The following is a 115,343-nucleotide window of genomic DNA, read 5'->3' as shown; positions in this document are numbered from 1 at the left end:
CGCGGCGAGCAGCGAGAAGAACACCTGCACCGAGACTGTGATGCCGAACTGCTTGAAGAACTGTCCGGCAATGCCCGACATGAAGCTCGCAGGCGCGAAGATGGCGATGATGGTCAGCGAGATCGCGATGACGGCGAGGCCGATCTCGTCGGCGGCCTCGAGCGCGGCCCGGTAGGGCGACTTGCCCATGTTCATGTGCCGGACGATATTCTCGATCTCGACGATGGCATCGTCGACAAGAATGCCGGTCGAGAGCGTGATGGCGAGGAAGCTGACGAGGTTCAGCGAGAAGCCGAGCAGGTCCATCGCCCAGAACGCCGGGAAGATCGACAGCGGCAGCGAGATCGCGGCGATGATGGTGGCGCGCAGGTCGCGCAGGAACAAGAGCACGATGATCACGGCGAGGATCGCGCCTTCGAACAGGGTCGAGATCGCCGCGTGGTAATTGCCGTTGGTGTATTCGACCGAGGTGTCGATCACCTTCAGGTCGACGTCGGGATAGGCGGCTTTCAGCGCGTCGATGCGCTTCTGCACGGCCTCGGCGACCTTCACGTCGCTGGCGCCCTTGGAGCGCTTGATGCCGAGCGCGACCACCGGCTCGCCGTTGAAGCGGGCGAAGGTTCGGCGGTCGGCGATGGTGTCGGTGACGGTGCCGAGATCGTCGAGCCGGACCTCGCCGCCGCCGAACAGCGGGATCATGGTGCCGGCGAGATCGCCAAGCGTCTTGGCGCCGGCGAGCGTGCGGATCGCCTGATCGTTCTTGCCGATCTCGGCGCGGCCGCCGGCGACGTCGACATTGGTGCCGCGCAGGCTCTGGCTGACATTGACCGCGGTCAGGCCCATCGCCTGCAGGCGATCGGGATCCAGCGAGACCAGGATCTCGCGCTCGACGCCGCCGATGCGCTCGACCTGGGCGACGCCGCGCACGCCCTGCAGCGCGCGCTTGACCACGTCGTCGACGAAATAGGAGAGCTGCTCCGGCGTCTTGCCGGGCGAGATCGCGGCATAAGTCACGATCGGCAGGCCGATGACGTCGACGCGCTGGATCAGCGGCTCGGTGACGTTCTGCGGCAGGTTGGAGCGCACGCGCGTCACCGCGTCCTTGACGTCGTTGAGCGCGCGGTCGGTGTTGGTCTCGAGCGCGAACTGGATCGTGGTGACCGACAGGCCATCGGTGATCGACGAGGTGATGTGCCTGACGCCCTCGACGCCGGAGACCGCGTCTTCAACCGTCTTGGTGACCTGGGATTCCAGTTCGGCCGGTGCGGCGCCGAACTGCGACACCGCCACCGAGATCACGGGGATGTCGGCCGAGGGCAGCCGTGTGATCGCAAGCTTGGTGAAGGACACCCAGCCCAGCACCAGCAGGATGATGGAGAAGACGACCGACGGCAGCGGATTACGGATCGACCATGCCGAGATATTGAGAGCCATCAGCGTACCCGCGTGCGATCGAGTTCATCGGCGAACATGGTCTTGATCTGGTCGCCGTCATGGAGCGAAGAGCCGGCGTCGGCCACGACGATTTCGCCGACCTGCAGCCCTTCCAGGATTTCCGTCGCGCTGTCGGACGACAATCCGACCCGCACCTTGCGTGTCTCGACGACATTGCCCTTGACGACCTGCACCGTGAGGTGATCGATCGCGGTCTTCGGGATCGAGACGCCGCAGCTTCGCTTGGCGTCGATCGAGGCGCGAGCGAACACGCCGACCTTGAGCGAGGGGTTGTTGGCGACGCTGATGCGGACCCGCCCGAGTTGCGTGGCGCGGTCGATCTCGGGTGCAACCAGCCGGACCCGCCCGATCAGGTCGGGCGCATCGTCGCGGCTGATGCGCACGGTGGCGCCGGAGGTGAGCTTGGACATGTGCACCGCCGGGACCTGGGCGTCGAGCTCGATCTCGTTGTTGACGGCGATGCGGAACATCGGACCGGCCTGCGGCGAGGCCGGCGCGCCGACGATGGTGCGGACTTCGGTGACAAGGCCCGGCGCGGGGGCTTTCAGCGAGATCGGGCCTTGCGGGCCGGGCCGCTGCGGCTGGCCCGGAATCTGCGGCGGCGCGGTCAGGCGCGCCAGCTCCTGATTGTCGGCGACAATCGTGCCCTCGGTGACCAGGAGGTCGGTGACCCTGGAGCCTTCCTGATCGGCAACGACCACCGCCTCGCGGCGCGGTACGAAGAAGCCGGTCACCCGCACCAGATCGGAGAAGCAGGCATTGGTTGACTTCGTCACGATGACGAGCGCCTCGCTTTGCGTCTCCTTCGGCTCGGGACGCTTGCGATGCTCGAACAGATAATAGCCGATGCCGAGCGCGGCGACGAACAGCACGGTTCCGGCCGGCTTGAGGTATTCAGTCAAATTCATCGCCGGATCATCCTGACCTGGCTCACGGCCATCCGCGCGAGGCCCAAACGGAGCGCTTTTCTGACATGAAGCGGCGTCCCGCAAGGCTGCGGGACGCGCTTTGGAAACGAGACCTTACACGACATCACGACTTGTCACTGGCAATGGATTCGTCGTGCTCACTTCGATGCGGTGGTCTTGTTTTCCATGTTGACGACCTGCACGCGCCGGTTGGCCTCCGCCAGCGGCTGGTTCGGGTCCTTGAGCTTGCTCTTGCCGTAGCCGACGGTGACGAGATCGGTCGCGGAGATGCTGTACTTCTCGACCAGGTAGCGCTTGATCGAATCGGCGCGACGCTCCGAGAGGTCCTGGTTGTAGGCTTCGCCGCCGGCGGCGTCGGTATGACCGGCGACCACGAAGGTCGAGCCCTTCAGATCCGGGCTGGTCAAGGCGCGGCCGAGCGCCTGCACCGAGGGCAGCGACTTGGCGCTGATATTGGCGGAGTTGTAGTCGAACGTGATCTCGAGATCGATGTTCGGCTTGTCCTTGGCGGCCAAGGCGATTTCCTCGCGCTCGGTCGACGACAGCGAACGCGTCGAGCGGCCGCGCACCGACTGGATCAGCTTGGAGTCGGTCGCGCTCGGTGCAGGGGCGGTCTGCGGACCGATCGAGAGGCCGCGCGTCAAGGGCTTCTTCGGCGCCGGCGCCAGCGCGCGGACGATCTCGTCCTCGGTGATATTCTTGCTGTTGCCGTCATCGCCCGCATATGCGGCCGAGGTCGGCAGCGACAGCGCGGCGCCGACGGTGATGATGGACAGAATCGCGGTAAGCCAATTTGCAGCCGATCTCATTCCCAGTCCCTCCTGCGCAGCCAGCTCACGTGCTCTCAAAATTCAAGCAACACGCCCCCGAAAAAGCCTGTTGCGGCATCCGCCCATTGGTCTTCCCAGGGCTGTTCAAGGTTCGAGCCTTGGACGGGGGCCCGACTCAAAAAAATACTAGCGCACTCCGTAGCTTGCGAATTCCTGAACGATGTTCGGATCCATCGCCTTGGCATTGGCGATGTCCAGCGCCCCCTCCTGGGCCGAGCCGTTGCGTTGCTTGGCAAGGCCGCGTCCGTAGAGCGAGGACGTCAGGCGCGGGTTGATCTTCAGGGCCGCGTCGAAATCGGCGATCGCATTCTTCACCGCGCCCGACTTGAGATTGACAAGCCCGCGGCTGTCCAGTGCATCGACGAAGTTCGGCCGCAGCCGCAGCGCCTCGTTGCAATCCTTCAGCGCGGCCTGGAGGTCGCCGACCACGGTGCGGGTCCAGCAGCGGTTGTTGAGGGCCTCGACGTCCTTCGAATTGATCCGGAGGGTGTCGTCGAAATCCTTGATGGCGAGGCTGTAGGCGCCCTTGCTGGCATAAACCTGGCCGCGGCGGTACAGCGCGTTCACGTCGTCAGGGTTGGCGGCAATCTTGGCAGTCAGGCTCTTGATCGTGGGATCGTCAGCCAGGGCGGCAGCGCTCGGCCCACCGTCCGTGCTCGGCGCAGGAACGGGATCAACCGGCTTCACCGGCGGTGGCGGCGGGGGCAGGGCGGCCTCGATCTGCGGCCTCGGGGTGGGAGCAGGCGCGGGCGCCGGTGCCGGCGCCGCGACTGGAGCCGCAGGTGGCGGAGGCGCAGGAGCGGGAGCTGCAGCCGCGCTGTCGGCCGGCTTCGGCGGCGGCGGTGGTGTCGGCGGTGCGGGAGGGGCGGGCGGCGGGTTGTTGGCGACGACGGCCGGCGCGGCGGGAGGCGCGGGCGGCGGCGTTGCCGGACGCGATCCGCCGGCGCCCGGAATGAACGAGAAATCTTCGGCCAATGACGAGGAAATCCACGGCACCTGCTCGCCGCGCGAGGCGCGGGTGACGCCCATCTTGGTGCGGTTCAGCGTCTCCTCGGCCATCAGGTCGGGAACGCGGATTTCCTTCAGCAGCTCCTGGACGAACAGGCTGCGGTCGCCGCCGGCGTCCGAAACCACCGAGGCCAGCGCCGCCGAGTACATCACCAGCGTGCCGTTCGGGGCGATCACCGGGGTCAGGCCCGCTGAGAAGCTGCGGAACCGGCGCTCGAACGGGTTGCGCCTGGACGCATCGACCAGCGCGATCTTGACGCCGGCGCCGCGGGTGTTGAGCTCGCCGAGGACCGTCTCGAGGCTGAAGCCATCGCGGCGCACGTCGGACTCGGTCCAGATCTGCGCATCCACCGGCAGCAAATAGCTCTGGCGCGCGGACTGGATGCCGAAACCTGAGAAGAACACCAGCGCGACCGAGCCCGGCTTGATCTTACCGTAGAGCTTGTCGAAGGCGCGGCGCATGGCGTCGCCGGTCAGATTCTCGCCGAGTTCGACCGAAAAGCCGTCGCGCTTGAGCTCGTCGGCGACGGCGCGCGCATCGTTGATCGGTTCCTTCAGCGGGGCATCCGCATCCGGATATTTGGCGTTGCCGATGACCAGCGCAAAACGGTCGCCGGCCGCAAGCGAGGGGGCCGTCGGGACGAGCGAGATCAGCAAGGGCAGAAGAAAAAAGAAGCGAATTTTCATAATCAGCGCGGTCCAGCCAAAAGGCGCCGTTCCAGCTTGCGCCGCGGCGACCTTAACTTACGCTTACCTCATTATCAAACCGGGGACGGAGGGCGTCAACCGCCTGGAGATTCGACCTTATCCCGATGATGGACCGCAGCGGATGGGCATGCCGCGAGAGGAATGGTTGTCATGACGGTCCTCGGTACCTCGATGCTGTCGGCGGACCTTAGCGCAGCCAGGGCGGGTGAAGACGTGATCGATCTCACATTGCAGCCTCGCCTCCGGGTTTGACCTTTCCTGCCGGTGGTGGCTTGGTGTGCGCGATCGTCCAAGATCCAACTCTAAAAAAAGCGAGCCCATGGGAAACGTCTACGAGATCTACGCCCTGCGCTATGCGACGATGTCGCCGCGCACCCCCCACATGAACTTCCTCCTGCCCGACCCGCATGACAGCGCGGCGCAGGACCTCGATTATTTCGTCTGGCTGATTCGAGGGCACGGCCGCGACATTCTGGTCGATACCGGCTTCAACGCCGAGGAGGCGAGCGCGCGGGCGCGCAAGCTCACGCTCAATCCCGTCGATGCGCTGGAGCGTTTCGGCGTCGCGGCGTCAGCCATTCGTGACGTCATCGTGACACATCTGCATTACGACCATGCCGGCAATCTCGACCGCTTTCCCAACGCGCGCTTCCATCTGCAGGAGCGCGAGATGGCCTACGCGACCGGACGCTGCATGTGCAACGGCCTGCTGCGCCACCCGTTCTCGGTCGAGCATGTGACGCTGATGGTGCGCCACGTCTATGGCGAGCGCGTCACCTTCTATTCCGGCGATGGCGAGGTTGCTCCCGGCGTGACCGTGCACCGCGTCGGCGGCCATTCCGACGGCTTGCAGGTGGTGAAGGTCGAGACCGCGCGCGGCGCCGTGGTGCTGGCCTCCGATGCCGCGCATTATTACGCCAATCTGCAGCGCAAGAGCCCGTTCCCGATCGTTTATAATGTCGGCGACATGGCGCAAGGCTGGGACACGATCGAGCGCCTCGCCGGTCATCCCGACAGGTTCATCCCCGGCCACGATCCGATCGTGACCGAGATCTATCCGCGCGCCAGCGATGAGGTCGATGCCTGGGCGCTGCATCTGCCGCCGTCGCGGTCGTTTGTAAAGTGACACCGTAGCGTCATTCCGGGGCGCGCGAAGCGCGAACCCGGAATCCATCTGTCGACGCAGCTGATGTCGCGATGGATTCCGGGCTCACCGCTGCGCGGCGCCCCGGAATGACAGCGGTGGCTAATACGCCTGCTTCGCATCCGCCTCTTCGCTGGTCTGGATCAGATCGAGGCTCTGCTCGATCTTGCCGAGCAGGGCCGAGAGCTGCTTGCGCTCCTGCGCCGAGAGGCAGGCGAGGATCTCGTCCTCTCGCCGCAGCAATTGCGGGAACAGCTCCTCGTAGAGTTCGTCGGATGGGTTGAGACGGGAGGCGGGCGCGATGTCAACGAGCACCGGCAGGATCCCCGCAAGCAACGATATCGTGGGGAGATTTTCGAGCCGCTAGCTCCGGAGGAGAGAATACCGCCAGGTATCCTCCGCCCCCTGCGAGCTTATATGTGGCGATCTCGCGATAGTCGACGGCGGTCAACTCGCAGCGCAAGAGCTCAATTGGCGTGCCATGCTTCGACGTCGGAAGCTCAAGATCGACAATTCCGACCCGCGCACCTTGCTTCAAGGCGGACGCAAGATTGTAGAGAAAGGCATAGGGTTGGGCTATCTCGTGATACATATGCACAAGGATTGCGGCGTCCAGCGAGGAAGCGGGCAGACGCGGGTCGTGTGGTTCGCCGAGCGCGAATTGCACGTTTGTCAACTTCAGAAGTTTTGTTCGCCTGGCGAGTTCGACGAGGTAATCCCGCGTGACGTCCTGGGCAACGACAGAGCCGGCGGATCCGACGAGGTGCGAGAGCCTGACCGTGTGGTAGCCACTGCCTGCTCCAATGTCGCCGACAGTCATCCCTGGTTTCAGTTCAAGAGCGCGTGCGATTTGGCCGGCCTCATTGAGGGCGTCGCGGCGCTCTTCGGCGGAGCGGCGCGGGCTGACGATCCGTGCGACAGGACGCTGCGGTGAGGGAAACTCGTTTGCCGCGACTCCAGGGGGAGCCAGATAACCTATGTCAGCGGCGTATGCGCGAGTTGCGGCAAACGCCACAAGGAGCATCGCTATATACCTCGCTGCCGTCACGGTCCTACCAAGTTTTCTCAACCGGGCTCCCAAAAGCTGACGTCTGCGCCTTATGGGTGGGCGCCCTAATACGCCTGCTTCGCATCCGCCTCTTCGCTGGTCTGGATCAGATCGAGGCTCTGCTCGATCTTGCCGAGCAGGGCCGAGAGCTGCTTGCGCTCCTGCGCCGAGAGGCAGGCGAGGATCTCGTCCTCTCGCCGCAGCAATTGCGGGAACAGCTCCTCGTAGAGCGCGCGGCCCTTCCTGGTCAGTTGCAGGCGGAATTCGCGGCGGTCGGCTTCGTTCTCGACCCGCTCGATCAGGCCGTCGCTGAGCAGCGCCGTCACTGCGCGGCTGATGGTGGATTTGTGCGTGCGGGTGCATTGCGAAATGTATTGCGCGCTGCAGGCATCATTGCGGAAGCCGAGCGTGGCGATGACGCGCCAGGCCGGAATGTCGAGGCCGTGGCGTTCCTGATACTCGACCGACAGCGCGGAACTGACCTCCGCGGCGAGCCGATTGAGGCGGAACGGCACGAACTTGAACAAATCGAGCCGCAGCTTTGGCCTCGCCGACGCCTCGTCGGCCGCGCGCGCCTTGAGCGCGATGTCGCTGGATGTCCTCGCCAAGGAGAGCGCCTCCGAATTCCAGTTGACGGCCGGCCGGCTCCGGTCCAAAATAGTTGCACGTGAGACTATCTAGCAGATCGATCCTGTCCTGACCAGAGCCGAGGTTCGTGTATGGCGCCGGCCAATACCCCTCACGCCGAGACCGCTCAAGCTAAGACCGCTCAAGCCAAGACCCAGTTCGGCTACCGCCGTCACCCCGATCAGGACCGCCCCGGCTCGAGCCCCGCGGCGCATCCGGTCGTGATCGTCGGCGCGGGCCCGGTCGGGCTGTCGCTGGCGATCGATCTTGCCCAGCGCGGCCAGCGCGTCGTGCTGCTGGATGATGCCGACCGCATCGGCGAGGGCTCGCGCGCGATCTGCTTCTCGAAACGGTCGCTGGAATATTGGGACCGGCTCGGCGTCGGCGACCGCATGGTCGAGAAGGGCGTGGTGTGGAGTGTGGGGCGGATCTTCCATGGCGAGTCGCAGCTCTACCAGTTCAATCTCCTGCCCGAAGACGGTCACAAGCGGCCGGCCTTCATCAATCTCCAGCAATATTACGCCGAGGCCTATCTGGTTGATCGCATCAACGAGCTGCCGGAGATCGACCTGCGCTGGCGCAACAAGGTGACAGCGCTCGAGCAGCGCAACGAATCCGCGCTGCTGACGATCGAGACGCCCGAGGGCGCCTACCGCCTGAATGCGCGCTATGTCGTCGCCTGCGACGGCGCGCGCTCCTCGCTGCGGCAGATGGTCGGGGCGGAATTCGCCGGCCAGGTCTTCGAGGATCAGTTCCTGATCGCCGACGTCAAGATGACCGCGGAATTTCCGACCGAGCGCTGGTTCTGGTTCGATCCGCCGTTCCATGCCGGGCGTTCGGCGCTGCTGCACCGGCAGCCCGACGATGTCTGGCGCATCGATCTCCAGCTCAATCGCTATGCCGATCCGGTCCTCGAGAAGAAGCCGGAAAACGTGCGGCCGCGGATCGCGCGCATGCTCGGCCATGACAAGTTCGAGTTCGAGTGGATTTCGCTCTACAAATTCCAGTGCCGGCGGATGGACCGCTTCATCCATGGCCGCGTGATCTTCGCCGGCGATTCCGCGCACCAGGTCTCGCCCTTCGGTGCGCGTGGCGCGAACTCGGGACTCGAAGACGCGGAGAATCTGTCCTGGAAGCTCGACCGCGTGCTGCGCGGCAAATCGCCTGCGAGCCTGCTGGAGAGCTACCACCTCGAGCGCAGCATGGCGGCCGACGAGAACATCCGCGAATCCACCCGCTCGACCGACTTCATGGCACCGAACTCGCATCAGGAGGCGCGGTTGCGCAAGGCGGTGCTGTCGCTGGCCAAGGAAACCGAGTTCGGCAAGCGCATGGTCAATGGCGGTCGGCTGTCGGTGCCGTGCAGCTACGATACGCCGCTGTCCTCGCTTGATGCGGATACGTGGCGCGGTGGACCGCCGCCCGGCGGTTCGATGCTCGACGCGCCCGCCGCAACGTCCGCCGGCGAGCCGATCTATCTGACGGATGCCTTCCGCAAGGGTGGAACGGATTTCACCTTGCTGTCGTTCAGCAATGGCGCGCCGATCGATGCGCCTGATGGTATCAAGGGCATCCGCATTGGCGCCGACGGTGAATTTGCCGATCCCTCGGGCCTGGTCGCAAAGCGCTACGGCGCCGTGCCGGGTGCCGCCTACCTGCTGAGGCCCGACGGTTATGTCGCGGCGCGCTTCCGTCATCCGACGCGTTCGGCGATCGCGGCGGCGCTGGCGCGAGCCGAAGGTTTGTATTGAGGTCTGGCATGCCGCTCTCCACCAGTTCGAACTTCGCGCGCCCTGACGATGCGTTCCGCGCCATCGTCGAGGCGCATCGCGGCCTGACCGAGGAGCAGAGCGCCGATTTCGACGCGGCGTTGGTGCTCATCCTCGCCAACCATATCGGCGACATCGACGTGCTGCGGGAGGCGATCGGACTCGCCAAGCGCCGCATGATCGACGGCCAGCAGCAGCAACAGCAACAACAATAACCCTGACCTGAAGGACGAATTGATGGCGAAGAACTTCGCATCCACCGGCGATCTCGCCGAGAAGAAGATCACCTTCTCCGAGATCGGCACCGATCTCTATGCCTTCACCGCCGAGGGCGATCCCAACACCGGCGTGATCGTCGGCGACGATGGCTGCCTCGTGTTCGACGCGCAGGCGACGCCGGCCATGGCGAACAAGGTGATCGAGCGGGTCCGCACGGTGACCGACAAGCCGATCAAATATGTCGTGCTGTCGCATTATCACGCCGTGCGCGTGCTGGGCGCCTCCGCCTATCACGCCCAAGGTATCGTCGCCTCGCAGGAGACTCATCGGCTGATTGCGGAGCGCGGCCAGCAGGATTGGGATTCCGAGTACGGCCGCTTTCCGCGCCTGTTCCAGGATGCGGAGAGCATTCCCGGCCTGACCTGGCCGACGCTGACCTTCGAAGGCGAGATGACGATCTATCTCGGCAAGCGCGAGGTGCGCCTGATGCAGCTCGGCGCCGGCCACACCTCGGGCGACATCGTCGGCTGGGTGCCGGATGCGGAGGTGATGTTCTCGGGCGACCTCATCGAATATCACTCGGCCTGTTATTGCGGCGATGCGCATTTGCGCGAATGGCCGATGACGCTGAACGAGATCCGCAACTTCAATCCGAAGGCGATCGCGCCGGGCCGCGGCGATGCGCTGAAGGGCACCGCCACGGTGCGCGAGGCCATCGCGATGACGCGCGACTTCGTCAACTCGCTCTATGGCGCGGCCGAAATCTCGGTCGCCAGGGGCCGCAGCTTAAAGGAATCGATGGCGGCGACGCGCGAGGTGATGGATCCGAAATTCTCGAGCTTTGCCATTTACGAGCACTGCCTGCCGTTCAACGTGTCGCGCGCCTACGACGAAGCATCCGGTATCGACGACCCCGTGATCTGGACCGACAAGCGCGACCAGGAAATGTGGGCCGCTTTGCAAGGAGGAGGATAGTCATGAACATCAATACCTCGCCTGATCAGATCATCCGCAGCTCGGCCCAGGTGACGCCGGGCTACATGTCCGGCTTCGGCAACTCTTTCGAGACCGAGGCGCTGCCGGGCGCGCTGCCGATCGGGCGCAACTCGCCGCAGCGCTGCGCCTACGGACTCTATGCCGAGCAGCTCTCGGGCTCGCCCTTCACCGCGCCGCGCGGCAGCAATGAGCGCTCCTGGCTCTACCGCATCCGCCCCTCAGTGAAGCATTCCGGCCGCTTCGAGAAGGTCGACGCCGGGCTGTGGCGTTCGGCGCCGTGCCATGAATACGACCTGCCGATCGCGCAGCTGCGCTGGGATCCGACGCCGCTGCCGAAGGAGGAGGTCACCTTCATTCAGGGCGTGCAGACCATGACGACGGCGGGGGATGTGAATACGCAGGCCGGCATGGCCGCGCATGTCTACCTCATCACCAAGTCGATGGTGGATCAGCATTTCTACGATGCCGACGGCGAGCTGATGTTCGTGCTCCAGCAGGGCAATCTGCGCCTTGTCACCGAGTTCGGCCGTATCGATGCCGAGCCTGGCGAGATCGTGGTGATCCCGCGCGGCGTCAAGTTCCGCGTCGAGATTCCGAACGGCCCGGCGCGCGGCTATCTCTGCGAAAATTATGGCGGCGCCTTCACGCTGCCGGAGCGCGGGCCGATTGGCGCCAATTGCCTCGCCAATGCGCGTGACTTCCTGACGCCGGTGGCAAACTACGAGGACAAGGACACGCCGACCGAGCTCTACGTGAAATGGGGCGGCTCGCTGTTCAAGACCACGTTGCCGCATTCGCCGATCGACGTCGTGGCCTGGCACGGCAATTACGCGCCGTACAAGTATGATCTGCGTACCTTCTCTCCCGTCGGCGCGATCGGCTTCGACCATCCCGATCCCTCGATCTTCACGGTGTTGACCTCGCCGTCGGAGACGGCGGGCACCGCGAATATCGACTTCGTGATCTTCCCGGAGCGCTGGATGGTCGCGGAAAATACCTTCCGGCCGCCCTGGTATCACATGAACATCATGAGCGAGTTCATGGGCCTGATCTACGGCGTCTACGACGCCAAGCCGCAGGGCTTCGTCCCCGGCGGCATCTCGCTGCACAATTGCATGCTGCCGCACGGCCCCGACCGCGACGCCTTCGAGCACGCCAGCAACGGCGAATTGAAGCCGGTGAAGCTGACCGGCACCATGGCCTTCATGTTCGAGACCCGCTACCCGCAGCGCGTCACCGCGCATGCGGCGAACGCCGCCACGCTCCAGGCCGATTACGCGGATTGTTGGAAGGGGTTGGAGAAGCGGTTCGATCCGGGCAAGCCGTAGTTACTTGGTCATTCCGGGATGCGCCGAAGGCGCAGGCCCGGAATCCATAACCACGATTGTGAATATGGATTCCGGGCTCGCGCTCCGCGCGCCCCGGAATGACGGCGGAGAAACTGTGAATAAACATTCGGCAGGAACCAATGCCCCACCCCAACGACCCCAGCCTCCGCTCCTTCATCGCCGTCGATCCGGCCTCGGACTTCCCGATCCAAAATCTGCCCTATGGCGTGTTCTCGACCAAGGATGGCCGTGCCCCGCGCCTCGGCGTAGCGATCGGCGACTACGTGCTCGATCTCTGGGAGCTCGAGCAAGATGGCCTGATCAGTGCGGGCGATCCGGGCACATTTGCAGGAGGACTGAACGCCCTGATGCATCTGGGTCCAAAGGTTTGGTCGAAAACCCGCGCGCGCATCAGCGAGCTCTTGCGGCACGACAATCCGGAGCTTCGCGATAACGAGCAGTTGCGCTCGCGCGCTTTCGTTCTCATGCGCGACGCGAAGCTCCACCTGCCCTTCGCCGTCTCCGGCTACACCGATTTCTATTCGTCGAAGGAGCACGCCACCAATGTCGGCGTGATGTTCCGCGGCAAGGACAATGCGCTGCAGCCGAACTGGCTGCATATGCCGATCGCGTATAACGGCCGCGCCTCCACCGTCGTGGTCTCCGGCACCAGGGTGAAGCGGCCGCGCGGGCAGCTGAAGCCGCCGAACGTGGAGCTGCCGAGCTTTGCGCCGTGCAAGCGGCTCGATTTCGAGCTGGAGATGGGTGTCGTCATCGGTCAGCCGTCGCCGATGGGCGGCATGCTGAGCGAGCAACAGGCCGAGGAGATGATCTTCGGCTTCGTGCTGCTCAACGACTGGAGCGCGCGCGATATCCAGCAATGGGAATATGTGCCGCTCGGTCCGTTCCTTGCAAAGGCGTTCGCGACCTCGATCAGCCCCTGGGTGGTGACGCGCGAGGCGCTGGAGCCGTTCCGCCTGAATGGGCCGGAGCAGCAGCCGGTGCCGCTCGATTATCTCAAGCAGACCAAGCCGCAGAACTACGATGTCGAGCTCGACGTCTCCTTGCGCGCTGCGGGTGCCAATGCGCCCGCCAGCATCAGCCGCACCAATTTCAAGTACATGTACTGGTCGTCGGTGCAGCAATTGATGCACCACGCCTCCTCGGGCTGCGCCATGAATGTCGGCGATCTCTTAGGGAGCGGCACCATCTCCGGCCCGGAGAAGAACCAGCGCGGCAGCCTGCTCGAGATCAGCTGGAACGGCACCGAGCCGGTCGAACTGCCCGGCGGCGCCAGGCGCTCGTTTCTGGAGGACGGCGACAGCCTCGTCATGCGCGGCTGGTGCCAGGGCAACGGCTATCGCGTCGGGTTCGGCGAGGTCGAAGGAACGATATTGGCGGCGGAGTAGCGGGCCAAATCACCGTTTCTCCGGCGGCACGTCGCGCAGCCGCGCGCAATGCGCCGCGACATCCTCGACGCTGTACTTCAGATGCACCCGCTTGTCGGACGGCGCCTGCTTGGTGATGCATACGCCCGGCCGCCATTCCTGCGCCGGCCTGATCGGCCGCGGAGCGAAGCCGCCGCCGCAATTCGGGCAGACATTGAACAGCTTAGTCTCGACGCAGTCCGCGCAGAACGTGCATTCATAGGAGCAGATCCGCGCATTGGTCGCGTCGGGCGGCAGGTCGCAATCGCAATATTCGCAGTTCGGTCGCAGCTGGAGCGCCATGTTGAATCTCCGCAACTGGAGCTGCGATCATCGCAGATCGCGTTGCCAGCGCGAATGCCATAGTTCCCTCGATTTCAGCCGGGCTTGATCTCCTTCAGCGGCAGCTTCGAGCTCTCCTTCAGCCTATCAAGCACGATCGAGGAGCGCACATGCGCCACGCTCTGGTGCGGCATCAGCACGTCATTGACGAGGTTGGACAGGCCCTTGAGATCGCGCAGCACGGCCTTGAGCACATAGTCGGCATCGCCCGTCAGCGAATACGCCTCCTGGATCTCATCGATCCGGTTCACCAGCGCGCGAAAACGCTTGGAATTGTCCGGCGAATGTGTCGCCAGTCCCACCTGGATGAAGGCGATCACGCCGAAGCCGAGCGCCTCGCTGGAGAGGTCGGCGTGGTAGCCCGCGATCACCTTCTCCTCCTCCAGCCGCATCCGCCGCCGCGAGCATTGCGAGGCTGACAGGCCCGCGAGCTCGGCGAGCTCCTGGTTGGTGAGGCGGCCATCGTCCTGGAGCGCGCCGAGAATCCTGAGGTCGAAGGCGTCAACAGAAATCATGCGTCTTTCATCCGTTTCATGCGCGGATCGTGCATAGAATAGCCAAAGCCCGTCTCGTTTGCACGCTCATTGCATGGCCCATGAAGGATAGTTCCCTGTCAGCAGCCATTCGGGAGAACACCATGGGACCGTTTCCGCACGATGCACCGCCGGCCACGATCACTGCCGACAACCCGATGGGCACCGACGGCTTCGAGTTCGTCGAATACGCCCATCCCAATCCGCAAGACTTGCACGCTTTGTTCAAGCTGATGGGCTATGCGCCGGTCGCGCGCCACAGAACCAAGAAGATCACGGTCTATCGCCAGGGCGACATCAACTATCTCGTCAACGAGGAGCCCGGCACGCACGGCTATGAGTTCGTCGCCGCCCACGGCCCTTGTGCGCCGTCCATGGCCTTTCGCGTCGTCGATGCCAAGGCGGCCTATGACCGCGCGATTGCGCTCGGCGCCGAGCCGGCCGATGTGTCGTCGGCGCAGAAGACGCTCGATGTGCCCGCGATCAAGGGCATCGGCGGCAGCCTGCTTTATCTGGTCGATCGTTACGGTGCCAAGGGCTCGGCCTATGACGCCGAGTTCGAATGGCTGGGCGCGCGCGATCCCAAGCCGCATGGCGCCGGCCTGTTCTATCTCGACCATCTCACCCACAACGTCCATCGCGGCCGCATGAATGTCTGGGCCGGGTTCTACGAGAAGCTGTTCAACTTCCGCCAGATCCGCTTCTTCGACATCGAGGGCCGCGCCTCCGGCTTGTTCTCGCGCGCGCTGACCAGCCCCGACGGCAAGATCCGCATTCCGATCAACGAGGACGCCGGCGAGTCCGGCCAGATCGAGGAATATCTGCAGACCTATCGCGGCGAGGGCATCCAGCACATCGCCTGCGGCTGCCGCGATATCTATCGCACCATCGAAGGTTTGCGCGATGCCGGCCTGCCGTTCATGCCGTCGCCGCCCGACACTTATTTCGAGAAGATCGATACGCGCCTGCCCAAGCACGGAGAGGATGTCGCCCGGCTCAAGAAGAACGGCATCCTGATCGACGGCGAGGGCGTGGTCGATGGCGGCCAGACCAAGGTGCTGCTGCAGATCTTCTCGGCCAACGCAATCGGCCCGATCTTCTTCGAGTTCATTCAGCGCAAGGGCGACGACGGTTTTGGCGAGGGCAATTTCAAGGCCCTGTTCGAATCGATCGAGGAGGACCAGATCCGGCGCGGCGTGTTGAAGGTGGGGGACGCGGCGTAGGACGTCAGCCGCGCTGCCGTAGGGCGGGCAAAGGCGCGTAGCGCCGTGCCCACCATCTCTCTGTGATCTCGCCCAAAGTGGTGGGCACGCTTCGCTTTGCCCACCTACGAGAGCGTGCCCGCTGGCTCTACCGCTGCCAGGCCTTCATCACCGCGCCGATCCCCGCCGCCTCCGGCTCGCGTGCCGCTGACGGCGTGCGCGAGAACCGTGGCGCGGGCGCCGGCTGCTTCACGCCGTGCCGCTCGATGAAGACGTTGCGGGCGACCATGTGCGGATGCTGTGTCGCCTCAGACATGGTCAGCACCGGCGCGAAGCAAATGTCAGTGCCTTCCATGATCTTGCACCAGTCCTCGCGCGTCTTGCTCTTGAACACGGCCTTCAGCTTCTCCTTCAGCGCTGGCCAGGCCTTGCGGTCCATCTGCGCGTCGAAATCGGCATCCGTCAGGCCCGCATGCTCGCGCAGCAACGCGTAGAATTGCGGCTCGATCGAGCCGATCGAGATGAAGTGCCCGCAGGCGCATTCGTAGACGCCGTAGAAATGCGCGCCGCCGTCGAGGAAGTTCTGGTTTCGCCCTTCGGTCCAGCGTCCCATCGTAGTCATGTCGAAGAAGAACGACATCAGCGAGGCCGCGCCGTCGCACATCGCCGCGTCCACCACCTGGCCCTTGCCCGACTTCTGCGCTTCCAGAAGTGCTGCGAGCACGCCGACGACGAGATAGAGTGCACCGCCGCCGAAATCGCCGACCAAATTGAGGGGCGGCACCGGCGCTTCCTCAGTGCCGATCGCGGCGAGCGCGCCGGTGATGGAGATGTAATTGATGTCGTGGCCGGCGGCGTTGGCGAGCGGGCCTTCCTGGCCCCAGCCGGTCATGCGGCCATAGACCAGCTTCGGGTTGCGTGCGAGCACGACGTCTGGCCCGAGCCCGAGCCGCTCCATCACACCGGGGCGAAAACCCTCGACCAGCGCGTCCGCGCTCGCGAGCAGGTCCAATACTTGCGCGATCGCCGCCTTGTCCTTGAGGTCGAGCTCGATCACCTTGCGGCCGCGCCCGGCCACCGACTTCATGCTCTTCTTCGCGCCGACGCGGTCGAGCGTGACGACGTCGGCGCCCATGTCGGCCAGCATCATGCAGGCGAACGGACCGGGCCCGATGCCGGCGAATTCGACGATGCGGAAGCCCGAGAGCGGGCCGGAAGCGCGGACGGAGGAGGTGGGGGCGGGTTTGTCGAGCACGTTGTTGTTTCCTCGGGTCGCGGACGGATGCCGGCGATCGGCAATCGCCTCTGACGTTTCTTCTGTTGAGCGAGTTAATCGGCCGATTAACTTTTCTCGCCTTCACGCCAGCGAGGCAAGCGGTTTTCATGCCGCACGGCCAAAATAAAACGGCGCGCACCGAAGTGCGCGCCGCGGAAAATTTGCGTGCAGACGCTACAGCATGATCCGGAAAAGTGCGTAGCGGTTTTCCGAAAGGATCATGCTGGAACGATAACCTAAAGCGCGATGACGATTCATCCTAATCGCATCGCGCTTTAGCCGAACTGTCAGCGCGCAGCAGCGACCGCGCGTTGTGCCATCACCTTGATCAGATTGGCGCGATATTCCGCCGTGCCGTGGATGTCGGCCAGCAATCCGTTCGCCGAGATGCTGACGCTGTCGATCGCCGATGGCGACCAGTTCGCCTTCAGCGCCGCCTCGATCGCGCCCACCCGCATCACGCCGGTTTGCGAGGCGCCGGTGGCGGCGACCCGAACCTCGCCCGACTTGGCTTGCGCCACGAACACGCCGGTCAGCGCGAAGCGCGAGGCCGGATGCCGCATCTTCTCGTAGCCCGCCTTTGCCGGCACCGGGAATGACACGGCGGTGATGATCTCGCCGTCTTCGAGCGCCGTCGTGAACAGGCCCTGGAAGAAATCATCCGCCGCAATCGACCGCTTGTTGGTCTTCACGGTGGCGCCGAGCGCGAGCAGCGCCGCCGGGAAATCCGCAGCCGGATCGTTGTTGGCGATCGAGCCGCCGATCGTGCCGCGATAACGCACGGCGGGGTCGCCGAGCACCGAGGTGAGATAGGCGATCGCGGGGATCGCCTGCTTCACATCGGCATTCGTCATGATGTCGTAATAGGTCGTCGCGGCCTTGATGGTCAGAGTGTCGCCCGACAGCTCGACGCCCTGCAGCTCCTTGATCCTGCCGAGGTCGATGACGTCGGAGGGACCTGCGAGGCGCTGCTTCATCACCGGCAGCAGCGTCTGGCCGCCGGCGAGGAACTTCGACTCGCTGCCTTTGGCGAACAGGCTGGCGGCCTCGTCGACCGAGGAGGCGCGATGATAGGTGGTCTGGTACATCTTCGGTCCTCCCTTAAGCCGCGTGGATCGTGCGCCACACCCTGTCAGGGGTTGCGGGCATTTCCAGGTTGTTCTTGCCGATCGCATCCGTGATCGCGTTGATCACGGCCGCCGATGCGCCGATCGCGCCGGCCTCACCGCAACCCTTGATGCCGAGCGGATTGCCCGGGCACAGCGTCGTGGTGTGGGACAGGTTGAACGACGGCACGTCGTCGGCTCGCGGCATGGCGTAATCCATGAACGAGGCCGTGACCGGCTGGCCGTTGGCATCATAGATCGCATGCTCGAGCAACGCCTGCCCGATGCCCTGCACGAGGCCGCCATGGACCTGGCCCTCGACGATCATCGGGTTGATCAGCCGGCCGAAATCGTCGGCCGCGACGAAGTTGACGAAGGAGGTCTTGCCGGTGCCGGGATCGACCTCGAGCTCGCAGATATAGGCGCCGGCCGGGAAGGTGAAGTTGGTCGGGTCGTAGAAGGCGCTCTCCTTCAGGCCCGGCTCCATCCCGTCAGGCAGGTTGTGCGCCGTATAGGCCGCGAGCGCGACCATCGGCAGGGCGATCGCCTTGTCGGTGCCTGTCACCTTGAACTCGCCGTTCTCGATGACGATGTCGGCCTCCGACGCCTCCAGCGCATGCGCGGCGATCTTCTTGGCCTTGGATTCCATCTTCTCCATCGCCTTCAGGATCGCGGTGAGGCCGACGGCCGCCGAGCGCGAGCCGTAGGTGCCCATGCCGAACTGCACCTTGTCGGTGTCGCCATGGACGATCGAGACCTGGCTGATCGGAACGCCCAGGCGCTCCGCGACGAGCTGGCAGAAGGTGGTCTCGTGACCCTGCCCGTGGCTGTGCGAGCCGGTGAGGATCTCGATGGTGCCGACCGGGTTGACGCGCACCTCGGCCGATTCCCAAAGGCCGACGCCGGCGCCCAGGCTGCCGACCGCCTTCGACGGGGCGATGCCGCAGGCCTCGATGTAGCAGGACACGCCGATGCCGCGCAGCTTGCCGTCGGCCTTCGCCTTGGCCTTGCGGGCAGGGAAGCCGGCATAATCGATCGCCTTCATCGCCGCATCGAGCGAAGCGTTGAAGTCACCGGTGTCGTAGGCCATGATGACAGGCGTCTGGTGCGGGAACTGGGTGATGAAGTTGGTCCGCCGCAACTGGGCCGGATCGACGTTCAGCTGCCGCGCCGCCGTCTCCATCAACCGTTCGATCAGATAGCTCGCCTCGGGCCGGCCCGCGCCGCGATAGGCGTCGACCGGCGTGGTGTTGGTGTAGACCCCGATCACCTCGGCATGGATCGCCGGGATGTTGTACTGGCCCGACAGCAGCGTCGCGTAGAGATAGGTCGGCACCGAGGACGAGAACAGCGACATGTAGGCGCCGAAATTGGCGTAGGTCTTCACCTTGAGGCCGATGATCTTGTTGTTGGCGTCGAAGGCCATCTCGGCATGGGTGATGTGATCGCGGCCATGCGCGTCGGTGAGGAAGGCTTCGGTGCGGTCGCCGGTCCACTTGACGGGACGGCCGACTTTCTTCGAGGCCCACAGCGCCACCATCTCCTCGGGATAGATGAAGATCTTGGAGCCGAAGCCGCCGCCGACGTCGGGGGCGATCACGCGCAGCTTGTGCTCGGGGGCGATGTTGTAGAACGCCGAGAGCACGAGACGGGCGACGTGCGGGTTCTGCGACGTCGTATAGAGGGTGAAGTGCTCCTCCGCGGTGTCGTAATCGGCGATCGCCGCGCGCGGCTCCATCGCATTCGGCGCGAGGCGGTTGTTGGTGACGTCGAGCTTCACCACATTGGCGGCTTTCGAGAAGGCGGCATTCACCGCGCCCTCGTCGCCGATCACCCAATCATAGACCTGGTTGCCGGGCGCCTCAGGATGAAGCTGCGGCGCGCCGGGCTTGATGGCGGCGTGCATGTCGGCGACCGCGGGGAGCTCCTCGTAGTCGACCACGACGGCTTCCGCCGCGTCGCGCGCGAGATTCTTGCTGTCGGCGATCACGACGGCAATTGCCTGTCCGACGAAGCGCACCGTCTCCGGCGCCATCGCCGGCCATGCGCCCATCTTCATCGGGCTGCCGTCCTTGGAGGTGATGGCCCATCCGCAGATCAGGTTGCCGACCTTGTCGTCGACCAGCTCCTGTCCGGTGAGCACCGCGACCACGCCCGGCATCTTCAGCGCCGCGGACGAGTCGATCTTCTTGACCTTGGCGTGCGCGTGCGGGCTGCGGATGAAATAGGCATGGGTCATACCCGTCAATTTGATGTCGTCGACGTAACGGCCCTTGCCGGTAATGAAACGCTTGTCTTCCTTGCGCACGACGCGTGCGCCGATGCCTTCAACACCCATGTCTGGTCCTCCCGACCGGAAATTTCCTTGATCGCGCCGTCCATCGACGGCTGCGACGGTTGTTCTTGTTTCGAGGCGCGCCGCTTACTCGGCCGCCTGCGAGACCTTCATGCGGCCGGCGGCGTCCAGCACCGCCTTGACGATGTTGTGATAGCCGGTGCAGCGACAGATATTGCCTTCGAGCTCGGTGCGGACGGTCGCCTCGTCGAGCTGTCCACCATGGCGGTGCACGATGTCGATCGCCGACATGATCATGCCCGGCGTGCAATAGCCGCACTGCAGGCCATGATTGTCGCGGAAGGCGGCCTGCATCGGGTGCAGTTCGTCGCCCTTGGCGATGCCCTCGATCGTGGTGACGCTGGCGCCGTCGGCCTGCCCCGCCAGCATGGTGCAGGATTTCACCGCGCGGCCGTCCATGTGCACGACGCAGGCGCCGCACTGGCTGGTGTCGCAGCCGACATGGGTCCCGGTCAGGTTGAGGTGATCGCGCAGGAGCTGGACCAGCAGCGTGCGGTCCTCGACATCGACAGCAACGGCCTTGCCGTTGACCGTCAGTTTGACTGTAGACACTTGAAGTCCTCCCAAAGTTATTTTGATTGGTTCTAATTAGAGACAGCGCAAACGAAACTTTGCAACTGGGTTTTTGCTGACCGCGGTCATGGAAGGGTCATCGTGATGACAGTCGCCGATCTGCGATTCGGCCACGACGTCTCGTGCCGCCGCCATCACGTGCTGCGACATTGTAGGAGACACACGGAAAGTCTCAGCTAGCATCTGCGATGGCGTGCTCGCTGCCGCCGCAATAGGCGCGTGAGCTGGTCGCGCGTGCCGTGGTCATCTCGCCGCTTGCCCTGGACCTAGGCCCGGTCGTGCGTCGTTCCTCCCTTTAATGCCGTGCTCGTTGCGCGAATAGGAGCATGCGCCCCCGCCTTTGTAATCGCGATCTTGGTAGTAGGACGAGACGACTTAAGCCATTGATTTTGCTTACGGCAATGCAGCGAAGTGCCGCCGTCGAGCCGCGTGGGTTAGGACGCCCCGCGTGTTGCGCTTCCAACAACCCACTGCGTCATTCCGGGGCCCGAGCGGAGCGAGGGAGCCCGGAATCCATCGGGCCGCAGAGTCCGCGGGGAAGTGGATTCCGGGTTCGCGCCAACAGGCGCGCCCCGGAATGACATCGCGTGAATGAGAGGTCCGGAAAGCAGGACTACTACTTCCTGGCGATAGATCGCAGCCGCCCGTCCCCCTAGTCGAGCCGTACAGGCAACGGCAACAAGGGTGGAAGCGATGCAGATGAACGACAGTCAGCGGATCCCGGCGTCGAAGGCAAAGGTCTGGGCCGCGCTCAACGATCCCGAAATTCTCAGGCGCTGCATTCCCGGCTGCCAATCGCTCGAGATGGCATCGCCGACCGAGATGACGGCGACCGTGGTGCTGAAGGTGGGGCCGGTGAAGGCGACGTTCAGCGGCAAGGTGACGCTGACCGATATCGATGCGCCCAACGGCTATCGCATCGTCGGCGAGGGCGCCGGCGGCGTCGCCGGCTTTGCCAAGGGCGGCGCGAAGGTCAGGCTGGAAGAAGAAGCCCCTGACGTCACCATCCTGCACTACGAGGCCGATGCGCAGATCGGCGGCAAGCTCGCACAGCTCGGCTCGCGATTGATCGACTCGACGTCGCGAAAACTCGCCGCGAGCTTCTTCGAAAATCTCGCCGGCGTGGTAGCGCCATCATCGTGATTGATGCGCGATGCCGCCTTCATTCGAACGCGCATTTCAAGCTGCAAAACAAGGGCAGGACGCAAGGCGCGACAACAAGATGAGCGGCGAAAGCCGCCGATGATTTGCACTACTACCTTCCGCCTATACTAAGCGCGAAACGGCGATGCTGTAATTTCGAACGATGGCTCGCAGGCGAACTGCGCATCACGAGCGCAGTGCGCTCAGGCGCCCAACGAGGCGTGCACAACAACATCGCGGAGGGAATACATGATCTTTGGAACGAAGGGCTTCTTGGCCGGCATCTCCATGATTGCGATGCTCGCCGCCGTTACACCGGGCGTTCGCGCCAACGACTCGGTGCTCAACGCGCAATCCGATTCGAATCAATGGGCCGTTGCCGGCCACGATTACGGCAACACGCGCTTCAGCCCGCTCAAGCAGATCAACACCGAGAACGCCGGGAAGCTGACGCTCGCTTACTCCTTCTCGCTGGCGTCGTTGCGTTCGAACGAATCCTCGCCGATCGTCATCGGCAACACGCTGTACGTTTCGAGCTCGTGGGGTCCGAAATACGTCTATGCGCTCGATGCGGCGACGGGGCAGCGCAAATGGACCTGGGAGCCCGATATTCCCGAGGACGTGCTGCAATACGCCTGCTGCGACGTGAACAGCCGCGGCGTCTCCTACGCCGACGGCAAGATCTTCGTCGGCCGCCTCGACGGCAAGCTGACCGCGCTCGATGCCGCGACCGGCAAGTCGCTGTGGACGGCGAAGGTGGTCGACTACAAGCAGGGCTCGGTCATCACCTCGCCGCCGCTCGTCGTGCGCGACAAGGTCATCACCGGTTTCGGCGGCGGCGAATACGGCGTGCGCGGCGCGCTGCTGGCCTTCGACATCAACACCGGCAAGCAGGTGTGGCAGACCTACACCGTTCCTTCGCCGGACGAGCCCGGCGGCGATTCCTGGAAGGGCGACTCCGCCCAGCATGGCGGCGGCGCGGCCTGGCTGGTCGGCTCCTACGATCCGAAGACCGACACGGTCTATTGGGGCACCAGCAATCCCGCCCCGTGGAACACGGCGGTGCGTTCGACCGGCGACGGCAATTTCGGCAAGCTAACCAACCTCTACACGGCCTCGACGCTCGCGCTCGATCCCAACACCGGCAAGATCAAGTGGCACATCCAGACCACGCCGGCCGACGCCTGGGACTATGACGGCGTCAACGAAGCCGTGCTCGCGGATCTCAAGATCGGCGGCAGCACCGTTCCGACGCTGATGAAGGCCGACCGCAACGGCTTCTTCTTCGTCGCCAACCGCGAGACCGGCAAGGTGCTGTCGGCGGAGAAATACGTGTTCTCCAACTGGGCCAAGAAGTGGGACGTCGCCACGATGCGCGCGGTCGAGGATCCCGACAAGCGTCCGGGGCCGGGCCATCCCGCCAAGGACATCTGCCCGAACCTGATCGGCGGCAAGAACTGGCAGCCGATGTCGTTCAACCCGCAGACCGGCCTGGTCTACATCCCGTCCAACAACGTCTGCATGGACTGGTCGGTCAGCGACGTCACTTACAAGCGCGGCGTGTTCTATCTCGGCGCCGAATTCCCGACCAAGGAAGGCCCCGGCGGCTTCCTCGGCGAGCTCGTCGCCTGGGATCCGGTCGCGCAGAAGAAGGTCTGGTCGATCAAGGAAGACCTGCCCTTCAACGGCGGCACGCTGACCACCGGCGGCGGCCTCGTGTTTGCCGGCAACATCCATGGCGACTTCCGTGCCATCGATGCGAAGTCCGGCAAGGTGCTGTGGAGCAAGAATCTCGGCTCCGGCATCGGCGCAGGTCCGGTGACCTATCAGGTCGACGGCAAGCAATATGTCGCCATCGTCGTCGGCCGCACCGCTGCGCTGCCTGCGTTCCTGGGCGAGGTAGGAAAGAAGATGACGGCCGCAGCCCCCGAGGGCGGCTCGCTCTTCGTGTTCTCCGTCCAGTGACAACTCGCGCGCGTATCCTCGAGGTGACGGGATACGCGCGCGCTTTCTCCGGATTTTAGCTGCGGCATCGGCCGATGCCTGGTGCCGCTGCGCCCGGCTCAACGAGCTCCGGCGCAACAAAGCCAACGCCAAGGGAGACGAGGATGCGTCCGAATCATTCCGCCACCGGTGCGAGCCGACATCGCGCCATCGCAGGCCTGCTCGCATGTGCCGCCGCGGCGCTGATCGTTCCGGCCTCGCCGCTGCAGGCCAACGAGGCGCAACCGTTCCGTCTCTGCGCCGATCCGACCAACCTTCCATTCTCCAGCGACAGTTCGTCGAAGCCGGGCTTCTATGTCGAGATCGGGCAGGCCCTGGCGCAGGCGCTCGGCCGGCCGATCGCCTATGACTGGTACAAATCCTATTTCGGCAAGCGCACCGTGCGGGTCACGCTGCTCGGCAAGCAATGCGACGCCATGATCGGGCTGCCGCGGTCCGCAGATTTCATGGGCCCGGCCGTGATCTTCTCCGACGTCTTCGCCAAAGAGGGCTATGCCCTCGTCGCCACCAAGGGCGCGGCGGTCGGCGGCATCGACGGCCTCAAGGGCAAGCGTGTCGCCGTGCAGTTCGCCAGCACGCCGCAAAACCTGCTCGCCAGCCGCGACGACATCCAGAAAGTGACGGTGCTGTCGCCTGAGGAGGGCATGCAGGCGCTCGACCAGGGCCGGGCCGACGTCGCCTTCATCTGGGGCCCGGTCGCCGGCTGGCTGAACAAGACCAGCTACGGCGGCCGCTACCAGATCGAGCTCACCGAGGGCGAGGGCCTGTCATGGGACGCCGCCATCGGCTTTGCCAAGGCCTCGACCGAGCTGCGCGACCGCGTCAATGCCGTGCTGCCGCAGCTTCAGGGCAAGATCGGCGAGCTCGCCGTGAAATACGGTTTGCCGGGAGGCGCGCCGGTTCGCTTCGGCGCAGCGCCGACGCCAGCGCCGGTGACGACGGGTACGGGAAGTGGAGCCGGCGTCGCTCAGGTCGCCAATGTCGTGGCGACCGAGACCAAGGGCGATGCGGTCGCGCCGGGCCTTGAGGCCGTCGGCGCGGGCAAGGAGATCTTCAACGGAACCTGCGCGCACTGCCACGGTCCCGATGCGATCCAGAGCGAGCGCAAGATCGATCTGCGGCTGCTGCGTCACCGCTACGGCGACGAGATGCGCGAGAAATATTTGACCACCGTGCAGGAGGGGCGGCCGAACAAGGGCATGCCGGCCTGGAAGGAGGTCTATACCGAGGACCAGTTCAACAGCATCTATTCCTTCCTGCTGACGGTCCAGGTCGAATCGAACGATTGAACGGTCTTGACCGAACCCGATCGGGAGGATGTGGTAGCGTTCATCCGGCACCATCCCGGTGCCGGATTGATGCCGGATGGGTCCGCCTCTTCCGCTACGGCGGCGGATGCCCGTACGGTGCAGCATTCGGCGGTGCAGTCCTGTGAAGGCGCCATGACCAGCTTCCTGATCATCGACGATCATCCGCTGTTTCGCGAGGCGCTCGGTAATGCGGTGCGGCTGGCCTTGCCGGAGGCGCGGATTGTCGAAGCGATGTCGATCGAGGACGCCCTTCACATCCTGACAGCCGAGCAGGGCGAGTGCATCGACCTCGCGCTGCTCGACCTCTCGCTGCCGGATGCGACCGGCTTCTCCGGCTTTCTGCGCTTGCGCGAGGCCCATCCGCGCCTGCCCGTCGCCATCGTGTCGAGCGAGGAGGACCAGCGCGTCGTCCGCGAGGCGCTGGAGCTGGGCGCTGCCGGTTTTCTGCCGAAATCCTTGTCGAAGCGCGAACTGGCGCAATCGATCGAGGGCGTGCTCAATGGATCGGTGTCGGTGCCGAAGGATTTCGTGGCAATGTCGCAGCGGCGCCGGGCCGAGGCCAGCAAGGCGCTCGAGGTCAAGCTGCGCGAGCTCACGCCGCAGCAGCTTCGCGTGCTCGAACTGCTGCGGCGCGGCTATCCGAACCGGCAGATCGGCCAGGAGCTTCAGCTCGCCGAATCCACGGTGAAGGCGCATATCACCGAAATTCTGCGCAAGCTCGGCCTGTTCAGCCGCAACAAGGCGATCATCGAGATCGGCAAGGTCGACCTGCCGGATCCCAAGGCCCGGCCTTATGCGCGGGCCGACCGCGGGCGGCCGCAATGACGCGCAATGTCCCGCTTGACCTGGATCAAGCCGGTCTGGTCCGGCTGCGACATTCTCGTTTCGGCGTCGAACCCGTCGATCATCCGGTCAATCAACCAGGAATGGCTCACGCGTGATGCGATTTCTGATCGTCGAAGACCATCCGTTGTTTCGCGAGGCTCTCGAGGGCGCGCTCCAGATGGTGGCGCCGGCGGCCGAGATCCTTCAGGCGACGTCGATCGATGGCGCGCTCGAGCAGGCCGCGGCGGCTGCCGAGCTCGACCTCATCCTGCTCGATCTGTCGATGCCGGGTACCACGGGCCTCTCGGGCATCATCCGCATCCGCAAGGCCTTTCCCAGGATTCCCATCGTCATCGTGTCGGGGCATCAGGATCCGCAGATCATAGCCGGCGCCTTGTCGCTCGGCGTCTCCGGCTACATCCTCAAATCGTCCTCCAAGCAGGAGCTGGCGCAGTCGATCGGCGAGGTGCTGCGCGGCGCGGTCTGTGTCCCTGCCGCCTATCGCGGGCTCGTCCGGCCGCAACGCGCCGCCGGCCCGGCGCAGGATCTGTTGAAACGGCTGCACGAGCTGACGCCGCAGCAATTGCGCGTGCTCGAAATGCTCAAGCGCGGCCTGCAGAACAAGCAGATCGCCTTCGAGCTGAACATCTCCGAGACCACGGTGAAGGTCCACGTCTCCGACATCCTGCGCAAGCTCAACGTGCTGAGCCGCACCAAGGCCATCGTCGAAATGTCCCGGATCGATTTCGCGACCCTGGCCGGCGAAGGCGCCGGCCTGAAGCGGGAGCGTTCGCAGGCCGATCCGCCCTCGGGATAGCCTGGCGTCAGTCATCGGCACGAGGCGCGCCGCGGCTCAAGCCGGCAGCGGCTGGCCGGCCTGCTCGCGGGCGATGTAGTCGGCGTACCAGTCCGGCCAGTTCGCATCGTGCTGACCGCCGTTCCGCTTCTCGTGTTCACCGTGTGCCGCAGCCGCACGTCGAAGCGCGCTCGCGAGCTCGGACGAGGAGGTGAATGTTGTGCCTGCCGCCTCTACGCGTCCCGGCAATCGCGTGGTGACCTCCTGGAACAGCCAGCCGTTGCCATCGGGATCGTTGAACGAGACGTACGAGCGATAGCTGGCGCGTGCGGGATCCAGACCAGCAATCCGACGGCGCCCGAACAGATAAGGCTCGTCGGGTCCGGTGTGCACGTCGCCTTCAGCGTGGAAGACTTCGCTGACCTCGACGCCGCGACCGCGCAGATCGTCTCGCGCGGCTTCAATGTCGGAGACGATCAGGTACAGACCCTGGGCGGAGCCGGGCGCCGCCGCGGTCACGTTCTTGCCGAAAATGACCGAGGAGGGGGAGCCGGGAGGTGTGAACTGGATGACGCGGTAGTCGTCAGGCCCGGCGAAATCGGCATCGAGCCGCCATCCGAGGTTCGCATAGAACTTCTTGGCGCGATCGATGTCCGAAACAGGGATGACGACGACTTCGAGCTTCATGTCGATCGTTGGCGCTTGGGTGGTCTCATTTGCATCGGGGGCAGGCATTGCTTCTCTCCTGATTATAGCGGTTACGATATAATCGTGTGCGCGATATAAAGTACCTTGGAGCCTCAATGTCAACCTTCCGATTTAATCGGACACGATATATATGCACGCGGAGTTTCACATGTCCGTGTTGAAAAGGGCACCCCATGAGCCTGAAGAACGGTCCCAGAGCCGAATTCAGAGACGATTCCAGAGATGATTCAACGACCAATCAGCCGAAACCGGCCGAGGGGGACCGGCGCCTCGACGATTTCCTGTGCTTCGCGATCTATTCGGCCAACCTCGCCTACGGACGAGCCTACAAGCGGGGCCTCGATGAGCTCGGCCTAACCTACCCCCAGTGGATCGCGATCGTGGCGCTGTGGGAGCAGGACGACCAAACCGTCAGCGAACTCGGCGACAAGATGTTCCTGGAATCCAACACCCTGACGCCGATCCTCAAAAAGCTCGAGGCGGCGGGCTATTTGCGCCGCCAGCGCGATCCCGCCGACGAGCGGCAGGTGCGCGTCAGTCTCACCGACGCCGGCCGACGCCTCCGCGAGAAAGGCATGCACATGAATCTCGTGAAGTCGAGCGGACTAAAGCCCGATGAGTTCGCGCTGCTGCAGAAAAGCGTCGTCAAGCTCCGCGACAATCTAATCAAGGCGATGGAGGAGGAGTGACAGGCCCCTGTCTACTTTGCATGGGGTTGTTTTCGACTTTTTTGTCTTGGCTACGTCCGATAGCCCCGCCGCAAGGAAGACGAGGCGAAGATCATCCGCGCTTCAGCTCAGCAGGAATGACAGCAGCGCCCGCATCTCGGCCGGCCTGATCGGCTTCTTCAGCACTTCGAGGCCCTGCAGGCTCGCCTGCTTCGCCGCCTGCTCGGAATAGTCGGCGGTGATGATCATGGCGGGCGTGTCGAGCTTCAAATGCTCCCGCACGTCGGTGATGGCCGAAAGGCCGCTTTCGCCGTGGTCGAGATGGAGGTCGGCGATCACGACATCGGGCGCGCCGCCGAGCTCGCTGAGGCGCACGAGCGCGTCCGCACCCGATCGCGTGGTCGCGACGTCGCAGCCCCATCCCTCCAGCAGCGCGGCCATCGCCTCCGAGCCGTTCGGATCGTTCTCGATCAGCAGGATCTTGGCGCCTTCGAGCCCGCTGTAATCGTAGTGCCGCGCGGCGGGCTCGACCTCCTGTACCTCGTCGGCGACCTCGGCGAGGTCGGCCTGCTCCAGCTCCAGGGTGAAGGTCGATCCCTTGCCGAGCTGTGACGACAGCCGCACCTCGTGCCCGAGCTCGCTGGCGAAGCGGCGGACGATGGAGAGGCCGAGCCCGAAGCCGGCCTGGTCGGCCGCATTGGCATCGCCGCGCTGGAATTCGCGGAAGATCGCCTCCTGCTGCGCCTGCGCGATCCCGGGTCCGGTGTCGGAGACCTGGACGCAGATCTGCCCGCTGCGCGGCCGGCATCCGATCACGACGCCGCCGCTGCGGGTATAGCGAATGGCATTGGCGAGCAGGTTCTGCAGGATCCGCCGCAGCATCATCGCATCCGACATCACCGCGAGCTGAGAGGGGCGGATGCGCAAGGACAGGCCTTGCCGCGCGGCGATCGGCTCGAACTCGTTGCGGAGCTGCTCGAACAGGGGGGCCAGCGCGATCGCGCGCACGTCGGGCTTGAGCGCGCCGGAATCGAGCTTGGCGATCTCCAGCAGCGAGCGCAGCAGGTCCTCCAGCATCACCAGCGAGCGGCTCGCCTGGTCGATCAGCACGCCCGCTTCCTGCGACTCCATCATCTCCGTCAGTGCGGACAGGGTCAGGCGCGCCGCGTTGAGCGGCTGCAACAGATCGTGGGTGACCGAGATCAGCACGGAGGATTTCAGCGAGCTTGCCGCCTCTGCCTGCTGCTTGGCGCGGTAGAGTCCCTCATTGGCACGCTCGACCGAATGCAGCGCCTCGCGCAATTGGTGCGTCCGGTCGCGAACCTTGTGGTCGAGCGCGATGGCGGTTTCGAACAATGAAAAGGCGTTGAGCTGCTGGTCCATCGAGCGCTCGACGCGCGACATCAGCGCGGCATTGATCTTCCTCAGCTTGGCGGCCTCGCGCCTGAGCTGGTCGACCGCATCGGGGCCCTGCCACATGTCCGTCACGACGGGCGCCTTCCGATCGCAACTCCCGTGAAGGTCTGGTTCACATGCATGGAGCCGAACTGCTCGCCGTAAGTGTGAAAGCCGACCACACGGTTCTGCCGGTACAGTTCTGACATGTCGCGGGCGAGCTGATGCTGCTCGGCATCGAGCCGGCGGAGCAGGCATTCGAAGCCGATATAGAGCGAGACGTCTCCGATCTGGTCGCGGATGTCGGCGAACGTCTCGCGGGCCGCGCCGACCAGGCTTCGCGAGGTCGCGGCGGTCAGCACCATGCCCTCGTCGATGGCGCAGAAGAAATGCAAGGAGCCGTCCGGCTCGACCCGCTGGATCGAGCGTGCGTAATAGGCGCCGCCGACGCGCACGAGGACCGGATGCGAGGCGAAGGAGAACGGATCGAGCTTGGCATCCATGATGCCGACCACGCGCGAATATTCTTGCGCGGCAGGCTCTGCGTTCAGCTCCCGGACCATGCGGTTTTCGATGTCGGCCTCGGTCACCACCATCTTCTGCGCCTGCGGCTCGAAATTGTCGCACTTGAAGACGCGGAACGGCAACGAGGTGTTCAGCAGGATCAAGAGGGCGGCATTGCTGTGTGCCTTGCCGTCGAAGAACACGAATGTCTTCTCGAAGCGCAGCCCGTCGCCTGCCGACCCGCCGACGACCGGAATATCGTCCAGCGATGCATAGATCGCGGACATCACCGCTTCTTCGCGGCGGCACAGGCCGTCGATCAGGACCAGGCCGAAGGGACTGCCGCGCTCGACCTGCGGCGTGGCCCGCAACAGCTCGTGCCGGAGCTCGCCGCCGATCCTGCGGCCGTCCTCGACGCGGAAGCTGTCGAGATTGAAGATCGGCCGCACCACCGCGGAAAAGTCCGCGCGGCTGAACGCCAGCGCCACGACGCTGTTCTCGTCCCAGCCGTCAGGAGCAAGCTCGCCCGCGGTGGTACAGCCGCAGACCTCTGTGTCGTCGAATTGGCGGCTGATCTCCGCGATGAAGCGATCGGGGTCGTAGCTGGGGGAGACGAACACCAGGATCAGCGCCAGCCCGTCGGACGGGAGCTGGGCCGCCAGCTCGGCCACGGCGTCATCGACGCTCGCGGCCTTCGACTTGGCCACGGCAACGCCAGACGCACCGCCAAACCGAAAATCGGTTTGCCCCACTCCGTTTCTCCCTTAAGGCTCGGTCTGATGCCAAGTGCCTGATAATTATCGAGAGTAGGGCGTTTTCCGGTGAGCCGCAACACGGCAGCCGCTCCCCGCAAGCCCGGTCGGATTTACCACCCCTTGAGGATTCTGCCCTAATTTTCCGCAACGTTCGGAAAGGGCTGCTTCCGGGCCGCAGAATCACATGAGCTGGGGGTTGGGAATGTCCGGGCGTACCGCGTCGCCGTCGAAGCGTGCACAATTTCCGACCCTCAAGTTCCGCGCAAAGATCATACTCGGCTTCGCCGCCGTGCTGGTGATCTCCGCCGGCAGCATGGCGTTTTCCTATTTCGGCTTCGAGCGGGTCGCCGCCGGGGTCGGATCCTACCGCAGCAGCGTGTCGGAGGCCGATCTCGCCCGCAATATCGACCGTGAGCTGCTCGCCTATCGTTCGGCCGCCAAATATTTCGTCGTCACCGGTAAGGAAGACGACGCCAAGGCGGCGCTCGATGCCGAGGCCAGCCTGAAGAACGCCATCGACCAGGCCGTCAAGGCCGCCACCAAGCCGGCGCGGCAGGAAAGCCTCGGCAAGCTCGCCAAGGAGTTTTCCAACTTCTCCGCAACCTTCGCTAAGGTGCTCCAGGCCAAGCGCGACAGCGCGCTGCTGGTGCAGAACCAGCTCCAGCGCCAAGCCAATCTTCTGAAGTACAAGCTCGACGACATCGGCAACAACGCCTCCGACGCCGAAGCGCAGGCGATCGAGTTTGGCACCAAGCAGGTCAACGCCCAATTCCAGACCGCAAGCGCTGCAGCCACCCAGTTCGTGCTGACGTCCGATCAGGCGATCGCGAACAGCGCCCTCGCGCGGCTGAAATTCGTCGAGAACTCGCTGGGTGCGGTCTATTCCATGGACGACAAGATTGTCGCTGGCCTCAAGGAGGCCAAGTCCATCCTCGGCGCCTATCGCGAGGCGCTGGAGAAGTTGATCGCCAACGCCAAGCTGGTCGATGGCCTCGTCACGGAGATGAGCGGCTCGGCCGGCGCGATCCAGCAAGGCGCCACCGCCATGAAGGCGGACCTCGTCGCCGAGCAGCAGCGGCTGGATTCGGAGTCGGCGGCGGCCATCGGGCAGACCGAGCAGCTGGTGCTGATGCTGGCCGTCGGCGGCACGCTGTTAGGCGCGGTCCTCGCCTTCCTGCTCGGCACCGGCATCTCGCGGCCGATGATTGCGATGTGCAAGGCGATGCGGGAGCTCGCCTCGGGCAATTTCGACGTCGTGCTGCCGGGTCTTGGCCGCAAGGACGAGATCGGCGAGATGGCCAGCGCGGTCGAGGAGTTCAAGATCCAGGCCGTTGCAAAGGCCGAGCGCGACGCCGCCGCCAGCGAAGTGCAGAACCGCGAGCAGGCCGCAAGCCGCCGCGCCGAGCTGATCCGCTTTGCCGACGATTTCGAGAGCGCGGTCGGCGCCATCGTCTCCAACGTCTCGGCCTCGGCCGTGCAGCTGGAATCGGCCGCTTCGACGCTGACCCGCACCGCCGAGACCACGCAGAGCCTGTCGAGCCAGGTCGCCGGCGTCTCCGAGCAGGCCTCCTCCAACATGCAGTCGGTCGCGACCGCGACCGAAGAGCTCTCGGCTTCGGTCGAGGAGATCGGCCGCCAGGTGCGCGATTCCAGCCGCATCGCAGAGGCTGCCGTGATGCAGGCCAAGGAGACCGACGGCCGCATCGGCAAGCTCTCGCATGCCGCCCAGCAGATCGGCGAGGTGGTCAAGCTGATCACCGCCATCGCCGAGCAGACCAATCTGCTCGCGCTCAACGCCACCATCGAGGCCGCCCGCGCCGGTGAAGCCGGCCGCGGCTTCGCGGTGGTTGCGAGCGAGGTGAAATCGCTGGCAAGCCAGACCGCGAAGGCGACCGACGAGATCTCCTCGCACATCACGGGCATGCAGGGCGCCACCGCCGAATCGGTTGCCGCGATCAAGGAGATCGGCGCGACGATCGGCCAGATCTCGTCGATCTCGACCTCGATCGCGAGCGCGGTGGAGCAGCAGGGCGCCGCGACCCAGGAGATCGCCCGCAGCGTCCAGACCGTCGCGCAGGGCACCCAGACCGCGGCCACCGATATCGGCGAGGTCAACCGCGGCGCCGCCGAGACCGGCTCGGCCTCGGAAGAGGTGCTGAACTCGGCCAAGACGCTGTCGAGCGAAAGCACCCGCCTTCGCGCCGAGCTCGACCGCTTCATGGCGAACATCAGGGCGGCGTAGTAAAGCGCACCTTAACAAATCCCTACGTCACCTAACCGCCAGTTGCGGCGCCACAAGTTTACCGCAGCTTATCCTTTGCCGGTTACCGTGCACACGAGTCGGAAGCGGGCTGCTTCCCGGCTGCGCCTGGTTTTCCGCGAATGGAATGGGGTGGGGGAATGTCGGTCACGTCCAAATCGAGCCAATCGAAGTCGCGCCAATCGAAGCTACCAACGCTGCGTTTTCGCGCAAAAATCATCCTCGGCTTCGTGGCGGTGCTCGCCATCCTCGCCGTCAGCATGGCGTTCGCCTATTTCGGCTTCGAGCGGATCGCAGGCGCTGTGGCCTCCTACCGCACCAGCGTAGCGGAAGCCGATCTGGCGCGGACGGTCGATCGCGAGCTGATCGCCTATCAGGGGCTGGCACGGGCCTATACCCTGACCGGCGCGGCCGATGACGAGACCGCAGCCAAGGCCGCTGAAGGAAATCTGAAGAGCGCGATCGCCAAGTCGATGGCCGCCACCACGGGCGCGGCTCGCCGCGAGCAGGTCGGCAAGCTCGAGGCCGAGTTCCAGAGCTTTACGAAAGTCTTCAGCGAGATCATCACGCTGACGCGCGAGAACAACAAGATCGCGGCCGACGAGCTCAACAGTGTCGGCAACAAGATCCGCTTCAAATTCGACGATCTCGCCGACACCGCGGCGCTGGCGGGTCTCTCCTCGGTGCAGACCACGGCCAAGGACATCACCTCGCAATATCTGGCGGTCTCGACCTCGGTCAGCGCTTTCGTCGCCAAGCCGGAGCCGAAGACCGCCGACGGCGTGATCGCCCGCATCAAGTTCCTCGAGACGCTGCTGGTCTCCGTCTACGCGAACGACCAGAAGATCACCGATCGCGTCAAGGAGATCGGCGATCTCTTGAAGCAGTACCGCACCTCGTTCGCAAAGCTGACCGAGAACGTGAAGGTCATCGTCAAGCTGAACGGCGAGATGACCAAGACGGCGGCGACCATCCTCAAGCTCTCGGCCGAGCTGCGTTCGGATCTCACCGCGGACCAGCAACGCATCGAGGCGAGCGCCAATGCGACGATCGTAGAGACCCAGCAGCTGATGCTGATGATGGCGCTCGGCGGGCTGGCCATCGGCATCGTGCTGGCCTTGTGGCTCGGCAACGGCATCTCGCGGCCGATGATCGCGATGTGCAAGGCGATGCGGGAGCTCGCCTCGGGCAATTTCGACGTCGTGCTGCCGGGTCTTGGCCGCAAGGACGAGATCGGCGAGATGGCCAGCGCGGTCGAGGAGTTCAAGATCCAGGCCGTTGCAAAGGCCGAGCGCGACGCCGCCGCCAGCGAAGTGCAGAACCGCGAGCAGGCCGCAAGCCGCCGCGCCGAGCTGATCCGCTTTGCCGACGATTTCGAGAGCGCGGTCGGCGCCATCGTCTCCAACGTCTCGGCCTCGGCCGTGCAGCTGGAATCGGCCGCTTCGACGCTGACCCGCACCGCCGAGACCACGCAGAGCCTGTCGAGCCAGGTCGCCGGCGTCTCCGAGCAGGCCTCCTCCAACATGCAGTCGGTCGCGACCGCGACCGAAGAGCTCTCGGCTTCGGTCGAGGAGATCGGCCGCCAGGTGCGCGATTCCAGCCGCATCGCAGAGGCTGCCGTGATGCAGGCCAAGGAGACCGACGGCCGCATCGGCAAGCTCTCGCATGCCGCCCAGCAGATCGGCGAGGTGGTCAAGCTGATCACCGCCATCGCCGAGCAGACCAATCTGCTCGCGCTCAACGCCACCATCGAGGCCGCCCGCGCCGGTGAAGCCGGCCGCGGCTTCGCCGTGGTTGCGAGCGAGGTGAAATCGCTGGCAAGCCAGACCGCGAAGGCGACCGACGAGATCTCCTCGCACATCACGGGCATGCAGGGCGCCACCGCCGAATCGGTCGCCGCGATCAAGGAGATCGGCGCGACGATCGGCCAGATCTCCTCGATCTCGACCTCGATCGCGAGCGCGGTGGAGCAGCAGGGCGCCGCCACCCAGGAGATCGCCCGCAGCGTTCAGACCGTCGCCCAGGGTACCCAGACCGCGGCCACCGATATCGGCGAGGTCAACCGCGGCGCCGCCGAGACCGGCTCGGCCTCGGAAGAGGTGCTGAACTCGGCCAAGACGCTGTCGAGCGAAAGCACCCGCCTTCGCGCCGAGCTCGACCGCTTCATGGGTAATATCCGGGCAGCGTAGAGACCGCGGAAAGAACGCGTAGGGTGGATTAGCGAAGCGTAATCCACCACGTTGATGTCACGGCCGGTAGTGGAACGGTGGGTTACGGCTTCGCCTGACCCACCCTACAAGTCTCATTCCCTTCCGAACGCCCGCTTCAGCTCCACCTTCGCGCGCTCCAGTCGCGTGCGCTGCGTCTTGGGCAGCGTCTTGCCGGCACGGTTGATGTAGAAGGTCAGCATCGACAGCGCGGAGCGATAGGCGCCGGCCTTGCGTCGGGAGCTGTGCTCGGCCGAGCGCTTCAGCGAGGCCGCAATCCTCTTCGCGCTCGTCAGCTTGAACACCCCTTGCTTGAGATCGAGCGCATCACTCTCCTCCGTCACGCGCTGCGACCAGCGCCTTGTGGCGCGTTTGGTGCTCTTGTGCGCGGTCCCGCTCCGCCGGGTGTTTGCCTTCTGTGCCGCATTGCGCGGGCTGCTGTTTCGAGAATGTGTCGTCTTTCTGACCTGAGCCATGCGCCAACTCCTTGCGGGTCCAGCGGAAACGAGCGGTGCTCGCTGGCGTTCCCGCGGGAACCCGGCCCCCTCGCAAACGTTGTCGCAGGTGGCAGGCAGAATGCCGCACCCCGATGATCGGATCGACCCCGTCCACGTCATGTGAGCCGGGGCCGCTTCCATTGATCAGACGCAACAATCCGATGGAACTGCAGCAGAGCCCAGCGCTGAACTATGCACCCGTAGTCTCGGCGGCGGCCGTGACCGACCGCATCGTCGAGACCAGCATTCCCTCGCGGCTCGATGCGCTGCCGTGGAGCGGTTTTCACACCCGCGTCGTGCTCGCGCTGGGCATCACCTGGATTCTCGACGGCCTCGAGGTGACGCTTGCGGGTGCGCTCTCCGGTGCGCTGAAGCAAAGCCCATCGATGCAGTTCTCCAATCTCGATCTCGGCATCGCCAACTCCGCCTACCTCGCGGGCGCCGTGCTCGGTGCGCTCGGCTTCGGCTGGCTGACCGACCGTATCGGCCGCAAGAAGCTGTTCTTCATCACGCTGGCGCTCTACCTCTCGGCAACGGCCGCAACCGCGCTGTCATGGGATGTCGCGAGCTACGCGCTGTTCCGCTTTCTCACCGGCGCCGGCATCGGCGGCGAGTACACAGCGATCAACTCGACGATCCAGGAGTTGGTGCCCGCACGCTATCGCGGCTGGACCGATCTCGTGATCAACGGCAGCTTCTGGATCGGGGCTGCGATGGGCGCAGTGGCGGCCATCGTGCTGCTCGATCCCGCAGTATTCGCTCCCGATCTCGGCTGGCGCCTGGCCTATCTGATCGGCGCCGCCCTCGGCCTCGTCGTTCTCTTGATGCGGATGTGGATTCCGGAAAGTCCGCGCTGGCTGATGATTCATGGTCGTCCCGACGAGGCCCATGCCATCGTCGACGGGATCGAGCGGTCGGTGATCGGGCACGACCAGGATACGAGCGACGGACGCTTCACCAAGATCCGCCTGAAGATGCGCGATCACACGCCGATCCCCGAGGTGGTCCACACCTTGTTTTCGGTCTATCGCCGGCGCGCATTGGTCGGCCTCGTTCTGATGAGCGCGCAGGCATTCTTCTACAACGCCATCTTCTTCACCTTCGCGCTGGTGCTGACCGATTTCTACGGCATCAAGGCCGACCACGTCGGCTGGTACTTGCTGCCGTTCGCGGCCGGCAATTTCCTCGGGCCGCTGCTGCTCGGCCGCCTGTTCGATACGCTGGGACGCCGCACCATGATCACGTTCACCTATGGCGCATCGGGCCTGTTGCTGGCGCTATCAGGCTATCTGTTCTCGATCGGTGTCCTGAGCGCGCAGGGGCAGACCATCGCCTGGATGGTGATCTTCTTCTTCGCCTCGCCCGCCGCGAGCGCGGCCTATCTCACCGTCAGCGAGACCTTTCCCCTCGAGGTTCGCGCGCTGGCGATCGCGGTGTTCTATGCGGTCGGCACCGGCATCGGCGGCGTGATCGGGCCGGCGTTGTTCGGCGCGCTGATCGACACGGGATCGCGCACCAGCGTATTCGCCGGCTATCTGTTGGGGGCCGTCCTGATGATCGCGGCTGCGATCGTGGCGTGGCGCTATGCCGTCGCCGCCGAGCGCAAATCGCTCGAACACATCGCGCGGCCGCTCGCCTTTATGGAGTAGACTGATGAAATCGGAACTTGCGGAAATGGCGTTGGACCAGAAGCTCACCATACCTGATGACGACGAGACGCCGGAAACGGTGCCGGTGCCGCATGCGTTGGTGCCGCATCTCGATGAAATCGCCATTCTGCTCGACATCGATGGCACGCTGCTTGAGCTGATGCCGACGCCGCGCGAGGTGTGGGTGCCGCCGGGCCTGTCGGAAACGCTGAAAGCTTTGACCGAGCGCACCTCGGGGGCGCTGGCGCTGGTCAGCGGCCGCTCGCTCAACGACATCGACCTGATCTTCGCGCCCGACGTGTTCCGCGCCGTCGCCGGTCATGGCGCGGAGATGCGGCTGGCCGTGGACAGTGAAGCGGATGCCCTGCACGCGCCGCCGCTCGACAAGGAGCTGAAGCGGCGCCTCGCCGCCATCGCCAAGCTCAGCCCTGGAATCCTGCTCGAGGACAAGGGCTATTCGCTCGCGCTGCATTACCGCCTGGCGCCGCATGCGGAGAAGGCGATCTACGAATCCGTCTCACTGATCCGCGCCGATCTGCCCAATGCGCCGATCGAGGTGCTGCCGGGCAAGTTCGTCTGCGAGATCAAGCATTCCGGATTCACCAAGGCGAGCGGCGTGCGCGAGTTGATGAAGCGCGCGCCGTTCAAAGGACGTCGTCCGCTGTTCATCGGTGACGACGTCACCGATGAGACCGTGTTCGCGATCATGCCCGACATGGACGGGCTGGCGTTCTCGGTCGGCCGCCGCGCCATGGGCGTGAATGGCCACTTCGATGCGCCGGCGGATGTGCGTGCGTTCCTTGCGCACCTGCTCGATCCCAGGTGAAACCAAGGCAGCGTCATCTCGCAGACACAAAGGCTTGCATCGCAGCGCCATTGCGCGCTGCGATGCGTGCTGCGCAACAGGACCGGAAACGCTGTCTTTGCAGCGAAATGACTGGGTTCCACGAGCGAAACCAGTTCCAACGCGCACGCCCGATTTTGGTTTCAATTGGTTGAAACGATGATCAGGAACCATATTGATGAACGGCAGTTAAATGGGGCGGAATGAACAGGAGGGGACGACCTGTGAACTTGATCGTCGTTTCAAATCGCGTCGCCCGCGGCAAACCCAACGAGCCCATGACGGGCGGCCTTGCGGCGGCATTGCTTCCCGTTGTGGAACATTCTGGTGCGATCTGGGTCGGTTCCTCCGGCCGGGTGCGTGATGGCCACCAGAAGGAGCCGTTCGCCGAGATCGAGGCGCTCGGGACAGGCGCGATTGCGACGTTGGATCTGCCGGCGGCCCATTACGGCGGATACTACGAAGGCTTTGCCAATTCGGCGCTGTGGCCGGCGCTGCATTCGCGCAGCGACCTGATCCGCGTCTCGCGCGAGGACTATGTCAGCTATCGCGAGGTCAACGCCTTCATGGCGCGCGCCTTGATGCGTTTCCGCAAAGCCCGGACTGCGTTCTGGGTTCAGGACTATCATTTCCTCGCGCTTGGTGCCGAGCTGCGCGAGCTCGGCGTCGATGATCCCATCGGCTTCTTCCTGCATACGCCGTGGCCCGTCACTGCTGTGATGCAGGGCGTACCCAACCATCGCGAGCTGATCACCGCGATGCTGGCCTATGATCTGCTCGGCTTCCAGACCGAGGAAGATCGGCAGAACTTCCTCGGCTATGTCGGCGCCGAGCTCGGCCTCACCATCGAGGACGGGGTCGTGGTCTCGCAGCATGGGCGCACGCGCTGTGAAGTTTTCCCGATCGGCATCGATGCGGAGAAGTTCGCCGCCTATGCCGCGAAGTCGGCCGCGCATCCGGATGTGTCGCGCCTGCGCCGCAGCCTCAACGGCGAGCGCCTCGCGATCGGCGTCGACCGGCTCGACTATTCCAAGGGTCTCGTCAACCGCATCAGCGCATTCGACCGGCTCTGGACCGAGCAGCCGCAATTTGCGCGCAGCATCTCGCTGCTCCAGATCGCCAATCCCTCGCGCGGCGGCATCGAGGCCTATGGCAATCTCCAGAACGAGGTCGCGCGCCTCGTCACCGACGTCAACGGCCGCCACGGCGAGGTCGACTGGACGCCGATCCGCTATTTGAACAAAGGCTTCAGCCAGGCCGTGCTCGCCGGTCTCTACCGCACCGCGCAGGTCGGCGTGGTGACGCCGCTGCACGACGGCATGAACCTCGTCGCCAAGGAATACGTCGCCGCGCAAAATCCCGCCGATCCCGGCGTGCTGGTGCTGTCGAAGTTCGCCGGCGCCGCCAACGAGCTCGACGCTGCGCTGCTGGTCAATCCGCACGATATCGACGGCATGGCCCGCGCGGTCGCGGTCGCGGCATCCATGCCGCTCACCGAGCGCAAGATGCGCTGGGATGCGATGATGAAGAAGCTGCGCGGCCACACCATCCAGCAATGGTCCGCCGATTTCGTCGCCGAGCTCGAGAAGTGCCGCACCGAGAAGGCCGCCGTGGCGCCGCTCGCGGCCCAGCCGCCGCAGGCGCTGCGCTGGTTGAAGTCGGCGATCTCAGGCGTGCGGTTGATCTAATCTCAGCTTGGCTCGATCTCACCCTCTCCCCTTGTTGTGGGAGAGGGTGGCATAGGGGGCCTCTGGCCGCCGTTCTTAAGAACGCCGATGCTTTGCATCGGCTATGGCGACAGCGGCGAGACGGGTGAGGGGTGTCTCTCCACGCGTGAACGTCTCGCAGCAAGATTCGTGGATGCAACCCCTCATCCGGCGCTTCGCGCCACCTTCTCCCGCAAGGGGGAGAAGGCAAGAGCGCCCCTCAATAGCAATACGACACGCCGTCCAGGATCGCGCATTGCCGCTTGTTCGGCGCGTTCGGATCGTCCAGCGGCACCACGCCCTTGCCCTGACCGACAAACACGCCGGTCCCGACACGCACCGAGCTCTTGTTGCCGATGATCACGCTCTGATGCGGCGCCGAGCTGGAGCGGGTTCCGTCCGGCCAGAGGATGGTATCGCCTGAAAGCACCCCGCGCCGGCCGTCGTCGCAGCTGACGTCGACCCCCTGCCGGGTGCAGACCTGTGCCAGGGCCGGCGCGGCAAGGGCGGAGCCGAGGGTCGAAATCAGGCTCAAGGCGGCGATGGTCTTGCGGATGGTCATGGCGTCCCCGGTCGTGTGTGGCGGCTTGCCGTGAATCGTCGCGCCAGGGCCGCCCGCGGTTCAGCCCCGCGGCCGCTTCGGGTGCCCGCGGAGCCGGATATTGTGCTGCAAATACAGTAAGTTGCGGAAAAATCGCCCGATATCTCCGCGATCCCTTGCAAAATCGTCGGCGCCCCTTCAAGAGAGGGCGCTCCGGAGAGATGGCCGAGTGGCTTAAGGCGCACGCTTGGAAAGCGTGTGTGCGGGAAACCGTACCGTGGGTTCGAATCCCACTCTCTCCGCCATCGGCCCCGCTAAGCGCCTGAAACTCCGCATTTACCTACAAAATAAGGCTTTCCGAAAAGTCCCGGTGGTACACAGGAGTGGTCACCGTGAGACTCGTCGTGATCGGTCCTTGGAAGAATCCTCGTTCGAAGGTCTATTGGTTCAGACGTCGCGTTCCGGCGAAGTATCGCAAGTTCGGGATGCCCGCCGAGATCAAGTTCAGTCTCGGCACCACCGACCTGGAAGAGGCCAAGATCCTCTGTCAGGAGGAGAACCTGAAGCTCGAGCGGGAGTGGCGCGCGAACCTGGCGGGCGCGGAGCCGACCCAGCTCACGCACATGCAGATCACCGCGCTCGCCGGCGAATTCTACAAGGAAACGGTCGCGGCCCGCCGCGACGAGCCCGGTCCTCCGGCCGAAATCGAACGGTCGCTGAGGGAGCATGCGAAGCGCAAACGGCCCCCGATCGGTCCGCTCGATCCGCATCTGCACGTGATGTTCGGACAAGAAGTGCGGGCGTTCCTGCAGCGCAAGGGAATCCATCTCGTCGGCGACAGGCTCCATTCCTTCATCCGCTCCTACGTCGAGGCCAAGGAGCTCGCCGGGCAGGAGTTGTTGCAGAACGCGAAGAAGGACTACACGCCCAACAAGGTAGTCGCCGAACGCTTCCCGGAGTTCAAGCCGCCGAATCCCGCGAAGAAGTTCGACGTGCTGTGGGCCGAGTTCGCTGAGGCGAAGGAGCTGGCGGCGTCGACCCGCAAGAAGTGGGAGCCGTACTTCCGCCAATTGATTAAGCGGATCGGCACCGACGATATGAGCAGCGTGACCGAACAGCATCTGCTCGATTGGCGCGACGCGCTGCTGGCGTCGAAGGCGTCGCGGCGCAACGTCAAGTTCGGCTACATCGCCGCGGCGCGAGCCTTCTTCCGGTGGGCCAAGAACGAGAAGAAGCTGGCGACCGATCCCGCCGCCGAAGTCGTCGTCACTATTTCCGAAAAGAAGAAAACTAAGAAAATAGGCTTCGACCATCGCGAGGCCCACACCATCCTCGCTGCCGCCCTCGGTCCCCAGAACGAGCGGATGACAGAGGAGAATGCCGCCGCCCGCAAGTGGGTCCCCTGGCTCTGCGCGTACACCGGCGCGCGCGTAAACGAGATCACCCAATTGAGAGCCTGCGACGTGGTCGAAAAAGACGGGATCGCGTGTATTCACATCAGACCCGAGGCGGGAACGGTGAAGACGGCCGGAGAGCGCACCGTACCGCTGCATCCGCACCTGCTGCAGATGGAGTTCGTGCAGTGGGCGCACCGGAAGAAGGGAGACACGCCGCTGTTTTTCGCGGTCGAACGGCAGCGGAAGAAGGATCGGAAAAATCCGACCTACACCAGCGTCGGCAACAAGCTCGCCCACTGGGTGCGCAACGTCCTTGAGATCAGGAATCCGAAAGTCGCCCCGAACCACGGATGGCGGCATCGGTTCAAGACGGAAGGACGGCGGGCGAAGATGCTTTGGCAGGTCCTCGACGCGATCCAGGGCCACGCTCCCCGGACCGACGGCGAGGACTACGGCGAGGTCCCTGTGGACGTGATGCTGGCGGAGATCCAGAAGTATCCGTGGTACAAAATCGAGGCGCCGGCGAAGGCCGTCGATCGGCGCCGCCGCGGCCAGAGGCGGACCGAGGAGGCCGCCGCGCCGTAGGTCACAACTGGAGCGAAACCGCCTAGCTGCAGCCTCAAACTTTTTTGTGGCGCGGCCGGATTCCGCCCGGACGTCGATCGATGAGCAGTATTCCGTCAGGTCCCGGGGACACCTCCTCGGTGCGACGTTCCCGATAATAACTCGCGCGATGAGTGAGAATTCCGAAGACCTCGTCCAGCCTCTGTTGGCGCTCTGACGGCGATGCGGGCTCCTGTCCAGCGGCCGCGCTTAGCACCTTCTTATCGATCGCGAATAACACGCCGTTGTCGATCTCTCTTCCAACGAAGCCTTCGCCCGCAGGGTCCAGCAGGTCGGAATTCTCGCCGTCGAGAAAGAACGCGTAGGCCGTGGTGATCATCTCCCATTCGTCGAACTTGAGCTCGACGCCGGCAGCGTCTCCTTCAGGATCGACGACCCGCCCCTCGGCGCCGGAGGCCTTAAGCATGAAGAACGTCGCGCAGCGGGTCGCGGGCTGAGTGCCATTGATCGAGCGGAGCGCCGAGACTTGTCCAAGGGCCTTCGCGATGGCGCTCTGCGCGGGCCTGCGGATGCGGCCTTTGCTCTCGAATACGTGCTTCTCGGCCTTCTTCATGCCGATGAAGTCCGGTCGGCTTTTCGGAGACGGAGTTGAAGCACCGGTTTTCGGAGACACCGTCGCGGAAGACGTGCCCCAAGTGATCGATTTGAACCCGGCGACGTGCTCGAGGAATTCGATGCCCATCCGGTCCTGCGCGAACCAGTGCGTGAAGGCTTGGCCTAACAGGAAGGATACGCCCACCTTCTCCGTCTGCTCCAAATTGCGGAAGTATTCGGTCGTCCGCAGCTTGCGGTCGAGATAGCCGTACGCCATCGCTGACAACATCCGGGTACGCCAAAGTCCGACCTTGCGTATGGCCTTCTTGGGACTCGGATATCCTACCGTCAGCAGAGATCGGATGATGTCGGCCCGTGTGGCAGTGATGTCCGTCGAGCTGTTCAGCTTCGCGAACGCTCCCGTGAATTGCGATGCCGCGACCTTGCCAGCCATCAGCCGCTCGCCTGCGAGCTCTCTTCGCATTGGTCTTGCGTCGGGGGCTCGGCCGGCGGCGCGCCCAGCCGCTCGGCGAGAGAAAGTCGTCCCGCACGGCGCGCGCCCCGTTCAAGACAGGCGAGCAGGTTCGTCTTGTCTAACATCCGTGCGGTACGGGCGCGCAGTTCGGCGTCGTCACCGATGGTTTCGAGATAGGCGGTGGCGCGCTCTTCGAAGTGTTCCGGAAAGAAATCTCCGCGGCCAAGATAGAAGAGCGCCTCGAGGTCGGCAGCTTCATGGCTGGTGATCGTCCCGCTCAGGGCATCGACGCATTCGCGTCTCTTCTTGATGTTCGCGATCAGGTCCGCCGACCTGAACCGCCCGCCTTCGACGACCTCGGGTTCCTTCCCCTCGCGGTCGGCATGAAAAATGCGCCATTGCTCAACGACCAGCATCACCTCGTCGTCGAGCAGATAAGGCAGTTCGGTCTCGCCGCCGATCATCCCGTTGAATTCGCGGTTGCCCTTGATCGCATCGATGGCCTTGCTGAACTGGGTATTGCTCAGCGAGAAGCGCTCTTTCACGGCATTCTTCGCCTGGGTGAAGGCTTCGGTGCCCCAGTCGGCAAGCGGAGGCATCATGCCGGCAATCTCGCGGAGATCCGCACGCGAGCAGCGGGATGTGCACGTGCCGCTCTTCCGTTCGGCGACGAAGCCGATCGTTCGATGCATCAATCCATCGACCACCGACGACAGTTCCTTGAGGTTGTCGCGGATGACGACGATGTTGGCCAGCGATTCTCCCTTGAGGCTCGTCTCGCCGTCGCGGTTGACGTGGTAACGCAGTTCCTGTCCGTCGTCGTCTATCCGATCGAGGCTGATGACGAAGCGCTCCAGCGCCTTCAGGTGGTTCCTTATCGCTTCATCGGCGACGTCGGCCGCGACCAGGTGGTCCCAGAGTCCCTTGATGTCGTGATTGGCCGGATGCCGTTGCGCGAGGACGCCGCAATCGAACAGTTGTCCGGCGACGTATTTGAGGACGAGTTCGATGGCATGGCGCGCATTGTAGAGAATCGGAAGGACGAGCGTGTCGCGTTTGGCGAGCATGTTCTTGTCGATCACCGCGTTGGCGAGCTCGCTCGCGGCCTCCAGGTAGCCCTCGACATAGTGAAGTTCGTCGCCCTGCTGCCCGATGCAGGCGTTCCAGGTGCTGTCCTCCGAAAGGCTGAAAAACGGATCTTCGCTCATGTCTCTCGCTCGAGGGTTGTATCGTGGCGACTGGATGTATACGACGAGCCCGGAACGAGGCGCCAGAGTCGGCGAGGACTGGCGAGGTCCTTGCCCGACGGATGCTGCCGGAGATCCAGAAATGCCGCTGGTACAAGATCGAGGCGCCGGCGAAGCCCGTTGATCGGCGCCGCCGCGTCCAGAGGCACGCCGATCGGACCGTCTCTCCCTAGGCCGGGACCGGCTGGGTCAGGCAGCGGATGCCTCCGCCGCCGCGCAGGATCCCGTTGAGATCGAGCATGCGGATCCGCCGGCCGGGAAAACAGGCGGCGAGGGTACGCTCCGCCGCGCCGTCGCCGAACGGATCGCCGAAGCGGGCGGTGATCACTTGGCGGCGCGTCACGAACATGTTGACGTAGGTCGCGGCGAAGAGATCGTCGGCCAACCCCAGCCATCGCTCGCCCGCGCTGGCGACGTAGCGTAGTTCGCCGACGAGCCCGTCGGCGCGGGCGCGGCGGAGCGCCATGACGTCGCCGCGGCGGCCGCGGCGGCCGGCGCCGTGGTCGATGGTCTCGACCAGAAGACCGCCGTCGGGGAGGAAGGCCAGATAGCCGTCGGGGTGACCGGACGTGATCGGCTCCTTCCGGTCGCCCTCGAGCCAGAGGATCGTGCCGAGACCGAGCGCCGCCAGCGCCGCCGAGAGGTCGGCCTCGGTTAGGTGCGGATTGCGCGCGAGCAGGCAACTGCGCGTGGCGATGGCGAGACCTGCGCCGTCGGTCAAGATGGCGCCGCCCTCAGCGACGAAGGAGGCCGACACGACCGGCACGCCGAAGTCGAAGATGCGCGCGAGACGGTCGCCCGGACGCGAGGGGCGACGCCACGAATTGTCCCAGCCGTTGAAGTTGAGATCGACGGCGGCGATGCCGTCCGGGCCGTGGGCGAAGACCGGGGCGATGTCGCGCATCCAGATGTCGTCGACCGGCGCCGGCACGATCTCGACGTCCGGCGGCAGGCCTCGCGAGCGCACGGCGCCCAGGAGATCGGGCGGCGTCAGCAGCGTCACCGGCTCGTCTTCGGCGATGGCGCGGATCACCTCTTCGAGCTCGTCCTCGACGCACTCGCGGTCGGACCCCATTCGCGGTGCACCGCGAACGACATCACGGTGTTCGCGTGTGGTTCGAAATCGGCCGGAATGCGGAGGGTCGTTTCCCTCATCAGGCGGCGGTCTCGGACCGCGCCGGCGCGGGCGGATTGCGCCACTTCCAGCGCCAGGGCAGGTGGGCGTCGGTGCCGACGTTGATGCGCGTTCCGACCTCGATGTCGACGATCGGCTCGACCGGCCGGTAGACGCGGAACGGTGTGTCGAACAGCCAGGCTCCGTCGAGCGCGGGCTGGATGTCGAAGGCTTCGCCCACGTTGCAGGGGCCCTTGGCGAGGATCTTCTCGTAGCCCTTGGCGCGGGTGCGGATGCGGCGGTCCGCGGCGGGATCGGTGCTGCGGCGCCTTGCCATCGCCTCCAAACCGAAAACGGGGATGCCCTCGCGGATCAGCAGCGAACTGCCGCGACCCTTGGGACCGCAGACGATGTCCATGGCCAACATTCCGGAACGATCGTAGGGGTGGACGTAGACGTGGCCATGGCCGAGGCGCTGGGTGTCCGCCCCGTGCACGGCGCCCTCGGTCTCGTCGTAGGCCTCGAGCACCGACAGAGCGAGGGCGGCCGAGGCGCCCCGATAGTCCATGGCCAGTACCGTTCCGATCATACGGGGCCCCACCAGCCACGAGGGCTCGGCCAGGAAATCCGGCTCCATCAGGACGTATTCGCGGTCGAAAAACTGGATCATGCTGAAATCTCCTCTGCAATTGGGCCTTCGCGCTGACGCTTCGGCCAACGCGGGCGATCCTAAGGTCGGAGACCGCCTCAAGTCAAATAATGCTTATAAATCAACATCTTATAATAATAAAACCGATGCGTTGCGCGTGCGATCCGGCTCCGCCGGCAACTGCCGTGAGGGATCCAACCTTACGGTCCTCGGCTTGCTCAGCGCATTCGCTGAGTCCCCAAGATTCGGAAGGCGCCCGGATGGCCGGCCCGGCCGCCGCCGGGGGAGTCCAGGTTTCCGCGCGCGTTGCCATCCCGGGCTGCTGATCCTTGCTGCGCGAAGTCGAATGCTTCCCGAGACCGGCGGCTCTGCCCGCTTGGCGTCGCGACCGGGAGACCCGTCCGAGCGAACGAAATTCGAAGGATTCGATCGCAAGGGGCGTGGGCAGCGAAGGAGCCGGACGGCGCCGACCGGTTCGCTCGCGCCGCCGATATCCCGTCGTCCGGGACGCCGGACCGGTCGTGGGCGAGGACTGCCCTTGTCGGGATTGGCTCGGGTCGCCTTGCACGCTAGGAGGGAAAACCGGACCGGACTTTCGAATCCTTGAAAAGCCGTATCAAAAAGGGTCCGGTTCTAAGGTCGTCCAAATCATATGAAGTGGATTCAGGGCGGCTGCGTTCTCCAATCACGATCCCGTGATAATGGGTTCGTGGCGGTGTCCCTCGCCGCGAATACGACGGCGGCGGCAGCACCTCTGATGGGGGACGGCGCGACAGCCGCGTTCGGCAATTGACGCAGTCGTGGACCAAGAAGACCGCCTCCGACTCCTGCATCGCGGAGAACCCCCGCAAGCGAACGGCCGCCTTGAGAGCTTGCTGCGCTCATCGCACGGCGGATCTCGTTGTCCGCCTCGCCCCGCCGGACGCGTGCTGCGTACCATCGCGCGGTTCGCGCGGCGCCGCCCGAGCCTTCCGGCAATCCCGGCTGGAGACCCTGGTGGGCCGCTACGTCGTGAGGTCGGACGGTGCGCCGTTGAGGGGCGAGGTCGGCAGGAAAGTCACGCGGCCGAATACGAACGGGTCCGGCCCATCCACGGCGAGTTGTCGCGGAAGGCCGCGAGCCGCCCTTTCCGGTGCCGCGGACGGAGTCGCCCGCGGCCACCGAGCGGCCACGAACCGGGGTGTCCGAAGCCGATTCAGGTGCCCCGAAACGTGCCGATCGGATATGAGTGATCGGGAAAAACGTCGTGATTTCAAGGAGGGCTCGCTCTTGCGCCTTGCGGGTTGGAAGCGGCAAGCTGCGCGGAATCCCCGGGGATTCCGCGCATCTCGACGGAACGGAACGAGGCCGCGGCTGCGGCGCGGCCACGAACGGGGTGGGAAACGGACGAAGGCCGGCAAGGGCAAACCGCACGCACGCGACGGCGCCGCCCGCGCGAGGCGGGCAGAGGACGAGCGGCAGGCCGGGTGCCGAGGGGCGGAAGCCGAGGTCTCAGGATGCGCGGGCGGCGCGCCTCCGCGCGGGCGCGGCGACGGCGGCATCGGCGGCCGGCACGGAAGGCCGGATCGGAACGACCGTCGTCTGCGAAGGCTGGGGCCGCGAAGGCTCGGCCTGCGACACCTCGGACGCCGGGACGGCGCGCCGCCGGGCGTCCCTCGCCCTGTCCCGGGCCCGCCTCGCGGCCCTCCTGGCTTCGGCCTTGGCGGCGGCGGCCTCTGCGTAGGCCTCGTCGCGGGGGGCGCGGAAATCGGCGGCCCGGGCGGCCCGGCTTTCCTCCTTCTCGCGCCAGGCGTTCTGCGTGATCGCCTCGGCCGCGGTCTCCAGCAGGTCGACCTTCCTGGAGGGCCCGTAGTTGCGGGAGATCGTCTTCTCCGAGGTGTCGGCGTGTTCGGCGAGCACGGGGCGCGGCACCCCCGCGGCATCGGCCCAAGCCACTGCCAGATCCTTGAGCGAATGCGCGCTCGTCCCCTCCGGCAGGCCGGCGTCCGCGACGATCTGCCTGAAGGTCCAGCTCGGAAGACAATCCCCGTAGCGCTCGCCGTCCGGCTTGTGAAAGACCCACTCGATGTCGGCCGCCTTGTCCCTCGCGTAGCGGGCCCTGACCTCGGGTTCGAACTCCTTCGGAACGAAGTTCCAGCCCCTCCTTTTGTTGCCGTCGTAGCGCTGGTTGCCGTCCCGGTGGAAGACGATGCAGTCGTCCAGCACCTCGAGCCACGGCCGCTCCTCTCCGCGGGCGAACTTCCTGCCGCGCGGCTCGACCGATCCAGGCACCCAGCGGGTCAGATGGATCTGGCCGTTGCGGCTGACCGAATAGGCGAGACACGGGATCATGAAGGACCAGGCGTCGCGGTTCTCGGGACGCTGGCGGCGGGCCTGGACTAGCCCGTGCGGGCCCGGGATCATCATCGGCGCGCCGCCGGGATGGTGGCGCCAGCCCTCGGCGGCGGCCCGGAGGCGATCGTACTCGGCGGGGGTCCAGTTCGGCTTCTTTAGCGGCCCGGGGTCCTTGTTGGCGAACCGAACGCGATAGGTTTCGGGCACTCCCAACCGCTTCAGAATCTCGTTAAGCGCCATCTGCACGGTCCTGACATAGGCATAGCGCGACGTCGGCTCGAGCCTGGCGCGCTCCTCGAACTCCTCGGCGATGCGCAGATCGACGCGCCCCTTGCAGTCGCCGATTTCGAGCGTCGGAAACGCATGCTGGAAGGCCTCGATCGCTGCCCTATAGGTCGACCACAGCTTGCGTTCGGCCCGGGTCGCCTTCTCCTCCTCGACGACATCGGTGGCATCGGGGGCCCTGCTTCTCCTTCCCGAAGTCTTCTCCCCCTTCTTCCTCTTTTTCCTGCGCGGCTTCTTCAGGTCGACGTCGAGGTACGCCTGGAGCATGGCCTTGCAGTTCAGCCGTTCGATGCGCTCGATGGGCCAAGTGGTCGCGCGGATCGTCTTCTTCTGCCCGCGCGCGATCATGATCAGCGCCTCGGCCCTGGCGCTCTCCGCATCCTTCGCCTTCAGCGTGATGGTGCCCGGCTTGATGGCGACGCCGCCGCCGGCCTCGGGCGGCGCGTACACGGGGGCCTTGAAGACCAGTTGCCAGGCGTCGCTCAAGCGGTCCCGCGAGCGCTCCTTCGGGCCGGCGGACGGGTTCTCCTTCCTCCTCGGTTTGGCGCGGAATCTGAGCCACCAACCGGCGCCCGGCGGCCTGCGCTTCAGGAAGCCCGGTCCGACGACCGGCACGTGGTCGATCGAGGGCAGCGTGAAGACGCGCGCGAACGTCTCGAGCGGCAGCGCGCGGATCTCCGCCGGCGTGAGATCGAGACCGTCCAGCGAGGCGGACGGCGCCAGCGGCGGCAGCATGTCCTCGATACCGTCCCGCATTCCGCTCTTCCATCCTCCTGCAGGGGGACGCGCATGCGTTCCCCGGGCGACGGACCGGCGCCCGCGCGCCCCCGCCAACAACCAAGTCGGTCTTCGATGTCCGCGCCGGCCTATCCGCCGGAGCGCGCCGCGACGAAGGCCTTCCGGCCCTCCATCATCGCCGGGGACGCTGCCCCCGCCCGCGCGGCGGTTCCCTCCAACACCATGCCGGCACCGCCTTCAAGAGGGTACTGCGCGTCCGGGCCGGCGACGATCCAGCCCCGAAATACAAACGAGTCCTTGAAAAACGGCGTAGGCGCGGCGATCCTCACGGACGCGAGCGGGCCGGTTTCCGCGCCGCCTCGAGCATCTCGCGGACGGCCTTCTTGGTGGTCGTCAGCTTCCGCGCGACCAGCGTCACTTCGAGTTTTTTTTGCCGGTAGCAGGTCCGGAGCGTCGACGCGGTGTACAACCCTGACGGGAACAGCAGCGCCGCCGCCTCCTCCAGCGTCATCTCCTCCGTGTCGGACCAGAGATCCGGATTGTCCCGCGCCGCGACGCGCCTAGGCTTCGGCTTCATACGATCCTTCCTTCCCTTTTCAAGGATTCGAGTTCCCAAGGCCGCGCCGGCGCCCGCGCAGCCGCCCTCGCACGATGGCCTCGACCTCGGCGCCGGCCAGATGCCGCTTCTCGGCCAAGCGGCGGGCCACCGCGAGGATGGCGTCGCGGTTGGCCGCGACGAGCCGGTCTGCCCGCCGCTCCAGCCGGTGCAGGTCGCGTGCGACCGCCTCGCGCAGGCCGGCGTCGAGCGCGACCGCCCTGAGCAACTCCTCGCCGGCGCCGAGATAGACCGGGGCGCCCCGCATGCCGAAGGACGCGTGGAGCGAGGCGACCAAGATCGTGGCCGAGCCGATGTCGCTGTCCGCGGCGCCGCCGCCGCCGGTGGAGACCGAGCCCGTGAACAGGCGCTCGGCGGCGCGGGCGGCCAGCCCGACCGTCGCGCGGTCCTCGATCGCCGCTCGAGTGGCGAGGTCGTCGTCGGCATAGAACACGGACGTACGGCCGCCCGCGTCGCCCGCGCTCGCCAGGGACACGTGCCGCAGCGTGCCTGCCGCCAGCGCGAGCAGGATCACGGCGTGCGCGGATTCGTGGATCGCCATTCTGAAGAGACGCGCCGGCGGATGCGTTTCGTGCGGCATCGCCGCGTCGATGAGGTCGGCGACGGTCAGGCTGCGCCCGGCGCGCCTAGCGGTGCGCCGCGCCGTCCGCGTCATGTACATGATCTCGGCGGGGGTCGATCCCTCCATCGCCGCGCCGACCGCGGCGAGGTCCTCGCCCGCGAGCTCGCCGTCGAGGTGGAAGCGGAGCACGTTGGCGACGCCGGCCGCGCCGGGCGGATCGATCCGGACGACCTTCTCCAGCCGGCCCGGCCGCAGCAGCGCGGAATCGACGCGCTCGATCGAGTTCGTGGTGCCGACCACCAGCAGCTTCGCGTCCTTCGCCGCCAGCGCCGAATCCACGATATTTAGAATATCCGAAACAACGACGTTCCACCATTCCTGCGCGCGGGGCGACATCTTCGCGCGCTCCGGCACCGCGGCGTCGACCTCGTCGATGTGCCAGATCGAGATCGGCGCGGCCATCGCGACCGCCATTGCGTGCGACCGGCGCGCTTCCTTGACGACGCTGTCCAAATACCCCGGTCCGTTCGCGAACCACGACCCGGCGGACGTCGAGACCAGCGGCACCCCGCAGCCCTGCGCGAGGACGCTCGCGAACCACGACTTGCCGAAGCCCGGCGGCGAATGCAGGCAGATGCCGCGGTCGAGGTCGCGCCACGCGATTCTGCCGTCCCTGAAGTCGGCGATGTCGCGGGCCAGATCGAGACCCCAGCGCTGCGCCTCGCCGTATTCGACCGCCGTCGCGAGCGCCGGCACGCGCTGGGTCGTGCCGACGTGCGAATTGCGCGCAGCTTCGAGGCGCCGCACGATGTTCTTGGCGCCCTTGCCCGGCCTGAACGCGGCGACGATCTCCGGCAGGTCGAGGCCGGCCGCGATCCCGGGTTCGAGCTCGCCCGGCGACCGCCGCGCGAAACGCGCGATCGCCTTGCGCAGCACGGCGCCGTCCGGCGGGGCGATGCGGATGACGATGTCCGCCGCGCTCCGCAGCGAGGCGGGCAGCAGCTTCTCGTCGTGGCTCACGCCCATCACGCATAAGCCGCGCGATAGGTCGCGGGCCACCTCCACCGTGCCGGCGTCGTCGCGCTTGCGCTCGGTGCCGTCGCGACTGTGGAAGCCCCAGCGGGAGCCGAGTTCGGACGAGAGGTAGGCGGCCACGGGCGCGACCCAGGCGGGGCCGGGAACGATCACGATCGCGGCGAGCGCCTGGACGTGAGCCAAGCGCCGGCGCACGGCCCCGGTCGTCGCCGCCTCGAAGGCCGCGCCGACGACGACGGCGGTGGCTGTCCCCCGCGATTTTCGGGCCCGTTCGGGCCGCGCCGGCGCGGCTTCGGTTTCCGGCCCTGCGGTTTCGGGTCCTTCGGATTCGGCGTCCTGAGGGCCCAGCGCCGGGTCGACCTTCTGGTCCGACAGACGCTTGAATCCCCATCGCGTGACGATGCGGTTTCCGGCCTTCTGCTTCTTGGGCTTCTTCGTCATGTACGCCACCGTCGTTGTCCGGACCTCAGTCCTCGTCCCGTTCCTCGTCGTCGGTTTCGAGCGAAGAGAGCGCGGCGAGCAGCTCGTCCGGCACCTCCTCGATCGCGAGCGCGAAGACGACCTCCGCCGAACCGCAGAGCGGGCAGCCGTGACGATCTCCGTCGTACTCGCACTCGCCTTTGCGTCCGCAGGCGCCGCAGCGGAATCTCGCCATCGTCACTTTCCCTTCCGGCGGGGCCGTCCCGCCTCGACGAAGCGGTCCGCGTCGCGGTCGTAGATGCGGTAGCGGGGGAGCCAGCGGCCGCCGACCAACCGGCGGTCGACATGGAGGTTTTCGAATCCTTCATCGACGAGGACGGCGGGGCGGCCTTCCGCGTGGACCGCGCAGCGCGTCGCGAGCCAGCCGCCGCCGTAGAGACGCCCGGGTCCGCCGCAGATCTCGCAGGTCGTCGCGCTGCGCGCCTCGGCGAGGTCGATCGCCTCCTCGACCCGCTCCCGCGCCTCCGGCGACAGCCGGCCCGACCAGTAGAAGCGTAGCGTGCCGTACTTCTCCTTGACCTGCGTGGCGCGGAACGAGCCGCCGTCGTCGCGCACGGCCGCCGCGATGCGGGCGCAGGCCCGCTCCAGCAGATCGCGCCAGCCGTCGTCCACTGCGGGCCAGCCCTCGGCGGCGAGAGGATCGCCGGAGGGATGGAAGAGCTCGGGGTAGGATTCGACGAGCTTCGCCCGCCAGGCGGAATCGGACCGCAGAGCCACCGTCACGCCTCCCCGCGCCCGAACCTTGCGGCGTCGTCGATCCGGACGAAGCTGTCGCTGTCGTAGTCGTAGCGCGCCGCGACCACGACCCGCAGCCTGCCCCGCACCGTCACCTGCGTCAGGTGGATGTTCTCCATCTCGGGCCTGACCGCGGGGACACCCTCGGCGTGGTCGGCGCAGCGGGCCGCCAAGACGTCGTCGGCCCGGTAGAGCCGGCCGCGCCCGCCGCACCTTTCGCAGACGCAGATGCTACGCGCCTCGGCGAGGTCGACCGCGGCGCGGACCGCCGCCTCGCTCGCGGCCGACAGCCTGCCGCCCCAGCGGATCCGCAGCGCGCCCTGGTGGGCGCGGATGCTCTCGAAGCGGAAGCTCTCGCCGAACTGCAGCGCGGCGGCGATGCGGACGCAGCACCTGTCGACGACGCCCGCCCAGCCCTCGCCGCATTCCGGCACGCAGAGCGGCCGCGCCGAGGACGCGCCGCCCGGCCCGGGCGGCGGACCGAAGAAGTCCGGAAGGATGTCCCGCAGCTGGCTCTTCCAGTCGCTCCGCACCGCCTCGGCCATCACGCACCTCGCACGCCACAAATGATGTTCTTTGTTTGTTCTATCACTCGGGTGAGCCGTTCGAGTCAATAGACATCATGGACAAGATAGACCTATTTCAAATAGGTCTATCGAGCCGAGGGTGTTTCGAGGCTTTCGGGGGTATTTCAGGACGTCGATCGGTGTGGAAATCGCCCGCCCGGCCGCCCGGGGGCTTGCCGCCCTCCGCTTCCCGTGGAATTTTCGTTCCGATCCAACAGCATGCGGACCACGGGACCTATGGCGGAAAAGAAGAAGGCCGGCAGGCCGGGACGGAAGCCGCCGCCGGGCGTCAAGAAGCAGCTCCTGACGTCGATGGACCCGGAGATCATCAGGAGGATCAAGTCGGCGGCCGCGCTGCGCGAAACGACCGCGTCGCTGGTGATGGAGCAGGCCGCGGCCGAGTGGCTCGAGCGGCATCAGGATGGGAAGAAATAGCCGCGCAGCAACCGCCCACGATGCTCGAACCGCTTCCCGAAATAGGATGTGGCGGGTTTAGGCCGCCTTCTGCGCCCGTTCCGCTTTGAATTTCGGCAGCTTCATCGACATCAATGTCTTCAGGGACACGGATGCCGTTCCGCAGACGCGGTCGTACAAGGCGGTCATTTCAAGAGAATTGAGCAAGTCGGCCATCGTTCTCAAGTCCGCCATCGAGGCATCGGACGGCGGAGTCAGCACGATCACGTGGTTTTCCGCAACGAAGGGCCCGACGTCTTCCAAAAACCTGCGGTCGACCACGGCGGCATTGATGCGCCGCCTTTGCTTTCGGTTCGCCGTCCGTTGGACCACCAGACACGGTCGGCGGATGACATAGGAAAGCTCGGGATCCACGGTGACGCGATGGCCATCCACGTTGGCCTTCATGTGATCGAAGTCCAGCGATCCGTCCGGACGAATTGCCGCCGCCCACAGCAGCGCGACGGACGAAGCCGCGCGGGTCTTCGAAATGCGCTCTTGCCATCTATGGGGAACGACCGGCCCCACTTTCCCAAACCATCCCAGTTCGGACAGCGAGCGTCCCGTCGAGATCACGTCCGACGTAGGAAGCTCCCAGCGCCCGCCTTCGCGGTCGAGCCTGATGTTGCCCAGAGCGCGATCCCTTCCATCGTGTGCCAGGCTGCCGATGCGGACCGCAGAACGCTGCTCGACCCCACGCCGCATCGTCACGATGATGCAGTCCTGTGTGACGTCCAGGAACACGCGTTGGCGGTTCTCAATCCTATCGATCGCGATGACTTCGTCGGCGATCGACTTGCGGAACGCCGTGAATGAGGGGCCTCCGATCATGCTCGCCGGCATCACGAACGACAGAAGCCCGCCCGGCTTCACGAAGCCGCGGCAATGATGCAGGAAGGCCATCGACAAATTGAGATAACCTCCTCTTTCGGTCAGATCGGGCCAGCGTTCGACGTAAGCGTGGTAGTCGTCGCGACCGATGCGAACGTAGGGTGGATTGCCGACGACCACGTCGTAGTTGCCGCTGGCTTCCTTTTCCAGCGTGTCCGCGACCTCCACGCAGTTTTCGACTGCTTCCCGGTCCTGTTCGGTAGGACCGTCAGCCCCGCGCGCGAGAGCAACCCGCCAGGCGAGCAGATCCTTCGAGACCCGGGCGAGCCGGCGGTCGATCTCGATGCCGCGCAGGAGTTTCAGCGCCTTGCCCGGATTGCGTCCTTGAAGCGAACGGCTGATGACGCCGTGCAGCGGAGCGAGGAAGGCGGCTCCGCCCGCCGCCGGATCGATGATGGAGTGCCGGGTCGGGTCGTAGCCCTGCGCAGTCAGCCTGTTCAACACGTATGCCGCTAGATACGGAGGCGTGAAGTACGCTCCAAGACGCTCGCGCTCGCCTGATTTGAGTTGCAGCGCGGCGACGACTGCGGCCGCATGCTCGCGCCATTCCAAAGGCAGCGACTTGATGCGGGCATGCGCTGCCTGAACGGCCACAGGCGCCCTTGGAAGCCGCCCATGCGCGATGCTGGCGACGGGATCCGCACAGCGCCATTCCGAGGTTTCGATTGCGCGGCGAACCGCGCCGAAGAAGCGGGTGGTCGCGTGTTGGTATACCAGATGCTGCTGCTGTTGCCCCATGCCCAAACTCTACCGAACAAGTCGGCATTCCGGAACAGCGCTCTCTGCAGATTCTTTTGTTAGTTAATGGGAACAAGGATTTTCCTGAATACCTGGATTTGACCATCTGCGAAATCTCGTGGTTAATGAAGTCACGTTTCAGGAAATCGGATGCTCCCATGTCCTCCCAATATGCACTAGAGCACGATCAGCGGTTGAAGGATGCTTGGGCCTATCAACGCTCGCGCGTCGATGCTTGGGAGGACCGGCCGTTTCCGCCCCTTGAATGGGCGGAACTGGAAGCGTTCCTGTACGGGACAGCAGCAACCTTGGCCGCGGTCGTGGGCCCTGCCGCGAACTTGGAACGCGAGCTTGCCGAATTGATCGGCACCTATCTGACCGGCGATCGCGCCGGTCGGATCGACATTCCCCCCACGACGCCACCGGGCCGGGCTTGGTCGGCGGTTCCGCTCGCCAGCCTCTCGGGTCCGTTCGTGGACTCGATGCGGCGTCTACATGCCTATGGCTCGATCGGAACGCTACCCGACGACGATCTGCCGGGTGCGATCGAGCAGTTCGTGCGCCGCATCGAATCCGACCTGGATTCGCTTGCCTCGCTCTTGAAGAATTTGCCCAAGGCGGCAGCCACTCCAGGACGACTGAACCTTCAAATGGTCCACGATATCGCGTCGGCTCGCTTGGCGGTGGACGAAGGAACGCGTCAGGCGCCGGCCGCCGGACTGGCATGGCTCGGCCGCGTCAGCGTCAAGACCGTCCAAAACCTGCTTTCCCGCGGGCAGCTCACCGGAGGCTCCGGATCGGCTGACCCCCACTCGGCCCGAGGCTGGCTCGCCGACCGCAAGGACTGGTCTCGCTCCTGCTGGCGCGAAGCCATCGAGGCCATCAATTCGGGCTTGGTGGCCCCTTTCCAGGAATTCGACGCCGAGCAGGTTGCAGATACGTCTGCGGATGGCGAGGACGCGATCGTCGAATGGACCTTCGTGCCGCGGGCGGCGGATGGTTCGCTGTTCCTTCCCGACCTTATGCGGCTGCGTGGATGGACGATCGGGGCGCGCGGCGCCGAGAGGTCGTTCGGGGATTACTGGCGCGCGCTCGATCATCTGCAGCAGACGGATCGGCCGCATTGGCGCCGTCCGAACGAGGCTGGAGCCTATAACATCGTCGTTGGACGAGACTGGGTGAGGATCGCGCGCGCCGAAATCGAATTGCAGCTCCGGGCCGTGCTGAAGACCGGGGGGCGTCAATGAAGGGACGCGACGGCGACCGTCGAAACCGCTTCGGCTCCAACCTCGACGTCATCAGACAGTCTCAACGGAACGATCTCGAGCGGCGCCGCAGCCTTCTGACGAGAGCCCCGACCGAGCCGCCCGCGGCGATCCAAGCGCAGTCCGCGACCCCGACCGCGACCCCCGTGCTGCCGGCGCTGCGGCTCTACCATCGCTCCGACCTGAATTCGGAAGTGAATTATGTATCCGCAGCGCACGCCGCCGTTTCGACCGTCGCCGATGCGGTGATCGAACGAAAGAGCGGCGTGATCTTCACGTGGCCGGACCGGATCAATAGGCCGCTTGGCGTGACGATTTCCGCATTGCTTCGGGCCCAGTCGGCGCGGCCGACGCTGCGATGCACGGTGGCCTATTATCCTTTCTCGGACCGCAAGACTCATAGTCTCAAATCCATCTTCGTCGACGAGGAGGATCTTGCGGCCCGCTATCTCGAGACCATCAGGGCGATGGACCGTTCCCAATATAGCGGGCCGGACTATCAAAACGCCTACCTTTTGAAGGGCCTTAGGGAGGCCTCCGCGGCTGGCGGCAGCGCGAAGATCAGCCATCCGAACCTGCGCGAACTGATCCCGACATTCGCGCCTATCGAGCACAACCACACGATCCGCTACGCCGACCGCGACGAGGACTTCCTCGGCGACATCGCTTCGCGCAGGACGTTGATCAAGGAGGCCTCGAAGTATCGCCGCGAGATATCGTCGAAGGACGTAGCCCCCATCGCGATCCTCGGTCTGCCCCCGTCGGTCGACGGCATCAATCGCCTCTTCAAGGCCGATTCCCGGCTGGGCGACCGATGCGACCTGATCGTCGCGGACGCGACCGACGTCGCGTTCGGCCAGGCCGATTCCTGGCTCAAAGGCCTGCGTCGTCTCGCGCATCTCGCCCGCAGCGCCGGGCAGTCGGTGCCCATCGTGGTCATCACGCAGGACGGCGTCATCGCCAAGACGGCCTCCGAAATCATCGCGTCGGCCGGCGGCGGCGACCATGCGCGGCCCAAACGCATTGGCGTGCGCAGCGTAGTCAAGACCGTCCCCAACGATTTCACGACGCAATCGGAGGTCTTCGAAACGTGGAATGCGGCCTCGTTCACGGCCCACCTGAAGGCTAGGGAGCTCGCCCAATTTCGCGAGGACGCGCTCTCGCTGGCATCCAATCTCCGGAGCGCCGGCTATCCCGGCGCGGCCGACGCCGTCGTCAAGGCCGTCACGTTCGCGCGAACGATCGCTTGCCTGCCGATTCCCCTGACGATCTTCCGAGAGCATCTCGACTACATGGAGCGCGCCGGCGCGGTCTCGGACTATGTCGCGGCCCAGTATCGTTTCCTCGGCGTCGCCGATTCTCTCCGCAAAGCGGAGCGGGATGCCGACAGCCTCGGAGATGCCGTGCACGCGTTCCGCGAGCGGGCCGAAGGCATGGTGGTTCGCTATGCCGACGGCGGGGAGGTCGCCGAGCTCGTCCGCGAGCTCATCGGCAAGGCCGTAAGCAAGGCGAATCGCACCATCGTCGCGTTCCGGGACCGCGTCGTCCTCTCCGCCGTGTCGGAGTGGCTGGCAGATCGCGAAGACATCGACCAAGCGAAGCTCGCAAGCAAGCTGATCCTGACGACGACCGAGGCGCTTGCCTCCACATTGTCCGCGACTTCGCGGGGAGCGCCGGTCGACTCGCTTTTCCTAGTCAATCCGAAGGTCCGCCACTTCGAGCGCATCATCCTGTCGCCGTCGTTGCCCCGGAAAGTCGGCTTAATAGGAGACGGAGGAACGCTCGGCGCGATCGCCACCGTTCTGGCGCCGGTGACGCCGCTGTTCGAGGGCGAACCGGCCGCGCGGCTTAAAGCCGTGTCGGCCAGCCTCGCCGAATACGCGGAACGCATGACCGCGTTCGACTTCGAGAAGACGATAATTCCCGAGTTCGCGCCGGACCTGACGCTCGACTTCACCATTCAGGACTCCTCGGAGGGCGGACCGTACGAGGGTCCGGTCGTGGAGCTCTATACCGAAGACGGGTACCTTCTCCGGCTGCCGTCGCACGCCGAATGTCTCGTCATCCAGGAAGACGAACTGAAGCCTTTGAAAGAACAGCCTGCGGACAAGGTCTCGGTCGGCGATCGCATCTTCGTCTTCAGCCGGGATCTCCACGATCGTTTGGAATTTCTCTTGGGCCCGGTGAAATCGGAAGGCACGACGCTGCTCGCGTCCTATCAGCAGGCGGTCCGAGACCGCGTCGCCTTGATCCCCGGCGACCGGCAGAAGCAGGCTTTGGAAATACTGACGCGAATGAAGACGGCGGCTGCGCTGATCGACGAAGAGTTCGACGCCGGCCGCAACGAAGTCTCCAACGTCATCCGCTGGATGTCGACGGGCCGCGCGAACGGCCGTCCCGATGCCCCCCGATCCGTCAAGAATTTCGCCCTGTTCATGAACGCCATCGGCGTACCCGAAACGATCGCCGCGCAGTATTGGCGCAACGCGGTCGTCAGCTCGCGCGTGATGGCCATCCAGGTCGGACTGCACGCCCACGGCAGAGCCCAGGAATTCGTCATGAATCCGCAAGGCTTCTACGCGCGCGCTTCCGAAAAGAAGCCGGAGCTCAAGCAGCTCTGGGAAGAAATGGTGCGCAGCGCGAGCGTGGTCGTCAGCAGGCACTTCGTTTCAGGAAAACAACGTAAGGAGAATGACCGATGAACGCGGCTCAACCGGGTCTGCCAAACGTCAACTCCGCGCTTCGCGACGACCCCGACCTCGCGCAAGAACTTAAGGAGGCGGTTTGCGACGCGCTGGTCAACGCGGTCGGCGGCAAGGCCTCGGGGGCAGGGGAGTTCGGAACGGTCGTGCTCGGACAGCGACCGCGCGATCAATTCGCATCCGGATTCCTCCTCAACCAAATGTCTCCTGCGGGAGAGGACGAAAGTAGCGACATCCGGATCCCCGTGCACGGCGCGAGCCTCAAGCTCCGGAGAGATGCCGACGGCCGAATCACGGTCCAGCCGCATCTGGCGGTCTACGTGCGCGTGCTGCCGACATGGGAAGATCTCGACAACGACGTCCTGGGCCTTCGTCCGAAGCCGAGATTGTCGGCGCACGTCCGCCAGGAGGTCAACGCGGAAGCTTTCACGATCGCCGAAGCCGCGCGCGTCGGCGGCGACACGCGTTCCCGGAAAGTCATCTTTGCGGAGACGGCGCGGCAGTTGCTGATGCGACGCGGCGTACGTTTCGCCGGGACAGTTGAGACCATCGTAGCGGTCAATCCGGAGGAGGAAACGAATCTTGGTGCCGAACCGCAGGTTCCTCGCCCGGGCCGGAGCACCGAAAAAAAGACGGCTGGCGAAGAGACGCCGGTCGAGGTCGCCGAGACGACCGACGGAGCCGTGTACCCCGACGATCTGTGCTCTCCCGAAGATATCCCGATGAAATTCAGGCGGTTGACCGTCGTGGTTCCTCCTCTGGTCCTTTCGTTGCGCAGCGCGGAGAGAGAACGGAGCGAGGCGATCCGCGAACACGCCGTCCTGATGAGCGGGGCGATCGCGAAGGCCTACGACGATTTCATGCGCTCCGAGGAAGGGACGCAATGGTGCTGGCGGAAGATGCGTCTGCCGCCAAGCGCCTTCCGGTCGCAGCGGAGCTGGGACGCGGCACTGTCGACAATCCGGGCGACGCCGGTCAACAGAGCCCACCTTTGGCCTGCTCAGAACGTCGAGATCGCTCTCGAGTGGGCGACTAGTCCAGCCGACGACCGGATCATCCATGCCGCGATCGGCCTGATGCACCGGACCTGCGGCGCCGTCGGAGATCAGGACGGCGACGGCGGGCTCTACCAGGTCCGTTTGGACATCGACGTGCGTCCCGCCGCGGCGCTGATCCCCTACGTTCTCGAACGCGTCAAGCCTGCCTACGACATCCAAGGATTCCATTCGATACCGGCCGCGGGCTGGAACGCCGGAGTCGCACAGAAGGAGCTGGAGGACGGCATCCGACTTACGACGACATGGATGCCCCGGTATAACCTGCCCCGCATCGTTCCCAACCGCATCGAGAAGCTGGACATCAGCTTCAAGGCGCTGGCCGATCCGAACAAGCCCATCGATCAGCTCGAACTCGTCCCGGATGCCTTCGCGCGTTGGGTCGACGAGCAGAGCGGCACCGTTCACCCGACCTCTGGGCTCGCCGCCGACGATGCGGATGGGCGCGAACGCGAGCGCGCGAAGTTCGCGAAGGACATCGCCGGCTACGGCGAAGAGATCGAAGATCTGCGCGTCGGCATCAATCTGTTGAAGCAGAGCCGCGCGGCATGGCTCAAGGATCCGAAAGCGCCCGCCGCGGCGCCGTTCAGGGCTTGGTATCTGACGAACCAGGCTTTTCATGAAGTCGGCCTGATCGAGAACAAGACGTCATGGCGGCTCTTCCAGCTCGGATTCATCCTGTCGAACATCGTTTCGCCGTCGACCCGCATCAAGGAATTCGAGCATCTCTATGCGCCCAACCGGCAGACCATCGAGTCGGCGTCGCTGCTCTACTTCGCGACCGGAGGCGGCAAGTCGGAGGCGTTCTTCGGGCTGCTCCTTTTCACCCTCTTTCTGGACAGGATCCGCGGGAAGCGCCGCGGCATCTCCGCCCTGATCCGCTATCCGCTTCGCCTTCTGACGGCGCAGCAAGCGCGCCGCCTGGCCAAGGTGCTCGCCAAGGCAGAAATCGTCCGCCGAAACGACGGCATCGACGGCGCGCCGTTCGAGATCGGATTCTGGGTCGGAGGCAGCAGCACGCCTAACCGCCTGGCGAACGGCGATCAGGTCCTCGACGAGTTTAGGTGCATTCCCGCAGTCGACGCACCGGAACATGCGGACGAGGAGGCCAACCTTGCCGACCCGGCGTACTCCGCCGCCCTGCGCGACTACAACAAGCTGCCGAAATGCCCCTTCTGCGATCGGGACACCGCGCTGCGTCGCTACCCGAAGGAGAATCAGCGGCTCGGCATCGTCTGCCGGAACGCCGAGTGCGAGTGGAACATCAAGACCAAGAGCAACGTAGAACGGCCGCTACCATTCCTGCTGGTGGATTACGACATCTACCGGTCCGCGCCTTGCATTCTCCTCGGCACCATCGACAAGCTCGCTCTCATCGGACAGCACTGGTCCACGATCAACAGGATCGGCGGGATGTTCGGTCTCGCACGGCTGATCGACGACAACGGCCTCTTGGAGACGCCCTACGATCTGAACGTCGCGAAGGCCATGGAAGGGCGCCATCCGATCGCGCCGTCCTTCGCAGGCGGCGTCGAGGTATTCTTCGATCCTGTCCCTTCGCTGATCATCCAGGACGAAGCGCACCTGCTGGAGGAGAGCCTCGGGACCTTCGCCGGTCTGTTCGAAACCACCCTCTATCAATGGTTCCGCTCGCTGCGTCCCATTCTCGGCGACCGCATGTCGCTCGTCCCCGGAGATGACTCGGACATCCGCCTTCCGAAGGTCGTCTGCGCCACCGCCACCATCTCCGACCCGGAGCGCCAGATCCGCGTGCTCTACCAGAAGCGCGTGCGGCAGTTTCCCCGCAAGGGGACGCGTCTGTATCGTTCGTTCTACGCCAACCCTAGCCGGTTCGAAGGCAGCGCCGGCGAGCGCAATGACGCGCTCTCGTCGTCGGTGGATGCCAAGGGGATCGAGACCTTCGCGCCGTGGGCGCGCGTCTACGTCAGTCTTCTGACAAACGGCCGACCGCATACGACCGCATCGGTCATGATCCTCGGCGCGTTCACCGCGGTCGTCACAATACTGCTGCGCGATCTGTGTTCCGGGAATCCCGAGCGCCAAGCCAAGGCGTGCCGGATGCTCGTTTCGAACCTCGGCGACACGCCGGTCTCCGCCCGGCACAGGGCCGCCTTGGAGCGACTGGCGGGGTCCGGCCGTTTCGAAATCGTCGCATCCGCTGTCGACCTCCATCGCGTCGCTCTCACCTACGTCACAAACAAAAAGGGCGGAGACCAGATACTGTCCGCGCTTCCAGGCATCGCGGACCGACAGCATCGGGACTTCGGGCGAAGTGCGGTCGTCGAAAGCATCCGTACCGATCTGATCAGCGGCGGCGTCGAGTCGGGGGCGGTCGAGGCGATCGTGCGCAAGGCCGAAAAGCAGTTCGATCCGGGAACGGAGGACATCCAGGACGCGCTGCGAATGATCGTTGCCACCTCGGCGGTTTCGCATGGGGTCGACGTCGAGAACTTCAATTCGATGTTCTTCGCGGGCATGCCCACCGCGATCGACGAGTTCATCCAGGCGAGTTCACGCGTCGGCCGCACGCATGTCGGCTTTTCGATGCTGATTCCGACGCCGCAAAACAGACGGGACCGCTTCATCTTCGAGGTCCATGAGACCTTCCATCGTTTCCTCGAGCGCATGATCGCGCCCCCGGCGATCGAGCGGTGGGCCGATCGTGCCGTCGTCCGGGTCATTCCTTCGCTCATCCAAAACTGGCTCATCGGCAAGATCTATCAGGAGCAGTTCGTCGCGGACGCGGATCCGGAAAAGAAGCGGACGCGCATCTTCAGCAAGGTTTCGTTCGTGCGTTCGCTGGTGAACCGCATGAAGTCGACCACTTTCGTCGACGAAGCGGAGAAGTACATCGCCGGGTGCGTCGGGATCGACGCCGAAGTCGGCGGGGCCGACGCGCAACGGCAGATCGTCTCCACGATGGTCAGAGATCGGCTGCAGGAGTTCGTGAGACTTCTCGACATGCCGACGGCGGACGGCGACCTCGCTGCCTTCTGGGACCATTTTCGGGGCAACCTCGACAGTCCGATGACATCTTTGCGCGACGTCGATGCGCCCGGAACCGTCCGTCCTCTCATCAATGCCCGCAAGGCGGACGCCAAGGACCGCTTCCAGACGATGATGCGGTTCATCAGGGAGGGCGGCACCAGGAAGCCGCAAGGCATGATCGAAACCACCGCGGAGCTTCGCAATGACTGACGAAATCTTCACCATGAAGCGGTCCCGGTCGCAGCTCGCGACGATCTACGCGCCGGGGGCGTTCTTCACCTTCGAGGGCGGCATGGGCGCGTGCATCGCCCAGCCGGCCGCGCGCATCGAGGCCAAACTCAGCGAGATGCTTAAAAATCAGGTGCTCGACACCATCAACGAACGCGTACGGAACTGGGAGATCCAAGGCTTGAACTGCCGACGCCCGGCGGGCCAGCCGCCGGTCGACCCGGAGCTGGTGCTCGACCCTCAGCTCCGCAACGACGACGGGGCCCCTCGTCTTCGCGGCGACCGTCTGGCCTTCCTCGTTCCGGACGTGATGAACTATATTCCGGAGCCGCTGACCTTCGTCTGCCGCCGGTGTGGTCTTCTGAAGGACTTCGGTGGCGTCGAAGAGTTCGAGACGAAGAGCGGCACGCTCGAAGACGGATGTCCCCACCGCATGCAGGACGAGCCCTGCAGGTCCAATTGGGAACAGCTGGACGTGGTCCAAGTCCATTGGTCCGGCGGCTACCACCGTGTCTCCACGCTTTACAACAGGTGGGACCGCGACCGTCAGGACATCGTCTGGAACCGCGTCCAGTGCCACTGCGGCAACTCGCACTACCTCCTCGATCGCTCGTCTCCAGTCTTCAGCAAATGGCGGTTGATCTGTTCGGCCTGCAAGAGCGCCACGAAACTCCCCGTGCTCAAAGATCCTACCAGCTTGCGGGTTCTCGGCGACGGGCTGAACCAAGGATCGAACCAGCAGGTCGAAGTGAACATGGAGCCCGTGTCGTATCGCGCCAACAACGCGTACTACGTCCAGGGCGACAGGGTCCTCGCCTTGGCCAACGAAGACTACTTCCCGCTGCTCCTGCGTAGCCGCACGGAAGAACTGAAGGGTTTCATCGCGAAGGCCTTCGCCTATCCCGTCGCGGCGATTTCCGAGGCGGACATCGAGAACACGCTGCGCGAAAAGAACCGGGCGACGGAGTGGCTCTCGTACAAGAACCACGCCGAAATCATCGCAATGATGCGCGGCATGAAACGCGAGGATCTGGCCGAAGCTTCGGTTAAGGCGCGGCAGGATCAGCTTGATCGCTGGCGGACGGAAGGACTCATTCCCGATGTCTACCAACGCACTCCCGCGCTCGACTACGCCGTGGACATCCGCGCCGAACAATGGGACCGCAAATTCGATCCCATCCGGCAGGCGGTCGAACACAAGACGCTGGAAATCGACGTCCTCAACGACGCCGACAAGGTGATCAACGTCAGGGAGCCGAAGGATCCGATCCTGCCCGACATGAGCCCGGACGAAGTCGAGACGACCAAGTCACAGGTATCGAACGTCCTCTCGATGCTCGGCATCGAGGACATGCGTCTCGTCCGGAAGTTTCCGGTCTGCGAATTCACGTTCGGCTACTCGAGGGTTGAATCCGGCCCCCGCGTCAGCCGGGACAAGACGGGCGAGATGTGGGAGATGCCCGTGAAGCTCAACCTTTTCCCGCGCGCGTACTTCCACGAAGAGCATGTCCAGCCGATCTACGTGATGAGGCAGGACAACGAAGCGTTCTACGTGCGCCTGGACGAGAGCTGCGTCCGGGCATGGCTCGATGCGAACGGGATCACCTACGAACTGCCCGCCCCGACGAGCCGACTGGGCGCCGCGATCATCGACGGCTATCACACGACCAGGCCGGAAGGCGGCGGGTTTTCCAGTTGGCTGGACGAGTATCGCGGCAACGCCACACCCGAATCCCGCAATCTCTGTTCATACGTCTACACGCTGCTGCACACGATGGCTCACCAGATGATGCATTCCGTGGCCCAGGTGTCGGGACTGGAGCTCGGAAGCCTGACCGAGCACATCTTCCTGCCCGACCTGGCCTTCGTCGTGTATCGCCGGGGCACCACGATGGATCTGGGTTATCTCAGTTCGGCCTGGCGGATGGCAACCAATGCGACCGACGGCAATCTGGTGCTCTCGTCGATGCTGGACCCGACGAGCCTTCGCTGCGGCTCGGGAGCTTTATGCGACGAGCGCGGGGGAGCCTGTCCGGACTGCATCCTGATTCCGGAAGTCTGCTGCATTAGCCGAAACAACTTGCTCAGCCGATCGGTACTCCGTGGCATGGCAAAGCCACACTGGGACGTCGCCATTCCGCGCGATCAGGCCATCGAAGGATACTTCGACGTGGTAAGGCGCACCCGTCGTTCTGCGGAGCAGCGAAATGCCGCCGCATGACGGTAAGCCTTCATCTGTATTGGGCGACGCCGACGACGTCGATCTCTCGAACAACAAGGCCCTGCGGCATGCCCGTCTTCCGCAATACTTCGCATCGGATGACTTCCGCAATCGATTCATGGAAGCCGCGCATTTCGACGATTCAGAGATCGCGAGAGCCATGCCTCCGTCCACCGGCGGGTTCCTCACGGTCGAGCAGTCCGAAATAAACAACGACCTCCTAGGGTTCTTTGTCGACCGCAAGTCCGACATGGAGGCGGAATTCGTCAGCGAGCTTTCCGAGAAAATCGGCCAGGCGAAGACCCGGCTCTTCTGCGATACCATCGCACGCGAATGGTCGGACGGCCTATCGAAGCGGTTGAAGGGAAACGTGCTGGCCCTCAAGAGGAGCGTCAAAAACTATCTCGAGACAATCATCCGCGGACTGACGATCGATCGTATCGTAACGCTGTCGGACATCGGACCGGGCGACGCGATGCTCACGACGCAGGAACTGGCGTGTCTCTTGACGCTCAACGACAGGATGATGCACGTTCTGATCGATGATTGGATCGAGCGGCGACCTGGAGCGTCGAGCATAAGCAGATCGGACATCTTCTATCGAAGAGGCATTGTCCTTCAGGAGCTGTTCGAGCACGAAGTTGAATACTTCGAGCGCGACTTCATCAGCTCATACACGCTGGCAATGTCCGTCGCCGACAAGTTTTCCCAGAACGTGAAAAAGGACAGGGCGGGGATTCCGGCGATCTTGAGTGCGGACTGCGACTACTTCCTCGGTCGCATTCTCTTCTTCTCCGGCTTCATTCCCGGCATGGATCCGAGACAACTCGAGATCGGAATGATCCCCGCGGATCGCCCCGACAAACTGGTGTACCAAGGAATCCATGCCGGCGTTGCCGAGTACCTTGTCGGCGACCATCCCATCACGGGGGCGGAAGAACATTAGAGCTGGGTGGCGTTTGGGGGCCGAGGCAACCAACCTCTCGGGTTCAGACAGCCCCCGTGGCGCGCCTCGATTGCATCAAATCCTACTGCTCAGCCGATCTGACGATGGTTTTTTTGCCATCCGGCATCACGGGGACTCGACTCTTTCGTTCCTGATATGTTCTATTGAGCCATGTCCGACCGACCCGCGAGCTGGCGCATGCCGACCCGAGCCCAAATGGAGAAGATGGCCGCTGCGGTCGGCAGAAAGGTGGCTTCCGCGCGCGGATTGGCACCGGCCGACGACCTGCCGCCTGAATACTGGCAGGCGCTCCTAGACGACCCTTGCGCCGACGGGGGCAATCCCGCCCCCCGAGCATCCGGACGCGCGCTGCGGCTGGACGAAATTCCCCAGCATTTGCTGAGAGTGGGCTGCCGACGCTGTGGCCGAACCGTCGAGATTCAGAAGGCCGACGCCGTCCGGCTACACGGTCTGGACGCGGTCTGGAAGGAGGTCGGCCAGCGGCTGCTGGACAACACTTGCACGATCAGGACGGGTCGCCATGAGGAAGACGGCTGCTGGCCATCGTACGACGTCTAGCCGGCGGACGTCCCATGGCGCCCAAGCACCATCCGACACCGCTCTCCGGAGGCGACCGAAAGGCGCTCAGCAAGGAGCTGGGGAGGGCACGCGCGATGACCGGCATCCTCGCTGCCCAAGCCTCCGAGGCTCGCGCCAAAGGGGAGGCCCTGATCCGTCAGGCCGACAAGTTGCTCTCCGAATCCTGGAACGAGCGGATGTGGGCCGACGGCGGCCCGATCGACCCGTCGCCGACTGTCGACCAAGCGATCAACGGCGGTTATCCGTGGCTCGAAATCGAATGCTCGAGATGCAAGGCAAAACGCGAGGTCGACATGGCTGCGCTGCGTCATCCGCCCACGACGGCCGTCCATGATCTCGCGAGTAGACTCCGGTGCAGCAAGTGCGCAAAGGCCGGTCGCCGGCCGCCGGCGACGCTGCTACAGCTCTCGCAGCGAGCCCGCCATCCGGACCCGGAAGCCTGAATGTGTAACCTCTACTCGATCACCACCAACCAGTCCGCCATCAGCGCGCTATTCCGTGTCGTCAACCGCTACGTCGGCAACCTCGCACCGATGCCCGGCGTCTTTCCCGACTACAAGGCGCCGGTCGTCCGAAGCGGCGCCGAGGGCCGCGAGCTCGTTACCGCGCGCTGGGGCATGCCGTCCTCGTCGAAGGCGCTTATGGACGCCACGAAGAAGCGGGCAGACAAGCTGCAGGCCAAGGGCAAGACAGTCGATTTCAAGGAATTGCTCCGGATGGAGCCGGATTCCGGAACCACAAACATCCGCAACGTGAAGAGCAAGCACTGGACGCGCTGGCTGGGGCCGGAGCACCGCTGTGTGGTGCCGTTCAACTCGTTCAGCGAGTTCAACAAGGCCGAGGGCGGCGATATCTGGTTCGCGTTAGACGAGAGCCGTCCGCTTGTCTGCTTCGCCGGCATTTGGACCGAGTGGACGTCGGTGCGAAAAGTCAAGGAAGGCGAGACCACCAACGACCTCTACGCATTCCTCACGACGGAGCCGAACGCCGAAGTCGGCGCAATCCACCCGAAGGCCATGCCCGTGATCCTGACGACGCCCGACGAGGTCGAGACCTGGATGACGGCGCCGGCCGAGGAAGCCTTGAAGCTGCAGCGGGCTCTGCCGGACGGAGCGCTCAAGATCGTAGCGCGCGGCGTAAAGGAAGATCCCGCGCCGGCGACAAGGGCTATCTAACCTGGTAGGTGCCGGGCATTCCCAAAACGACCACATCCCACGCGTGGTTGGTGTGGACGAACTCGTTTCCACCTTCCCTGTCGGTCACCTTCGCATAGACGAGAAAGTGCGTACCGACATCGTGCGCGCGCCGCAGCGCCTTCGGAAACCTCACGCGCAGGTCCCGGGAAATCCCCTGTCCGGCGATCGGCCGGACGTGCAGATCGCCGTGCAGTCCGCCACCGCTCTCGCGATAGGTCTCCACGATGATGCGGATGTATGGTTCTTCGGGCTTACCCATAAGGCCTCGAAAATCGGGCCGATATCTTGCCTTGTGCCAAGCCGGCGGGCAACCGGCGCCCGCGGAACAGGTGGACAAGCTTCAACCCTGCGGAATGCGAATCCCTGCTGCGTGCTAACTGCCTCGGAACGAGAGGCGGGCGGAAGGATTCGTCCAGCAGGAGTGATCTCGATGCTGATGACGAAGTAAGGACGGCCGGCGACCGAACTTTGCGCGGCTGGGCGATCAGCGTGCTGCAGGAGGCAGCAGGAAAATTGGCCATCTGTCCGCAGCGCCCCCGGGCACGTCCGAAAACGTCGTGAATCGCTTGTTTTCCAGGTACCTCGTGGAGCTTTTGACCGGTATTGTGGGCCCATGGACGCGCTGACCCAGCCCCTCAGAGACGGGCATACTCTGGACCCGGCGGACCTGGCCGCAATGGCCGACGCGCTGGCTCAGTCGACCGATTACAGGGTCCTTCGACGCTTGATCCCCCGATCTCCCTACACGCCGGCCGCCGGGCAGGAGGTCAGGACCGGCATCCTGCTCGACACGGAGACAACCGGCCTCGACCACGCGAAAGACGAGATCATCGAGCTCGGGATGGTCAAGTTCGACTACACGCCGGGGGGGCGGATCGTCGGCGTCAGAGACACGTTCTCCGCTTTCAACGAACCGAGTGCGTCGATCACCGCGGAAGTGACGGCACTCACCGGGATCACCAACGAAGTGGTTGCCGGTCAAAAATTCGACGATGCCGCCGTCACGGCGTTCGCCGAAAGCGGGGTCATTACGATCGCGCATAACAGCTCTTTCGACAGAAGGTTCGTCGAGCGCCACTGGCCCGTGTTCGAGCACAAGGCCTGGGGCTGCAGCATGAGCGAGATCGACTGGCGCAAACACGGCTTCGCGGGAGCGCAACTCGGCTATCTGCTGAACGGTGCCGGTTTTTTCCACCAGGGGCATCGGGCCGTCGACGACTGTCACGCTCTGCTGGAGGTGCTGGCATCCGAGCTTCCGACCACCGGTTCGACAGCGCTGGCGCTGTTGCTGGAGACCGCCCGCAAGCCGACGATGCGGGTCTGGGCGGAGCAGACCGCATTCGAACTCAAGGACTCGTTGAAGCGGCGCGGCTATCGTTGGAACGACGGTAGCGACGGGCGCGCCAAGTCCTGGTTCAGAGACGTCGACGAGACCGCGCTCGACGATGAGATCGCGTTCCTCCGGACCGAGATCTACATGCAGAACGTCGAGCCAACCGTGCAGAGGTTGACCGCGTTCACGCGGTTCTCGGGCCGCATCTAACTACCGTTCCGGCTGACGGAGAGCTCAGTCCGCAGGTGGCTTCAACGGGCTATCCACCCACTTGCGAGCGGCAGGGTCGTGCAAAGGATCGTCGTCGCAAACCGGACAAACATAGCGCTCCTTGCCGGGGCCCGCGTCGCTCTTGACGAGTTTCATGGGCCTTCCGCAGGCCGGACACGCCTTCCGGATCGGGTGCAGCACAGCCATGTCGAATTTTCCTGCCGTCGGCAGCTTAGGCCCGCCTGAGGCGTCGGTACAAGGCGCGTTGGAAAGTTTTCAGACCTCCGCGCCTGCGCCGCTTGACTCCCCGAGTGCAGGCCACTCAAATTTGAGGAGTGATGTCGTGGGGGGGGGGCGCCATGGAGCAGGAATTCTATCGGGGTCTCGCGCACCGGGTCCGGACCATTGCCGAAAGAGCCGACCCATTCACCCGGCGACGCCTCCTCGACCTGGCGAAGCGGTATGATTCGAAGGGCGGCCAGGCGTTGCGATCCTCCCCGCCCGAGCGCCCGCTTCCCCTGCCTCGAACGACGCCCGCAACGTCGATCTTCTCCGGGCCCGGCGAGGCCTGACACGCGAGCGGCGGAGAAAGCCTTCGCGGCAGGGTCAGGCCGCCGATTCCTCTTCGAGCGCCACAACGTCTTCGGTCAGCCTCGTCTCAAGCCGTAGACTATTGACCTTGGCGCTGCGATGCCGGAATCGGCTGCCCCGCATCAGCACGAAATTGAATTTGCCGGCGATCAGCATCTGCAGGATCGGCGTCAGCGCGTCCCGCGGGATTCCGATGTTGCCCAAGATCGCGTCCTGCGTGACGTGGAGCGACCCCAATGCGATGGGGTGCAAGTCTCTGCGCCGCTCCTCTTCCAGGTCGAACGAAGGGAGCAGCGAAATCTCCGCCCTCTCGGTCTTCTGCCCCGACGGCCGCAACAGCCGCCCCTTGACCTGCAGGTGGCGAAATTCGTCGTAGGGGTCGATCGGCTGCCGCTCGCTGTTGAGCGAAAACGAGTAGCCCCAATCCCATCCCTCGATCGCCACGACGTAGTCGACGATCTTCTCGCGCGGCTTGCGGCGGCGTTTTTTCGCTGACTTGGTCGGCTTCGGCTCGCCAGTCATCGCTCGCACTCTCGATAACTGCGTCAGGCCATCCGGCCGGATCTGAGGCGGCCTAGCGGCCGAGACGCTTCTCGACGCGCTTGCGGGAATTGCCGACCTTCTTGACGGCCTTCTTCACCGCCGATGCCGAGCGCCCGGTCTTCTTCGCTTCGTAGCGGACTTCGTAGTCCTGTCCCCTGGCGACGCGTACCCGGTCCTGCTTGCGTCCACGCGCGGTCTTCTTCGCTGCCGCCATCGGCTCCTCCTCTTGCGAACTTGATGACGATTCAACGCCGCAATGATTCGCGGGTTCCGGAAACGAATCCTGCCGGCCCGGCTTGAGTCCGCAGGTTGTTGCGTCACCTACAACAACATCTTGTTGAAGTTGCGCCAATTCTCCGATTAACATTTTGGTTGATTGCGCCAGATTCGACTACGTTCATTTCAATGAGAGCCATTTGGAATTACTTGAAGGGCTTGTTCGGGGGCGAGGAAGGGATGCCGTTGCACGGCAAGATCGCCCTACCGCTCGTCGCAGTCGGCGTCGCGCTCCTGTCTCCCGGATGGAAGGACGCGGCAATCGCCTACCTGAACAAATCCTACGGTCTGGGATTGTCGCTCGACGCGCCTTGGTGGGCTGGCACAGTCTGCGTCGTCCTCGCTGTCGTGGTCTTCCTGGTCGGGCATTTGACATCGACGGCAAAGCCCGCCGGGCAGTTCGTCGCAATCCGGCATCAGTCCTTCCAGCCGCTCACCGGGCCGCTTCCCAAGGAAGCATTGCCGCGCCAGATGCGCGGCCGGAAGCTCGTCACGTACGACTGCGATCAGTCCAACTTTCTCAGTCTCGGCGCCTTCGATCCCATCGGCGCCGTCAGGCAGCAACAACGAATGATCACAGAGATTGCCGGGATTTTGAAGGCCGATTCCTCTGCCGCTCTCGGTTACTACGGGATCGTGCACATCCCCCTCCAGTTGCTGGCGGGATGCGGCGTCTCGACCTTTCCGCAGGTCGCACTTTTCGACCTTCATCGTGAAACTAGCACTTGGCGCGAACTGCGGGCAGGAAGCGGCCCAGACCTCGGGGTGAAGACGTCAAGAACGACCGATCCTCCGCATCCCATCGCCTGCGTGATCCGCGTGGAAGTGAGCTATGCGGTGCGAGCCGACGACGTCGCCGAGGTCGTCGCCGGGCCGTACCGCGACTATTCCGTTTCGATCGGCAAGCCAGGCATCGACAAGGTCACGCACTACGGGCAGGTCGATGAGATCAGTTCGGCCTTCCGCAGCGTTCTCGACGAGATCCACGGCGAACTTCCCAGCAACCTCGTCGTTCACGTCTTTTACTCCGGCCCGGTCGGGCTCGGCTTCACCCTCGGCCGTCGCATCAGCAGGACGATCCACAACCCGGTGGTCGTGTACAACTACACCGCCAACACGAAGCCCGCCTACGCCTGGAGCGTCGAGGTCACAAAGGAAGGACGGCCGGAAGACATGGTGGCCGTGTACAAATGACCATGTTCAACCTGACCGCCGATCTCCAGACCTTCTATGACAAGCACGTCCGACTCGGCGTGGATCGCAGGAAGAAGCTCGCCGAACACCGAGATCTCAATATCGTCCGGCTGAAGAATGGCCTGGACGACCTCGCGGAGGAGTCGAAACGCCCGCGCCCCCATCCGTACGACTGGCAGAACCAGGGCGGCTACGCGATGCACACCCTCAATCAGGACCCGCGCGATGACAACGACTATGACATAGACGTGGCGCTGCTGTTCGAACGTTCGGCCCTTCCGGAAGATCCCCGCGCTGCCCGCCAGCGCGTCGCCGACGCACTCTGCAAGCGCTGCACCAATTTCACGCAGGAGCCCACGGCGCGCACCAACGCCGTCACCGTGTGGTACGCCGAGGGCTACCACATCGATTTCGCCGTGTACCGGACCTACTCGGATGATTTCGGTCGACAGAGAATCGAACATGCCAGCACCGAATGGAAGGAGCGCGATCCGCAGGAAATCAACAAGTGGTTCCAGAACGCCGTAAGCACGAAAAGCCCGGCCGGCGGCCTCTTGGCAAAGGTGCCGGAAGGACAGCTTCGGCGCATCGTGCGCTTCCTGAAGTGGTTCACGCGGTCGCGGCCGTCATGGAGCCTCCCCGGTGGCTTGATCGTCTCTACTCTCGTTGTCGAGTGCTACAGGCCTAGCTTCGACCGGGACGACGTGGCGCTGTACGACACGATCGTCGCTCTCAGAAATCGGCTCGCCGCCGACACGAGGGTTTATAATCCGGCTGACCGCTCCGAGTTCACCGCCAACTCCGAGATCGCCAACCAGGTGAAGAGGTTTAAGGACCAACTGGACATGGCCGTCGGGAAACTCGCCGCACTTTTCGAAAGAGATTGCGACCGGACGAAGGGGCGCAGCGCTTGGGACTGGGTGTTCGTCCACGGCTTCTGGGGCGATAAGGAGGTCGCAAAGGTTGCCATGGACGAAGCGCTCGCGAGCTCGGCGCTGCCGACCCCGTACTTCGTCAAAATCCGATGCGAGCTCGCGAGGACGGAAGGGACAAAGACGTACAAACGGTACGAAAGCGGCTCCTACGTTCTTCCGAAGAATGTCGCGCTGAAATTCACCGTCGAGTCCACCAACGTGCCGGCTCCTTACAAAATCGTATGGCACGTCGACAACCACGGAGACGAAGCGGCCGAACACAAGCAACTGACGTGGGAAACTCCCCCCTCCGACAGCTTCGAGAAGTGGACCAGCACGGCCTTCAAGGGATCTCACCGTATGATCTGCCGCATCTGGAAAGACGGCCGCGTGCAGGCGGAGACCTCGCACATCGTCAAAATCGCGCCAGGACGCTGGTGGAAACGATAGTCAGGACAGGAAGGCGGAGGTCGCAGGCGTTCGGCTTTGGGGCGTGCCCTTCTACCAGACGAAGAAGGAGGGCGGCGAACACGTCCTGACCTGCCACGGCATGGCCGGCGTGTATGGAAACCTTCTGGACGCCCTCCTGGCGAAGTGGCCTGACGACACTAAGGATTCCTAATCAACCGGCCGCCTTCATCCGCTTTTCGGCTGTAGCACGAGGAAAGCCTGATCGCGTCATTCCGGCGGACCGCGCTTCTTTAGAAACTCGTCCACCGCCTGCAGCAGCAGAACATGCATCTTAGTCCTATCTCGATGCGCGATCTCCCGCAGCGCGTCGTACGTCGCCGGCTCCAGATAGAGCGACATCTGGCGCGCTCGGTTCCTTCAGCGTGCCCATGGCGCGCGGCGGCGACGCGGGCGCCTCGCCCGGATCGGTCGACACCTGTCGGAGCGATTGCCGTTCGGCCCGGGCGGCGCCGGGCGCCGGCACCGCACCATCGAAGCCACCACGATCGGACGCGGGACCGGGCGCAAGCGTCGGCGCGTCCGCAACGAGGTCTGCGAGAAGGTTCTTCCGTGTCGCCACCTCGCCCCTCCTTGTCCAAGGCCCTGGAGCCCGTCCTGTGATCCTGTGATCCATTGATCCTGCGGTCACAGGAACTATGGACGGCGAAGCTTAAGAAACGCTGTTGTGCGGACGGATCCGCTCCCCCTGGACTGGCGCCGATCGGCCCGTTCGAGACGTCTCCGATCGCCTCGAAATCGACTGACATTGAGGCCCGAATCGACCCGCCCGGTGGTACACCGCGGTGGTCACAGATCGCGGCCGGGCTATTTGGGAATCCTTGTTTTCCAGCGGATTTCGCGCAATCGCAGCCTAGCGGAGGAGAGTCCCACTCTCTCCGCCACCCGCTCAAATCAATGGCGCCGGCTTATTTGCCTTCGGGGCCAGCAATCGTCGCCAAGCGTCCGAGCAGGGCCGCCTCGGCCCTGGAAGTCAGACGGTAGCCTTCCGCCATCTCGGCCATGTCGCCGCGGGCGACGCACGCGTCCCACCAGTCCCTCACAAAGCCCTCGGCGTACCCGCGCGTGTTGAAGCCGTAAGGTTCGGTGACAAGGTCGAAAGCGATCATCAGCTCGTAACAAGGCGAGTCGTAGGAGGTGCCGGTCTCGGACCGGCCCAAGAAAGCTTCGAAGGATCTGGCCGTACGAAGGCTCGAATAAAGCCAGAACATCAGTCCATACATCAGATGTGAGCGCTCGTCGTCGTGCAGGGCAAAGAAGCCCTTCTCGTCCACGATCTGCCGGGCCAAGGTGCGCAACATTCGCTCGCCGTGCGGCAGACGGTCGCCGACGGCGGCCAAGGCTCGCACCACGATTGGCGATAACGTTCCCCGCTCGACGGTCGCGATCGCAGCGGCCCGATCCTCCTCAGCAGTGTCGTACTCGGACTCCTCCACCAAGCCGCGAATGAAGGTCTCGAAGTCCGGCGCGACGACGACGATACGGCAGTCATCCTCCTGGTCGACGTACACGACCTGCGGCTCGCCCCGCTTTCCGCAGCTCCGGTAGTCCAGCATGATCAGTTCGTGGCCGCCGGCCGGCGTGTCGGCGATTCCGACGCCAATCGGCGGGTAGCCCCATTCCTCGATCATGAACTTGGCGCCAAACTTCCCGGCGAGTGAATAGGTGGACGTACGGCCAAGAGCGAAGAGCCCCTCGATAGCCACGTGGTCCTCCGCCCAGCCTGTACGCTCCTTCATTGGATGGCAGTTGCGCTTGACCATTCCGCCATTGTGGCGCCGTGCGAGGTCGACATAGGCCGCCGGCAGCCGATACCCTCCGATTTCATGCTCAATGGAGGCGATCAGCTCGTCGGTCGGCGGAGGCTCGACATAGTTCTCCAGGGAATACGGACAGTCGTCCCAGAAGCCTTCGAAGTCGAAGTCGTCAAAGAGCCGTTTCGTCGCCATCTTCATTACCTCGTCGTGTTACGAGGCGTGTCTAAGCGCCCAGTAGCCAGGACCGTTGATTGCCACCCTTCGGAATGAAAACAGCTTATACGTCAATCAGGATTGACTGACACTCTCTCCGCCATTTGCTGCCGCTCATAACGGTTTGGTCGCAGGCTCGAGTCCTGCCGGTGCGGTTGAGGCGCTTAGTTGCTTTCATTGCTGGGTAGCGGCTTCATATTCGTGGGGTCATGCCCTCAGGAGCTTATTCCGTGCCGCAAGCGATCCTATCCGCGCAGAGCCGACCCCTCCGTTCCCGTGCCGAGTTAGCCTCCATCATCATAAGCGCCTATGAGCGCATCGAGCGGGACCGGCACCGCAATTGCTGGATCTATGTGCGGCCCATGGAAGAAGCGCTGGCTGAGGTTGATGCACTTGTGCAACGAGCGGAAGAGGGTGAAGTCCTGCCGCTCCTTGGCGTGCCATTCGGCGTCAAGGACAATATTGACGTTGAGGCCATGCCAACGACAGCAGCCTGCCCGTCATTCGAATATAGGGCTGCGCAATCGGCCAGATGCGTCGAGAAATTGGCGGCCGCGGGTGCGATCTGTCTTGGCAAAACCAACCTGGATCAGTTCGCAACCGGACTGTCCGGCGCCCGCTCCCCTTACGGCGCCTGTTCCAGTGCGGCGGACGATCTGTATGTCTCCGGTGGTTCGAGCTCCGGCTCGGCTGCTGCCGTAGCATCCGGCCATGTTGCCTTCGCTCTCGGCACAGATACCGGCGGCTCAGGCCGGATTCCCGCGGGTTTCAACGGAATCATCGGGATCAAGCCAACCGTCGGCCTCGTCTCGTCCCGGGGACTTGTGCCGAACTGTCCGACGCTCGATTGTCCCTCGATCTTCTGCAATTCCATTGCCGAAGGTCGAATTCTGCTCGGGTTGATCGAAGGATTCGACGACAGTGATCCCTTTAGCCGCCAACGGATTGCCTCGTCCTTCCCATCTCCTCGCAAATTCCGGTTCGGCCAGGTCCCTGTCGGTCATCTCAATTCATTCGGCATGCCGGAATGCGATGACCTTTACAGGCAGGCCTGCACGAGGCTTTCGGGATTGGGAGGTCAAGCCAGGAACATTGACTTCGCGCCTTTCGCCGAAGCCGGTGAAATGCTCTTTTCAGGGCCTTGGATTGCCGAACGTCATGCGGCGATCAGCAAGCTCATGAACATCGATCATGGAGACCTGCTTGACGTCATCCGCAACGTGCTGAGCGGAGCTGCCCGGTTTTCCGCAACAGATGCATTCGCCGCGCAACATCGACTTTGGAAGCTGCGACGCCAGATCCAAACGCTTTTCGAGGAGATCGATGTTCTGGTGGTACCGACCGCGCCACGCCCCTTCACGATTGCGGAGATGATGGAAGATCCCATCACGCTCAACAACCGCCTCGGTTACTACTCCTATTTTGCCAATCTCGTGGACTTGTGCGCGGTGTCGGTTCCCAATGCAACGCTCGGCAACGGCATGCCGATGGGTATCACTTTGCTGGCACCTGCGTGGCGCGACCATGTTGTTCTCGACCTTGCCGAACGATGGCTGCCCGATGCGAAGGCCAGACTGTTCGATCTAAAGGAATATCCGAAGGCCGCCTCCTAGACCACTTCGAGATCGAGGGCGCGCAGATTGAGGATCACAATCAGGCCCCGGTGATAACGGATGACGCCTCTTGCCTGCATGCGGGAAAGCTGCACCGTCACCCATTGGCGGGTTGAGCCGATCAGATTGGCGAGATCACCATGCGTGAACGGGATCCCGATCACGATCTCGCGGCCCTGCTGCGAACCGTAGATCTTCGAGAGGAAGACCAACAGACGATGCAGCCGCTCGGTCACCGAGCGGGTCCCCAGCATTTGCGCCATGGCCGAGTAGCACCGTGCCTTGAAGGCGAGCGCATCCAGCAGCGCGACTGCGATACTTGCCGATTGAAGCGCCAGCGCGCGCAGGGCTGGGCCGGGCAAGAACGTCACTCGGCTTCGTTCCACTGCAACCGAAGACCATACGTGGGCACCAGTACCGAACAGATCGGGGCCGCCGACGAAATTGCCGGCGAACCAGTAGGCCAGCGTCACCTCGCGTCCGGAAGGCGCCGCGTAGTAGCTGCGAATACGCCCCTCTTCGATCAGATAAATGCCGTTCTGCAGATCGCCCTGACGCCAGACATGCTTGCCTGCCGGCAGGACCTCCTCGCGGCCGATGGCGAGGACACGGCGCCGGTCAGCCTCACACAACGGATCCAACAAGCTCGGCAGCGACCCGACCAGAGCATCCGATCCCGCCAGCATGATGCCGGTCGCATTCCTGAGACTTGCCGCTGACATCTGCTCGCTCCCCTGCCGCCGCAGGGGAAAGCTATTCAAGAGCCATGCCAGAACATATCGTCAGGCGCCTACGTCTTGATTTCCATCTGCTCGAAGGCCCTGCGGCCTTCCGAGCGGATCAGGTCAAGGCAATCCCGCTTGAGGGCGAGATAGGCGGCCTCCGCGACAATGGCGCTGGAGCGCGGCCGCGGCAGGCTCACCTGAAGATCCCTGAGGATGCGGCCAGGTCCGGCGCTCATGATCAGCACACGGTCAGAGAGAAGGATCGCTTCATCGATGTCGTGTGTGACGAAGACGATTGTTGCATTGATCCGCTCGCGGAGCTCGAGCAGATTGTCCTGCATGACCGCCCGGGTCTGCGCATCCAGCGCTCCGAACGGCTCGTCCATCAACAGGACACGCGGTTGATTGGCGAGGGCACGGGCAATCGCAACCCGCTGCTGCATGCCCCCGGATAGCGTGTGCGGATATGCCGACGCAAATCTGGTCAGGCCGATCATCTCGATGAGACCGTCGGCAATCCGCAGCGCCTCCGCTTTCGGCTTGCCGAGAGCGCGGGGCCCGTGCGCGATATTCCGGCGCACCGATTTCCACGGAAACAGATGTGGCTGCTGGAAGACCATTCCGATCTCGGGTCGTGGCTTGCGCATTGCTTCGCCGGCCATGAGCACCTGGCCTCCGAACGGCCGCTCGAGGCCGGCCATTGCATTCAGCAGCGTGGACTTGCCGCAGCCGGATGGACCGACGATCGAGACGAATTCCCCCTGGGCTACTGCCAGGGATACGCGGTCGACTGCGATGACCTGCCCGCTCGGCGCATCGAAGACGATGCTCAAATCCTCGACCCGGATGATCGCCTGACGCGCCGCGGCGGACGGCGGGTACGTATCCACGAGCCTGAGCGGCTGGTCTGGACGAAGCAGGCTCGGGATCATCGCCACCACACAGCACGTTCGGCAAGAATTGCGAAGGAACGGTCGGCGATGAAGGAAAGCAGCCCGAGAGCCGCCAGCCCGCCCATGACCTGACCCGTTTGCATGTTCTGTTGCGCAATTTCGATACGATAAACGATACCGGCGAACGCTCCCGCCAACTCGGCGGCGACCAGCGTGTAGAAGGAGATGCTCACCGCGGTTCGAAGACCGACCGTGATATAGGGCAGCGCGCCAAGAAGGACGATCTCCCACAGCATCTGCGGTTGCGGCGTGCCGAGCATCTGGGCGGCTCGGATAAGTCCGTGGTCGACTTTCTGCACCCCGATGTGGGTCGCCAGCCATACCGTGAAGAACACGCCCCAAACGACCAGGAAAAGCTTGCCTGTCTCCGAGAGGCCAAACCAAAGGATGACGATCGGCACGAAGGCTATGGGAGGAATTGGGCGAAGGATGTGAAACAAGGGCGAAAGCAGGCTGGACACCAGCCGAAACCGGCCGGTCAGGATGCCGAGCACGATTCCGCCCGCGGCCCCGATGGCAAATCCCGCGGCCACGCGCGCGAGGCTCGCCATCAGGTCGGCGAAGAATTGTCCGCTGCGAATCCATTCGAGAACGGCAACGGCGACGGTCGATGGCGGCGGAAACAGCACGGTGTTCACGATGCCGGAGCGCGCAACCAGTTCCCACATGCCTGTGAAGGCGGGCACGGAGAGGACGGCGACCAGTACGCTCAGCCGTTCGGTCGCGCTGCTGCGTCTGCCGACGCTCACGGGCGTGCCCCCAGCGTGACGCGAGCTGAATCGAGCGCCTTCAGCGGCGCCGTCACCAGGACTTTCGTGAAATCGGGCATGCTCGCTCCAGGGGGATGATTGCCGGTCTCGAGCCGCCAGGCGGCATGGGTTTTCAGAGTCGTGAGAATCCTGTCGTCGAGGCGCACATGGTAGACGTAGTCCGTCCAGATCGACGCCAATTCATCGCGTTTCATCCCAGTCGCCGCTGCGATGACGTCGATTGCTTCACCCGGATTCGCCTTGAGCCAGCCCTCGGCTTCGATGAGGGACGCCAGGAACTTGCTGACGATCGCCGGGTTGGCGGCGAGGTAAGACTGCGTCACGACGATATTGAAGGTCTCCGAGTAGAGACCTTTGGTATCAAGCGGGATCGCGCCTTCGCCGAGAGCCTTCTTCGCATTCGCGACGTGTGGCTCCCAGGTGTCGAATGCGTCGATGCTGCCGGCCGCCATCGCAGGGAGCATCTCCTGCGGTCGCAGGTTGACGAGCGTCACGTCCTTCGACGTCAGGCCCGCCGCTTTCAACAGAACCGAGGTGTAGACCTCGCTGCCGGTTCCGGCCGTGAAGGCGATTCGCTTTCCACGCAGATCGGCCTTCGTCTTGATTCCGGCAGAAGCTGCGGTCATGGTCTTGAGATCCGAATATTCCATCCCCGCCACGAAGGCGATGGGCTGTTGCGCCATCGCGGCCGCCGTGACCGGCGCCTCGGCTGTTGTCGCGAAATCCGCCCCTCCCCCAATCACCGTATCGAGGCACTGCTTCCCGCTGGTGAAGTTGGAGACCGAGATGTCGAGCCCGTGCTTGGCGAAAAGGCCCTTCGCATTGGCAACGATCGCCAGTCCCGAGATCGGCCCAAGATTCTGGGCGAGCCGCGCCTTCAGCAATTCCTCGGCCGTCGCGCGCTCGGACGGCGCAAACAGGAAGGACGCAGATAGCACGAACACGGCGAAGCGAAGAGCAGTTGTTGATCGCATGCCAAACCCCTGTGATGCCGGCGATCGGAGGTGATCGACCTTGACGACAGGATCGTCTGAAGATCGAAGATCATGAAGCAATTAATCGACAAGGCCCTGCTGTCCACTTTTTGCGCAAGCAAAACAGCTTCCGACCGTGATCGGGGCAATAAATTCATCAAGCTGCTCACACCTTGGGCGCAGCATGGCCTGCGGCAGCGGCGCTCTGCTGGCTTTCGCCAAGCCCGACGCCGAATTCAATCAGAACCGATCGGGATTTCGGTACCGTTGCGTGCGCGGCGAAACCAGGCCCACGTCTGCCGCGTCACTGCGATGTAGCCCGGGCCCCGATAGACGATCCGATCGGCGACGATCCGGTTCAGTTTCGGCAGCGCATGGAAAGGAATCGAAGGATAGGCATGGTGTTCGACATGATAGGGCATGTTCCATGCGAACCAGCGCACGAACCTGGCGGTATAGGTGGTGCGGGTGTTCTGGAAGGCGCTGCGCGTGCGATCGCAGCCGGTGTGTTCGGCAAGCAGATACGGACGCAGAAACAATTGACCGACGATCACGGGGACGACCCAGACCCACAACAGGATCAAGGTGTGCAACGCGATCGATGCCAGCAACAGCGCGACGTAGCCTGCCAGATGGAGACGCGCCTCTGTCACGACGATGTGGCGTTTGCCTTCGGGAATCCAGGGTGACGTGGCGTTGCCGGTCAACGCATGGCGAAGCATCAGCCCCACCCGGAAGGCAACCTGCCGCAAGCCGCTGTAGACGATCACCAATTGCGCGTCCGAGGTCGGGATCGGAACCGACAGCAGTTCCGGATCCCTCTTTGGATCCTGCGTATACCGATGATGATCCCAGTGGAATAAACAGTAATATTCGTAAGGCAAGCCGACCGCGAACGAGGAGAGATGACCGAAGACGAGATTAAGCGCCCGGCTGCGAAATGCCGTCTTGTGGGCGGTCTCGTGGACCACCATGAACAGGAATGCGACAAAGTAGCCTTGGACGACCACCAGCGGCAACGCCCAGACGATTCCGTATTGCGATGAGACCAGCCAGATCAGCGCGCCGACAACGACGATCACGCCGTAGTGGCTGGCCGCGCGGATCAGACCCTGCCAATCGGACCGCACCGACAATTCGCGCAGCATGGCTGGAGTCAGCGGCTTCTCTCCGGTGGCAGTGATGGCATTGCTCATGATCGTGGTCGCCTCTTTTTCGGAATCGCACACTTGACCGTGCTCGTGAGGACGCTGGAATTGGCCAAGCACAGGCCGACCCTAGGAAGCGCGGCCGCAATGCAGAAGCAATTTATTTCGCCGGCGTTGGCTCGCCCGGCATCCCTGGACTGACACTCTCCTCGCCAGCCTTCGCAAACGACGTTTGCGCAAGGCTGGCGCGCCGAAGCCCGCAGGCCGAAGGCGGACTCGGTGCCGTTTGCTTCGGCTCGGCAAGCCTGCCGGGGGCAAGCTTCTCCTGCGCCCTCCGCCGCCGCTTCACCCCACCAGCTTCCACTTCCCATCCCCGGTCCGCTTCAACGCGGGGTCGCTCACCCGCACGTGCTCGGCGAGGAAATCGATGAACGCGCGCACGCGTGCCGGGAGCGGGGCGGTGTGGCCGACATAGACGGCGTGGATGTCTTCGCGGTCGCCGGGATTGTAGCCTTGCAGCACCGGGACGAGGCGGCCGGATTCGATGTCGGGGCCGATGTGGAAGAGCGCGAGGCGCGCGAGACCGACACTGCCGAGGCAGAGGCGGCGGGCGGCTTCGCCGTCGCTGGCGCGCGCGACCGGCGGGGGCAGGGCCTCCTCGGCGTGGTCGCCACGCCTGAACGGCCAGCCGCGGATGCTGCGTGGAAAGGTCCAGCCGATGCCGCGGTGGTCGGCGAGATCGGCCGGAATCTTGGGCATGCCGCAGCGGGCGAGATAATCCGGCGCCCCGACCACGACCATGCGGCTGGTGCCGAGCTTTCGCGCGACCAGCCGCGAGGCGCGCAGCGGACCGACGCGGATGGCGACGTCCGCGCGCTCCTGCATCAGGTCGATCACCGTATCGGTCAGCACGAGATCGAGCGTGACGTCGGGATGCTGGGCCAGAAACCGCGGGATCAACGGCATCACATGCAGCATGCCGAAGGGGATGTTGCAATTGACCGTGAGGCGGCCGCGCGGCGCCGCGCCCGAGGCCGCCTCGCGCTCGGCCTCCTCCATCTCGGCGAGGATGCGCAACGATCGCTCGTAGAAGGCCTGGCCTTCCGCCGTCAGCGTCAGCTTGCGCGTGGTGCGGTTGACGAGCCGCGCGCCGAGGCGCGCCTCCAGACGCGAGATCAGCTTGCTGACGCCCGATGGCGTCAGGCGCAGCTTTCGCGCGGCCTGGGTGAAGCCGCCGAGGTCCACGACGCGGACGAAGACCTCCATCTCGGCCGAGCGGTTGGTGTCGAAACGGGCCATGAATTCACGTCACAAATGATTGGATTGCGGACATTCTAATGGTTTGGCGGCAGCGCAGCTATCTGCGTGGCTCGTCTCATCCCTTGGAGCAACGCATGCCTCCTGCCGTCCTCGCGCTCACCGCCGGTGCCTTCGGCATCGGCACCACCGAATTCATCATCATGGGCTTGCTGCTGCAGGTCGCCGCCGACATGCACGTCTCGGTGCCGGTCGCGGGCCTGCTGATATCAGGCTATGCGCTCGGCGTGTTCGTCGGCGCGCCGGTGCTGACGCTGGCGACGCGGCGGATGCCGCGGAAAACCGTGCTGCTGGCGTTGATGGCGATCTTCACGCTCGGCAATGCGGCTTGCGCGCTCGCACCCACCTACGAATTGCTGATGGCCGCGCGGGTGCTGACCTCCCTCGCCCACGGCACGTTCTTCGGCGTCGGCTCGGTGGTGGCCACCAGCCTCGTCGCCGAGGACAAGCGTGCGTCTGCGATCGCCACCATGTTCATCGGCCTGACGGTCGCGACGCTCCTGGGCGTGCCCTTCGGTGCCTGGCTCGGCCTGATGCTCGGCTGGCGCGCGGCGTTCTGGGCGGTGACTGTCATCGGCGTGATCGCGTTTGCGGTCGTCGCCGCGCTCGTCCCCGGCGATGTCGGCGATGGCGACAAGCCGATCTCGCTTGCCGAGGAAGTGGCCGTGCTCGGCCGTCCGCAGGTGCTGCTCGGTCTTGCCATGACCGTGTTCGGCTTCGCCGGACTGTTCGTCGTCTTCACCTATATCCAGCCGATCCTGACGCGCTTCACCGGTTTCTCGGAGGCCGCGGTGTCGCCGATTCTGCTGGTGTTCGGCGTCGGCCTTGCGATCGGCAATGTCGCCGGCGGCAGGCTCGCCGATGCTGGCCTGGCGCGCGCCCTGGTCGGCACGCTGGCGGCGCTCGCGATCGTGCTGCTCGGCCTGGCCGCGGTGCTGTCGATCAAGATTCTTTCCATCGTGCTGATCCTGCTGCTCGGCGTCGCCGCCTTCGCGACCGTCGCCCCGCTTCAGCTTCGCGTGCTGGAAGCCGCAGGTTCCAGTGGCCGGACGCTCGCCTCCAGCCTCAACATCGCCGCGTTCAATCTCGGCAATGCGCTCGGCGCCTGGGCAGGCGGCCTCACCATCGACCGCGGGCTCGGCCTTTCGGCGCTGCCGCTGGTCGCGGCCGGCATCACCGCCATTGGCCTCGTTCTGGCGCTGTGGAGTCTCCGGCTCGATCCCGCGCCGGCAACCGTCGCGGTGTGCCCGGCGGAGTAGGAGAGCGATCATGGAATACCGCAATCTCGGCGCTCCCGGGCTCAAAGTCCCCGTCCTCAGCTTCGGCACCGGCACGTTCGGCGGCCAGGGTCCGTTGTTTTCCGCCTGGGGCCGCAGCGGCATCGATGAAGCCCGCAGGCTCGTCGATATCTGCCTCGATGCCGGCGTCAATCTGTTCGACAGCGCCGATGTCTATTCGAACGGCGCCTCCGAGGAGATCCTCGGTGCCGCGATCAAGGGGCGCCGCGACAAGGTGCTGATCTCGACCAAGATGAGCCTGCCGATGGGCGACGGTCCGCTCGATGCCGGCTCGTCGCGGCAGCGGCTGCTTGCCTCGGTCGATGCGGCGCTAGGACGGCTTGGCACTGACCATATCGATCTGCTTCAGCTCCACGCCTTCGACGCGTTCACGCCGATCGGGGAGGTGCTGTCCACGCTCGATATGCTCGTGCGCGCCGGTAAGCTGCGCTATGTCGGCGTCTCGAATTTCGCCGGCTGGCAGCTGATGAAGTCGCTCGCGATCGCGGACCGGCATGGCTGGCCGCGCTATGTCGCGCACCAGGTCTATTACTCGCTGCTCGGGCGCGACTATGAATGGGAGCTGATGCCGCTCGCGCGCGATCAGGGCGTCGGCGCTCTGGTCTGGAGCCCACTGGGCTGGGGCAGGCTCACCGGAAAGATCCGGCGCGGCCAGCCGCTGCCGCAAGGAAGCCGCCTGCATGCCACCGCACAGTTCGGTCCGCCCGTGGACGATGCGCGCCTCTACGCCGTCGTTGACGTGCTCGATGCGATTGCTGTGGAGGCCGCTCGGACCGTGCCGCAGGTCGCGATTGCCTGGCTGCTGTCGCGTCCCACGGTCTCCTCCGTGATCATCGGGGCGCGCGACGAAGCGCAGCTGCGCGACAATCTCGGTGCCGTCGGCTGGTCGCTGAGCGCGGACCAGATCAAGCGGCTCGATGAGGTCAGCGGGGTGATGCCGCCTTATCCGTACTATCCCTATCGCGTCCAGGAGGGCTTTGCGCGGCTCAATCCACCGTTGGTGTAGGAGCTTGCTCATGGAAGGCTGCGATTGCGACAGAGCGTCGCGACAATGCGCCATGCAGAATCGCGCCTGTACAGGGTCCCATGTCGTCCCTAACCTCCGCCGCGCAAATTTAGGAGATGCGGCGTGGCGAAGAAGACGGCGACCAAGAAGAAAAGTGTGTTGAAGACGACGGCGAAGGCTTCGAAGAAGGGCTCCGGCCGCAAGAGCGCCGTCGCCAAGCCGGCCGGAAAGGCCGCTGCCGGCAAATCGGCGAAGCCGCGGCGCCCGAAGGGCCCGGCCTGGCAATGGTCGGCGGTTGAGACCGCGGCTGCGATCCGCTCCGGCGCCATCTCCGCGGTGGAGGCGGTGGAAGCGCATCTCGAACGAATGCGCACCGTCAATCCGAAGCTGAATGCGGTCGTCGTCGATCTCTCGGAGGAAGCACTCAAAGCGGCGCACGCGGCCGACAAGCAGCGCGCCAAAGGCGGCGAGCTCGGTCTCCTGCACGGCGTGCCGATTACGATCAAGGAAAATGTCGACTACGAGGGCCGGCCGAATTTCAACGGCGTGCCCGCCAACAAGGACCTCATTGCACCCTCCGACTCGCCCGTGGTGCGCAACCTGAAGAAATCAGGCGCGATCGTCATCGGTCTCACCAACACGCCCGAATTCTCCTTTCGCGGCTTCACCGACAATCCCCTGCACGGGCTGACGCTCAACCCCTGGGATCCCGACATCACCTGCGGCGGCTCCTCCGGGGGCGCGGGCTCGGCGGTCGCTGCGGGCATCGGCACTATCGCCCACGGCAACGACATCGGCGGCTCGCTGCGCTGGCCGGCGCATTGCAACGGCGTTGCCACCATCAAGCCGACGCAGGGCCGCATCCCCGCCTTCAACGGAAGCGCAACGTCGGAGCGGCCTATGCTGGCGCATCTGATGTCGGCGCAGGGACCGCTCGCGCGCCATGTCGCCGACGTGCGCCTCGCTTTGGAGGTGATGAGCCAGCGCGATCCGCGCGATCCCTGGTGGGTGCCCGCGCCGCTGGTCGGCGAGCGGCCGAAGCGGCCGATCAAGGTTGCACTGGCAAAGATCCCCGAGGACATGGACGTCGATCCCTCTGTCGCCGCGGCGCTGCGCCAGGCTGCCGATCATCTCGAGCGGTCCGGCTATCGCGTCAGCGAGGTCGAGGTACCCGACATCAACGGGGTCTGGCAGACCTGGTGCGACATCATCACCAACGAGACCGTGATGATGCAGGAGGCCGCCATGCTGAAGGTCACATCCGAGGATTTTCACAAGTCCTGGGGCGGCATGAAGGCCAAGGCCAACGTGCTCGATCTCAAGGGCTGGATGCAGGCGACCGCCGCGCGCAACGGCCACATCCGCGCCTGGCAATTGTTCTTCGAGGAGTATCCGGTGGTGCTGGCGCCGACCACGGTGAAGCCGACGCCGGGCCCGCGCGAGGACACCATCAGCTCCGAGCGCGTGCGCGAGATCTTCTGGGGCGAGATCCGCTTCATCTCCGCCATCAACGTGCTGGGCCTGCCCGGCGCGGTGGTGCCGGTGGCGCTGCATGACGGCAAGCCGATCGGCGTGCAATTGATTGCCGGCCGCTATCGCGAGGATCTCGCCCTCGATGCCGCAGCCGCCATCGAGAAACGCGTCGGCGTGCTCGCGCACCGGCTGTGGGAAAGAATGGCGTAGCGGCGGGTAATTTCACCCTCTCCCCTTGTGGGAGAGGGTGGCTCGCCGCAGAGCGGCGAAACGGGTGAGGGGTATCCCTCCACGAGTTCGCGTGTGGATAGACACCCCACATCCGGCGCTTCGCGCCACCTTCTCCCACAAGGGGAGAAGGAGCGCCACGGCGAGAGCGCGTTCGTTAATCCGCTTTAACCCGGATTTCAGCCAATCCGCGAGCAAGCATTAGGGTTACTTCCTCGATCTCTAAGCGAATTATTGTCCGCTTTACCACCCGCCTCTAACAGAGAAGCGGCGGACAACGCACATGCCTCATTCTAGGCCAATAAGTGCGGCCCGCTCCACGCGGAGGTGGCACGATGCGCAACGAGACGATCGCTATTCACGCCGGCTACGAGCCTGAAGCCACCACGCACGCAGTGGCCGTGCCGATCTACCAGACCGCGGCCTACGCCTTCGACAGCGCAGATCATGGCGCCGCCTTGTTCAATCTGGAGACCGAAGGTTTTCGTTACAGCCGCATCGCCAATCCGACCAGCGCAGTGCTGGAGAAACGCATCGCCCAGCTCGAAGGCGGCGTCGGCGCGCTCGCGGTCGCGACCGGGCAGGCGGCGCTGCATTTCGCCTTCGTCAATGTCGCCGATCACGGCGGCAACATTGTCTCCGTGCCGCAGCTCTACGGCACCACGCATACGCTGCTCTCCCATATCCTGCCGCGCCAGGGCATCACCGGCCGTTTTGCCGAGAGCGACAAGCCAGAGGCCGTCGAGAAGCTGATCGACGAGAACACCCGCGCCGTGTTCGCCGAAACCATCGGTAATCCCGCCGGCAATGTCTGCGACATCGAGGCGCTGGCGAAGATCGCCCATGCGCATGGCGTGCCGCTGATCGTCGACAACACCGTCGCCACCCCGATCCTCTTCAAGCCGTTCGACTATGGGGCCGATATCGCGGTGCATTCGCTGACCAAGTTCTTGGGCGGTCACGGCACCACGCTCGGCGGCGCCATCGTCGATTCCGGAAACTTTCCCTGGGCCGAGCACGCCGATCGCTTCCCGGCCTACAACAAGCCCGACGCCTCCTATCACGGCCTGGTCTATGCCGAGCGCTTCGGCAAGACCGCCTATATCGAGCGCGCGCGCAGCGTCTATCAGCGCACAATGGGCTCGGTGCTGTCGCCGTTCAACGCCTTCCTGCTGCTTCAGGGCATCGAGACCGTGGCGCTGCGCATGGAGCGCCATGTCGAGAACGCCCGCAAGGTCGCCGAATTCCTGCGCGGCGATCCGCGCGTGGCCTGGGTCAACTACACCGGCTTCCCGGACAGCCCCTATTATCCGCTGGTGCAGAAGTACCTGAACGGCAACGCCTCCTCGCTATTCACCTTCGGCATCAAGGGCGGCATGGAGGCCGGCAAGACGTTTTACGATGCGCTGAAGCTGATCACGCGGCTCGTCAATATCGGCGATGCCAAGTCGCTCGCCTGCCATCCGGCATCGACCACCCATCGCCAGATGTCGGCGGAGCAGCAGCGCGCCGCCGGCGTGCTGCCGGAGACGATCCGTCTGTCGATCGGCATCGAGCATGTCTCTGATATCATCGAGGACATCGACCAGGCGCTGGAAAAGGCCTGCCCGTCGGCGCGCCGCGAGGCTGCGGAGTAGGCGGCGCCGGCCATGACGATCTTGATCGACAAGGATCAGGTCATCGCGGGCCCGACGCTGGTGCCGGCCGCGCACGATCTCGCGCGCGATGCCGGCGCCGAACTCACCATCGGCCTCGTCAACAACATGCCGGATGCCGCGTTGAAGGCGACCGAGCGGCAGTTCATGAAGCTGCTTCAGGCCGCGGCGGGCTCGCGCCGTATCCGCTTCCACTGCTTCTCGCTTCCCAGCGTGAAGCGGTCGCCGGAAGCGAAATGGCATGTCGAGAGCGAGTATTCCAACCTTTCCGATCTCGAGCGCGGCAAGTTCGATGGGCTGATCGTGACGGGCGCAGAGCCGATCGCGCCCGAGCTCGACGGGGAGACGTACTGGCGCGACCTCACCAACCTGATCGACTGGGCCAAGGCCAACACGCGTTCGACGATCTGGTCGTGCCTTGCCGCGCATGCCGCGGTGCTGCATCTCGACAATATTGAACGGCGGCGGCTGCCGGCCAAATGTCACGGCATTTTCGATTGCGGCGTCGTGACGGACGATTTGCTGACCCGCTCTGCGCCCGCACCGCTCAAGGTCTCGCATTCACGTCTGAACGAGATCGCCGAGAGCGACCTCGTGCACGCCGGTTATCAGGTGCTGACACGCTCACAGGAGGCTGGCGTCGACGTCTTCGTTCGCCAATATGCCAGCCGCTTCGTGTTCTTCCAGGGTCACCCCGAATATGACGCGCTGTCGCTGCAGCGCGAATATCTGCGTGACATCGGCCGCTATCTCGCGCGGGAGCGGGAGACCTATCCGCGCCTGCCGGTGAGTTATTTTGACGCAGCGACTGAAGAGAAGCTGGCTCGGTTCGAGAAGAAGGCGGCGCACCAGCGCCATCCGGCGCTCAGCAACGAGCTGCCCGCGCTGAACCTGCGCGCCGATATCGGCGCTGGCGACGCTGCGGCGGTGCTCTTCCGCAATTGGCTGCGCTATCTCGGTGCGGACGCCGACGCGTGCGCTAGCCAAAGCGGTCTTGGTTCGGCGTTAGGATTACCCGGGCGTTAGGCTTGCCTCGACCTGCGCACGAATGTTTCAGTAGAGCAAGAAGGCATCACGGGAAACGCAGTCGTGTGGTCGGCACTCCAGGGACGCGTGAGCAATCGGTTGGCCCGGCATTTCCGCGCCGCGCCGCACCGGCTGCCTGCGCGTGCGCCGATGGTGAGCTTCACGTTCGACGACGCCCCCGATAGCGCCGCAGGCGAGGGCGCCGAGCTTCTGCAGCGGCATGGCGGCCGCGGCACCTATTACCTTGCCGGCAGCCTGATCGGCCAGCCGTCGGAGCATTGGCATGGCCTGTCGGACGATGCGATCGTCCGGCTTCACCGCGCCGGGCACGAGATCGCCTGCCACACCTTCTCGCATCAGAGCTCGGCGACGCTCGACGCACCCGCCATGGCGCGCGAGATCGAACGAAACCGCAGCCATCTCCGCGGCATCGATGCTTCGATCACGCTGGAGAATTTCGCCTATCCCTATGGCATCGCCTCGGTGTGGCGCAAGCCGCAGCTGACAAAAGCCTTCCGTTCCGCGCGCGGCATTCTTCCCGGCGTCAACAGCGGCGTCATCGACCTCCAATTCCTGCGCGCCTCGCCCTTGGTCGATTGCGAGATCGACGAGGCCGGGGTCGATCGCTATTTCGACGAGGCGGTCGCGAGCGGCGGCTGGCTGATCTTCTACGGCCACGACGTCAGCGACAGGCCGAGCCCCTATGGCTGCACGCCGCATCTGATGCGTCATGCGCTGGAGGCGGCCGGCAGACGCAACATGCCGATCGTGACGGTTGCGGAAGCGCTGCGACGGATCGGGGCGTAGCCTCTTCTTCCCTTCTCCCCTTGTGGGAGGAGGTGGCGCGAAGCGCCGGATGAGGGGTATGTCTCCACAAGCTCATATCTGCGTTCGCGGATAGAACCCCTCACCCACCTCGCTTCGCGAGGCACCCTCTCCCACAAGGGGAGAGGGAAGAGTCGTGCCTCGCCTCCAAACAGTCTTGCCACAGCCACACCAGCATGCGACTGGCCTTGTGACGAATCCCACGGCCTGATCTGCTCCGCCCATGTCCGCTCCCTCCAACGCCCCACTGCCTGCGCCGGCCAACGGCGGCGATGCGCTGTCGGTGCTGCATTCGGTGTTCGGCCTGCCGGGATTTCGCGGCGCGCAGGGCGAGATCGTCCGCCACGTCACGGACGGCGGCAATTGCCTGGTCTTGATGCCGACCGGCGGCGGCAAGTCGCTGTGCTATCAGCTTCCATCCTTGCTGCGCGAAGGCTGCGGCATCGTGGTCTCGCCGTTGATCGCCTTGATGCGCGACCAGGTCGCCGGCCTGATCGAGGCCGGTGTCAATGCCGCCGCGCTGAACTCGTCGCTGACGCCGCAGGAGGCCTCCGACATCGAACGCCGCCTGCTCGCCGGCGATCTCGATCTGCTCTATGTCGCGCCGGAACGGCTGGTCACGCCGCGCTGCCTATCGCTGCTGGCGCAGGCGAAAGTGGCGCTGTTCGCGATCGACGAGGCGCATTGCGTCTCGCAATGGGGCCACGATTTCCGGCCCGAATATGTCGGCCTTTCCGTCATCGCCGAGCGCTTTCCCGACGTGCCGCGCATCGCGCTGACCGCGACCGCCGACGAGCTGACGCGCAAGGAGATCGTCGAGCGACTTCAGCTGACGGGCGCGCCGCAGTTCGTCTCCAGCTTCGACCGGCCCAACATCCGCTATGAGATCGTCGACAAGCGCAATGCGGTGTCGCAGCTGAAGGAATTCATCCGCGAGCGCCACATGGGCGATGCCGGCGTGGTCTATTGCCTGTCGCGCAACCGCGTCGAGGAGGTCGCCGCAGCGCTTGCCGAGGCCGGCATTGCGGCGCTGCCCTACCACGCCGGGCTCGACGGGGCGGTGCGCTCGCGCAACCAGGATCGCTTCCTCAACGAGGACGGCATCGTCATCGTCGCGACCATCGCCTTCGGCATGGGCATCGACAAGCCCGACGTGCGCTTCGTCGCCCATCTCGACCTGCCCAAGAGCATCGAGGCCTATTACCAGGAGACCGGACGCGCCGGCCGTGACGGCAAGCCGTCGGCGGCGTGGATGACCTACGGCCTCTCCGACATCGTGCAGCAGCGCCGCATGATCGACGAATCGGCCGGATCGGAGGATTTCAAGCGGGTCTCGATCGGCAAGCTCGATGCGCTGGTCGGCCTCGCCGAGACGCCGCACTGCCGGCGCCGGCGCCTGCTCGCCTATTTCGGCGAGATCGTGATGGGCGAGAGCTGCGGCAATTGCGACAATTGCCTGACGCCGCCGAAGATGCGCGACGGCAAGGTGCTGGCGCAGAAGCTGCTGTCCTGCGTCTATCGCACCGGGCAGCGTTTCGGCGCCATGCATCTGATCGATGTGCTGGTCGGACGCCTGACCGAGAAGGTCACACAGTTCGGTCACGACAAGCTGTCGGTGTTCGGCATTGGCCGCGAGCTCAACGAGAAGCAGTGGCGCACGGTGCTGCGGCAAGTGGTGGCGATGGGCCATTTGCGCAGCGACAGCGAAGCCTACGGCGCGCTCAAGCTGACGGAGTCTTCGCGCGGCGTGCTGCGCGGCGAGACCGAGGTCTGGCTGCGCGAGGAGGCGCCCGGCACGCGGGTTCGCGCCAGCCGGGCCACGTCACGCCGCGGTGACCTCGCGCCCGCGGCGAGCGCGCCGCAAGGCGACGTCGATCCCGAATTGCGCGCGCGCCTGCGCGCCTGGCGGTCAGAGGTCGCGCGCGAACGCGGCGTGCCGGCCTATGTGGTGCTGCACGATGCAACGATCGACGGCATCGTCCGGGCCTGGCCGACCACGCTGGACGAGCTGCGCAACGTGCCGGGGATCGGCGACAAGAAGCTCGAGCACTACGGCAACGAGCTGCTGCAGATCGTGAGGACGAGGTAGGGCGCAGTCGTCATCCCGGACAAGCGCGCCTCAGGCGCGCGCCGATCCGGGATCCATAACCACAGGCCAATGTGGTTGCGGCAAGCTCTCAACCGCAAGTCTGCGCCAAACGCCTCCCTGTGGTTATGGGTCCCGGGCTCGCGACTTCGTCGCGCCCCGGGACGACAGTGATGCATGACGCGCGAGCGCTACGCTCTCACTCACCCATTCCTGAACGCATACGCATACCCGTTCAGCGCCGGCGCGCCGCCGAGATGGGCGTAGAGGATCTTCGCGCCCTTCTCGAAATAGCCCTTCTGGGCGAGATCGATCAGGCCCTGCATCGACTTGCCCTCGTAGACGGGGTCGGTGATCATACCTTCGAGGCGCGCGGTGAGGCGGATCGCCTCCTTGGTCTCCTCCGATGGCACGCCATAGGCGGGATAGGCGTAGTCCTCGATCAGCACGACGTCGTCAGTGACGAGGTCCTTGCCGAGCTCGACGAGCTTTGCCGTGTTCTGCGCGATCTCGAGCACCTGGGCCTTGGTCTGGGCGGGCGTGAAGGAGGCATCGATGCCGATCACCTTTCGCGCACGGCCGTCCGCCGCAAACCCGACCAGCATGCCGGCATGGGTGGAGCCGGTGACGGTGCAGACGACGATGTAGTCGAACTTGAAGCCGAGCTCGGCTTCCTGCTTGCGCACCTCCTCGGCAAAGCCGACATAGCCAAGGCCGCCGAACTTATGCACGGAGGCACCGGCGGGAATAGCGTAGGGCTTGCCGCCCGCGGCCTTCACTTCCTCGATCGCCTGCTCCCAGCTCTTGCGGATGCCGATATCGAAGCCGTCGTCGACCAGGCGCACGTCGGCGCCCATGATGCGCGAGAGCATGATGTTGCCGACGCGATCATAGACTGCGTCTTCGTGCGGCACCCAGGCTTCCTGCACCAGGCGGCATTTCATGCCGAGCTTGGCCGCGACGGCCGCGATCATGCGGGTGTGGTTGGATTGCACGCCGCCGATCGAGACCAGCGTATCGGCATTGGAGGCGATCGCATCGGGGATAATGTATTCGAGCTTGCGCAGCTTGTTGCCGCCATAGGCGAGGCCGGAATTGCAGTCCTCGCGCTTGGCATAGACCTCGACTTGGCCGCCGAGATGTTTTGACAAGCGCTCCAGCTTCTCGATGGGCGTCGGGCCGAAGGTCAAAGGATAGCGCGGAAATTTGTCCAGCTTCATGGGTCATCTCGATTGGCGTTGGTGTTGCGGCTCCCTAGCATCACGTCGGGAAAATGTGCTCTCGAATATTGCGGCCATGTTGCACGGCTTCTTGCGAAAGTTGTGATAATTGCTAACATTCCTTCCAGAACAGCACCTATTTTCGGAAGTTTCTTTCATGGCTGCCCGACTCGACCGCACCGACCTCAAGATATTGAGATTGCTTCAGAATAACGGTCGGCTCAGCAACGCCGAGCTGGCCGAAACGGTCGCGATCAGCCCCGCCACCTGCCACCGTCGCACCCAGCGCCTGTTCGAGGACGGCTTCATCGCCACTGTCCGCGCCATGGTCGCGCCGAAGAAGGTGGCCAAGGGCACGCTGGTGATGGTCGGCGTCGTGCTCGACCGCTCGACGCCAGAGAGCTTTGCCACCTTCGAGCAGGCCGTTGCAAAGCTGAAGTTCCTGCTCGACTGCCACCTCGTCGCCGGCGATTTCGATTACTTCCTCAAGATCCGCGTCGGCGACATGGAGGATTTCAATCGCATCCACGGCGAGCAGCTGATCGCGCTCCCCGGCGTGCGCCAGACCCGGACCTTCTTCGTGATGAAGGAAGTCGTCGACAACGCGCCGCTGGAATTTTAGGCGCAGCTATTGATGCGCTATCCGCATCATGAGAGATTCGCCCGATGCAGACATTCCCCTTCCGCCAGCACAATCCGGCCGGGCCGGCCTATCGGCGCGGCTGGGTCGACGAGGCCGTGGCCGCGATCGAGGCCGACCAGTGCCGCACCGCCGACACGCATCTGATCCGGCTGATCGTGCCGGCGCTATCGGGCATCGACATCTATCTGAAGGATGAGTCCACGCATCCGACCGGCAGCCTGAAGCATCGCCTCGCGCGCTCGCTGTTCCTCTATGCGCTCTGCAACGGCCACATCCGCGAAGGCACGCCCGTGGTCGAGGCCTCGTCGGGATCAACCGCGGTGTCGGAGGCCTATTTCGCTGAGATGATCGGCGTGCCCTTCTACGCCGTGATGCCGCGCACGACCTCGGCGGAGAAGATCGCCGCGATCGAGCATTATGGCGGCAATTGCCATTTGATCGACGACGGCCGCGCGCTCTATGCGGAAGCCGCGGCACTCGCCGCCCGGCTGGACGGCCACTACATGGATCAGTTCACCTTTGCCGAGCGGGCCACCGACTGGCGCGGCAACAACAACATCGCCGAGTCCATCTTCACGCAGTTGCAGGGCGAGCCGCGGCCGATTCCGGACTGGATCGTGATGGGCGCCGGCACCGGCGGCACGTCGGCCACCATCGGACGTTATCTGCGGTATCGGCAATATCCGACCCGGCTGTGCGTCGCCGATGTCGAGCATTCCGCGTTCTTCGATTGCTTCCGCACGCTGGATCGCTCCCGTGTTTGCGACCGCCCGTCGCTGATCGAGGGCGTCGGTCGCCCCCGCTGCGAGCCGTCCTTCGTGCCCGGCGTGGTCGATCGCATGATGAAGATCCCGGATGCGGCAACGGTCGCGGCGATGAACGTGCTGTCGCGACGGCTGCGCCGTGCGGTCGGCGGCTCCACCGGCACCAACTTCCTGGCGCTGTGCCGGCTCGCCTCGGAGATGCGCCAGGCGAGCGTCACGGGATCGTTGGTGACGCTGATCTGCGATTCCGGCGAGCGCTACCGGCAGACCTATTACGAGCCCGCTTGGCTCGCCGCGCGCGGCCTCGATCCGGCGCCGTTCGAGGCGGCGCTGTCGTCGTTCCTCGCCACAGGTGAGCCACTGACGCTGGACGTCGACGACGTCGTCAATCCCCAAAGCGTGCCAAGCCCCACGGCGTCATAGCCGAGATCTGCCTGGCATTTGCGAAATCGCACGGTCGTCACGGCAACTTCACTTGCCTTGCGCAGGCACGCAGGTGACGGTTGCGTCTTCTCAACGAGGAGACCCTACCGTGCGCCTTCCCATTCTCGATCCGAAAGAGCTAACCGACGAACAGAAGCCGCTCTATGACGACATGCGGGCCGGCATGAAGGACCACTTCAAGGGTTTTGTGAACATGCGCGAGGACGGCGCGCTGCTCGGGCCCTGGAATCCCTGGATCCGCGAGCCGCGCTTCGGCAAGCCGGTGTGGGAGCTGGTCAAGGCGATTGCGTCGAACCCGCTGCTGCCCGCGGCCGTACGCGAGGTCGCGATCCTCGTCACCGGCTCGCATTTCCGCTCCGGTTACGAGCTCTACGCTCATGTGCTGGTGGCCGAGCAGCGTGGCCTCTCCGACGAGAAGCTCGCGACCATCGTTGCCGGCCAGCGGCCGGTGGACCTCACCAAGCAGGAAGCCGTCGCCTACGACATGGCTTCGGCACTGGTCAGCGGCGGCGTGCTGCCGGAGCTGACTTGGCGTGCGGCGGTGAAGGAATTCGGCGAGCACGGCGCGGCCGAGCTGTCCTATCTCGTCGGCGTCTACTGCATGGTCTCGGTCACGCTCAACACCTTCGACGTGCCGGTGCCTGACTAGTTGCGCACGGCGTAGAGCGGTGTGCGCAACGTGACCTGATAGGACGGCTTCGGCATCCAGGCGATCTGCGCGGTAATGCCGAAAAGTCGGTTGTCGTTGTCGTCCATGCGATCGAGGTCGAGCCGCAGGACCGGCTGGGTGAAGGATTCCGCGAGCGTCCGGCCCGCGAGCAGCGCGCCGCCGAACGACTGCATGCCGAGGCGCCCGGTGAACTTCCAGTTGCTCGGCCATTGATAGTAGCCGCCGGCATAGAGGATCGTGTTCGGCCGGATCGTGGCGAACGGGCTGGCGATGGTGACGGTGGTGTATTGCAGGCCGGCGAGCCAGCCCCGTGTCTCGTCCTCGTCGACCGCGTAGTCGAATTCCACGATGTTGTTGAAGGAGTTCGTCATGCCCTGCTCGTTGGGCACCGACTGCGTCAGGGTTGATTGCAGCGTGATGGTCGGGATCTTCCCGCCATTCTGCTGGTAGAGATCGGCCTGCACGCCGATGTTCCAGCTCGTGATGTCGAAAGACGACCAGCCGCCGCCGATATCCGTCGTCGTGCCGGATACGCCGCCGTAGAGCGAAACGCGGTCGCTGACGTCGACGGTCAGCGGCAGGTCGATCGCAATCGATTTCGCGGCCGGCAGTCCATTCCGCAGCGACGTGCCTCGTTGCGCCGCCAGGGCTTGGAATGCGGCTGACAGCGAGGTGTTGCCGAAGCCGAGCGCGAGCGTGCCTGCGGGGATCGTCGCATAGATGGTGCGGAGATCGAGATAGATGTTCGGGACGATCGGCTTTGCGGGCTCGTCCTCCTCATCGTCGGCGGCGAGGGCACCGCCTGCCGGGACCGCCAGACACAGCAGTCCCGCCGCGGCAGCGCGCAACGCACGACGGGATTGGCTGCGAAGAGGCACGTGACGATCCGACGCGTGGCGATTTGAGGGTGGAACCGTTGTTAGATGGAACGTGATCGCGCGCTTGGTCAAGCGCTATCCGCAAGCGATGGACGGCGCGGATGTGCGCGGTTACCCTGGCGTGATCGCACTGACACACTCGCCCGCCACAGTGCAGGCCGAAGAATGGAGGAGACAGCCATGAACACGTCACGCCGCATCCTGCTCACCGGTCTGGCGGGGCTTGCCGTTACTCCCGGTGCTGCGGTGGCTGCTGCACCCACAGCCGAGCCCGGCAAGGCGACGGTTGCGGAGGAACGTTTCGCGCGCACGATTGCGGCGGCGCATGCGCCCGACAGCACCTGCGCATGGCAGGCGGAGCATTATGCGGAAGCGCACTGGCCGGAATATGTCGCGGCGGCGCGCGCGGTGATCGGCGCGCGCGTATGATTGACGCTGTCAGGTCTTCACCGCGCGCCGCACCTGTTCGCCGATTTGCGACAGCACGAGCTGTGCCTGCGGCAGGATTGCGCCCATGGCGTGGAAATTGTGAACCATGCCATCGTGGCAGACATGCTCGACCGCGACCCCCGCGGCGAGCAGCTTGCGGGCATAGGCATTGCCCTCGTCACGCATCGGGTCGTACTCGGCGGTGTGGATGATCGCGGTCGGCAGGCCCGTGAGGCGCGTCGCGCGCAACGGAGAGACGCGGGGATCGGCAGGATCGATGCCATCGGGCAGATAATCGGAAAGATCGGCTTCGATCGTGGCGCGATCGATCAGATGGCCCTCGGCAAAGGCCTCGCGCGAAGGCGAGGTTTCCTCGAAATCCAGCACCGGGCAGATCAGGCACTGCGCGGCGATGGAGAGGCCGGCGGTCTGCGCCGCATTCTGGCACACGATCGCCGCGAGTGTGGCGCCGGCGGAATCGCCGCCGATCACCAGGCGGTCAGCGTCGATGCCGAGCGATGCCGCCTCGCGCGCCACCCATTCGGTGGCCGCGATCGCGTCGTCGACCGCGGCAGGGAATCTGTGCTCCGGCGCGAGCCGGTAATCGACCGACACGAGGCGGCAGCCGGTGGCATGCGCCAGCGCCGCGGCGATGCGCTCGTGCGTGGCAATGCTGCCGGCGACGAGCCCGCCGCCATGAAAGAACACGAAGCCCGGTGCGGGCGCTTCAGTGCCTGCCGGCGTGTAGAGGCGATAGGGCAGCTCGCCGCCGGGACCGGGCAGCCTGCCGTCGGAGGTCGTCACATCCGGCGCCTCGGCCCGGGCGAACTGCATCAGCTTTGCCAGCGATTGCCGCCGCACCTCCACACTCGGGCGGCTCCGCGCCCGCGGCGCAGCCGCAGCCATCATGGTCAACAAACGCTTTGCGAGCGGATCGAGCGGCATGGATTCTTCCTTCTCCCCTTGTGGGAGAAGGTGGCGCGCAGCGCCGGATGAGGGGTTTTCTCCGCAGGTGAGTTCGCGGATGGATACCCCTCACCCGTCTCGCCGCTACGCGGCGAGCCACCCTCTCCCACAAGGGGAGAGGGTAACTCACCATTTCCTCGCAGCAAATCGTTTAGAAATTGGGACAATAGTGCCGGATCGTTCGAAAAGGAGGCCGGTCATGGCCGAGATCAAGAAGCCCATCGACTACTCGCCGAGCTGGACCTTCTTCGAGGGCAAATGGCACGAGGGCAACGTGCCGATCATGGGGCCGCGCACGCATGCGGCCTGGCTCGGCTCGATCGTGTTCGACGGCGCTCGCGCTTTCGAGGGCGTCGCACCGGATCTCGATCGTCACGTGGCCCGCGCCAATCAATCCGCGATCAGTTTCGGCCTGAAGCCGGTGGTCGATACCGACACCTGGCTGACGCTCGCGAACGAAGGCATCGCGCGCTTTGCCGGAAATGCCGAGCTCTATATCCGTCCGATGTACTGGGCGCAGAACGGAAGCGGCGGCGGCGTGCTGTTCGACCCCGAGACCACCAATTGGTGCCTGTGCATCTACGAAGCGCCGATGCCAAAGCCCGTCGGCAACGCGATCACCTTGTCGCCGTTTCGTAGGCCGACGGCCGAATGCGCGCCGGTCGAAGCCAAGGCCGCCTGCCTCTACCCGAACAATTCGCGCGCACTCGCCGAAGCTGCGTCGCGCGGCTTCCAGAACGCGCTGATGCTCGACATGCTCGGCAACGTCGCCGAGTTCGGCAATTCCAACGTGTTCATGGCCAGGGATGGCGTGGTGTTCACGCCGGTGCCGAACGGCACCTTCCTCAACGGCATCACGCGCCAGCGCGTCATCAGCCTGCTTCGCGCCGACGGCGTCACCGTGGTCGAGAAGACGCTGCGCTACGCCGATTTCCTGACCGCCGACGAGATCTTTTCGACCGGCAATTTCGCCAAGGTCGCGCCCGTGATCCGCATCGACGAGCGCGAGCTGAAGCCGGGCCCGTTCTACGCCAAGGCGCGCAAGCTCTACTGGGACTTTGCGCATGCCGTGAAGATGGCGGCTTGATCCGGAGTCTCTGTCGTCATGCCCGGGCTTGTCCCGGGGATCCACGTTCTTCGCGTCGCGCGTCAAGACGTGGATGGCCGGGTCAAGCCCGGCCATAACGAGAACTATTTCTGCCGCCGAAACCGGCTGAACTGAAACGCCTGCGTCGAATGCCACGGCGTGTGGTGCGTCTCGCTGCGCGTCTCGACCAGTTTAAATTCCGGCCCGAGCTCCGCCGCAAGGCTCGCGCTGTCGTGGCGCTGCACCGGCAGGCCGCTGCATTTCTCGGGACCATCGGGTGCAAACGTCGCAATGATGACGTGGCCGCCAGGTCTGACCGCCGACCGCAGGCGCTCCACGTAAGCGACCCTGTCGCGCGGGTCAGTCAGGAAGTGAAACGCTGCGCGATCGTGCCAGACATCGTAGGTCCTGGTCGGACGCCACATCGTGGCATCGGCAACGATCCAGTCGACCGTCGAAGCGGCCGGACCGATGCGCTTCTTCGCCGCCGCGAGCGCATTGGCAGAAAGATCCAGCACGGCGATGTCGCGATAGCCGTCCTGCAACAGCGCATCGACCAGGCGCGATGCGCCGCCGCCGACATCGATGATGGTCGTGTCGCGATCGGAGCCGGCTGCGCGAATCATCGCGAGCGAGATCGCGGGGCTATCCTGATACCAGCTGACCTCGGCCTCGCCCTTGGTGGCGTAGACATGGTCCCAATGGTTGCTTCGGTCAGACGTGGCTCGCCCTCCCGCGTACAGGGGCCGGCGCGAACGAAAGACTATTCGTCCTTCTTCGACATCCGCTCGAGGCGCTCCTGCATTTCCTTCATCTGCTGGCGCAGCTCGTCGATGTTGCTGTCCTTCGGCGCCTCGGCATTCGCATCGGGCTCCGGCTCAGGGCTTGCCGCCGGACGGGGCGCAGCGAACGGCTTGAACATCGAGAAGGTCTGCTGGAACAGCTCCATGTTGCGGCGGACTTGCTCTTCCAACGGAGCAAAAGGAGTGCCGGACAGCGTATTGGCGATCTGCTTGCGGAACTTCTCCTGCTCCTGGGTCAGGGTTGCGATCGACTGCTCCAGATATTTCGGCACCACCATCTGCATGCTGTCGCCATAGAAGCGGATCAGCTGGCGAAGGAAGGTGGTCGGCAACAGGTTCTGGCCGGCCTTGTTCTCCTGCTCGAAGATGATCTGGGCGAGCACGGAGCGGGTGATGTCGTCGCCGGTCTTGGCGTCATAGACCAGGAAGTCTTCGCCGTCCTTGACCATCGCGGCGAGGTCTTCGAGCGTCACATAGGTGCTCGTTCCGGTGTTATAGAGCCGGCGGTTCGCGTATTTCTTGATTGTGGTGGGTTGGTCTGATTTCGCCATGGGCTCTCACTTGCAAACGCGGAGAACGGGAACCTGTCGGGCAATGCCGCAGGGCGGGAAGAGTACGCAACGCAACAAAATAAGCATTTTCAAAGGGCTCACGCTACCGTTTTGTGCGGCACGGTTAATTGCAGAGCAAAATCCTGCTTGCGAAAACGCCAAGAACGCTATTTTGAATGCGCTGCGGTATGAATTCGGTGCCCCGCCGATTGACATGCCTCAACGACGTTAACAGGATGGCTGACGAGACTGGCGTTCGCTTTCCAGCCCGCCTGCCCCCTTCACAAGAACTCAAGCCCCAGGAGATGCCCATGTCAGACGATGTCGTCATCGTCAGCGCCGCCCGCACCCCGGTCGGAAGCTTCAACGGAGCGTTCGCGACCCTACCCGCCCATGACCTTGGCGCCGTCGCCATCAAGGCCGCGCTGGAGCGCGCCGGCATCGAGCCCGGCCGGGTCTCCGAAGTGATCATGGGTCAGATCCTGACCGCCGCCCAAGGCCAGAACCCGGCCCGCCAGGCGTCGATCGGCGCCGGCATTCCGGTGGAGAGCCCGGCTTGGGGCGTCAATCAGCTGTGCGGCTCGGGCCTGCGCACGGTTGCGCTCGGCTACCAGGCGCTGCTCAACGGCGATTCCGAGATCGTGGTCGCCGGCGGGCAGGAATCGATGAGCATGGCCCCGCACGCCCAGCATCTGCGCGGCGGCGTGAAGATGGGCGGCCTGGAGCTGGTCGACACCATGATCAAGGACGGCCTGTGGGATGCCTTCAACGGCTACCACATGGGCAACACCGCCGAGAACGTCGCGCGGCAATGGCAGATCACCCGTGCCCAGCAGGACGAGTTCGCCGTGGCCTCGCAGCAGAAGGCCGAGGCGGCGCAGAAGGCCGGCAAGTTCAACGACGAGATCGTCCCCGTCACCATCAAGACCCGCAAGGGCGACGTCGTCGTCAGCGCCGACGAATATCCGCGCCATGGCGCCACGCTCGACGCGATGGCCAAGCTCAAGCCCGCCTTCGAGAAGGATGGCACGGTGACCGCGGGCTCGGCCTCGGGCATCAACGACGGCGCTGCCGCCGTGGTGCTGATGACCGCCAAGCAGGCCGCCAAGGAAGGCAAGAAGCCGCTGGCGCGGATCGTGTCCTGGGCGCAGGCCGGCGTCGATCCGAAGATCATGGGCTCGGGCCCGATCCCGGCCTCGCGCGCCGCGCTGAAGAAGGCCGGCTGGAGCGTCGGCGATCTCGATTTGATCGAGGCCAACGAAGCCTTCGCGGCACAGGCCTGCGCGGTCAACAAGGACCTCGGCTGGGATACCTCCAAGGTCAACGTCAACGGCGGTGCGATCGCGATCGGCCATCCGGTCGGCGCGTCCGGCGCACGCGTGCTGGTGACGCTGCTGCACGAAATGCAGAAGCGCGATTCGAAGAAGGGCTTGGCCACGCTGTGCATCGGCGGCGGCATGGGCATCGCCATGTGTGTGGCGCGCGACTGATCTTACGCGCAGCTGACGGGTGCGCCGCACACGTCAGCGCGTGCGTTGCACGCGACTAAAAAGGCAGCGGTTGCAAATCAAATATTCTTCGCAACCCGACAAGCCTCGACTAAAGAAAAACGCCCGGCTCGATGCCGGGCGTTTTGTTCTTGATGTCCGTCAAACCAACCGCATAATCCGTAGCTAAAAAGCGATCACGTCAGAAAAGTCCGAAGCGTCCAAGGAAGAGGGAAGGAATACGACATGGCACGTGTTGCATTGGTGACGGGTGGTACGCGGGGCATCGGTGCTGCGATCAGCAAGGCGCTGAAGGCCGCCGGCTACAAGGTTGCGGCGAGCTATGCCGGCAACGACGCTGCCGCGGAGAAATTCAAGGCCGAGACCGGCATCGCCGTCTACAAGTGGGACGTCAGCAGTTTCGAGGCCTGCGCCGAGGGCGTGAAGAAGGTCGAGGCCGAGGTCGGTCCGGTCGACGTGCTGGTCAACAATGCCGGCATCACCAGGGACGGTGCCTTCCACAAGATGACGCTTGAGCAGTGGAACGCCGTCATCAACACCAATCTGGGCTCGCTGTTCAACATGACGCGCCAGGTGATCGAAGGCATGCGCGGGCGCAAGTTCGGTCGCATCATCAACATTTCCTCGATCAACGGCCAGAAGGGGCAGTTCGGACAGGTCAACTACTCCGCAGCGAAAGCCGGCGAGATCGGTTTCACCAAGGCCCTGGCGCTGGAGAACGCCAAGGGCGGCATCACCGTGAATGCGATCTGTCCCGGCTACATCAATACCGAGATGGTGCAGGCAGTGCCGAAGGACGTGCTGGAGAAGGCGATCCTGCCGCTGATTCCGATCGGCCGTCTCGGCGAGCCCGAAGAGATCGCGCGTGCCGTCGTGTTCCTCGCCGCGGATGAGGCCGGCGCCATCACCGGCTCGACGCTGTCGGTCAACGGCGGCCAGTACATGGTGTGATGCGATCGCATCACGCAGGCTGATATTGTCCACATCGTCATGCCCGGGCTTGTCCCGGGCATCCACGGCCTTACAACAGCCGTCGCCACGGAAGAACGTGGATGGCCGGGACAAGCCCCGCCATGACGGAAACATTGGGCCAATGACTCCCCGCACTGCCACGCTGATCGGTCTGACCGCGATCCTGATGTGGTCGCTGCTGTCGGTGATGACGGTGGCGACCGGAAAGATCCCGGCGTTTCAGCTCGCTGCGATGACCTTCGCGATCGGCGGTGTCGTCGGCCTGCTCACCTGGATCGGGCGGAGCGAGGCGGCGAGAAGCTTGCGGCAACCGCTCGCCGTCTGGATCGTCGGCGTCGGCGGCCTGTTTGGCTATCACGCGCTGTATTTCCTCGCGCTGCGCTTCGCCCCGCTGGCCGAAGCCGGCCTTCTGAATTACCTGTGGCCGCTCTTGATCGTGCTGTTCTCGTCCTTCCTGCCAGGCGAGCGGCTGGCGGCGCACCACATCATCGGCGCCGTGCTCGGCCTCGTCGGCACGGTGCTGCTGTTCGCCGGCAACACCAGCGGTTTTGCGCCTGGAGCTGTGCCGGGTCTCATCGCGGCCTTCATCGCGGCGTTCGTCTGGGCGACCTATTCGGTGCTGTCGCGCCGGTTGAAAGCGGTGCCGACCGATGCGGTCGCGGGCTTCTGTCTTGCCACGGCAATATTGGCCGCGCTGATGCATGGCCTGCTTGAAGCCACGGTCTGGCCGGAGACCACGGTGCAATGGCTCTCGGTCATCGCACTCGGCATCGGCCCGGTCGGTGCCGCGTTCTACGCCTGGGACATCGGCATGAAGCGCGGCGACATCCGTGTGCTCGGCGCCGCCTCCTACGCGACGCCATTGCTCTCGACGGGATTCCTCATCGCTGCCGGTTTCGCCAAGGCCAGCGCCAACATCGCCCTTGCTGCGATCCTCATTGCCGGGGGCGGCCTGATCGCGGCCAAGGACATGGTGCTGCGGAAGCGATGATTGGAGCGGAGCTACGGCTCCCAGCCGGACGGCGCGAGCTCGAAGCCTGCGAACTCGAATGCGGGCGCCACGGTGCAGCCGACCAGCGTCCACTCGCCGGTGGTTTCCGCCATCTGCCAGGCCAGCGCAGGCACGATCGCCTGCGGCCGCTCACCGCCGCCGAGGTCGGCGCCGAGCCGCACCTCGTGCTGCGAGCAGCCGTCATGGGCGATGCGCAGCGTCAAGGGGCTGCCGGCGTAATAGTGCCACGTCTCCACCGCATCGACGCGATGCCAGTGCGAACGCTCGCCGCGCGCGAGCAGGAAGTAGATCAGCGTCGAGCGCGAACGCCCGTTGGCGTCCGTGCTCTGGTCGCGAAACGTCTCGCGATAATGTCCGCCTTCCGGATGCGGGCGGAGCTCGAGGCGTGCGATGATCTCGGCTGCGGTCGGCATCGATCCTCGTCGGGATGTGTGCTTCAGGACTTTTGCGTCAGGATTTATTCTTGCGCTCGCGCAGTTCGCCGAACACCGCAGCGGGATCCGCGCCCTTCATATGCAGCTTGGCCGCGACCGCCGGCTCATCGGCGCGCAGGAACACGTTGGCGCGCTTCTCCTCGCCGAGCAGCGAGGGAATGGTCGGCTTGTTCTCGGCGCGCAGCTTTGTCACCTCCGCGGCGCGCGCCTGCAGCGCCGCGTTGTCCGGCTCGATGGTGAGCGCGAACTTGACGTTGGACGCGGTGTATTCGTGGCCGCAATAGAGCTTGAAGTCGTCGGGCAGGGCGCGCAGCTTCAGCAGGGAATCCCACATCATCGGATAGGTGCCCTCGAACACGCGGCCGCAGCCGATCGAGAACAGCGTGTCGGCGGCGAACACCGTCTTCTCATTGTCGAACACGTAGGAGATGTGGTCGAGCGTGTGGCCGGGCGTCTCCACGACACGCGCCAGCAGATTGCCGATCTTGACCACGTCGGCATTGGCGACGCGTTGGTCGACGTTGGCGATTTTCGTGGTCTTGTCGTGCGGCGCGACGACGCGGCAATTGTATTTCTGCTTGAGCTCGGCGACCCCGCCGACATGATCGCCATGATGATGGGTGATCAGGATGTCGGTGAGCTGCCAGCCCTCGCGCTCCAGGGCCTTGAGGATCGGGCCGGCCTCCGGCGCGTCGATCGAGGCCGTCGCTTTGGTTTCCACATCGTGGATCAGATAACCGAAATTGTCGTTTAAACAGTTGAAAGTACGAATTTCGGCGGCCATGTCATCTCCATCGCGCTCAGCCCCGCCAGACAAATATGGCGTTAACGTTGCGCAGGCAATGCAATATTCCGCGCGCAGCGGCGCCCTCGCGCATGTTACATTGCGGTCATGACCATCGACGTCGTCGACCTTCGCGAGTTCTACTCCCGCCGCCTCGGCATCGTGGCGCGGCAAATGATCAATCGCGGCATCAGGGAGCGCTGGCCCAGCGCCGAGGGCCAGCGCGTGCTCGGCGTCGGCTATCCCACACCCTATCTGGGATTGTTCCGCGAGGACGCCGAGCGCTGCCTCGCCTTCATGCCGGCGGCGCAGGGTGTCCTGAAATGGCCGACGGGACGGCCCGCGCTGGCGTCGCTGGTGGATGAGTTCTCGCTGCCGCTTCCCGACGCCGCGGTCGACCGCATTCTCCTGGTGCACGCGCTGGAGATGTCGGACGATCCGGCCGCGTTGCTGCGCGAGGTGTGGCGCGTGCTGTCGCCCTCCGGGCGCGTCATCGCCGTGATCCCGAACCGGCGTGGGGTGTGGACCCGCACCGACAGCACGCCGTTCGGCCATGGCCGGCCCTATTCGCGCTCGCAGATCACCGAGCTGTTGCGCCAGACCTGGTTCACGCCGACCGCCTGGGGCGAGGCGCTGTTCATGCCGCCTTACGCCGGCGGCTGGGTGTTGAAATCGGCCCAGATGTGGGAACGTGCCGGTGCCGCGCTGTCACTGCCCTTTGCCGGCGTCCACATCGTGGAGGCGACCAAGCAGGTCTACCGCGCGATCCCCGCCAAGCGCGAGCGGGCGCGGCTGATTCCCTCGCTCGCCAAGCCCGTGCTGGTGCCATCCTCGACGACGGTGACGCGCAGTTAGCTTCACCTCTCCCTTCCGGAGAGGTGGGTCTGTGTCCGGCCAACGCACAGCGTCAAAAGCAAATCGTCCCGGCGAGGCCGGGACGATTCGAGTCGGAAAGTCAGAAGAGCTTACTCGCCGGGGGCGACTTCGTCGCTGGAAGCAACCGGAGCGGCTTCACGCTCCGGGCGCGGGCCATGCGGCCGGCGCCGCCGACGCGGATAGCGCTCGCCGCCACCGCCGCCCTCGAAGCCGCCCTGATTGCCGTTCACCTGCGGCTGCGCGCCGGTGATGAAGGAGGGTAGGCGGTCGACGCCGCCATCGGCGATGACAGGCTGCGGCTGGTTGGCGGGTTGCGGCTGATATTGCGGCTGCGGACGGTGATCGCGTTCGCGGTGCTCGCGCGGCTGCTGATTGTCGCGCTGATAGGGCGGCTGGTTGTCGCGCGGCTGGTGATCACGCTGGTGATGATCGCGTTGGCCGTCGCGGTCGCGCATGAAGGGCTGCGGCTGGGGCTGCGGGACGAAGCCGGGCTCCTGGCCGAAGGCCGAGAAATTCTCACCGTCGTCCTCGCCCTCGTCGCTGCTGGCGATGGGCTCATCGCCGCGCGGCTGCTGGTTCTGACGGAACTGCTCCTGAGCCGCCGCGATCAGGCGGAAATAATGCTCGGCGTGCTGGTAGTAGTTCTCGGCTGCAACGGGATCGCCGGAGGAGCGCGCGTCACGTGCAAGCTGGAGATACTTTTCGGCGATGTGCGAAGCAGTGCCGCGAATCTTGATGTCGGGTCCGTTGGATTCGTAGACCCGGGTCATCGGGTTCTGGCCGCGCCGGTTGTTGTTGTTATTGTTGTTGCGGTTGCGCATCCGCTGCTTGTTCTGACCGTTTCTCATGTCCTGCCTTTAATTCCAGCCCTAAAGGTTGCACGCATTACTGATTGCTAGGAGTGACCTGGTGACAGTGGCTCACATGTCTTGCGCGCACCGCGCAAAAGCGGATCCAACCCTGCCGATGTTCGTCGACCGTCGCGTTCAACAAAGACGCGTTCCCCACCCGCCAGCATCTATTGCCAGCGAACCCATTCATTTCGCCTGCCGAAACAAGCCCAGCTTTCTTGCGTAAGTGTTCAAGCGCAATATCAGGCTTTCGTTCACTTGCGGTCGGAGAGAGCAGCGCAGCTCCACGGGCCATCGCGCTCAACAGGACCTGCGGCTTGGAACCTTCAATCAGTAAAGCTCTCGCCCGAGAGCCCGGCTTTCGCCCGTAGGTCTACGGGGCCGGCACCGATGTGTTGACCGGAACGTAGTCGTTCCCACGGGATATTCCAAGTGGTTTTTGCAGGCCAATCCGGCTTTTATGGGGGCATTTTTCGGGCCGAAACGGCCCGCGGAATGCCCGCCAAGTCGGCCTTGGGTGACCTGTCCAGCGATAACGCGGCGGCCCTCATCAAGGTTTCAATATTTTGGGCCTGGCCCTGTCCGGCCTCGACGACCAGGGCGCCGCCGGGGGCGAGCCGCTCGCTCGCCTGCGGGATCAGGGCGCGATAGGCGTCGTATCCGTCATTGCCGCCGTCGAGCGCCAGATGAGGGTCGTGCTCGCGCACCTCGATGCTCAATTTCGGAATTTCAGCCGAGGGAATATAGGGCGGATTCGACACGATGAGGTCGAACGGGCCACCGAGCGCCGCGGCGTAGGAGCAGGCGACGAAGGCGGCGCGGTCGGCGAGTCCCAGCGCCGCGGCATTGTCCCTGGCGGTCATGAGCGCGTTCTGGCTGAGATCGGTGCCGACGCCGAACGCATCCGGAACTTCGTGCAGCAGCGCGAGCAGGATCGCGCCCGATCCGGTGCCGATGTCGGCGATCCGCGGCGGGTCAGATGCCTGCCGCTCCCGGAGAATCTCGAGCGCAAGCTCGACCACGGTCTCGGTATCGGGGCGCGGCACCAGGGTTGCTTCCGACAGGCGGAACGGCAAGCCCCAGAATTCGCGCGTCCCGAGAATGCGCGACACCGGCTCGCCGGCGATGCGGCGCTGTGCATGTTGCGTGAGCCGCGATGCTTCGGCCGCGGTCAGGAGACGGGCCGCCTGCGTGACCAGGCCGGTGAGGTCGAGGCCGAGTGCCGCACTGATCAGGATGCGCGCGTCGAGCTCGGCTTCGTCGAGCCGTGCCGATCTCAGTTGCGCAGCCAGCGCCCGCCGCGCGCTCTCGATGGATTGTCCGGTGAAGGGGTTGCTCACGCCTCAGGCCGCCGCGCCTTGCGCAGCGAGCTGTGCGGCCTGGTGCTCCGTCGTCAGTGCGTCGATCAGTTCGCCGAGCGCTTCACCCGCGATCACCTGCGGCAGCTTGTAGAGCGTGAGGTTGATGCGATGATCGGTGACGCGTCCTTGCGGAAAATTGTAGGTGCGGATGCGCTCGGAGCGGTCGCCGGAGCCGACCTTCTCCTTGCGCTCGGCCGAGCGCGCCGCCTCGACGCGTTGCCGCTCGGCGTCATAGATGCGCGAGCGCAGGATGTTCATGGCGGAGGCGCGATTCTTGTGCTGCGAGCGGCTGTCCTGCATCATCACCACGATGCCGGTCGGGATGTGGGTGATGCGGATCGCCGATTCCGTCTTGTTGACGTGCTGGCCACCGGCGCCCCCTGCGCGCATGGTTTCGATGCGCAGGTCGTCGTTCTTGATGTCCACGTCGACGTCCTCGACCTCGGGCAGCACGGCGACCGTCGCGGCGGAGGTGTGGATGCGCCCCTGCGTCTCGGTGTCGGGCACGCGCTGCACGCGGTGAACGCCGGATTCGAATTTCAGCTTGGAGAATGCGCCGCGGCCCTGGATCTCGGCGATGATTTCCTTGTAGCCGCCGACGGTGCCTTCACTGGCGGAGATCACCTCGACCTTCCAGCCCTGCAAGCTGGCGAAGCGCTCGTACATCCGGAACAGGTCGCCGGCGAACAGCGAAGCCTCGTCGCCGCCGGTGCCGGCGCGGATTTCCAGCATGACGTTGCGGTCGTCCATGGCGTCCTTGGGCAGGAGCGCGACGCGGATCTTCTGGACCAGTTCCTCGATTTTCGGCGCGAGCTCGTCGCGTTCGGCTTCCGCCATGCCGCGCATCTCGGCATCGGTGGCGGCATCGGCGATCAACGCGTCGGTGTCGGCGAGCTCCTTGACGGCGGCGCGATAGGACTTCACCGCCTCGATCAGGGGCGTGAGCTCGGCGAGCTCGCGCGTGATCTGCACGTAACGCTCGGAGGCGAGCTGTCCGAGCGATTCGGCCTCGAGCGAAGCGTGATGCGCGAGCAGGACGTCCAGTTTGGCTTCGGGAAGTGACGACATCGGTTCTGTCTCAAAGTGCGGAAGGAGGCGAGGGCGGCGGGAAGCTGGCGACAGGCCCGCTACAACGCAAGGCCCTCGGCCTCGGCAAATTCCGTCAGCTTCTGCCGGATCGAGACGCTGCCCGCAGGCGCATCCAGCAGAGGGCCCAGCATCGCTTCGGCCTTCTTGGCGTCGAGGTCGAGCACCATCGCCTTGACCGGGCCGAGCGCGGTCGCCGAGAGCGAGAGCGAGCGGTAGCCCAGCGCAATCAGCGCCAGTGCGCCGATCGGCTTGGAGGCCATCTCGCCGCACAGCGAGAGCGACTTCTGCGCCGCGTGCGCCTTGCGCGCGATGTCACGCAAGGCGCGCATGATCGGCGCCGACATGGTGTCGAAGCGCTCGGAGACCTTGGCGTTGCCGCGGTCGACCGCGAACAGGAACTGGAACAGATCGTTGGAGCCGACCGAGATGAAATCGACCTTCTTCAATAGCTCGTCGAGCTGGTAGAGCAGGGCGGGCACCTCGACCATGGTGCCGATGTCGATTCGTTCAGGCAGCGTGTGGCCGTGCTGGCGGAGGTATGTGAGCTCGCGCTCGACCAGCGCCTTGGCCGAGTCGAATTCGGCGACCTCCGAGATCATCGGGAACATGATGCGCAGCGCGCGGCCGCCGCCGGCGCGCAGCAGCGCGCGGATTTGGCCGCGCAACAGGCCGGGACGATCGAGCCCGAGCCGGATCGCGCGCCAGCCGAGCGCGGGGTTTTCCTCGATCACCGCTTCCATATAGGGCAGCGCCTTGTCGCCGCCGATATCGAGCGTGCGGAAGGTGACGGGCTTAGGTCCGGCGGCATCGAGCACGGTGCGATAGAGCGCGAGCTGGTCGCTGGTGCGCGGCAGGCTCTGACCGACCATGAATTGCAGCTCGGTGCGGAACAGGCCGATGCCGGCACTGCCGGTGTCCTCGATATGCGGCAGGTCGATCGCAAGACCTGCGTTGATCATCAGCTCGACCTTCTGGCCGTCCCTGGTGACGCAGGGCCGGTCGCGCAGCGCCAGGTACTGCGCCTGGCGGCGGGCGCGGAAGCGCACGCGCTCGGCGAAGGCCGCCTCGATCTCCTGCGACGGGCGCACATAGATCGAGCCCGAGGTGCCGTCGACGATGATGGCGTCGCCGGGATCGGCGATTCCAGGCGCGTTCGGCACCTCGCCGACCGCAGGGATGCCCAGCGCCCGCGCCACGATCGAGACGTGCGAGTTCGCGGTGCCTTCCTCCAGCACGATGCCGCGCAGGCGCTTGCGGTCGTAGTCGAGCAGCGCCGCCGGGCCCATCGCGCGGGCGATGACGATGGCGTTGTCGGGCAGCTGCTCGCGCGAGGGCGCATGATCCTGGCCGACCAGCTGCCGCATCAGGCGGTAGCCGAGGTCTTCCAGATCGTGCAGCCGGTCGCGCAAATAGGGGTCGGTCGAGCGCAGCATGCGCGCGCGGGTGTCCGACTGGACGCGCTCGACCGCAGCTTCCGCGGTGAGGCCGGTCGCGACCGCCTCGTGCAGCTTGTGCGACCAGCCCTGGTCGTTGGCGAACATGCGATAGGCTTCAAGCACCTCACGGTGCTCGCCGCCTTCGGCGACGTCGCCGCGCTCCAGCATGCGGTCGAGATCGGCACGCAGCTTGGCGAGCGCAGTATCGAGCCGCTTGATCTCCTTCGGCAGGTCTTCGGCGATGTAGTCCTTGATGACGACGCGCGGCTCGTGCAGCACGACATGGCCGAGCGCGATGCCCTCCGACAGGATGGCACCGACTTTCTGCGCCGAATGGCGCGCCGCCGGCTCCTGGCCCGGCTGCGCCAGCGCGGAGAGTTCGCCGGAGGCGATCAGCTCGGCCAGCACCATCGCGGTGGTCTGGAGCGCCTCGAGCTCCTCCTCGACATAATTGCGCTTGGCGCGATTCTGCACCACCAGCACGCCGAGCGTGTTGCCGGCGCGCAGGATCGGCACGCCGAGGAACGAATGGTAGATTTCTTCGCCGGTCTCGGGCCGGAACGAGAACGCCGGGTGGCTCTGCGCGTCGCTCAAATTGAGCGGCGTCGCCTCGCTGGCGACGAGGCCGACCAGGCCCTCATGGGCGCTGAGCACGGTGTGGTGCACCGCCTCGCGGTTGAGACCTTCGGTGGCGTAGAGCTCGAGCGTATTGTCGATGCGCAGCACATAGACCGAGCACACCTCGGCCACCATGTTGGCGGCGATCAGCACCACGATCTTGTCCAGCCGCTCCTGGGCCGAGACCTGCTCCGCCATGGTCTCGCGGAGCCGTCTCAACAAGACGCGGGGACCTCCCGACGCGCTCCGCATGAACCGTCAATCTCCTCCATCGGCCGGGCCCGGCGATATCGGCCGGCGGCTGGACCAAAATTCCAGAAAAACAATCAAATTGTTTGTCCGGCGCAGGCACAAGCCCAAATCCACGGGAGATTGAGTGCTCGTACCGAATCAGCGCCGCCTGAACTGGGACACAGTCTGCGGCAGCCCACCCTGTCCGCCGTATAGCGAATTGAGGCTTGTTTTGCCAAGCAAAACGCCTGCCAAACGCGCAGGTGTGTACACCTTCGCGTTTGCTGCGACCGCTAAGAGAAAATTAGCCTTTTGGCACTGTCCGGAAAAGTGCGAAGCGGTTTTCCGGAAAGACCGTCAGGTCTGATCGAGACCGTAGAGCGTATGCAAGGTGCGCACCGCAAGCTCGGTATAGGCGGTATCGATCAAGACCGAAAATTTGATCTCGGAGGTTGTAATGGCCCGAATGTTGATGTTCCGCCCGGCGAGCGCCGAGAACGCCTGGGCGGCGACGCCGGCATGGCTGCGCATGCCGCTGCCGATCACCGAGATCTTGGCGACATCGGTGGCGGTATCGAGCCGCGCATAGCCGATCTTGGCCTTGGCTGCGGTAATCGTATCCTTGGCGCGGGTGAAGTCGGCGGCCGGCACGGTGAAGGTGAGGTCGGTGGTCTTGCCGTCCTCGGACACATTCTGCACGATCATGTCGACGTTGATATTGGCATCAGCCAGCGGGCCGAAGATCGAGGCCGCAACGCCGGGCTTGTCCTCGATCTGGCGCACCGAGATCTGAGCCTCGTCCTTGGAGAAGGCGATACCGGTGACGACGTGGCTTTCCATGATCTCCTCCTCGCTGCAGATCAGCGTGCCGGGCGGCTGGTTGGCATGCGGGTCGATATCCTCGGGCTTATCGAAGCTCGAGCGGACGAAGATCGGCATGTTGTGGACCATGCCGAGTTCCACCGAGCGGACCTGGAGCACCTTGGCGCCCTGCGAGGCCAGTTCCAGCATGTCTTCGAATGCGATCTTGTCGAGCCTCTTGGCCTTCGGCACGATTCGCGGGTCGGTGGTGTAGACGCCGTCGACGTCGGTGTAGATGTCGCAGCGGTCGGCCTTGACGGCGGCGGCGATCGCCACGGCCGAGGTGTCGGAGCCGCCACGGCCGAGCGTGGTGATGCGACCCGTCTCGGGGTTGATGCCCTGGAAGCCGGCGATGACCGCGACCTCCTTTCGGTCCTTGAAGCGCTTGATGATCTCGCTGCCGTCGATGTCCTCGATCCGGGCCGAGGCATGGGCGTCGCTGGTCTTGATCGGGATCTGCCAGCCCTGCCACGAGCGGGCTTGGATGCCCATGCCCTGGAGCACGATGGCAAGAAGGCCGGACGTCACCTGTTCGCCCGAGGCGACCACGGCGTCATATTCGCGCGCGTCGTGCATCGGCGAGGCCTCGGTGCACCAGGCGACCAGCTCGTTGGTCTTGCCGGCCATCGCCGAGACGACCACGGCCACTTCGTGGCCGGCATCGACCTCACGCTTCACATGGCGTGCGACGTTGCGGATACGTTCGATGTTGGCGACGGACGTGCCGCCGAATTTCATCACGAGGCGGCTCATGACGACGCGTGCATTCCTTCATAAGGATCAGTATGGTGGCCCGCACTGGACGGGTGCCTCGGGGACACCGACCGCGCGTATACAGAGCGGCGGGGCCGGGGGCAAGCGGGTTCCTGCGGGGGC

100 protein-coding genes, 1 tRNA gene and 1 pseudogene (1 of these 102 running past the window's edge) are annotated in these 115,343 nt (G+C 64.7%); 50 read left to right on the top strand and 52 right to left on the bottom strand.

Annotated features, from left to right (window positions below; genetic code table 11):
• From I6F36_RS30455 to I6F36_RS30440, 4 genes are all read right to left on the bottom strand, one after another.
• On the bottom strand, positions 1-1,434 hold the 5' portion of the coding sequence (locus tag I6F36_RS30455; protein ID WP_109141777.1) for an efflux RND transporter permease subunit. The gene continues 1,713 nt to the left of window position 1, outside the view; the window shows 1,434 of its 3,147 coding nt (coding positions 1-1,434); it begins with the start codon at positions 1,432-1,434; the stop codon falls past the left edge of the window.
• Positions 1,434-2,363: an efflux RND transporter periplasmic adaptor subunit gene (locus tag I6F36_RS30450; protein ID WP_036015974.1), complete on the bottom strand. Its 930-nt coding sequence runs from the start codon at positions 2,361-2,363 to the stop codon at positions 1,434-1,436. Before I6F36_RS30450 ends, I6F36_RS30455 begins: the two co-directional genes overlap by 1 nt.
• A 158-nt stretch (positions 2,364-2,521) precedes the next feature.
• Positions 2,522-3,193 carry an OmpA family protein gene (locus I6F36_RS30445; protein ID WP_225137381.1) on the bottom strand — a complete coding sequence of 224 codons (672 nt, stop codon included), beginning with the start codon at positions 3,191-3,193 and terminating at the stop codon, positions 2,522-2,524.
• Positions 3,194-3,340: 147 nt separating this feature from the next.
• Positions 3,341-4,909: a caspase family protein gene (locus I6F36_RS30440; protein ID WP_074448076.1), complete on the bottom strand. Its 1,569-nt coding sequence runs from the start codon at positions 4,907-4,909 to the stop codon at positions 3,341-3,343.
• 340 nt (positions 4,910-5,249) lie between these two features.
• Here I6F36_RS30440 and I6F36_RS30435 point away from each other — a divergent pair, with 340 nt between their 5' ends.
• A complete protein-coding gene (locus tag I6F36_RS30435) occupies positions 5,250-6,056 on the top strand; it encodes an N-acyl homoserine lactonase family protein (protein ID WP_036015983.1) in 807 nt (268 codons plus the stop codon).
• Between the two features lie 120 nt (positions 6,057-6,176).
• Here the strand turns inward: I6F36_RS30435 and I6F36_RS30430 are convergent.
• From I6F36_RS30430 to I6F36_RS30420, 3 genes and pseudogenes are all read right to left on the bottom strand, one after another.
• Positions 6,177-6,341, bottom strand: a pseudogene (locus I6F36_RS30430) (MarR family transcriptional regulator); the annotation flags it as partial.
• 37 nt (positions 6,342-6,378) lie between these two features.
• Positions 6,379-7,098 (bottom strand): class I SAM-dependent methyltransferase, encoded by a 720-nt coding sequence (locus tag I6F36_RS30425; protein WP_036016344.1) that lies wholly within the window; start codon positions 7,096-7,098, stop codon positions 6,379-6,381.
• Between the two features lie 89 nt (positions 7,099-7,187).
• Positions 7,188-7,730 carry a MarR family winged helix-turn-helix transcriptional regulator gene (locus I6F36_RS30420; protein WP_225129953.1) on the bottom strand — a complete coding sequence of 181 codons (543 nt, stop codon included), beginning with the start codon at positions 7,728-7,730 and terminating at the stop codon, positions 7,188-7,190.
• Between the two features lie 111 nt (positions 7,731-7,841).
• Here I6F36_RS30420 and I6F36_RS30415 point away from each other — a divergent pair, with 111 nt between their 5' ends.
• The 5 genes from I6F36_RS30415 to fahA all read left to right on the top strand — a co-directional run bounded on the left by I6F36_RS30415 (position 7,842) and on the right by fahA (position 13,470).
• Positions 7,842-9,500 carry an FAD-dependent oxidoreductase gene (locus I6F36_RS30415; RefSeq protein WP_225172777.1) on the top strand — a complete coding sequence of 553 codons (1,659 nt, stop codon included), beginning with the start codon at positions 7,842-7,844 and terminating at the stop codon, positions 9,498-9,500.
• Positions 9,501-9,508: 8 nt separating this feature from the next.
• On the top strand, positions 9,509-9,733 hold the full coding sequence (locus I6F36_RS30410) for a DUF2783 domain-containing protein (RefSeq protein WP_025032749.1): 225 nt from the start codon (positions 9,509-9,511) through the stop codon (positions 9,731-9,733).
• Between the two features lie 22 nt (positions 9,734-9,755).
• Positions 9,756-10,712, top strand: coding sequence for an MBL fold metallo-hydrolase (locus I6F36_RS30405; RefSeq protein ID WP_225172776.1), 957 nt, complete (start codon positions 9,756-9,758; stop codon positions 10,710-10,712).
• A gap of 2 nt (positions 10,713-10,714) precedes the next feature.
• Complete coding sequence (hmgA, locus tag I6F36_RS30400) at positions 10,715-12,061, top strand: homogentisate 1,2-dioxygenase (protein WP_036016113.1); 1,347 nt, start codon at positions 10,715-10,717, stop codon at positions 12,059-12,061.
• A 140-nt stretch (positions 12,062-12,201) separates the two neighbouring features.
• The gene (fahA, locus tag I6F36_RS30395) at positions 12,202-13,470 is read left to right on the top strand and encodes a fumarylacetoacetase (protein ID WP_225172775.1); all 1,269 of its coding nucleotides are present in this window, start codon (positions 12,202-12,204) and stop codon (positions 13,468-13,470) included.
• A 9-nt stretch (positions 13,471-13,479) separates the two neighbouring features.
• Here fahA and I6F36_RS30390 read toward each other — a convergent pair whose 3' ends face one another.
• Both I6F36_RS30390 and I6F36_RS30385 read right to left on the bottom strand, forming a co-directional pair.
• Positions 13,480-13,791, bottom strand: a complete 312-nt coding sequence (locus tag I6F36_RS30390; protein WP_036016119.1) for a DUF1272 domain-containing protein — start codon at positions 13,789-13,791, stop codon at positions 13,480-13,482.
• Positions 13,792-13,865: 74 nt separating this feature from the next.
• On the bottom strand, positions 13,866-14,345 hold the full coding sequence (locus I6F36_RS30385) for an Lrp/AsnC family transcriptional regulator (RefSeq protein ID WP_036016121.1): 480 nt from the start codon (positions 14,343-14,345) through the stop codon (positions 13,866-13,868).
• A gap of 122 nt (positions 14,346-14,467) precedes the next feature.
• On the opposite strand from I6F36_RS30385, the gene hppD reads away from it, so the two are divergent.
• Positions 14,468-15,586, top strand: a complete 1,119-nt coding sequence (gene hppD / locus I6F36_RS30380; protein WP_036016122.1) for a 4-hydroxyphenylpyruvate dioxygenase — start codon at positions 14,468-14,470, stop codon at positions 15,584-15,586.
• A gap of 127 nt (positions 15,587-15,713) precedes the next feature.
• Here hppD and I6F36_RS30375 read toward each other — a convergent pair whose 3' ends face one another.
• The 4 genes from I6F36_RS30375 to I6F36_RS30360 form a co-directional block, all read right to left on the bottom strand.
• Positions 15,714-16,820: a CaiB/BaiF CoA-transferase family protein gene (locus tag I6F36_RS30375; RefSeq protein WP_225172774.1), complete on the bottom strand. Its 1,107-nt coding sequence runs from the start codon at positions 16,818-16,820 to the stop codon at positions 15,714-15,716.
• A gap of 308 nt (positions 16,821-17,128) precedes the next feature.
• Positions 17,129-17,929, bottom strand: a complete 801-nt coding sequence (locus I6F36_RS30370) for a xanthine dehydrogenase family protein subunit M (RefSeq protein WP_036031377.1) — start codon at positions 17,927-17,929, stop codon at positions 17,129-17,131.
• Positions 17,930-17,942: 13 nt separating this feature from the next.
• On the bottom strand, positions 17,943-20,285 hold the full coding sequence (locus I6F36_RS30365) for a xanthine dehydrogenase family protein molybdopterin-binding subunit (protein ID WP_036016129.1): 2,343 nt from the start codon (positions 20,283-20,285) through the stop codon (positions 17,943-17,945).
• 84 nt (positions 20,286-20,369) lie between these two features.
• Positions 20,370-20,855, bottom strand: a complete 486-nt coding sequence (locus tag I6F36_RS30360; RefSeq protein ID WP_036016131.1) for a (2Fe-2S)-binding protein — start codon at positions 20,853-20,855, stop codon at positions 20,370-20,372.
• 720 nt (positions 20,856-21,575) lie between these two features.
• On the opposite strand from I6F36_RS30360, the gene I6F36_RS30355 reads away from it, so the two are divergent.
• The 5 genes from I6F36_RS30355 (at position 21,576) to I6F36_RS30335 (ending at position 26,975) form a co-directional block, all read left to right on the top strand.
• On the top strand, positions 21,576-22,019 hold the full coding sequence (locus I6F36_RS30355; protein ID WP_225145446.1) for a carbon monoxide dehydrogenase subunit G: 444 nt from the start codon (positions 21,576-21,578) through the stop codon (positions 22,017-22,019).
• Positions 22,020-22,268: 249 nt separating this feature from the next.
• On the top strand, positions 22,269-23,984 hold the full coding sequence (locus tag I6F36_RS30350; RefSeq protein ID WP_225172773.1) for a PQQ-dependent methanol/ethanol family dehydrogenase: 1,716 nt from the start codon (positions 22,269-22,271) through the stop codon (positions 23,982-23,984).
• A gap of 143 nt (positions 23,985-24,127) precedes the next feature.
• Positions 24,128-25,312: a transporter substrate-binding domain-containing protein gene (locus I6F36_RS30345; protein WP_225172772.1), complete on the top strand. Its 1,185-nt coding sequence runs from the start codon at positions 24,128-24,130 to the stop codon at positions 25,310-25,312.
• A 153-nt stretch (positions 25,313-25,465) separates the two neighbouring features.
• On the top strand, positions 25,466-26,158 hold the full coding sequence (locus I6F36_RS30340) for a response regulator transcription factor (RefSeq protein ID WP_225172791.1): 693 nt from the start codon (positions 25,466-25,468) through the stop codon (positions 26,156-26,158).
• Positions 26,159-26,273: 115 nt separating this feature from the next.
• Positions 26,274-26,975, top strand: coding sequence for a response regulator transcription factor (locus tag I6F36_RS30335; RefSeq protein WP_225172790.1), 702 nt, complete (start codon positions 26,274-26,276; stop codon positions 26,973-26,975).
• 36 nt (positions 26,976-27,011) lie between these two features.
• Here the strand turns inward: I6F36_RS30335 and I6F36_RS30330 are convergent, their stop codons facing one another.
• Complete coding sequence (locus tag I6F36_RS30330; protein WP_225145443.1) at positions 27,012-27,689, bottom strand: VOC family protein; 678 nt, start codon at positions 27,687-27,689, stop codon at positions 27,012-27,014.
• A 146-nt stretch (positions 27,690-27,835) separates the two neighbouring features.
• On the opposite strand from I6F36_RS30330, the gene I6F36_RS30325 reads away from it, so the two are divergent.
• Positions 27,836-28,351 carry a MarR family winged helix-turn-helix transcriptional regulator gene (locus I6F36_RS30325; RefSeq protein WP_225145442.1) on the top strand — a complete coding sequence of 172 codons (516 nt, stop codon included), beginning with the start codon at positions 27,836-27,838 and terminating at the stop codon, positions 28,349-28,351.
• 102 nt (positions 28,352-28,453) lie between these two features.
• Here I6F36_RS30325 and I6F36_RS30320 read toward each other — a convergent pair whose 3' ends face one another.
• Together I6F36_RS30320 and I6F36_RS30315 are read right to left on the bottom strand one after the other, a co-directional pair.
• Positions 28,454-29,809, bottom strand: a complete 1,356-nt coding sequence (locus I6F36_RS30320; RefSeq protein WP_225172789.1) for a hybrid sensor histidine kinase/response regulator — start codon at positions 29,807-29,809, stop codon at positions 28,454-28,456.
• Between the two features lie 5 nt (positions 29,810-29,814).
• Complete coding sequence (locus I6F36_RS30315; protein ID WP_225145441.1) at positions 29,815-30,981, bottom strand: FIST N-terminal domain-containing protein; 1,167 nt, start codon at positions 30,979-30,981, stop codon at positions 29,815-29,817.
• Positions 30,982-31,186: 205 nt separating this feature from the next.
• Between I6F36_RS30315 and I6F36_RS30310 the strand changes: the two genes are divergently transcribed.
• On the top strand, positions 31,187-33,226 hold the full coding sequence (locus I6F36_RS30310; protein ID WP_225145440.1) for a methyl-accepting chemotaxis protein: 2,040 nt from the start codon (positions 31,187-31,189) through the stop codon (positions 33,224-33,226).
• A 158-nt stretch (positions 33,227-33,384) separates the two neighbouring features.
• Entirely contained in the window at positions 33,385-35,433 is a 2,049-nt protein-coding gene (locus tag I6F36_RS30305) for a methyl-accepting chemotaxis protein (RefSeq protein ID WP_225145439.1), read from the top strand.
• A gap of 113 nt (positions 35,434-35,546) precedes the next feature.
• Here I6F36_RS30305 and I6F36_RS30300 read toward each other — a convergent pair whose 3' ends face one another.
• Positions 35,547-35,927, bottom strand: a complete 381-nt coding sequence (locus I6F36_RS30300; protein ID WP_225145438.1) for a DUF3175 domain-containing protein — start codon at positions 35,925-35,927, stop codon at positions 35,547-35,549.
• 182 nt (positions 35,928-36,109) lie between these two features.
• On the opposite strand from I6F36_RS30300, the gene I6F36_RS30295 reads away from it, so the two are divergent.
• The 3 genes from I6F36_RS30295 to I6F36_RS30285 all read left to right on the top strand — a co-directional run bounded on the left by I6F36_RS30295 (position 36,110) and on the right by I6F36_RS30285 (position 40,129).
• Complete coding sequence (locus I6F36_RS30295; RefSeq protein ID WP_036026149.1) at positions 36,110-37,597, top strand: MFS transporter; 1,488 nt, start codon at positions 36,110-36,112, stop codon at positions 37,595-37,597.
• Between the two features lie 4 nt (positions 37,598-37,601).
• On the top strand, positions 37,602-38,423 hold the full coding sequence (gene otsB / locus I6F36_RS30290; protein ID WP_036016048.1) for a trehalose-phosphatase: 822 nt from the start codon (positions 37,602-37,604) through the stop codon (positions 38,421-38,423).
• Positions 38,424-38,665: 242 nt separating this feature from the next.
• Complete coding sequence (locus I6F36_RS30285; protein ID WP_036016051.1) at positions 38,666-40,129, top strand: trehalose-6-phosphate synthase; 1,464 nt, start codon at positions 38,666-38,668, stop codon at positions 40,127-40,129.
• Positions 40,130-40,367: 238 nt separating this feature from the next.
• Here the strand turns inward: I6F36_RS30285 and I6F36_RS30280 are convergent, their stop codons facing one another.
• Positions 40,368-40,709 carry a hypothetical protein gene (locus I6F36_RS30280; RefSeq protein ID WP_225172771.1) on the bottom strand — a complete coding sequence of 114 codons (342 nt, stop codon included), beginning with the start codon at positions 40,707-40,709 and terminating at the stop codon, positions 40,368-40,370.
• Between the two features lie 194 nt (positions 40,710-40,903).
• Here I6F36_RS30280 and I6F36_RS30275 point away from each other — a divergent pair.
• Together I6F36_RS30275 and I6F36_RS30270 are read left to right on the top strand one after the other, a co-directional pair.
• A tRNA-Ser gene (locus I6F36_RS30275) sits at positions 40,904-40,993 on the top strand.
• A gap of 78 nt (positions 40,994-41,071) precedes the next feature.
• Positions 41,072-42,670, top strand: a complete 1,599-nt coding sequence (locus I6F36_RS30270; RefSeq protein ID WP_346656681.1) for a DUF6538 domain-containing protein — start codon at positions 41,072-41,074, stop codon at positions 42,668-42,670.
• A 34-nt stretch (positions 42,671-42,704) separates the two neighbouring features.
• On the opposite strand, the gene I6F36_RS30265 is transcribed toward I6F36_RS30270, so the two are convergent.
• From I6F36_RS30265 to I6F36_RS30220, 10 genes are all read right to left on the bottom strand, one after another.
• Entirely contained in the window at positions 42,705-43,697 is a 993-nt protein-coding gene (locus tag I6F36_RS30265; RefSeq protein WP_225172769.1) for a hypothetical protein, read from the bottom strand.
• A complete protein-coding gene (locus I6F36_RS30260) occupies positions 43,697-44,926 on the bottom strand; it encodes a DUF3775 domain-containing protein (RefSeq protein ID WP_225172768.1) in 1,230 nt (409 codons plus the stop codon). Before I6F36_RS30260 ends, I6F36_RS30265 begins: the two co-directional genes overlap by 1 nt.
• 208 nt (positions 44,927-45,134) lie before the next feature.
• Positions 45,135-46,040: an agmatine deiminase family protein gene (locus I6F36_RS30255; protein ID WP_225172767.1), complete on the bottom strand. Its 906-nt coding sequence runs from the start codon at positions 46,038-46,040 to the stop codon at positions 45,135-45,137.
• 79 nt (positions 46,041-46,119) lie between these two features.
• Positions 46,120-46,749: a DNA-3-methyladenine glycosylase gene (locus tag I6F36_RS30250; protein WP_225172766.1), complete on the bottom strand. Its 630-nt coding sequence runs from the start codon at positions 46,747-46,749 to the stop codon at positions 46,120-46,122.
• A 1,470-nt stretch (positions 46,750-48,219) separates the two neighbouring features.
• Positions 48,220-50,103: a hypothetical protein gene (locus tag I6F36_RS30245; RefSeq protein WP_225172765.1), complete on the bottom strand. Its 1,884-nt coding sequence runs from the start codon at positions 50,101-50,103 to the stop codon at positions 48,220-48,222.
• Positions 50,104-50,410: 307 nt separating this feature from the next.
• On the bottom strand, positions 50,411-50,662 hold the full coding sequence (locus I6F36_RS30240) for a hypothetical protein (RefSeq protein WP_225172764.1): 252 nt from the start codon (positions 50,660-50,662) through the stop codon (positions 50,411-50,413).
• 19 nt (positions 50,663-50,681) lie between these two features.
• Positions 50,682-52,739 carry an AAA family ATPase gene (locus I6F36_RS30235; protein WP_225172763.1) on the bottom strand — a complete coding sequence of 686 codons (2,058 nt, stop codon included), beginning with the start codon at positions 52,737-52,739 and terminating at the stop codon, positions 50,682-50,684.
• A gap of 25 nt (positions 52,740-52,764) precedes the next feature.
• Entirely contained in the window at positions 52,765-52,953 is a 189-nt protein-coding gene (locus tag I6F36_RS30230) for a hypothetical protein (RefSeq protein WP_225172762.1), read from the bottom strand.
• Between the two features lie 2 nt (positions 52,954-52,955).
• The gene (locus I6F36_RS30225) at positions 52,956-53,495 is read right to left on the bottom strand and encodes a hypothetical protein (protein ID WP_225172761.1); all 540 of its coding nucleotides are present in this window, start codon (positions 53,493-53,495) and stop codon (positions 52,956-52,958) included.
• 2 nt (positions 53,496-53,497) lie between these two features.
• Complete coding sequence (locus tag I6F36_RS30220; RefSeq protein ID WP_225172760.1) at positions 53,498-54,079, bottom strand: hypothetical protein; 582 nt, start codon at positions 54,077-54,079, stop codon at positions 53,498-53,500.
• A gap of 237 nt (positions 54,080-54,316) precedes the next feature.
• On the opposite strand from I6F36_RS30220, the gene I6F36_RS30215 reads away from it, so the two are divergent.
• Positions 54,317-54,514 (top strand): hypothetical protein, encoded by a 198-nt coding sequence (locus I6F36_RS30215; RefSeq protein ID WP_225172759.1) that lies wholly within the window; start codon positions 54,317-54,319, stop codon positions 54,512-54,514.
• 57 nt (positions 54,515-54,571) lie between these two features.
• Here the strand turns inward: I6F36_RS30215 and I6F36_RS30210 are convergent, their stop codons facing one another.
• Positions 54,572-56,161: an N-6 DNA methylase gene (locus I6F36_RS30210; RefSeq protein ID WP_225172758.1), complete on the bottom strand. Its 1,590-nt coding sequence runs from the start codon at positions 56,159-56,161 to the stop codon at positions 54,572-54,574.
• Positions 56,162-56,319: 158 nt separating this feature from the next.
• Here I6F36_RS30210 and I6F36_RS30205 point away from each other — a divergent pair, with 158 nt between their 5' ends.
• The 8 genes from I6F36_RS30205 (at position 56,320) to I6F36_RS30170 (ending at position 69,362) form a co-directional block, all read left to right on the top strand.
• Complete coding sequence (locus tag I6F36_RS30205; protein WP_225172757.1) at positions 56,320-57,408, top strand: hypothetical protein; 1,089 nt, start codon at positions 56,320-56,322, stop codon at positions 57,406-57,408.
• Positions 57,405-60,128 (top strand): hypothetical protein, encoded by a 2,724-nt coding sequence (locus I6F36_RS30200; protein ID WP_225172756.1) that lies wholly within the window; start codon positions 57,405-57,407, stop codon positions 60,126-60,128. The genes I6F36_RS30205 and I6F36_RS30200 overlap by 4 nt, the downstream gene beginning before the upstream one ends.
• Complete coding sequence (locus I6F36_RS30195; RefSeq protein WP_225172755.1) at positions 60,125-64,402, top strand: helicase-related protein; 4,278 nt, start codon at positions 60,125-60,127, stop codon at positions 64,400-64,402. Before I6F36_RS30200 ends, I6F36_RS30195 begins: the two co-directional genes overlap by 4 nt.
• Positions 64,395-66,641 (top strand): hypothetical protein, encoded by a 2,247-nt coding sequence (locus I6F36_RS30190; protein WP_225172754.1) that lies wholly within the window; start codon positions 64,395-64,397, stop codon positions 66,639-66,641. Before I6F36_RS30195 ends, I6F36_RS30190 begins: the two co-directional genes overlap by 8 nt.
• Positions 66,628-67,587, top strand: a complete 960-nt coding sequence (locus I6F36_RS30185; protein ID WP_225172753.1) for a hypothetical protein — start codon at positions 66,628-66,630, stop codon at positions 67,585-67,587. Before I6F36_RS30190 ends, I6F36_RS30185 begins: the two co-directional genes overlap by 14 nt.
• 216 nt (positions 67,588-67,803) lie before the next feature.
• Positions 67,804-68,166 carry a hypothetical protein gene (locus tag I6F36_RS30180; RefSeq protein WP_225172752.1) on the top strand — a complete coding sequence of 121 codons (363 nt, stop codon included), beginning with the start codon at positions 67,804-67,806 and terminating at the stop codon, positions 68,164-68,166.
• A gap of 14 nt (positions 68,167-68,180) precedes the next feature.
• Positions 68,181-68,630 (top strand): zinc-ribbon domain-containing protein, encoded by a 450-nt coding sequence (locus I6F36_RS30175; RefSeq protein WP_225172751.1) that lies wholly within the window; start codon positions 68,181-68,183, stop codon positions 68,628-68,630.
• A complete protein-coding gene (locus I6F36_RS30170) occupies positions 68,631-69,362 on the top strand; it encodes an SOS response-associated peptidase (RefSeq protein WP_225172750.1) in 732 nt (243 codons plus the stop codon). It begins immediately after the preceding gene.
• Here I6F36_RS30170 and I6F36_RS30165 read toward each other — a convergent pair.
• The gene (locus I6F36_RS30165) at positions 69,355-69,642 is read right to left on the bottom strand and encodes a hypothetical protein (protein ID WP_225172749.1); all 288 of its coding nucleotides are present in this window, start codon (positions 69,640-69,642) and stop codon (positions 69,355-69,357) included. The genes I6F36_RS30170 and I6F36_RS30165 overlap by 8 nt on opposite strands.
• Positions 69,643-69,996: 354 nt before the next feature.
• On the opposite strand from I6F36_RS30165, the gene I6F36_RS30160 reads away from it, so the two are divergent.
• Positions 69,997-70,926, top strand: a complete 930-nt coding sequence (locus I6F36_RS30160) for a 3'-5' exonuclease (RefSeq protein ID WP_225172748.1) — start codon at positions 69,997-69,999, stop codon at positions 70,924-70,926.
• A 359-nt stretch (positions 70,927-71,285) separates the two neighbouring features.
• Positions 71,286-71,498 carry a hypothetical protein gene (locus I6F36_RS30150; protein WP_225172746.1) on the top strand — a complete coding sequence of 71 codons (213 nt, stop codon included), beginning with the start codon at positions 71,286-71,288 and terminating at the stop codon, positions 71,496-71,498.
• A gap of 34 nt (positions 71,499-71,532) precedes the next feature.
• Here the strand turns inward: I6F36_RS30150 and I6F36_RS30145 are convergent, their stop codons facing one another.
• Both I6F36_RS30145 and I6F36_RS30140 read right to left on the bottom strand, forming a co-directional pair.
• A complete protein-coding gene (locus I6F36_RS30145; protein WP_225172745.1) occupies positions 71,533-72,039 on the bottom strand; it encodes a hypothetical protein in 507 nt (168 codons plus the stop codon).
• A gap of 52 nt (positions 72,040-72,091) precedes the next feature.
• Positions 72,092-72,274: a DUF3606 domain-containing protein gene (locus tag I6F36_RS30140; RefSeq protein ID WP_225172744.1), complete on the bottom strand. Its 183-nt coding sequence runs from the start codon at positions 72,272-72,274 to the stop codon at positions 72,092-72,094.
• A gap of 212 nt (positions 72,275-72,486) precedes the next feature.
• Here I6F36_RS30140 and I6F36_RS30135 point away from each other — a divergent pair, with 212 nt between their 5' ends.
• Together I6F36_RS30135 and I6F36_RS30130 are read left to right on the top strand one after the other, a co-directional pair.
• The gene (locus I6F36_RS30135) at positions 72,487-73,530 is read left to right on the top strand and encodes an SAVED domain-containing protein (protein WP_225172743.1); all 1,044 of its coding nucleotides are present in this window, start codon (positions 72,487-72,489) and stop codon (positions 73,528-73,530) included.
• A complete protein-coding gene (locus I6F36_RS30130) occupies positions 73,527-74,894 on the top strand; it encodes a cyclic GMP-AMP synthase DncV-like nucleotidyltransferase (RefSeq protein WP_225172742.1) in 1,368 nt (455 codons plus the stop codon). The genes I6F36_RS30135 and I6F36_RS30130 overlap by 4 nt, the downstream gene beginning before the upstream one ends.
• A 228-nt stretch (positions 74,895-75,122) precedes the next feature.
• On the opposite strand, the gene I6F36_RS39740 is transcribed toward I6F36_RS30130, so the two are convergent.
• Both I6F36_RS39740 and I6F36_RS30125 read right to left on the bottom strand, forming a co-directional pair.
• A complete protein-coding gene (locus I6F36_RS39740; RefSeq protein WP_276573740.1) occupies positions 75,123-75,254 on the bottom strand; it encodes a hypothetical protein in 132 nt (43 codons plus the stop codon).
• Between the two features lie 566 nt (positions 75,255-75,820).
• A complete protein-coding gene (locus tag I6F36_RS30125; protein WP_225129874.1) occupies positions 75,821-76,867 on the bottom strand; it encodes an SMI1/KNR4 family protein in 1,047 nt (348 codons plus the stop codon).
• Positions 76,868-77,112: 245 nt separating this feature from the next.
• Here I6F36_RS30125 and atzF point away from each other — a divergent pair, with 245 nt between their 5' ends.
• Positions 77,113-78,495, top strand: coding sequence for an allophanate hydrolase (gene atzF, locus I6F36_RS30120; protein ID WP_225137202.1), 1,383 nt, complete (start codon positions 77,113-77,115; stop codon positions 78,493-78,495).
• Here the strand turns inward: atzF and I6F36_RS30115 are convergent.
• The 6 genes from I6F36_RS30115 to I6F36_RS30090 all read right to left on the bottom strand — a co-directional run bounded on the left by I6F36_RS30115 (position 78,492) and on the right by I6F36_RS30090 (position 84,364).
• Entirely contained in the window at positions 78,492-79,256 is a 765-nt protein-coding gene (locus tag I6F36_RS30115) for a Crp/Fnr family transcriptional regulator (protein ID WP_225172741.1), read from the bottom strand. The genes atzF and I6F36_RS30115 overlap by 4 nt on opposite strands.
• A 29-nt stretch (positions 79,257-79,285) precedes the next feature.
• The gene (locus I6F36_RS30110; RefSeq protein ID WP_225148645.1) at positions 79,286-80,161 is read right to left on the bottom strand and encodes an ABC transporter ATP-binding protein; all 876 of its coding nucleotides are present in this window, start codon (positions 80,159-80,161) and stop codon (positions 79,286-79,288) included.
• On the bottom strand, positions 80,149-80,922 hold the full coding sequence (locus I6F36_RS30105; RefSeq protein ID WP_225172740.1) for an ABC transporter permease: 774 nt from the start codon (positions 80,920-80,922) through the stop codon (positions 80,149-80,151). The genes I6F36_RS30110 and I6F36_RS30105 overlap by 13 nt, the downstream gene beginning before the upstream one ends.
• Positions 80,919-81,917: an ABC transporter substrate-binding protein gene (locus I6F36_RS30100; RefSeq protein WP_225172739.1), complete on the bottom strand. Its 999-nt coding sequence runs from the start codon at positions 81,915-81,917 to the stop codon at positions 80,919-80,921. The genes I6F36_RS30105 and I6F36_RS30100 overlap by 4 nt, the downstream gene beginning before the upstream one ends.
• Positions 81,918-82,153: 236 nt before the next feature.
• Entirely contained in the window at positions 82,154-83,113 is a 960-nt protein-coding gene (locus tag I6F36_RS30095) for a fatty acid desaturase (RefSeq protein ID WP_225148648.1), read from the bottom strand.
• A gap of 297 nt (positions 83,114-83,410) precedes the next feature.
• Positions 83,411-84,364 carry a LysR family transcriptional regulator gene (locus tag I6F36_RS30090; RefSeq protein WP_109141763.1) on the bottom strand — a complete coding sequence of 318 codons (954 nt, stop codon included), beginning with the start codon at positions 84,362-84,364 and terminating at the stop codon, positions 83,411-83,413.
• A gap of 95 nt (positions 84,365-84,459) precedes the next feature.
• On the opposite strand from I6F36_RS30090, the gene I6F36_RS30085 reads away from it, so the two are divergent.
• From I6F36_RS30085 to recQ, 7 genes are all read left to right on the top strand, one after another.
• Complete coding sequence (locus I6F36_RS30085; RefSeq protein ID WP_225172738.1) at positions 84,460-85,641, top strand: MFS transporter; 1,182 nt, start codon at positions 84,460-84,462, stop codon at positions 85,639-85,641.
• A 10-nt stretch (positions 85,642-85,651) separates the two neighbouring features.
• A complete protein-coding gene (locus I6F36_RS30080; protein ID WP_225172737.1) occupies positions 85,652-86,686 on the top strand; it encodes an aldo/keto reductase in 1,035 nt (344 codons plus the stop codon).
• Between the two features lie 123 nt (positions 86,687-86,809).
• Positions 86,810-88,369 (top strand): amidase family protein, encoded by a 1,560-nt coding sequence (locus I6F36_RS30075; protein ID WP_225148652.1) that lies wholly within the window; start codon positions 86,810-86,812, stop codon positions 88,367-88,369.
• Positions 88,370-88,722: 353 nt separating this feature from the next.
• Positions 88,723-90,024, top strand: a complete 1,302-nt coding sequence (locus tag I6F36_RS30070; protein WP_225172736.1) for an O-acetylhomoserine aminocarboxypropyltransferase/cysteine synthase family protein — start codon at positions 88,723-88,725, stop codon at positions 90,022-90,024.
• Between the two features lie 12 nt (positions 90,025-90,036).
• The gene (locus I6F36_RS30065; protein ID WP_225172735.1) at positions 90,037-91,068 is read left to right on the top strand and encodes a homoserine O-succinyltransferase; all 1,032 of its coding nucleotides are present in this window, start codon (positions 90,037-90,039) and stop codon (positions 91,066-91,068) included.
• Between the two features lie 63 nt (positions 91,069-91,131).
• A complete protein-coding gene (locus I6F36_RS30060) occupies positions 91,132-91,875 on the top strand; it encodes a polysaccharide deacetylase family protein (protein WP_346656680.1) in 744 nt (247 codons plus the stop codon).
• 241 nt (positions 91,876-92,116) lie between these two features.
• The gene (gene recQ / locus I6F36_RS30055; protein WP_225172733.1) at positions 92,117-93,982 is read left to right on the top strand and encodes a DNA helicase RecQ; all 1,866 of its coding nucleotides are present in this window, start codon (positions 92,117-92,119) and stop codon (positions 93,980-93,982) included.
• Positions 93,983-94,182: 200 nt separating this feature from the next.
• On the opposite strand, the gene I6F36_RS30050 is transcribed toward recQ, so the two are convergent.
• Positions 94,183-95,199: a 1-aminocyclopropane-1-carboxylate deaminase gene (locus I6F36_RS30050; RefSeq protein ID WP_225145425.1), complete on the bottom strand. Its 1,017-nt coding sequence runs from the start codon at positions 95,197-95,199 to the stop codon at positions 94,183-94,185.
• Positions 95,200-95,356: 157 nt separating this feature from the next.
• On the opposite strand from I6F36_RS30050, the gene I6F36_RS30045 reads away from it, so the two are divergent.
• The 3 genes from I6F36_RS30045 (at position 95,357) to I6F36_RS30035 (ending at position 97,699) form a co-directional block, all read left to right on the top strand.
• On the top strand, positions 95,357-95,821 hold the full coding sequence (locus tag I6F36_RS30045; RefSeq protein ID WP_225172732.1) for an Lrp/AsnC family transcriptional regulator: 465 nt from the start codon (positions 95,357-95,359) through the stop codon (positions 95,819-95,821).
• Between the two features lie 44 nt (positions 95,822-95,865).
• Positions 95,866-97,029 carry a PLP-dependent cysteine synthase family protein gene (locus I6F36_RS30040; protein ID WP_225172731.1) on the top strand — a complete coding sequence of 388 codons (1,164 nt, stop codon included), beginning with the start codon at positions 95,866-95,868 and terminating at the stop codon, positions 97,027-97,029.
• A gap of 109 nt (positions 97,030-97,138) precedes the next feature.
• The gene (locus tag I6F36_RS30035) at positions 97,139-97,699 is read left to right on the top strand and encodes a carboxymuconolactone decarboxylase family protein (RefSeq protein WP_036014759.1); all 561 of its coding nucleotides are present in this window, start codon (positions 97,139-97,141) and stop codon (positions 97,697-97,699) included.
• On the opposite strand, the gene I6F36_RS30030 is transcribed toward I6F36_RS30035, so the two are convergent.
• A complete protein-coding gene (locus I6F36_RS30030) occupies positions 97,696-98,568 on the bottom strand; it encodes a hypothetical protein (RefSeq protein WP_225172788.1) in 873 nt (290 codons plus the stop codon). The two genes, I6F36_RS30035 and I6F36_RS30030, sit on opposite strands and share 4 nt — an antisense overlap.
• 210 nt (positions 98,569-98,778) lie before the next feature.
• Here I6F36_RS30030 and I6F36_RS30025 point away from each other — a divergent pair, with 210 nt between their 5' ends.
• Positions 98,779-99,027, top strand: coding sequence for a hypothetical protein (locus tag I6F36_RS30025; RefSeq protein ID WP_036026186.1), 249 nt, complete (start codon positions 98,779-98,781; stop codon positions 99,025-99,027).
• Positions 99,028-99,036: 9 nt separating this feature from the next.
• Here the strand turns inward: I6F36_RS30025 and I6F36_RS30020 are convergent, their stop codons facing one another.
• Positions 99,037-99,972: an alpha/beta hydrolase gene (locus I6F36_RS30020; RefSeq protein WP_225129840.1), complete on the bottom strand. Its 936-nt coding sequence runs from the start codon at positions 99,970-99,972 to the stop codon at positions 99,037-99,039.
• A gap of 220 nt (positions 99,973-100,192) precedes the next feature.
• On the opposite strand from I6F36_RS30020, the gene I6F36_RS30015 reads away from it, so the two are divergent.
• A complete protein-coding gene (locus tag I6F36_RS30015) occupies positions 100,193-101,080 on the top strand; it encodes a branched-chain amino acid aminotransferase (RefSeq protein WP_036026190.1) in 888 nt (295 codons plus the stop codon).
• Between the two features lie 104 nt (positions 101,081-101,184).
• Here the strand turns inward: I6F36_RS30015 and I6F36_RS30010 are convergent, their stop codons facing one another.
• Together I6F36_RS30010 and phaR are read right to left on the bottom strand one after the other, a co-directional pair.
• Positions 101,185-101,706 (bottom strand): trans-aconitate 2-methyltransferase, encoded by a 522-nt coding sequence (locus I6F36_RS30010; protein ID WP_225145421.1) that lies wholly within the window; start codon positions 101,704-101,706, stop codon positions 101,185-101,187.
• A 137-nt stretch (positions 101,707-101,843) separates the two neighbouring features.
• The gene (gene phaR / locus I6F36_RS30005) at positions 101,844-102,434 is read right to left on the bottom strand and encodes a polyhydroxyalkanoate synthesis repressor PhaR (RefSeq protein ID WP_036014750.1); all 591 of its coding nucleotides are present in this window, start codon (positions 102,432-102,434) and stop codon (positions 101,844-101,846) included.
• 311 nt (positions 102,435-102,745) lie between these two features.
• Here phaR and I6F36_RS30000 point away from each other — a divergent pair, with 311 nt between their 5' ends.
• The 3 genes from I6F36_RS30000 to I6F36_RS29990 all read left to right on the top strand — a co-directional run bounded on the left by I6F36_RS30000 (position 102,746) and on the right by I6F36_RS29990 (position 105,905).
• Complete coding sequence (locus I6F36_RS30000; protein WP_036026194.1) at positions 102,746-103,924, top strand: acetyl-CoA C-acetyltransferase; 1,179 nt, start codon at positions 102,746-102,748, stop codon at positions 103,922-103,924.
• 243 nt (positions 103,925-104,167) lie between these two features.
• Entirely contained in the window at positions 104,168-104,893 is a 726-nt protein-coding gene (phbB, locus tag I6F36_RS29995; RefSeq protein ID WP_225145419.1) for an acetoacetyl-CoA reductase, read from the top strand.
• Positions 104,894-105,035: 142 nt separating this feature from the next.
• A complete protein-coding gene (locus I6F36_RS29990) occupies positions 105,036-105,905 on the top strand; it encodes a DMT family transporter (RefSeq protein ID WP_225172730.1) in 870 nt (289 codons plus the stop codon).
• Positions 105,906-105,916: 11 nt separating this feature from the next.
• On the opposite strand, the gene I6F36_RS29985 is transcribed toward I6F36_RS29990, so the two are convergent.
• Positions 105,917-106,339 carry a cupin domain-containing protein gene (locus I6F36_RS29985; RefSeq protein WP_057030161.1) on the bottom strand — a complete coding sequence of 141 codons (423 nt, stop codon included), beginning with the start codon at positions 106,337-106,339 and terminating at the stop codon, positions 105,917-105,919.
• A gap of 37 nt (positions 106,340-106,376) precedes the next feature.
• A complete protein-coding gene (gene gloB, locus I6F36_RS29980) occupies positions 106,377-107,144 on the bottom strand; it encodes a hydroxyacylglutathione hydrolase (RefSeq protein WP_036042630.1) in 768 nt (255 codons plus the stop codon).
• Between the two features lie 108 nt (positions 107,145-107,252).
• Between gloB and I6F36_RS29975 the strand changes: the two genes are divergently transcribed.
• Complete coding sequence (locus I6F36_RS29975; RefSeq protein ID WP_036014737.1) at positions 107,253-107,999, top strand: methyltransferase domain-containing protein; 747 nt, start codon at positions 107,253-107,255, stop codon at positions 107,997-107,999.
• Between the two features lie 110 nt (positions 108,000-108,109).
• Here I6F36_RS29975 and I6F36_RS29970 read toward each other — a convergent pair whose 3' ends face one another.
• The 5 genes from I6F36_RS29970 to I6F36_RS29950 all read right to left on the bottom strand — a co-directional run bounded on the left by I6F36_RS29970 (position 108,110) and on the right by I6F36_RS29950 (position 115,220).
• Positions 108,110-108,868, bottom strand: coding sequence for a DUF4167 domain-containing protein (locus I6F36_RS29970; protein ID WP_036042629.1), 759 nt, complete (start codon positions 108,866-108,868; stop codon positions 108,110-108,112).
• A 461-nt stretch (positions 108,869-109,329) separates the two neighbouring features.
• Entirely contained in the window at positions 109,330-110,211 is an 882-nt protein-coding gene (gene prmC, locus I6F36_RS29965; protein ID WP_225172729.1) for a peptide chain release factor N(5)-glutamine methyltransferase, read from the bottom strand.
• A gap of 3 nt (positions 110,212-110,214) precedes the next feature.
• Positions 110,215-111,300 (bottom strand): peptide chain release factor 1, encoded by a 1,086-nt coding sequence (gene prfA / locus I6F36_RS29960; RefSeq protein WP_225113766.1) that lies wholly within the window; start codon positions 111,298-111,300, stop codon positions 110,215-110,217.
• A gap of 59 nt (positions 111,301-111,359) precedes the next feature.
• Complete coding sequence (gene ptsP / locus I6F36_RS29955) at positions 111,360-113,627, bottom strand: phosphoenolpyruvate--protein phosphotransferase (protein WP_036014720.1); 2,268 nt, start codon at positions 113,625-113,627, stop codon at positions 111,360-111,362.
• A 336-nt stretch (positions 113,628-113,963) separates the two neighbouring features.
• Positions 113,964-115,220 (bottom strand): aspartate kinase, encoded by a 1,257-nt coding sequence (locus I6F36_RS29950; RefSeq protein ID WP_036014718.1) that lies wholly within the window; start codon positions 115,218-115,220, stop codon positions 113,964-113,966.
• Positions 115,221-115,343: the final 123 nt, after the last annotated feature.

The organism is Bradyrhizobium sp. BRP19 (assembly GCF_020194195.1).
Taxonomy (GTDB): Bacteria; Pseudomonadota; Alphaproteobacteria; order Rhizobiales; family Xanthobacteraceae; genus Bradyrhizobium; species Bradyrhizobium yuanmingense.
This window is presented reverse-complemented; position numbering and strand designations above follow the sequence as displayed.

Coding starts and splice junctions, on each gene's coding strand:
- phbB (WP_225145419.1), top strand. CDS start 104,168: ATGGCACGTGTTGCATTGGTGACGGGTGGTACGCGGGGCATCGGTGCT.
- I6F36_RS30010 (WP_225145421.1), bottom strand. CDS start 101,706: ATGATTCGCGCAGCCGGCTCCGATCGCGACACGACCATCATCGATGTC.
- I6F36_RS30260 (WP_225172768.1), bottom strand. CDS start 44,926: ATGAGCGAAGATCCGTTTTTCAGCCTTTCGGAGGACAGCACCTGGAAC.
- I6F36_RS30450 (WP_036015974.1), bottom strand. CDS start 2,363: ATGAATTTGACTGAATACCTCAAGCCGGCCGGAACCGTGCTGTTCGTC.
- I6F36_RS30125 (WP_225129874.1), bottom strand. CDS start 76,867: ATGAAGATGGCGACGAAACGGCTCTTTGACGACTTCGACTTCGAAGGC.
- I6F36_RS30175 (WP_225172751.1), top strand. CDS start 68,181: ATGGCGCCCAAGCACCATCCGACACCGCTCTCCGGAGGCGACCGAAAG.
- I6F36_RS30300 (WP_225145438.1), bottom strand. CDS start 35,927: ATGGCTCAGGTCAGAAAGACGACACATTCTCGAAACAGCAGCCCGCGC.
- I6F36_RS30195 (WP_225172755.1), top strand. CDS start 60,125: ATGAACGCGGCTCAACCGGGTCTGCCAAACGTCAACTCCGCGCTTCGC.
- I6F36_RS30025 (WP_036026186.1), top strand. CDS start 98,779: ATGAACACGTCACGCCGCATCCTGCTCACCGGTCTGGCGGGGCTTGCC.
- I6F36_RS30045 (WP_225172732.1), top strand. CDS start 95,357: ATGGCTGCCCGACTCGACCGCACCGACCTCAAGATATTGAGATTGCTT.
- hppD (WP_036016122.1), top strand. CDS start 14,468: ATGGGACCGTTTCCGCACGATGCACCGCCGGCCACGATCACTGCCGAC.
- I6F36_RS30145 (WP_225172745.1), bottom strand. CDS start 72,039: ATGACTGGCGAGCCGAAGCCGACCAAGTCAGCGAAAAAACGCCGCCGC.
- recQ (WP_225172733.1), top strand. CDS start 92,117: ATGTCCGCTCCCTCCAACGCCCCACTGCCTGCGCCGGCCAACGGCGGC.
- otsB (WP_036016048.1), top strand. CDS start 37,602: ATGAAATCGGAACTTGCGGAAATGGCGTTGGACCAGAAGCTCACCATA.
- I6F36_RS30345 (WP_225172772.1), top strand. CDS start 24,128: ATGCGTCCGAATCATTCCGCCACCGGTGCGAGCCGACATCGCGCCATC.
- I6F36_RS30320 (WP_225172789.1), bottom strand. CDS start 29,809: ATGTGGCAGGGCCCCGATGCGGTCGACCAGCTCAGGCGCGAGGCCGCC.
- I6F36_RS30265 (WP_225172769.1), bottom strand. CDS start 43,697: ATGGCTGGCAAGGTCGCGGCATCGCAATTCACGGGAGCGTTCGCGAAG.
- I6F36_RS30205 (WP_225172757.1), top strand. CDS start 56,320: ATGTCCTCCCAATATGCACTAGAGCACGATCAGCGGTTGAAGGATGCT.
- I6F36_RS29990 (WP_225172730.1), top strand. CDS start 105,036: ATGACTCCCCGCACTGCCACGCTGATCGGTCTGACCGCGATCCTGATG.
- I6F36_RS30310 (WP_225145440.1), top strand. CDS start 31,187: ATGTCCGGGCGTACCGCGTCGCCGTCGAAGCGTGCACAATTTCCGACC.
- I6F36_RS30085 (WP_225172738.1), top strand. CDS start 84,460: ATGCCTCCTGCCGTCCTCGCGCTCACCGCCGGTGCCTTCGGCATCGGC.
- I6F36_RS30330 (WP_225145443.1), bottom strand. CDS start 27,689: ATGCCTGCCCCCGATGCAAATGAGACCACCCAAGCGCCAACGATCGAC.
- I6F36_RS39740 (WP_276573740.1), bottom strand. CDS start 75,254: ATGTCGCTCTATCTGGAGCCGGCGACGTACGACGCGCTGCGGGAGATC.
- I6F36_RS30305 (WP_225145439.1), top strand. CDS start 33,385: ATGTCGGTCACGTCCAAATCGAGCCAATCGAAGTCGCGCCAATCGAAG.
- I6F36_RS30000 (WP_036026194.1), top strand. CDS start 102,746: ATGTCAGACGATGTCGTCATCGTCAGCGCCGCCCGCACCCCGGTCGGA.
- I6F36_RS30040 (WP_225172731.1), top strand. CDS start 95,866: ATGCAGACATTCCCCTTCCGCCAGCACAATCCGGCCGGGCCGGCCTAT.
- I6F36_RS29975 (WP_036014737.1), top strand. CDS start 107,253: ATGACCATCGACGTCGTCGACCTTCGCGAGTTCTACTCCCGCCGCCTC.
- I6F36_RS30140 (WP_225172744.1), bottom strand. CDS start 72,274: ATGGCGGCAGCGAAGAAGACCGCGCGTGGACGCAAGCAGGACCGGGTA.
- I6F36_RS30355 (WP_225145446.1), top strand. CDS start 21,576: ATGAACGACAGTCAGCGGATCCCGGCGTCGAAGGCAAAGGTCTGGGCC.
- I6F36_RS30070 (WP_225172736.1), top strand. CDS start 88,723: ATGCGCAACGAGACGATCGCTATTCACGCCGGCTACGAGCCTGAAGCC.
- I6F36_RS30150 (WP_225172746.1), top strand. CDS start 71,286: ATGGAGCAGGAATTCTATCGGGGTCTCGCGCACCGGGTCCGGACCATT.
- fahA (WP_225172775.1), top strand. CDS start 12,202: ATGCCCCACCCCAACGACCCCAGCCTCCGCTCCTTCATCGCCGTCGAT.
- I6F36_RS30405 (WP_225172776.1), top strand. CDS start 9,756: ATGGCGAAGAACTTCGCATCCACCGGCGATCTCGCCGAGAAGAAGATC.
- I6F36_RS30130 (WP_225172742.1), top strand. CDS start 73,527: ATGACCATGTTCAACCTGACCGCCGATCTCCAGACCTTCTATGACAAG.
- I6F36_RS30280 (WP_225172771.1), bottom strand. CDS start 40,709: ATGACCATCCGCAAGACCATCGCCGCCTTGAGCCTGATTTCGACCCTC.
- I6F36_RS30370 (WP_036031377.1), bottom strand. CDS start 17,929: ATGTACCAGACCACCTATCATCGCGCCTCCTCGGTCGACGAGGCCGCC.
- I6F36_RS30185 (WP_225172753.1), top strand. CDS start 66,628: ATGCCGCCGCATGACGGTAAGCCTTCATCTGTATTGGGCGACGCCGAC.
- I6F36_RS30080 (WP_225172737.1), top strand. CDS start 85,652: ATGGAATACCGCAATCTCGGCGCTCCCGGGCTCAAAGTCCCCGTCCTC.
- I6F36_RS30245 (WP_225172765.1), bottom strand. CDS start 50,103: ATGCGGGACGGTATCGAGGACATGCTGCCGCCGCTGGCGCCGTCCGCC.
- phaR (WP_036014750.1), bottom strand. CDS start 102,434: ATGGCGAAATCAGACCAACCCACCACAATCAAGAAATACGCGAACCGC.
- I6F36_RS30410 (WP_025032749.1), top strand. CDS start 9,509: ATGCCGCTCTCCACCAGTTCGAACTTCGCGCGCCCTGACGATGCGTTC.
- I6F36_RS30100 (WP_225172739.1), bottom strand. CDS start 81,917: ATGCGATCAACAACTGCTCTTCGCTTCGCCGTGTTCGTGCTATCTGCG.
- I6F36_RS30425 (WP_036016344.1), bottom strand. CDS start 7,098: ATGCTCCTTGTGGCGTTTGCCGCAACTCGCGCATACGCCGCTGACATA.
- I6F36_RS30240 (WP_225172764.1), bottom strand. CDS start 50,662: ATGAAGCCGAAGCCTAGGCGCGTCGCGGCGCGGGACAATCCGGATCTC.
- I6F36_RS30095 (WP_225148648.1), bottom strand. CDS start 83,113: ATGAGCAATGCCATCACTGCCACCGGAGAGAAGCCGCTGACTCCAGCC.
- I6F36_RS30325 (WP_225145442.1), top strand. CDS start 27,836: ATGAGCCTGAAGAACGGTCCCAGAGCCGAATTCAGAGACGATTCCAGA.
- I6F36_RS30250 (WP_225172766.1), bottom strand. CDS start 46,749: ATGATCCAGTTTTTCGACCGCGAATACGTCCTGATGGAGCCGGATTTC.
- prfA (WP_225113766.1), bottom strand. CDS start 111,300: ATGTCGTCACTTCCCGAAGCCAAACTGGACGTCCTGCTCGCGCATCAC.
- I6F36_RS30215 (WP_225172759.1), top strand. CDS start 54,317: ATGGCGGAAAAGAAGAAGGCCGGCAGGCCGGGACGGAAGCCGCCGCCG.
- I6F36_RS30445 (WP_225137381.1), bottom strand. CDS start 3,193: ATGAGATCGGCTGCAAATTGGCTTACCGCGATTCTGTCCATCATCACC.
- I6F36_RS30415 (WP_225172777.1), top strand. CDS start 7,842: ATGGCGCCGGCCAATACCCCTCACGCCGAGACCGCTCAAGCTAAGACC.
- I6F36_RS29970 (WP_036042629.1), bottom strand. CDS start 108,868: ATGAGAAACGGTCAGAACAAGCAGCGGATGCGCAACCGCAACAACAAT.
- I6F36_RS30365 (WP_036016129.1), bottom strand. CDS start 20,285: ATGGGTGTTGAAGGCATCGGCGCACGCGTCGTGCGCAAGGAAGACAAG.
- I6F36_RS30020 (WP_225129840.1), bottom strand. CDS start 99,972: ATGCCGCTCGATCCGCTCGCAAAGCGTTTGTTGACCATGATGGCTGCG.
- I6F36_RS30050 (WP_225145425.1), bottom strand. CDS start 95,199: ATGAAGCTGGACAAATTTCCGCGCTATCCTTTGACCTTCGGCCCGACG.
- ptsP (WP_036014720.1), bottom strand. CDS start 113,627: ATGCGGAGCGCGTCGGGAGGTCCCCGCGTCTTGTTGAGACGGCTCCGC.
- I6F36_RS30210 (WP_225172758.1), bottom strand. CDS start 56,161: ATGGGGCAACAGCAGCAGCATCTGGTATACCAACACGCGACCACCCGC.
- I6F36_RS30390 (WP_036016119.1), bottom strand. CDS start 13,791: ATGGCGCTCCAGCTGCGACCGAACTGCGAATATTGCGATTGCGACCTG.
- I6F36_RS30165 (WP_225172749.1), bottom strand. CDS start 69,642: ATGGGTAAGCCCGAAGAACCATACATCCGCATCATCGTGGAGACCTAT.
- I6F36_RS30440 (WP_074448076.1), bottom strand. CDS start 4,909: ATGAAAATTCGCTTCTTTTTTCTTCTGCCCTTGCTGATCTCGCTCGTC.
- I6F36_RS30350 (WP_225172773.1), top strand. CDS start 22,269: ATGATCTTTGGAACGAAGGGCTTCTTGGCCGGCATCTCCATGATTGCG.
- I6F36_RS30065 (WP_225172735.1), top strand. CDS start 90,037: ATGACGATCTTGATCGACAAGGATCAGGTCATCGCGGGCCCGACGCTG.
- I6F36_RS30160 (WP_225172748.1), top strand. CDS start 69,997: ATGGACGCGCTGACCCAGCCCCTCAGAGACGGGCATACTCTGGACCCG.
- I6F36_RS30340 (WP_225172791.1), top strand. CDS start 25,466: ATGACCAGCTTCCTGATCATCGACGATCATCCGCTGTTTCGCGAGGCG.
- I6F36_RS30255 (WP_225172767.1), bottom strand. CDS start 46,040: ATGGGGTCCGACCGCGAGTGCGTCGAGGACGAGCTCGAAGAGGTGATC.
- I6F36_RS30200 (WP_225172756.1), top strand. CDS start 57,405: ATGAAGGGACGCGACGGCGACCGTCGAAACCGCTTCGGCTCCAACCTC.
- I6F36_RS30180 (WP_225172752.1), top strand. CDS start 67,804: ATGGAGAAGATGGCCGCTGCGGTCGGCAGAAAGGTGGCTTCCGCGCGC.
- gloB (WP_036042630.1), bottom strand. CDS start 107,144: ATGGCCGCCGAAATTCGTACTTTCAACTGTTTAAACGACAATTTCGGT.
- I6F36_RS29985 (WP_057030161.1), bottom strand. CDS start 106,339: ATGCCGACCGCAGCCGAGATCATCGCACGCCTCGAGCTCCGCCCGCAT.
- I6F36_RS29950 (WP_036014718.1), bottom strand. CDS start 115,220: ATGAGCCGCCTCGTGATGAAATTCGGCGGCACGTCCGTCGCCAACATC.
- I6F36_RS30435 (WP_036015983.1), top strand. CDS start 5,250: ATGGGAAACGTCTACGAGATCTACGCCCTGCGCTATGCGACGATGTCG.
- hmgA (WP_036016113.1), top strand. CDS start 10,715: ATGAACATCAATACCTCGCCTGATCAGATCATCCGCAGCTCGGCCCAG.
- I6F36_RS30385 (WP_036016121.1), bottom strand. CDS start 14,345: ATGATTTCTGTTGACGCCTTCGACCTCAGGATTCTCGGCGCGCTCCAG.
- I6F36_RS30190 (WP_225172754.1), top strand. CDS start 64,395: ATGACTGACGAAATCTTCACCATGAAGCGGTCCCGGTCGCAGCTCGCG.
- I6F36_RS30170 (WP_225172750.1), top strand. CDS start 68,631: ATGTGTAACCTCTACTCGATCACCACCAACCAGTCCGCCATCAGCGCG.
- I6F36_RS30235 (WP_225172763.1), bottom strand. CDS start 52,739: ATGACGAAGAAGCCCAAGAAGCAGAAGGCCGGAAACCGCATCGTCACG.
- I6F36_RS30335 (WP_225172790.1), top strand. CDS start 26,274: ATGCGATTTCTGATCGTCGAAGACCATCCGTTGTTTCGCGAGGCTCTC.
- I6F36_RS30090 (WP_109141763.1), bottom strand. CDS start 84,364: ATGGCCCGTTTCGACACCAACCGCTCGGCCGAGATGGAGGTCTTCGTC.
- I6F36_RS30295 (WP_036026149.1), top strand. CDS start 36,110: ATGGAACTGCAGCAGAGCCCAGCGCTGAACTATGCACCCGTAGTCTCG.
- I6F36_RS30015 (WP_036026190.1), top strand. CDS start 100,193: ATGGCCGAGATCAAGAAGCCCATCGACTACTCGCCGAGCTGGACCTTC.
- I6F36_RS30230 (WP_225172762.1), bottom strand. CDS start 52,953: ATGGCGAGATTCCGCTGCGGCGCCTGCGGACGCAAAGGCGAGTGCGAG.